This window comes from Nonomuraea sp. NPDC003709 (assembly GCF_040610775.1).
GTDB lineage: Bacteria > Actinomycetota > Actinomycetes > Streptosporangiales > Streptosporangiaceae > Nonomuraea > Nonomuraea angiospora_A.
On sequence record NZ_JBEXMW010000009.1, the window covers coordinates 171,984 to 282,900 of the forward strand.

General features: G+C 71.6%; 110 protein-coding genes, 2 pseudogenes and 1 riboswitch (2 of these 113 only partly in view). Of the genes and pseudogenes, 41 read left to right on the forward strand and 71 right to left on the reverse strand.

The features are described from left to right. From ABZX61_RS27395 to ABZX61_RS27430, 8 genes and pseudogenes are all read right to left on the reverse strand, one after another. On the reverse strand, positions 1-754 hold the 5' portion of the coding sequence (locus ABZX61_RS27395; protein ID WP_355198829.1) for an acyltransferase domain-containing protein. Its footprint begins 191 nt before the window's first position; only the first 754 of its 945 coding nucleotides appear in the window; the start codon lies at positions 752-754; its stop codon lies beyond the left edge, outside the window. A 184-nt stretch (positions 755-938) separates the two neighbouring features. Then, the gene (locus tag ABZX61_RS27400; RefSeq protein ID WP_355198831.1) at positions 939-1,949 is read right to left on the reverse strand and encodes a C-terminal binding protein; all 1,011 of its coding nucleotides are present in this window, start codon (positions 1,947-1,949) and stop codon (positions 939-941) included. Continuing rightward, on the reverse strand, positions 1,936-3,735 hold the full coding sequence (locus ABZX61_RS27405) for an IlvD/Edd family dehydratase (protein ID WP_355198833.1): 1,800 nt from the start codon (positions 3,733-3,735) through the stop codon (positions 1,936-1,938). The genes ABZX61_RS27400 and ABZX61_RS27405 overlap by 14 nt, the downstream gene beginning before the upstream one ends. Then, the gene (locus ABZX61_RS27410; RefSeq protein ID WP_355198835.1) at positions 3,735-5,117 is read right to left on the reverse strand and encodes a glucose-6-phosphate dehydrogenase; all 1,383 of its coding nucleotides are present in this window, start codon (positions 5,115-5,117) and stop codon (positions 3,735-3,737) included. The genes ABZX61_RS27405 and ABZX61_RS27410 overlap by 1 nt, the downstream gene beginning before the upstream one ends. Continuing rightward, the gene (locus tag ABZX61_RS27415) at positions 5,114-6,943 is read right to left on the reverse strand and encodes a glycoside hydrolase family 15 protein (protein WP_355198837.1); all 1,830 of its coding nucleotides are present in this window, start codon (positions 6,941-6,943) and stop codon (positions 5,114-5,116) included. Before ABZX61_RS27415 ends, ABZX61_RS27410 begins: the two co-directional genes overlap by 4 nt. A gap of 80 nt (positions 6,944-7,023) precedes the next feature. Continuing rightward, positions 7,024-8,097: an NAD(P)-dependent alcohol dehydrogenase gene (locus ABZX61_RS27420; protein WP_355198839.1), complete on the reverse strand. Its 1,074-nt coding sequence runs from the start codon at positions 8,095-8,097 to the stop codon at positions 7,024-7,026. Positions 8,098-8,327: 230 nt separating this feature from the next. After that, positions 8,328-8,627 (reverse strand): hypothetical protein, encoded by a 300-nt coding sequence (locus ABZX61_RS27425; RefSeq protein ID WP_355198841.1) that lies wholly within the window; start codon positions 8,625-8,627, stop codon positions 8,328-8,330. Positions 8,628-8,665: 38 nt separating this feature from the next. Then, positions 8,666-9,138: pseudogene (locus tag ABZX61_RS27430) on the reverse strand (phosphoketolase); the annotation flags it as partial. A 168-nt stretch (positions 9,139-9,306) separates the two neighbouring features. On the opposite strand from ABZX61_RS27430, the gene ABZX61_RS27435 reads away from it, so the two are divergent. The 3 genes from ABZX61_RS27435 (at position 9,307) to ABZX61_RS27445 (ending at position 12,718) form a co-directional block, all read left to right on the forward strand. Further along, the gene (locus ABZX61_RS27435) at positions 9,307-10,347 is read left to right on the forward strand and encodes an AMP-binding protein (RefSeq protein ID WP_355198843.1); all 1,041 of its coding nucleotides are present in this window, start codon (positions 9,307-9,309) and stop codon (positions 10,345-10,347) included. A gap of 65 nt (positions 10,348-10,412) precedes the next feature. Further along, on the forward strand, positions 10,413-11,525 hold the full coding sequence (locus tag ABZX61_RS27440) for an acyltransferase (protein WP_355198845.1): 1,113 nt from the start codon (positions 10,413-10,415) through the stop codon (positions 11,523-11,525). A gap of 431 nt (positions 11,526-11,956) precedes the next feature. Continuing rightward, positions 11,957-12,718 (forward strand): SDR family oxidoreductase, encoded by a 762-nt coding sequence (locus ABZX61_RS27445; protein WP_355198847.1) that lies wholly within the window; start codon positions 11,957-11,959, stop codon positions 12,716-12,718. Positions 12,719-13,080: 362 nt separating this feature from the next. Here the strand turns inward: ABZX61_RS27445 and ABZX61_RS27450 are convergent, their stop codons facing one another. Together ABZX61_RS27450 and ABZX61_RS27455 are read right to left on the reverse strand one after the other, a co-directional pair. Then, entirely contained in the window at positions 13,081-13,551 is a 471-nt protein-coding gene (locus tag ABZX61_RS27450; RefSeq protein ID WP_355198849.1) for a pyridoxamine 5'-phosphate oxidase family protein, read from the reverse strand. Between the two features lie 65 nt (positions 13,552-13,616). Then, entirely contained in the window at positions 13,617-14,186 is a 570-nt protein-coding gene (locus tag ABZX61_RS27455) for a CGNR zinc finger domain-containing protein (RefSeq protein WP_355198851.1), read from the reverse strand. A 33-nt stretch (positions 14,187-14,219) separates the two neighbouring features. Here ABZX61_RS27455 and ABZX61_RS27460 point away from each other — a divergent pair, with 33 nt between their 5' ends. Continuing rightward, complete coding sequence (locus ABZX61_RS27460) at positions 14,220-15,098, forward strand: hypothetical protein (RefSeq protein ID WP_355198853.1); 879 nt, start codon at positions 14,220-14,222, stop codon at positions 15,096-15,098. On the opposite strand, the gene ABZX61_RS27465 is transcribed toward ABZX61_RS27460, so the two are convergent. Next, the gene (locus tag ABZX61_RS27465) at positions 15,095-15,436 is read right to left on the reverse strand and encodes a VOC family protein (protein WP_355198855.1); all 342 of its coding nucleotides are present in this window, start codon (positions 15,434-15,436) and stop codon (positions 15,095-15,097) included. The two genes, ABZX61_RS27460 and ABZX61_RS27465, sit on opposite strands and share 4 nt — an antisense overlap. A gap of 98 nt (positions 15,437-15,534) precedes the next feature. Between ABZX61_RS27465 and ABZX61_RS27470 the strand changes: the two genes are divergently transcribed. Both ABZX61_RS27470 and ABZX61_RS27475 read left to right on the forward strand, forming a co-directional pair. Further along, positions 15,535-15,837 (forward strand): metalloregulator ArsR/SmtB family transcription factor, encoded by a 303-nt coding sequence (locus ABZX61_RS27470; RefSeq protein WP_355199317.1) that lies wholly within the window; start codon positions 15,535-15,537, stop codon positions 15,835-15,837. Then, positions 15,834-16,256, forward strand: a complete 423-nt coding sequence (locus ABZX61_RS27475; protein ID WP_355198857.1) for an SRPBCC domain-containing protein — start codon at positions 15,834-15,836, stop codon at positions 16,254-16,256. The genes ABZX61_RS27470 and ABZX61_RS27475 overlap by 4 nt, the downstream gene beginning before the upstream one ends. On the opposite strand, the gene ABZX61_RS27480 is transcribed toward ABZX61_RS27475, so the two are convergent. Genes ABZX61_RS27480 through ABZX61_RS27500 form a run of 5 tightly spaced genes read right to left on the reverse strand, consistent with a single transcriptional unit; the run spans position 16,253 to position 19,262 of the window. Continuing rightward, a complete protein-coding gene (locus ABZX61_RS27480) occupies positions 16,253-16,465 on the reverse strand; it encodes a hypothetical protein (RefSeq protein WP_185074419.1) in 213 nt (70 codons plus the stop codon). The two genes, ABZX61_RS27475 and ABZX61_RS27480, sit on opposite strands and share 4 nt — an antisense overlap. 3 nt (positions 16,466-16,468) lie before the next feature. After that, positions 16,469-17,203, reverse strand: a complete 735-nt coding sequence (locus tag ABZX61_RS27485; RefSeq protein ID WP_355198859.1) for an alpha/beta hydrolase — start codon at positions 17,201-17,203, stop codon at positions 16,469-16,471. Further along, a complete protein-coding gene (locus ABZX61_RS27490) occupies positions 17,200-17,829 on the reverse strand; it encodes a LysE family translocator (protein WP_355198861.1) in 630 nt (209 codons plus the stop codon). The genes ABZX61_RS27485 and ABZX61_RS27490 overlap by 4 nt, the downstream gene beginning before the upstream one ends. Positions 17,830-17,878: 49 nt before the next feature. Further along, a complete protein-coding gene (locus ABZX61_RS27495) occupies positions 17,879-18,850 on the reverse strand; it encodes a YafY family protein (protein WP_355198863.1) in 972 nt (323 codons plus the stop codon). 40 nt (positions 18,851-18,890) lie between these two features. Next, a complete protein-coding gene (locus ABZX61_RS27500; RefSeq protein WP_350734301.1) occupies positions 18,891-19,262 on the reverse strand; it encodes a helix-turn-helix domain-containing protein in 372 nt (123 codons plus the stop codon). A 78-nt stretch (positions 19,263-19,340) separates the two neighbouring features. Here ABZX61_RS27500 and ABZX61_RS27505 point away from each other — a divergent pair, with 78 nt between their 5' ends. Next, positions 19,341-20,177 (forward strand): SDR family oxidoreductase, encoded by an 837-nt coding sequence (locus ABZX61_RS27505; protein ID WP_355198866.1) that lies wholly within the window; start codon positions 19,341-19,343, stop codon positions 20,175-20,177. A gap of 15 nt (positions 20,178-20,192) precedes the next feature. Here the strand turns inward: ABZX61_RS27505 and ABZX61_RS27510 are convergent, their stop codons facing one another. From ABZX61_RS27510 to ABZX61_RS27525, 4 genes are all read right to left on the reverse strand, one after another. Continuing rightward, complete coding sequence (locus ABZX61_RS27510) at positions 20,193-20,957, reverse strand: TSUP family transporter (RefSeq protein WP_350734297.1); 765 nt, start codon at positions 20,955-20,957, stop codon at positions 20,193-20,195. A gap of 78 nt (positions 20,958-21,035) precedes the next feature. Then, positions 21,036-21,983, reverse strand: coding sequence for a VWA domain-containing protein (locus tag ABZX61_RS27515; RefSeq protein WP_350734295.1), 948 nt, complete (start codon positions 21,981-21,983; stop codon positions 21,036-21,038). Beyond that, entirely contained in the window at positions 21,980-22,912 is a 933-nt protein-coding gene (locus tag ABZX61_RS27520; RefSeq protein WP_350734294.1) for a DUF58 domain-containing protein, read from the reverse strand. The genes ABZX61_RS27515 and ABZX61_RS27520 overlap by 4 nt, the downstream gene beginning before the upstream one ends. A gap of 7 nt (positions 22,913-22,919) precedes the next feature. Then, positions 22,920-23,921: an AAA family ATPase gene (locus tag ABZX61_RS27525; RefSeq protein ID WP_355198869.1), complete on the reverse strand. Its 1,002-nt coding sequence runs from the start codon at positions 23,919-23,921 to the stop codon at positions 22,920-22,922. Positions 23,922-23,976: 55 nt separating this feature from the next. Here ABZX61_RS27525 and ABZX61_RS27530 point away from each other — a divergent pair, with 55 nt between their 5' ends. Then, positions 23,977-24,753 (forward strand): hypothetical protein, encoded by a 777-nt coding sequence (locus ABZX61_RS27530; RefSeq protein WP_355198871.1) that lies wholly within the window; start codon positions 23,977-23,979, stop codon positions 24,751-24,753. A 39-nt stretch (positions 24,754-24,792) separates the two neighbouring features. Beyond that, positions 24,793-25,656, forward strand: a complete 864-nt coding sequence (locus ABZX61_RS27535) for a DUF2268 domain-containing putative Zn-dependent protease (protein ID WP_355198873.1) — start codon at positions 24,793-24,795, stop codon at positions 25,654-25,656. Between the two features lie 52 nt (positions 25,657-25,708). On the opposite strand, the gene ABZX61_RS27540 is transcribed toward ABZX61_RS27535, so the two are convergent. Both ABZX61_RS27540 and ABZX61_RS27545 read right to left on the reverse strand, forming a co-directional pair. After that, a complete protein-coding gene (locus ABZX61_RS27540) occupies positions 25,709-26,353 on the reverse strand; it encodes a response regulator transcription factor (protein ID WP_355198875.1) in 645 nt (214 codons plus the stop codon). After that, positions 26,350-27,570, reverse strand: a complete 1,221-nt coding sequence (locus tag ABZX61_RS27545; protein WP_350734285.1) for a histidine kinase — start codon at positions 27,568-27,570, stop codon at positions 26,350-26,352. The genes ABZX61_RS27540 and ABZX61_RS27545 overlap by 4 nt, the downstream gene beginning before the upstream one ends. Before the next feature lie 145 nt (positions 27,571-27,715). On the opposite strand from ABZX61_RS27545, the gene ABZX61_RS27550 reads away from it, so the two are divergent. Both ABZX61_RS27550 and ABZX61_RS27555 read left to right on the forward strand, forming a co-directional pair. Then, positions 27,716-28,279 (forward strand): ATP-dependent Clp protease proteolytic subunit, encoded by a 564-nt coding sequence (locus tag ABZX61_RS27550; protein ID WP_355198877.1) that lies wholly within the window; start codon positions 27,716-27,718, stop codon positions 28,277-28,279. A gap of 1 nt (position 28,280) precedes the next feature. Continuing rightward, entirely contained in the window at positions 28,281-28,898 is a 618-nt protein-coding gene (locus ABZX61_RS27555) for an ATP-dependent Clp protease proteolytic subunit (RefSeq protein WP_350734283.1), read from the forward strand. A gap of 136 nt (positions 28,899-29,034) precedes the next feature. Here ABZX61_RS27555 and ABZX61_RS27560 read toward each other — a convergent pair whose 3' ends face one another. Genes ABZX61_RS27560 through ABZX61_RS27570 form a run of 3 tightly spaced genes read right to left on the reverse strand, consistent with a single transcriptional unit; the run spans position 29,035 to position 31,903 of the window. Continuing rightward, complete coding sequence (locus tag ABZX61_RS27560; protein ID WP_355198879.1) at positions 29,035-29,415, reverse strand: DUF2255 family protein; 381 nt, start codon at positions 29,413-29,415, stop codon at positions 29,035-29,037. A gap of 31 nt (positions 29,416-29,446) precedes the next feature. After that, positions 29,447-30,436, reverse strand: a complete 990-nt coding sequence (locus ABZX61_RS27565) for an aldo/keto reductase (RefSeq protein ID WP_355198881.1) — start codon at positions 30,434-30,436, stop codon at positions 29,447-29,449. Between the two features lie 33 nt (positions 30,437-30,469). Next, positions 30,470-31,903: an MFS transporter gene (locus tag ABZX61_RS27570; protein ID WP_355198883.1), complete on the reverse strand. Its 1,434-nt coding sequence runs from the start codon at positions 31,901-31,903 to the stop codon at positions 30,470-30,472. Positions 31,904-32,156: 253 nt separating this feature from the next. Here ABZX61_RS27570 and ABZX61_RS27575 point away from each other — a divergent pair, with 253 nt between their 5' ends. The 6 genes from ABZX61_RS27575 (at position 32,157) to ABZX61_RS27600 (ending at position 36,950) form a co-directional block, all read left to right on the forward strand. Next, complete coding sequence (locus ABZX61_RS27575) at positions 32,157-32,339, forward strand: hypothetical protein (RefSeq protein WP_355198885.1); 183 nt, start codon at positions 32,157-32,159, stop codon at positions 32,337-32,339. A gap of 81 nt (positions 32,340-32,420) precedes the next feature. Beyond that, positions 32,421-33,317 carry a helix-turn-helix transcriptional regulator gene (locus tag ABZX61_RS27580; protein WP_355198887.1) on the forward strand — a complete coding sequence of 299 codons (897 nt, stop codon included), beginning with the start codon at positions 32,421-32,423 and terminating at the stop codon, positions 33,315-33,317. A gap of 105 nt (positions 33,318-33,422) precedes the next feature. Continuing rightward, the gene (locus ABZX61_RS27585; protein WP_355198889.1) at positions 33,423-34,013 is read left to right on the forward strand and encodes a methyltransferase; all 591 of its coding nucleotides are present in this window, start codon (positions 33,423-33,425) and stop codon (positions 34,011-34,013) included. After that, entirely contained in the window at positions 34,010-34,549 is a 540-nt protein-coding gene (locus tag ABZX61_RS27590) for a TrmH family RNA methyltransferase (protein WP_350734572.1), read from the forward strand. Before ABZX61_RS27585 ends, ABZX61_RS27590 begins: the two co-directional genes overlap by 4 nt. A 35-nt stretch (positions 34,550-34,584) precedes the next feature. Next, complete coding sequence (locus tag ABZX61_RS27595; protein WP_355198891.1) at positions 34,585-35,385, forward strand: glycerophosphodiester phosphodiesterase family protein; 801 nt, start codon at positions 34,585-34,587, stop codon at positions 35,383-35,385. Between the two features lie 131 nt (positions 35,386-35,516). After that, on the forward strand, positions 35,517-36,950 hold the full coding sequence (locus ABZX61_RS27600; protein WP_350734574.1) for an MFS transporter: 1,434 nt from the start codon (positions 35,517-35,519) through the stop codon (positions 36,948-36,950). A gap of 2,480 nt (positions 36,951-39,430) precedes the next feature. Here the strand turns inward: ABZX61_RS27600 and ABZX61_RS27605 are convergent. After that, complete coding sequence (locus ABZX61_RS27605) at positions 39,431-39,910, reverse strand: helix-turn-helix domain-containing protein (protein ID WP_350734578.1); 480 nt, start codon at positions 39,908-39,910, stop codon at positions 39,431-39,433. 33 nt (positions 39,911-39,943) lie between these two features. On the opposite strand from ABZX61_RS27605, the gene ABZX61_RS27610 reads away from it, so the two are divergent. The 3 genes from ABZX61_RS27610 (at position 39,944) to ABZX61_RS27620 (ending at position 42,083) form a co-directional block, all read left to right on the forward strand. Next, positions 39,944-40,453, forward strand: a complete 510-nt coding sequence (locus tag ABZX61_RS27610; RefSeq protein WP_355198894.1) for a nuclear transport factor 2 family protein — start codon at positions 39,944-39,946, stop codon at positions 40,451-40,453. A 542-nt stretch (positions 40,454-40,995) separates the two neighbouring features. Beyond that, entirely contained in the window at positions 40,996-41,613 is a 618-nt protein-coding gene (locus tag ABZX61_RS27615) for a hypothetical protein (RefSeq protein WP_355198896.1), read from the forward strand. A gap of 125 nt (positions 41,614-41,738) precedes the next feature. Then, positions 41,739-42,083 carry an RNA polymerase-binding protein RbpA gene (locus tag ABZX61_RS27620; protein ID WP_185074387.1) on the forward strand — a complete coding sequence of 115 codons (345 nt, stop codon included), beginning with the start codon at positions 41,739-41,741 and terminating at the stop codon, positions 42,081-42,083. A gap of 828 nt (positions 42,084-42,911) precedes the next feature. On the opposite strand, the gene ABZX61_RS27625 is transcribed toward ABZX61_RS27620, so the two are convergent. The 7 genes from ABZX61_RS27625 to ABZX61_RS27655 all read right to left on the reverse strand — a co-directional run bounded on the left by ABZX61_RS27625 (position 42,912) and on the right by ABZX61_RS27655 (position 49,633). After that, a complete protein-coding gene (locus ABZX61_RS27625) occupies positions 42,912-43,388 on the reverse strand; it encodes an FxsA family protein (RefSeq protein ID WP_350734583.1) in 477 nt (158 codons plus the stop codon). 71 nt (positions 43,389-43,459) lie between these two features. After that, positions 43,460-44,197, reverse strand: coding sequence for an ATP-binding cassette domain-containing protein (locus ABZX61_RS27630; RefSeq protein ID WP_355198898.1), 738 nt, complete (start codon positions 44,195-44,197; stop codon positions 43,460-43,462). Then, positions 44,197-45,138, reverse strand: a complete 942-nt coding sequence (locus ABZX61_RS27635; RefSeq protein ID WP_350734587.1) for an ABC transporter ATP-binding protein — start codon at positions 45,136-45,138, stop codon at positions 44,197-44,199. Before ABZX61_RS27635 ends, ABZX61_RS27630 begins: the two co-directional genes overlap by 1 nt. Continuing rightward, positions 45,138-45,980 (reverse strand): ABC transporter permease, encoded by an 843-nt coding sequence (locus tag ABZX61_RS27640; protein WP_355198900.1) that lies wholly within the window; start codon positions 45,978-45,980, stop codon positions 45,138-45,140. Before ABZX61_RS27640 ends, ABZX61_RS27635 begins: the two co-directional genes overlap by 1 nt. Continuing rightward, positions 45,977-46,891, reverse strand: a complete 915-nt coding sequence (locus ABZX61_RS27645; protein ID WP_350734590.1) for an ABC transporter permease — start codon at positions 46,889-46,891, stop codon at positions 45,977-45,979. Before ABZX61_RS27645 ends, ABZX61_RS27640 begins: the two co-directional genes overlap by 4 nt. 4 nt (positions 46,892-46,895) lie before the next feature. Next, positions 46,896-48,503 carry an ABC transporter substrate-binding protein gene (locus tag ABZX61_RS27650; protein WP_355198902.1) on the reverse strand — a complete coding sequence of 536 codons (1,608 nt, stop codon included), beginning with the start codon at positions 48,501-48,503 and terminating at the stop codon, positions 46,896-46,898. Beyond that, positions 48,500-49,633: a C45 family peptidase gene (locus ABZX61_RS27655; protein ID WP_355198904.1), complete on the reverse strand. Its 1,134-nt coding sequence runs from the start codon at positions 49,631-49,633 to the stop codon at positions 48,500-48,502. Before ABZX61_RS27655 ends, ABZX61_RS27650 begins: the two co-directional genes overlap by 4 nt. 154 nt (positions 49,634-49,787) lie before the next feature. Here ABZX61_RS27655 and ABZX61_RS27660 point away from each other — a divergent pair, with 154 nt between their 5' ends. Next, positions 49,788-50,630, forward strand: coding sequence for a MurR/RpiR family transcriptional regulator (locus ABZX61_RS27660; RefSeq protein WP_350734596.1), 843 nt, complete (start codon positions 49,788-49,790; stop codon positions 50,628-50,630). 9 nt (positions 50,631-50,639) lie between these two features. Here the strand turns inward: ABZX61_RS27660 and ABZX61_RS27665 are convergent, their stop codons facing one another. The 3 genes from ABZX61_RS27665 to ABZX61_RS27675 form a co-directional block, all read right to left on the reverse strand. Beyond that, the gene (locus tag ABZX61_RS27665) at positions 50,640-51,386 is read right to left on the reverse strand and encodes a polyprenol monophosphomannose synthase (protein WP_350734598.1); all 747 of its coding nucleotides are present in this window, start codon (positions 51,384-51,386) and stop codon (positions 50,640-50,642) included. Next, complete coding sequence (gene lnt / locus ABZX61_RS27670) at positions 51,386-52,894, reverse strand: apolipoprotein N-acyltransferase (protein WP_355198906.1); 1,509 nt, start codon at positions 52,892-52,894, stop codon at positions 51,386-51,388. The genes ABZX61_RS27665 and lnt overlap by 1 nt, the downstream gene beginning before the upstream one ends. Positions 52,895-53,877: 983 nt before the next feature. Next, entirely contained in the window at positions 53,878-56,157 is a 2,280-nt protein-coding gene (locus ABZX61_RS27675) for an ATP-binding domain-containing protein (protein WP_355198908.1), read from the reverse strand. A gap of 327 nt (positions 56,158-56,484) precedes the next feature. Here ABZX61_RS27675 and ABZX61_RS27680 point away from each other — a divergent pair, with 327 nt between their 5' ends. Genes ABZX61_RS27680 through ABZX61_RS27705 form a run of 6 tightly spaced genes read left to right on the forward strand, consistent with a single transcriptional unit; the run spans position 56,485 to position 63,125 of the window. After that, entirely contained in the window at positions 56,485-57,681 is a 1,197-nt protein-coding gene (locus ABZX61_RS27680) for an ROK family transcriptional regulator (protein ID WP_355198910.1), read from the forward strand. A 25-nt stretch (positions 57,682-57,706) separates the two neighbouring features. Further along, the gene (locus tag ABZX61_RS27685; RefSeq protein ID WP_350734605.1) at positions 57,707-59,053 is read left to right on the forward strand and encodes an ABC transporter substrate-binding protein; all 1,347 of its coding nucleotides are present in this window, start codon (positions 57,707-57,709) and stop codon (positions 59,051-59,053) included. Between the two features lies 1 nt (position 59,054). After that, the gene (locus ABZX61_RS27690; RefSeq protein WP_355198912.1) at positions 59,055-59,984 is read left to right on the forward strand and encodes a sugar ABC transporter permease; all 930 of its coding nucleotides are present in this window, start codon (positions 59,055-59,057) and stop codon (positions 59,982-59,984) included. Then, positions 59,981-60,883, forward strand: coding sequence for a carbohydrate ABC transporter permease (locus tag ABZX61_RS27695; RefSeq protein WP_355198914.1), 903 nt, complete (start codon positions 59,981-59,983; stop codon positions 60,881-60,883). The genes ABZX61_RS27690 and ABZX61_RS27695 overlap by 4 nt, the downstream gene beginning before the upstream one ends. Continuing rightward, complete coding sequence (locus tag ABZX61_RS27700) at positions 60,880-62,139, forward strand: 6-phospho-beta-glucosidase (protein WP_355198916.1); 1,260 nt, start codon at positions 60,880-60,882, stop codon at positions 62,137-62,139. Before ABZX61_RS27695 ends, ABZX61_RS27700 begins: the two co-directional genes overlap by 4 nt. Next, on the forward strand, positions 62,139-63,125 hold the full coding sequence (locus ABZX61_RS27705) for a BadF/BadG/BcrA/BcrD ATPase family protein (RefSeq protein WP_355198918.1): 987 nt from the start codon (positions 62,139-62,141) through the stop codon (positions 63,123-63,125). The genes ABZX61_RS27700 and ABZX61_RS27705 overlap by 1 nt, the downstream gene beginning before the upstream one ends. A 40-nt stretch (positions 63,126-63,165) precedes the next feature. Here ABZX61_RS27705 and ABZX61_RS27710 read toward each other — a convergent pair whose 3' ends face one another. The 4 genes from ABZX61_RS27710 to ABZX61_RS27725 all read right to left on the reverse strand — a co-directional run bounded on the left by ABZX61_RS27710 (position 63,166) and on the right by ABZX61_RS27725 (position 68,116). Further along, entirely contained in the window at positions 63,166-63,636 is a 471-nt protein-coding gene (locus ABZX61_RS27710; protein ID WP_350734614.1) for an Lrp/AsnC family transcriptional regulator, read from the reverse strand. Between the two features lie 24 nt (positions 63,637-63,660). Then, positions 63,661-64,254: an ATP/GTP-binding protein gene (locus ABZX61_RS27715; RefSeq protein WP_350734616.1), complete on the reverse strand. Its 594-nt coding sequence runs from the start codon at positions 64,252-64,254 to the stop codon at positions 63,661-63,663. A gap of 272 nt (positions 64,255-64,526) precedes the next feature. Then, complete coding sequence (locus ABZX61_RS27720; RefSeq protein ID WP_355198920.1) at positions 64,527-65,378, reverse strand: terpene synthase family protein; 852 nt, start codon at positions 65,376-65,378, stop codon at positions 64,527-64,529. Positions 65,379-65,488: 110 nt separating this feature from the next. Beyond that, positions 65,489-68,116 (reverse strand): CHAT domain-containing protein, encoded by a 2,628-nt coding sequence (locus ABZX61_RS27725; RefSeq protein ID WP_355198922.1) that lies wholly within the window; start codon positions 68,114-68,116, stop codon positions 65,489-65,491. 81 nt (positions 68,117-68,197) lie between these two features. On the opposite strand from ABZX61_RS27725, the gene ABZX61_RS27730 reads away from it, so the two are divergent. The 3 genes from ABZX61_RS27730 (at position 68,198) to ABZX61_RS27740 (ending at position 70,660) form a co-directional block, all read left to right on the forward strand. Further along, positions 68,198-69,535: a S8/S53 family peptidase gene (locus tag ABZX61_RS27730; RefSeq protein ID WP_355198924.1), complete on the forward strand. Its 1,338-nt coding sequence runs from the start codon at positions 68,198-68,200 to the stop codon at positions 69,533-69,535. Positions 69,536-69,608: 73 nt separating this feature from the next. Further along, positions 69,609-70,190 carry a sigma-70 family RNA polymerase sigma factor gene (locus ABZX61_RS27735; protein WP_350734622.1) on the forward strand — a complete coding sequence of 194 codons (582 nt, stop codon included), beginning with the start codon at positions 69,609-69,611 and terminating at the stop codon, positions 70,188-70,190. After that, positions 70,187-70,660, forward strand: coding sequence for a hypothetical protein (locus tag ABZX61_RS27740; protein WP_355198926.1), 474 nt, complete (start codon positions 70,187-70,189; stop codon positions 70,658-70,660). The genes ABZX61_RS27735 and ABZX61_RS27740 overlap by 4 nt, the downstream gene beginning before the upstream one ends. Here the strand turns inward: ABZX61_RS27740 and ABZX61_RS27745 are convergent. From ABZX61_RS27745 to ABZX61_RS27760, 4 genes and pseudogenes are all read right to left on the reverse strand, one after another. Continuing rightward, positions 70,653-70,907: a helix-turn-helix transcriptional regulator gene (locus ABZX61_RS27745; protein ID WP_355198928.1), complete on the reverse strand. Its 255-nt coding sequence runs from the start codon at positions 70,905-70,907 to the stop codon at positions 70,653-70,655. The two genes, ABZX61_RS27740 and ABZX61_RS27745, sit on opposite strands and share 8 nt — an antisense overlap. Before the next feature lie 115 nt (positions 70,908-71,022). Further along, positions 71,023-71,259 (reverse strand): annotated as a pseudogene (locus ABZX61_RS27750) (AAA family ATPase); the annotation flags it as partial. Between the two features lie 59 nt (positions 71,260-71,318). Then, on the reverse strand, positions 71,319-72,080 hold the full coding sequence (locus ABZX61_RS27755; protein WP_355198930.1) for a protein phosphatase 2C domain-containing protein: 762 nt from the start codon (positions 72,078-72,080) through the stop codon (positions 71,319-71,321). 6 nt (positions 72,081-72,086) lie between these two features. Further along, positions 72,087-73,196, reverse strand: a complete 1,110-nt coding sequence (locus ABZX61_RS27760) for a Xaa-Pro peptidase family protein (RefSeq protein ID WP_355198932.1) — start codon at positions 73,194-73,196, stop codon at positions 72,087-72,089. Between the two features lie 133 nt (positions 73,197-73,329). Here ABZX61_RS27760 and ABZX61_RS27765 point away from each other — a divergent pair, with 133 nt between their 5' ends. Next, complete coding sequence (locus ABZX61_RS27765) at positions 73,330-74,601, forward strand: SpoIIE family protein phosphatase (RefSeq protein WP_355198934.1); 1,272 nt, start codon at positions 73,330-73,332, stop codon at positions 74,599-74,601. Continuing rightward, positions 74,601-75,494: a 5'-3' exonuclease gene (locus ABZX61_RS27770; protein ID WP_350734849.1), complete on the forward strand. Its 894-nt coding sequence runs from the start codon at positions 74,601-74,603 to the stop codon at positions 75,492-75,494. Before ABZX61_RS27765 ends, ABZX61_RS27770 begins: the two co-directional genes overlap by 1 nt. Here ABZX61_RS27770 and menD read toward each other — a convergent pair. Both menD and ABZX61_RS27780 read right to left on the reverse strand, forming a co-directional pair. Beyond that, positions 75,491-77,152, reverse strand: coding sequence for a 2-succinyl-5-enolpyruvyl-6-hydroxy-3-cyclohexene-1-carboxylic-acid synthase (menD, locus tag ABZX61_RS27775; RefSeq protein WP_355198935.1), 1,662 nt, complete (start codon positions 77,150-77,152; stop codon positions 75,491-75,493). The genes ABZX61_RS27770 and menD overlap by 4 nt on opposite strands. Beyond that, on the reverse strand, positions 77,149-78,075 hold the full coding sequence (locus tag ABZX61_RS27780) for an o-succinylbenzoate synthase (RefSeq protein WP_355198937.1): 927 nt from the start codon (positions 78,073-78,075) through the stop codon (positions 77,149-77,151). The genes menD and ABZX61_RS27780 overlap by 4 nt, the downstream gene beginning before the upstream one ends. A gap of 48 nt (positions 78,076-78,123) precedes the next feature. Between ABZX61_RS27780 and ABZX61_RS27785 the strand changes: the two genes are divergently transcribed. The 3 genes from ABZX61_RS27785 to ABZX61_RS27795 all read left to right on the forward strand — a co-directional run bounded on the left by ABZX61_RS27785 (position 78,124) and on the right by ABZX61_RS27795 (position 81,169). Continuing rightward, complete coding sequence (locus ABZX61_RS27785) at positions 78,124-79,269, forward strand: AMP-binding protein (RefSeq protein WP_355198939.1); 1,146 nt, start codon at positions 78,124-78,126, stop codon at positions 79,267-79,269. A 44-nt stretch (positions 79,270-79,313) separates the two neighbouring features. Further along, the gene (locus ABZX61_RS27790) at positions 79,314-79,628 is read left to right on the forward strand and encodes a hypothetical protein (protein ID WP_355198941.1); all 315 of its coding nucleotides are present in this window, start codon (positions 79,314-79,316) and stop codon (positions 79,626-79,628) included. A 167-nt stretch (positions 79,629-79,795) separates the two neighbouring features. After that, positions 79,796-81,169, forward strand: a complete 1,374-nt coding sequence (locus ABZX61_RS27795) for an RNA polymerase sigma factor (protein ID WP_355198943.1) — start codon at positions 79,796-79,798, stop codon at positions 81,167-81,169. 97 nt (positions 81,170-81,266) lie between these two features. Here ABZX61_RS27795 and ABZX61_RS27800 read toward each other — a convergent pair whose 3' ends face one another. Then, a complete protein-coding gene (locus ABZX61_RS27800) occupies positions 81,267-81,665 on the reverse strand; it encodes a hypothetical protein (RefSeq protein WP_350734645.1) in 399 nt (132 codons plus the stop codon). A gap of 114 nt (positions 81,666-81,779) precedes the next feature. Here ABZX61_RS27800 and ABZX61_RS27805 point away from each other — a divergent pair, with 114 nt between their 5' ends. Further along, positions 81,780-82,340 carry a TetR/AcrR family transcriptional regulator C-terminal domain-containing protein gene (locus ABZX61_RS27805; RefSeq protein WP_355198945.1) on the forward strand — a complete coding sequence of 187 codons (561 nt, stop codon included), beginning with the start codon at positions 81,780-81,782 and terminating at the stop codon, positions 82,338-82,340. Between the two features lie 200 nt (positions 82,341-82,540). Beyond that, positions 82,541-82,732 (forward strand): DUF5999 family protein, encoded by a 192-nt coding sequence (locus tag ABZX61_RS27810; protein ID WP_185074362.1) that lies wholly within the window; start codon positions 82,541-82,543, stop codon positions 82,730-82,732. 1 nt (position 82,733) lies between these two features. Here ABZX61_RS27810 and ABZX61_RS27815 read toward each other — a convergent pair whose 3' ends face one another. Beyond that, a complete protein-coding gene (locus ABZX61_RS27815; RefSeq protein ID WP_355198947.1) occupies positions 82,734-83,324 on the reverse strand; it encodes an alpha/beta family hydrolase in 591 nt (196 codons plus the stop codon). An 82-nt stretch (positions 83,325-83,406) separates the two neighbouring features. Between ABZX61_RS27815 and ABZX61_RS27820 the strand changes: the two genes are divergently transcribed. Further along, positions 83,407-83,757, forward strand: a complete 351-nt coding sequence (locus ABZX61_RS27820) for a hypothetical protein (RefSeq protein ID WP_350734649.1) — start codon at positions 83,407-83,409, stop codon at positions 83,755-83,757. A gap of 135 nt (positions 83,758-83,892) precedes the next feature. Here the strand turns inward: ABZX61_RS27820 and ABZX61_RS27825 are convergent, their stop codons facing one another. From ABZX61_RS27825 to ABZX61_RS27885, 13 genes are all read right to left on the reverse strand, one after another. Further along, complete coding sequence (locus tag ABZX61_RS27825) at positions 83,893-84,690, reverse strand: tetratricopeptide repeat protein (protein ID WP_355198949.1); 798 nt, start codon at positions 84,688-84,690, stop codon at positions 83,893-83,895. 49 nt (positions 84,691-84,739) lie between these two features. After that, positions 84,740-85,330 (reverse strand): hypothetical protein, encoded by a 591-nt coding sequence (locus tag ABZX61_RS27830; protein ID WP_355198951.1) that lies wholly within the window; start codon positions 85,328-85,330, stop codon positions 84,740-84,742. A gap of 177 nt (positions 85,331-85,507) precedes the next feature. Then, a complete protein-coding gene (gene gcvP, locus ABZX61_RS27835) occupies positions 85,508-88,333 on the reverse strand; it encodes an aminomethyl-transferring glycine dehydrogenase (RefSeq protein WP_355198953.1) in 2,826 nt (941 codons plus the stop codon). 168 nt (positions 88,334-88,501) lie between these two features. Then, a riboswitch (glycine riboswitch) is annotated at positions 88,502-88,601 on the reverse strand. A gap of 118 nt (positions 88,602-88,719) precedes the next feature. After that, entirely contained in the window at positions 88,720-89,340 is a 621-nt protein-coding gene (locus ABZX61_RS27840; protein WP_350734655.1) for a MerR family transcriptional regulator, read from the reverse strand. A gap of 147 nt (positions 89,341-89,487) precedes the next feature. Next, the gene (locus ABZX61_RS27845) at positions 89,488-89,958 is read right to left on the reverse strand and encodes a bifunctional nuclease family protein (RefSeq protein WP_090771501.1); all 471 of its coding nucleotides are present in this window, start codon (positions 89,956-89,958) and stop codon (positions 89,488-89,490) included. A 132-nt stretch (positions 89,959-90,090) separates the two neighbouring features. Beyond that, a complete protein-coding gene (locus tag ABZX61_RS27850; protein ID WP_350734657.1) occupies positions 90,091-90,717 on the reverse strand; it encodes a MerR family transcriptional regulator in 627 nt (208 codons plus the stop codon). A 73-nt stretch (positions 90,718-90,790) separates the two neighbouring features. Beyond that, positions 90,791-91,303, reverse strand: a complete 513-nt coding sequence (locus ABZX61_RS27855) for an FHA domain-containing protein (protein ID WP_185074355.1) — start codon at positions 91,301-91,303, stop codon at positions 90,791-90,793. Positions 91,304-91,573: 270 nt separating this feature from the next. Then, a complete protein-coding gene (locus ABZX61_RS27860; protein WP_350734658.1) occupies positions 91,574-94,078 on the reverse strand; it encodes a mannose-1-phosphate guanyltransferase in 2,505 nt (834 codons plus the stop codon). Between the two features lie 4 nt (positions 94,079-94,082). Continuing rightward, entirely contained in the window at positions 94,083-94,664 is a 582-nt protein-coding gene (locus tag ABZX61_RS27865) for a CDP-alcohol phosphatidyltransferase family protein (protein ID WP_319717518.1), read from the reverse strand. 89 nt (positions 94,665-94,753) lie between these two features. Further along, the gene (locus ABZX61_RS27870; RefSeq protein WP_355198957.1) at positions 94,754-95,590 is read right to left on the reverse strand and encodes a GNAT family N-acetyltransferase; all 837 of its coding nucleotides are present in this window, start codon (positions 95,588-95,590) and stop codon (positions 94,754-94,756) included. Next, positions 95,580-96,176 (reverse strand): phosphoribosylanthranilate isomerase, encoded by a 597-nt coding sequence (locus ABZX61_RS27875; RefSeq protein WP_355198959.1) that lies wholly within the window; start codon positions 96,174-96,176, stop codon positions 95,580-95,582. Before ABZX61_RS27875 ends, ABZX61_RS27870 begins: the two co-directional genes overlap by 11 nt. A 133-nt stretch (positions 96,177-96,309) precedes the next feature. Beyond that, positions 96,310-96,984 (reverse strand): response regulator transcription factor, encoded by a 675-nt coding sequence (locus ABZX61_RS27880; RefSeq protein ID WP_192783287.1) that lies wholly within the window; start codon positions 96,982-96,984, stop codon positions 96,310-96,312. After that, positions 96,981-98,573, reverse strand: coding sequence for a histidine kinase (locus ABZX61_RS27885; protein WP_350734663.1), 1,593 nt, complete (start codon positions 98,571-98,573; stop codon positions 96,981-96,983). Before ABZX61_RS27885 ends, ABZX61_RS27880 begins: the two co-directional genes overlap by 4 nt. Before the next feature lie 128 nt (positions 98,574-98,701). Here ABZX61_RS27885 and ABZX61_RS27890 point away from each other — a divergent pair, with 128 nt between their 5' ends. After that, entirely contained in the window at positions 98,702-99,292 is a 591-nt protein-coding gene (locus tag ABZX61_RS27890) for a methyltransferase domain-containing protein (RefSeq protein ID WP_355198962.1), read from the forward strand. A gap of 192 nt (positions 99,293-99,484) precedes the next feature. On the opposite strand, the gene ABZX61_RS27895 is transcribed toward ABZX61_RS27890, so the two are convergent. From ABZX61_RS27895 to ABZX61_RS27915, 5 genes are all read right to left on the reverse strand, one after another. Beyond that, complete coding sequence (locus tag ABZX61_RS27895) at positions 99,485-100,267, reverse strand: enoyl-CoA hydratase/isomerase family protein (protein WP_355198964.1); 783 nt, start codon at positions 100,265-100,267, stop codon at positions 99,485-99,487. Continuing rightward, positions 100,261-101,178: an alpha/beta hydrolase fold domain-containing protein gene (locus tag ABZX61_RS27900; RefSeq protein ID WP_355198966.1), complete on the reverse strand. Its 918-nt coding sequence runs from the start codon at positions 101,176-101,178 to the stop codon at positions 100,261-100,263. The genes ABZX61_RS27895 and ABZX61_RS27900 overlap by 7 nt, the downstream gene beginning before the upstream one ends. A 9-nt stretch (positions 101,179-101,187) precedes the next feature. Then, positions 101,188-101,874: a gamma-glutamyl-gamma-aminobutyrate hydrolase family protein gene (locus ABZX61_RS27905; RefSeq protein ID WP_350734670.1), complete on the reverse strand. Its 687-nt coding sequence runs from the start codon at positions 101,872-101,874 to the stop codon at positions 101,188-101,190. Between the two features lie 613 nt (positions 101,875-102,487). Next, positions 102,488-102,787 (reverse strand): molybdopterin synthase sulfur carrier subunit, encoded by a 300-nt coding sequence (locus ABZX61_RS27910; RefSeq protein ID WP_192783282.1) that lies wholly within the window; start codon positions 102,785-102,787, stop codon positions 102,488-102,490. A gap of 3 nt (positions 102,788-102,790) precedes the next feature. Next, positions 102,791-103,870, reverse strand: coding sequence for an exo-alpha-sialidase (locus ABZX61_RS27915; protein WP_355198969.1), 1,080 nt, complete (start codon positions 103,868-103,870; stop codon positions 102,791-102,793). A 178-nt stretch (positions 103,871-104,048) separates the two neighbouring features. Here ABZX61_RS27915 and ABZX61_RS27920 point away from each other — a divergent pair, with 178 nt between their 5' ends. Continuing rightward, entirely contained in the window at positions 104,049-104,816 is a 768-nt protein-coding gene (locus ABZX61_RS27920; RefSeq protein WP_355198971.1) for a helix-turn-helix transcriptional regulator, read from the forward strand. Positions 104,817-104,886: 70 nt separating this feature from the next. On the opposite strand, the gene ABZX61_RS27925 is transcribed toward ABZX61_RS27920, so the two are convergent. Both ABZX61_RS27925 and ABZX61_RS27930 read right to left on the reverse strand, forming a co-directional pair. Continuing rightward, the gene (locus ABZX61_RS27925; protein WP_355198973.1) at positions 104,887-106,332 is read right to left on the reverse strand and encodes a sialidase family protein; all 1,446 of its coding nucleotides are present in this window, start codon (positions 106,330-106,332) and stop codon (positions 104,887-104,889) included. 66 nt (positions 106,333-106,398) lie between these two features. Then, positions 106,399-107,517 (reverse strand): globin domain-containing protein, encoded by a 1,119-nt coding sequence (locus ABZX61_RS27930; protein WP_350734678.1) that lies wholly within the window; start codon positions 107,515-107,517, stop codon positions 106,399-106,401. A gap of 306 nt (positions 107,518-107,823) precedes the next feature. Here ABZX61_RS27930 and ABZX61_RS27935 point away from each other — a divergent pair, with 306 nt between their 5' ends. Continuing rightward, entirely contained in the window at positions 107,824-108,114 is a 291-nt protein-coding gene (locus tag ABZX61_RS27935; RefSeq protein ID WP_355198976.1) for a hypothetical protein, read from the forward strand. Between the two features lie 7 nt (positions 108,115-108,121). Here the strand turns inward: ABZX61_RS27935 and thyX are convergent, their stop codons facing one another. From thyX to ABZX61_RS27950, 3 genes are all read right to left on the reverse strand, one after another. Then, entirely contained in the window at positions 108,122-108,856 is a 735-nt protein-coding gene (thyX, locus tag ABZX61_RS27940; protein WP_355198978.1) for an FAD-dependent thymidylate synthase, read from the reverse strand. Positions 108,857-108,942: 86 nt separating this feature from the next. After that, positions 108,943-110,103: an amidohydrolase family protein gene (locus ABZX61_RS27945; RefSeq protein ID WP_350734684.1), complete on the reverse strand. Its 1,161-nt coding sequence runs from the start codon at positions 110,101-110,103 to the stop codon at positions 108,943-108,945. A 50-nt stretch (positions 110,104-110,153) separates the two neighbouring features. Beyond that, positions 110,154-110,917, reverse strand: the final stretch of a protein-coding gene (locus ABZX61_RS27950; RefSeq protein WP_350734686.1) for an anthranilate synthase component I. Its footprint extends 1,363 nt past the window's final position; 764 of the gene's 2,127 nt are visible here — the last part of the coding sequence; its start codon lies off the right edge, out of view — the gene reads right to left on this strand; the stop codon is at positions 110,154-110,156.

The window sequence follows — 110,917 nt, forward strand, 5'->3', positions numbered from 1 at the left end:
TCTGCTGGAACCGGACGATGTTGGAGTCCTCGGGCAGGTACTCCAGTAGTTGCGGGTCGAGCAGCCACGAGCCGCAGGAGAACGCCGTGTGGCGCTCGTCGGGAAAGTGGCGGGGGAAGAACGCGCGGGCCTCGTCGAGCGACGCCGCGACCGCCTCCGGAGTCATCGGCCCCGACTCGGGGATGTGCAGGTCGATGGTGGTGCCGCCGCGTTGGTGCTGCAGCCGGCCCAGCTCGTAGATGCCGCCGCGCGCGTGCAGCGTCAGCCAGCTCTGCATGACCGGCCAGCCCTCGCGGTGCATCCGCCGGTCGATCGCGAGGTTGCGGCCCAGGTCCGCCAGGGTCACCCACGACACGGCATCGGCGATGCCGTGGTCGTGGTGGTACCTCATGACGACGTCGACCAGGGCCAGGTACGCGTACACGTAGAGATGCCGCCAGGCGGGGCCCCGTTCGCGCGGTAGCTCCGGACCGGGCGGCAGCCAGCCGTGGCCCCCGAGATCGGCGCGGACCAGGGCGATCGAGCGGTCGAGCAGCCAGCGCAGCTCCGGAGTCCACAGGGGAGAGTCGCGGTCGGGCCAGCCCGCCATGATCTCGTCGGCATCGTCCGGCCGCACCGCGAGCCGGTCGAGGATCGCGCGCGCGTCGGCCTTGGCGGGCAGCGGAGCCGACGGCCGGTCGCCGGCAAGTCGGTGCACGCGGTCGACGTCCTCAACGGGTACCCCGAGCCGGGCGGCGATGTCATCCAGATCCACGCGGACGATCCTACGATCACTGGCAACGTCACGGAGAAGAGTCGAGGTCCTGCCCCTCTCCGGCCGTCCTGCCACCGAGGAGCCGCCTGCCGCCGAGTACGTCGCGGACATCATGGCGGTCTTCGACGGCGCCATCTTCGTGGCACGCTCGCGAAGGAACTCAAGCTCGCCGCAGACATGCCCGTCAGCCTGAAACATCGGCCTGCACCTCGTTGACCGGGTAACGGGCCGGTTGTCCGGTCAGGACACGTACGGCCTCCTCGGCGGCGATGCGGCGCACTGTGGTGATGGCCTGCTCGGAGTAGTAGGCGGCGTGGGGGGTGATGATCACGTTGGGCAGCGTGAGGAGGGGGTTGCGTGGGTGCCAGCCGCGTTGCTTCGCAGGCTCCTCCTCAAGGTCGTCCAGTGCCGCGCCCGCGATCCATCCCTCGGTGAGAGCCTGGTGGAGCGCCGTGTCCTCCACGATAGGGCCGCGTGCGGTGTTGATGAGGACGGCGGTCGGCTTCATCCTGCGGAGCGTCGCACGGTCGAAGGTGTGGTGGGTCTGCGGGGTGAGCGGCGCCTGGATCACCAGGTGGTCGGAGCCTTCGACGAGTTCGTCGAAGGACACCGGCCGCACCTGGCGCGATCGGATCTCGGTCTCGTCCAGAAACGGATCGTGCGCCCAGACCTCGACGCCGAACGCTTTCGCGCGTTCGGCGATGAGCTGTGCGATGGAGCCGAAGGACAGCAGCCCGAACACCTGGCCCCTCAGTCGCCAGATCGGCTCTCCGCTCTGCCACTGCCAGGTGCCCTGCCGGGTCGCCCGGTCGTATTGGCAGATCTTGCGGGCGGCGGCGAGCCAGAGCGCGACGGCGTGGTCGGCGACCTCGTCGGCGCACCACTCGTTCGGTGCGTTCGTGACCTGGATGCCCCGTCGGGTGGCGGCGGTGACGTCGACGATGTCCACGCCCGTGCCGTAGCGGGCGATCACCCGGCACCGGGTGAACGCGTCGATGGCGCGGGAACCGACCCGCGCGTACTGGGTCAGGACGCCGTCGACGTCCTGACCCTTTTCGATCACCTCGTCCTCGCTCTTGCACTGTGCGGCGAGGAGCTCGAACCCGGCCCCCTCGACGATGGCGCGTTCGATGTCCACGTCGCCGAAGTCGAAGTCGGCGATCAGGATCGTGCCTTTGGCATCAGTGCGAGTCACGGGGAATCCCCTTGGTGTGTACGAGATCCTGGTACGACACGGCGAGCTCCAAGCAGCCTCCGCTGTCCAGCTGCCCCACCGTGGAACGGTAGATCTCCTGCCACGGTGTCTGGTTGTCCAACGTGACCGGCGTGTACTGGGCCCATCGCGCGGCGATCTCCTCATCCGACAGGAGGACGTCGACACGCGCGTTGTCCATGTCGATGCGGATCCGGTCGCCGGTGCGCAGGATGGCGAGGTTGCCGCCGACCGCGGCCTCGGGGCTGGCGTTGAGAATGGACGGTGCGTCCGAGGTGCCGCTCTGGCGGCCGTCTCCGAGCGTGGGCAGCGTCGTGATGCCCAGTTGGAGCAGCGCGGCAGGCACCTCCATGTTGACGACCTCGGCCGATCCCGGGTAGCCGATCGGCCCGGTGTAGCGGATGACGAGGATGCAGTTCTCGTCCAGGCCCAGCTCGGGGTCTTCGATGCGGGCGTGGTAGTCCTCGGGCCCGTCGAAGACGATGGCGCGGAGGTCGAACACCTGCGGGTCATCGGGATGCGGCAGGTAGCGGGCGCGGAAGTCGTCGGTGATGACCGAGGTCTTCATGACCGCGGAGTCGAAGAGGTTGCCGGTCATGACGAGAAGTCCGCCGCGCGCGGCGACAGGCTCGTCGAACGGGCGGATGACCGTCGGGTCGGCGGGCGGGGCCTCGGCCAGGTTCTCGGCCACGGTACGTCCGGATACGGTCACGGCGTCGCCGCGCAGGCGCCCTGCTGCCAGCAATGACCGCATGACCGCGGGGACGCCGCCGGCGCGGTAGAAGTCCTCGCCGAGGAACTCCCCGGCGGGGGCGACGTTCGCCAGCACCGGGATGTCGGCTCCGACCCGTTGCCAGTCCTGGATGGACAGCGGCACCCCGACGTGGCGAGCGATGGCGTTGATGTGGATGGGCACGTTGGTCGAGGCGGCGATGGCCGAGGCGACGATGATCGCGTTCTCGAAAGCCTGCCGGGTCATGATCTTGCGCGGGGTGAGGTCCTCATGCACGAGGGCCACCGCCCGGCGGCCTGTGTCGTAGGCCATCTGCGCTCGCCGGCGATAGGGGGCCGGGATCGCCGCGCAGCCTGGCAGGGACATCCCCAGGGCCTCGGCCAGGCTGTTCATCGACAGCGCGGTGCCCATCGTGTTGCAGTGACCGATGCTGGGGGCGGAAGCGGCCACGCGCGCCATGAACTCGTCGTAGTCGATCTGCCCGCCGGCGAGCAGCCGCTTCGACTGCCAGATCACCAGTCCCGAGCCTGACGATCCGATCCGCCTGCCATGGTGATAGCCGTTGAGCATCGGCCCTCCGGACAGGACTATCGCGGGGATGTTCACCGTGGCCGCGGCGGTCAGGCACGCGGGCGTGGTCTTGTCACAGCCCGTCGTCAGGACCACCCCGTCGAGTGGATATCCGTAGAGCACCTCGACCAGCCCCAGGTAGGCGAGGTTGCGATCCAGGGCGGCGGTCGGGCGCTTGCCGGTCTCCTGCAGCGGGTGGACGGGGAACTCGAAAGGGATGCCACCGCCGTCGCGGATCCCGTCCTTGACCCGGTCGGCGAGGGCGAGATGGTGGCGGTTGCACGGAACGAGGTCGCTACCCGTTTGGGCGATGCCGATGATCGGCCGGCCCGACTGGAGTTCCCCTGGGGTCAGCCCGAAGTTGAGGAAGCGTTCGAGATACAGAGCCGTCATCTCGGGATTGCCGGCGTTGTCCCACCATGCCTGGCTGCGCAGGCCGCCTGGGGCCGCCTTCGTCGATGGCATCAGGTACTCCTCGCGGCCCCACCGGGGCGGGCAGGCCCGTCCGATCCTGCCGGGTATTCGAGCAGCGGGACCAGGTCCCTGGACCAGGCCGACATGACAGGTGCGAGCACCCGCCAGGACTCCTCGGCCTCGTCGCCCCGGATGGACAGGGCTGCGTTGCCCTGCAGGACGTCCAGCAGCAGCCGGCCGTAGGCAGGCAGGCCGGGGGCCTCCAGCTGCGCGGTGAGGGTGAGCGGGGCAAGGGTGCGCCCGTCGGGACCGACGCCGGTCAGCGCGAGGGTCATGCCCTCCGGCTCCAGCCCGAAGCGCAACACGTTGGGCGCGCCTTGCTCGCCGTCCCCGAAGGGCAGGTGAGGTACGGGCCGGAACCGTACCGCGACCTCTTTGCGGTCGTGTCCGAGCGCCTTGCCGGTGCGGAGCCGGAAGATCGTCCCGGACCAGCGCCAGCTTTCGAGTTCCAGCTCCACCTCGGCGAAGGTCTCGGTACCTCGCCGAGGGTCCACGCCCTCCTCCTCGACGTAGAGCGGAACGTCCCGGTCACCGATGCGGCCGGCCAGGTAACGGGCGCGGCGGGTACGGTGCACGACGTCGTCGTCCGTGAGACGGCGTACCGAGCGCAGCACGTCGATCTTCCGATCGCGCAGGTCACGCTCGCCGAGGCTGAGCGGTGGTTCCATGGCCACCAGGCACAGCACCTGGAGCAGGTGGTTCTGCAGCATGTCCTTCAGCGCCCCGGCGCCGTCGTAGTAGCCCGCCCTGCCTTCCAACGTCAGGGTCTCGTCCCAGACGATCTCCACCTCGGAGATGTGCGCGCTGTTCCAGATGGGCTCCAGCACCCGGTTGGCCAGCCGGCTGCCGAGCACGTTCTGAACGGTCGTCATGGCCAGGAAGTGGTCGACGCGGAACACCGCCTGCTCCAGCACCACCTCCGACAGCAGCTGATTCAGCGCCACAGCACTGTCCAGATCTTCGCCGAACGGCTTCTCCAGCACGATCCGGCTGCCCGGTGTCAGGCCCGCGCCGCGCAAAGCCGCCACCGTGCCAGGGAAGATCGCTGGAGGAAGAGCGAGGTAGACCGCTACAGGACCGTCGCCGGCGATGGCCGAAGCGACATCGGTGACGTCGGTGGCGTCGGCCCGCAGGTAGCGGGCGGACTCCACGATCGCCTTCCTGGCGTCGGCAGAGGAGGAGAGGCCATGCCGGTCGAGCTGATCGACGGCCCAGCGCCGGAACCCCTCGTCGGTCCAGTCGGCCCGGTCCACGCAGGTCAGCTGGAAGCCGTTGTCCAGATGCCCGGCTGTCCACAGGGCGGCCAGCGCCGGAAGCAGGTAGCGCGCGTTGAGATCGCCGGTGGCGCCGAAGATGACGAGCCTGTTGATCATGCCATCATCCCTTCTTTCGCTCGTGCGAGCCTGACGCCGGCGGCGATGACGCCGATGTGGCTGAATGCCTGGGGGAAGTTCCCCATGAACGTGCCCGTCGACGGGTCGATCTGCTCCGGCAGCAGCCCGAGCGGGCTGGCCCGGGCGCACAGTGAGGCGTAGAGTTCCTCGGCCTGTTCGGCACGGCCTTGCAGGACGAGGTTCTCGACCAGCCAGAAGCTGCACAACACGAAGGCGCCCTCATCGCCTGGCAGGCCGTCGGGCGAGTGGTCGTGCAGGTAGCGGTAGAGCAGTCCGTCGCCGGCGGACAAACGTTCGGCGATGGCCGCAGTGGTGGCCGCCATCCGCGGGTGGTCGGCCGGGATGACCCTCCGCAGCGGGAGCGCGAGCAGGCTGGCGTCCAGTCCGCCGCTGCCGTCGAGGTGTTCGCCCAGGGACTGCGCGTCCTCGTTCCAGGACTGGTCCACGATGAGCTGACGCAGCTTGTCGGCCGTGGCGCGCCACCTCGTGACCTGGCCGGGCAGGCCGAGCCGCTCGCCCATCGCCGCGGCCCGGTCCAGGGCCACCTGGCACATTCCGGCGGAGTAGGTGAAGACGCGGCTTGCGCTGCGTACCTCCCAGATGCCCTGGTCCGGCTGCCGCCACTCGCGCACGGCGGTGTCGGCCAGCTCCGCCAGGCCGGACCACAGCGCGGGCTGGATCTCACTCCCGGAGCGCAGCCACTGGTCGGCGCAGTCCAGCACCTCGCCGTAAACGTCGTGCTGACGCTGATCAGCTGCGCCGTTACCCCATCGCACAGGAGCGGAACGCCGGTAGCCCTCCAGGCCGACGTCTTGGATCTCCTCAGGTACGGGATCGCCGCAGATGCTGTACATGATCCGCGGTCGGCGGCTCTGTTCGAAGGCGTCGAGGACCCAGCCGAGGAAGGCGTCGGCCTCGCTGTCGAAGCCGATGCGGCGCAGCGCGAACACGGCGAAGGCGGCATCCCGGATCCAGGTGTAGCGGTAGTCCCAGTTGCGTACACCACCGATCGGCGCGGGCAAGGAGGAGGTAGGGGCGGCGACCAGCGAGCCGTTGACCCAGTCGTCGCACAGCTTGAGCGTGATCGCGGCGCGGCGGACCAGCGGTTCCTCCGGCCCGCTGTAGCGGAAGTTCCTCATCCACCGGCGCCATGCCTCGGCGGTCTCGCGCAGCATGGCCTCGGGGTCGAACCGGTGATGGCGGTGAATACGGCCCCAGGACAGCACGAGATCAAGGCGATCGCCCTGTTCGAGGTCGTGGACGGTGCGCAGGCCGGTCAGGGGACGGTTGGAACGTAGATGCAGGCGCAGGTCCGGCCGCCGCGACGCCTGCACCTCCAGGCCGCTGCCCAGGAGCCGGGTCTGCCCGCCGCCGCGGGGATGCAGCTCCGCCGACACGCGGACGGTCCCGTCCAGGACCTGGGCGGAACGGACGAGCTCGGCCCGGCTCGCACCCGCATCGTCGCTGAGATCGGCGCCGGCACGCAGCGCCAGCGCGTCGGTGATCCTGACCGAACCGCTCGAGCTGCGCAACTCGGTCACCAGCACCGCGGTATCAGGCTCGTAGCGCTGCCGGGCCTCCCGCAGGTCCTCCACCGTCAGCGTGAAGTGCCCGCCTCGTGCGTGATCGAGCAGGCCGCACAACAGTGGTTCGCTGTCGAAGCGGGGCAGGCACAGCCACGGGATCGAGCCGTCCAGGCCGACCAGTGCCGTGGTCGTGCCGTCCCCGATGAGACCCAGATCCTCCAGCGGCAGGTAGCCATCCCGACGGCGGACCGGGCGGAACGATGGATCGGGATCGAGCATGCCAGATTCCTCTTTCGTCGTACGGCGCGCCGTCGGAGGCACCGCTGCTTGCGGGGGCGAAACGCTGCCCGGCTGCGGCCCTAGAAGGTGATCAACACCTTCACGACATCCTCGAGTTTCTTGTCCGATATCTCGAAGGCCCGCTCCATCTCCCCGAACTCGAACGAATGGGTCGTCATGTGGGTCGGGTCGAGGCGCTTTGTCTGGAGGATTCGCAGCAGCCGCTCCATGCACAGCCGGCCGCCTGGGCACAGGCCCGTCGTGATCGTCTTTTCGGCCATGCCGACTCCCCATTCGACGCGGGGAATGCGCACGAATTCGCCTTCACCGTAGTAGCCGGTGTTGGACACCGTCCCGCCGGGCTTGGTGATTTTGACGGCGGTCTGGAAGGTCGCGTCCGTGCCGAGGGCCTCGATGGCGGTGTCCACGCCCTGGCCCTGCGTCAGTTCGAGGACCCGCTCGACGACGTCCTCTTTGCTGAAATCCACGATCTCGTCCGCGCCATAGGTTTGCGCGAGCTTCTTCCGGCGGGGGACCGATTCGACTCCGATGACGAGACCGGCGCCGCAGAGCCGTGCTCCCGCGGTCGCCATCAGCCCCACCGGCCCCTGTGCGAGAACGGCCACGGTCCCGCCCAGCGGGATGCGGCCGTTCTGCGCGCCCATGAATCCGGTCGAGAGCATGTCGGCGCAGTAAGCCGCCATCTCGTCGGTGACGTCCTCAGGAATCTTCGCCATGTTGGCGTCGGCCTCGTTGACATGGAAGTACTCGGCGAAGACTCCATCCTTGGAATTCGCGAACTTGAACCCGCCGAGCGGCCCGCCGGACTGTGACGGATGCCCGTTCTGAGAGGCGAGATCGCCCCAGTCAGGGGTGATGGCGCCGACCAGAACACGATCGCCGGGGCGGAAGTTCCGCACCTCGTCTCCGACCTCGTGCACCACACCGACCGCCTCGTGGCCGAGCGTCAGGTTCTCCCGGGGCCCGATGCCGCCCTTGACCGTGTGAGAATCCGACGTGCAGATCAGGGCACTGGTCGTCCGTACGATGGCGTCCAACGGGCCTGGCCGCGGCACGGGCTTGTCCATGAAGCCGACGCGTCCGATCTCCTTCATCACGAACGCCTTCATCGTCCCTTCGGTACGTTCTGCCATGATCACTCCCCCGAACGCCGCCTGCGTCGCCCCCAACACTCCGGCGACACGGCTGATGTCTGGCCTTCCCCTGGCACGGGTGCGGAAGCGAGGCTCCAGCAAGGACCATCCCTTATGTGGACAAAGGATCCATGGCAGACGGGTCGAGCAACGATCGCCGTCAAGCCGCAATCGGCCGGACATGTCCGGTCAGCGGGCCAGTTCCCCTCCGCGAGGCCGGCCCACCGTGCTCAGCCCTGCTCTGCCCGGTCGCCCAGCGACCGGTCCCGCACCTCCGGCATGTCCTGCAGGTGCTCGACCACGTACCGCTCGTCGCGGAGGAGCCGCTGCTCGCACCATGCCTTCAGCTCGCTCGCCCCGGTCGGGGTCCGCCGTGCGGCATTCAGCGCGTCGATCACCAGGTGGTACCGAGATGCCTGGTTGCGCATCACCATGTCGAACGGGGTCGTGGCCGTGCCCTCGTCGGCGAACAGGATGTTCGCCGCCGCGACGGTCTCCATGGTGACCACGTCCCCGGTGCCCGCAAGCACGATGTCGGGATCCGACCGCCCGTCCTCGGTCCCTTGCGGGCCGGCAGGGTCGGCCCGGCGAGCTTCGCGCCGTTCAGGTGGGGAACCGGCAGAACCGCGCCGTCGCGGACAGGGTTCAGGACTCCAGCGGACCTGTCTCCGCCTCCCCGTCACCGACCATCGCCAGTGCGATGAGATCCGGGTTGTCCAGCACCGCTCCGAAGGCGTGCAGCAGCACGTAGCCGAGCTCGCCGCCCTCGTGGATCGAGCCCGGGGTCGGCACCGACGCGTGGCTGGGTATCCCACCGGGTGCGGAGAACTGACGGAACAGCCGCAGCAGCCCCTCCTCCTCCATGGTGATGTGCGGGTAGATCTCGGTGTAGGTGCCCTCCAGGTAGCCGGCCCCGACCAGCGTCGGGCCGCCGTGCCCGGGACCGGCCAGGTAGATCATCTGCTGCCCGGTGTGCTGGATCAGCCGGGACGCGTGCGCGTACACCAGCGCCAGGCCGGGGCTGACGCCCCAGTGTCCCAGGTGTGCTCGCCGGCCTGCGCCGTCGTACAGCCTTCGCCTGTCAGGTGTGTGCCTGGTGACCTGGGGAATCAGGCTAATTGGCTGCTTCTCGCCGCCGTACATGCGGCGCCCGGTGCCGCAGTCTGCCGACGCCGCCTGGTTGGCCCTTTCCGCACAGGGAGATGGACAATGCGCGTCTACGCGGTCCCGGCCCCGAGAACCGTTGCCCCCGGTGCCCAGCTCGCCGACGACCGGGTGGACGGTGACATGGTCCTGTTCCAGCGCCGGTCGACCGGCGGCCGGCGTCCGGTGACGGCCAGGCAGTTCGCGGCCGACGTCCGCAGCCTGGCGGCCGGCTTCCTCTCCGCCGGCATCCGGCCCGGCGACCGGGTCGCGCCGCTTGCCGCCACCAGCTACGAGTGGACGGTGTACCGGCGGCTGCGGGCCGCGCTCGGCGGCCGGGTCGGCTACGCCATCTCCGGCGGAGCGCCGCTGGGCGCACGGCTGGGTCACTTCCTCCGAGGAATTGGCATCACCGTGTCGGAAGGCTACGGGACGACCGAGACCAATGCCGCCGCGACCGTGAACCTGCCCCACGCGCTGAAGATCGGCACGGTGGGGCCGCCCCTTCCCGGCGTCGAAATCCGGATCGCCGACGACGGCGAGATCCTGATCAAGGGCCCGATCCTGGTCCAGGGCTACTGGCGCAACGAGCAGGCGACCTGGGAGAGCCAGACCGCCGACGACGGCTGGCTGCGCATCGGCGACCTCGGCGCCCTGGACGAGGACGGGTTCCTGGCGATCTCGGGCCGCAAGAAGGAGATCATCGTCACCGCCGGCGGCAAGAACCTCGCCCCGGAGGCACTCGAAGATCGCCTGCGCACCCACCCGCTCATCAGCCAGGCGGTAGTCGTCGGCGACCGGCGGCCGTACACCGCCGCGCTGATCACCCTGGACGCCGCGGCGCTGTCGTCATGGAAGCGGGCCGTCGGCAGGCCCGAACACGCCGGCCCGGCCGAGCTTCGCGACGATCCGGATCTGCCGGCCAGGCTGCAGACGGCCGTGGACGAGGCCAACACGGCGGTGAGCCGGGCCGAGTCGATCCGCAGGTTCCGGATCCTTCCGGTCGACCTGACCGAGCAGAACGGACATCTGACCCCGACCCTGAAGGTCGAGCGTGCCTTGGTCCACAAGGACTTCGCGGCCGACATCGAGGAGCCGTACCGCTGAGCACCAGACGCCAAGACCGGCAGACCCGCCGCGTCGCGGGCGAGCGATCGACACTGGACCGGCTGGTGGCGGCCACGCCGACATCCCGCGACCGGGTGGTCGACGCCGCCCGCGCGCTGTGCATCCTGATCGTCGCCCTCTGGCACTGGACATTGTCGGTCACCCACCGCACCGCCGACGGCAGCCTGACCATGCCCAACCCGATCCATGCCGTGCCCGGTAGCTGGCTGGCCACCTGGGTGCTGCAGATCATGCCCGTGTTCTTTCTGGTCGGTGGGTACGCCAACCTGGTCGGCTGGCAGCGGGCTCAGGCGGGCGGGACGACCGCCGGCCAGTTCGTCCGAGGCCGGCTGCGCCGGCTGCTCTGGCCGACTGCCGTCTGGGCCCTGGTCTGGCTCGCCGGCGAGCTGATCGCGGCCGCCCTACCCGGCCCGCACCGATGGATGTGGGAGTGGTTCCCCGGCTACCTGACGCCGCTGTGGTTCCTGGGCGTGTACGGCCTGGTGATCGCCGCAGTGCCGATCACCGCGAGCCTGAACGCCCGCTACGGAGCCAGGGTCCTGGTAGCGCTCGTGCTGCTGATCGCCCTCGGCAGCGTGGCGCACCGCGGCGCCGGCCTGGCCTGGGCCGGCTGGGTGACCGCCGCCCTGGTGTGGCTGTTCTGCCACCAGCTCGGCTACGCCTGGCGCAGCTGGGAGCTGGGGCGGCGCCCGCTGGCGCAGCGTCTGGCGGTTGTCGGGGCCGGGCTGGCCGGGCTGGTCGGGCTGACGGTAGGAGCGGGCTACCCCCTCTCGATGGTGGCCACCACCGGCGCCAAATCCAACATCTTCCCGACCAACGCCGCCATCGCCGCCCTGGCCGTCTTTCAACTCGGGCTGCTGGCCCTGGTCACGCCGGCCGCCGAGCGCCTGCTGCGCCGACCGACCGCCTGGAAGCCGGTGGTGGCCCTCAACGTGGTCGCGTTGACCATCTTTCTCTGGCACATGACCGCGTACCTGGTGGTGCTGTGGGCCTATGAAGGGCTGGGTGGCACCCTGCTTGCGGAGCCAACCTCCGGCTGGTGGGCCCAGCGCTGGCTGTGGCTCCTGGCCCCAACGGCCGTGCTGGCCGTGCTGGTCGTCCTGTTCGCCCGAGTCGAGCTGGCCGCCCGCCGACCCCGGAGAGGGGCAGGTCGCTGAGGTCGGCACCCAACAAAGAACACGAACCGCAGCTGACAGTGGGGATGACTCAGCGACGGCGGGAGACGGTGCCCTGCGAAGCCGAGGACGACCCGGTCTCCGAGTCGGCCTGGGCCGACGTTGGGCGGGCTTGCGGGCGATCGGCGGTGCCGGCCACCGCCCACGCGACCACCACCCCGGCCTGCCCGAAGTTGCCCGGTAACGAGAAGACCCGGCGCCGACCATCGAGCCGGCGACCATGGCCGTCAGCATCGTCAACGGGAGCCGGCTGGTCGTGGGTGCGTCGGTGGTAGTCATGGCCGCACGGTCATTCCGCCTGAGAGCCGCCCCCGCGCAATCCTTTGCCGGACGATGCGCCGGCGAGGGCCGGGTGGTGGTCGCCATGGCCCGCTCGACGCGGTCGTACCCCTCGGGTGCTAGCTTGGCCGATCATGTCTGACTATCTGCGGGAGCTGTTCTCCCTCGACGGCCGGCGCGCCCTGGTGACCGGCGGCAGCTCCGGCATCGGGTACGCCATCGCCGAGGCGATCGGCCGGGCCGGAGCCGAGGTCGTGCTGGTGGCCCGCAGGGAGGGCGAGCTCGACAAGGCCGCCGCCCGCCTGCGCGAGCACGGCGTCACCGCCTCGTGGATCAGCGCCGACCTCGCCGACCGCGACGACGTCCGGCGCGTGTGCGCCACGGCGGGCGATGCCGACATCCTCGTCAACGACGCCGGCAACAACATCCGCAAGCCCATGGCCGACCTCACCGTCGAGGACTACGAGCGCACCATCGCCGTCAACCTCACCGCCCCCTACCTCCTCGGCCAGCACTTCGGCCCGAGGATGGCCGCCCGTGGCTGGGGCCGCATCATCAACCTCGGCTCCCAGCAGTCCATCAGCGCCTTCGGCGACAGCGGCGCGTACGGCACGGCCAAGGCCGCCATCGCCGGCCTGACCCGCTCCCAGGCCGAGGCGTGGTCGGCTCGCGGGGTGTGCGTCAACACGATCATCCCCGGCTTCGTGCTGACCCCGCTGACCGAGCCTGCCCAGGCCATCCCAGGCCGCGTCGAAACGCTCGCCGCCCGCCACATGGTCGGCCGCAACGGCGTGCCCGGGGACTTCGCGGGCGCGGCCGTCTTCCTGGCCGGGGACGCCTCCGCGTTCGTCACCGGGCAGATGCTCTTCGTGGACGGCGGCTTCTCCGTCCACTAGCCCCTTCCGGCGCCGAGGACTCACGCCAGGGGGAACGGCGGTCGCGGAAACGGTCCCATGCGGCCGGCCGCTCGCGGGAGCCGTTCTCCTCCACCGCCGCCCCTCCGAAACCGCCCGACCCTCGCGCAGGCGAGCCCGCCGTGGGCAGCGGCCCCCTTGCGGCCAGGGCCAACCGCTCAGGGCGACAGCCGCGACAGCAACGGCTGTCGCGGTGGCGGTCGCGGTGGCGGTCGCGGTGGCGGTCGCGGTCGCGGTCGCGGTCGCGGTCGCGGTCGCGGTCGCGGTGGCGGTGGCGGTGGCGGAGTCCGGCGGACTTCGGAAGGCCGGCTGGGGGCGAGGGCTTGGTGGTCCGCCGTGGGTCTTTACTTGCGGCGGATCTGGCGCAGCCCCACCCCTTCGCGCCAGGAGTCCATAACGATCTCGTCGCCCTCCACCCGCGTCCACACCACCTCCGTCAGCTCGATCCGGAACAGGTCCGACTCCTCGCTCGGCAGCCCGAACGACGCCAGCACCTCCCGGTCGGTGATCTCCACGGCCCGCCCGGCCAGCTTCACGTCGCCCTCCCACGACGACGGATCGCCCCCCTCCGGGGCGCTGGAGGTGACGTGGATCGCCATCCGCGGGTCGCGGCGCAGGTCGGACGCCTTGACCGCCCCCGGCATCGACCCCGTCCACAGCTCGCCGTCCCGGAAGCTGGTCTCGATGCCGCTGACCCGGGGCGAGCCGTCCTTGCGCAGCGTGGCCAGCACCTTGTGCCGGTACGCCTCCAGCAGCCGCCGCGCCGGCCCGGCCAGCTCCGCCGCCTGCTGCTCGAACTCCTGCCATGAAGCCATGGCCGTCATCATGCCCGCCGCCACCGACAGAACGGGCGACGCCGAGCGCGTGCAGGGTCCCGTGGTCAGGCGCGGCGGCGGGCGCGGTAGGCGCTGGCCTTGGCCCGGTTCTGGCAGGACAGGCCGCAGAACCGGCGCGAGGCGTTCCTGGTGACGTCGAAGAAGACCAGCTCGCACCCGCCCGCCTCGCAGGTCCGCAGCCGCCGGCCCTGGCCGACGCCGATCACCATGGCCAGGGCCGTGCCGGCGTCGGCGGCCCAGGCGTCGACCAGGTCCGCACCGGGGCCGTGGAAGGCCAGGACGGGCGGGTCGCCGTGCAGGTTGGGCACGGCCGCGTGGCGCACCAGGGCCGCGTTGAGGGCGGCGACGTCGCCGCTGAAGGCCAGGTGGAGCTCGGCGGCCACGTCCGCGAGCCGGTCGGCGTCCGCGCCGGTCAGCGCGCGGCTGGCCGGCCGGCCCTGCCGGTCGAACGCCGCCTCCAGCGCGGCCCGGCGGTCGGCGGGCGGGTCCACGGGGCGGCCGCGGGCCTGGGTGACGGCCAGCTCGTTCACCAGCAGGACGGCCAGCTCCGCCCACCTCCCGACATAACTGTCTATTTGCGATTGACCAGTGATGCGCCAAGCCTCTATCGTCACTGGCATAGCTTACCTAGACAGTGAGGGATTGCGATGAGCGCATCGTCCAGACTTGCCCGCCGCATGTGGCACCAGCTTGAGCCGATCCACGCGGTGCTCTACTTCTCGCCCCAGGCGTTCGAGGAGGCGGGCGCGCTCGGTTACGACGTGGAGTCGCGCTGGCCGAGCTATTTCGCCTACCGCACGGCCCCGCTCGGGCGGGCCGGCAGCCGGCTGGCCACCGCCGCGTACTACAGCTTCAGCCCGCGGATGATCGCCGAGCATGTGCCCGCCGCATGGGAGGTCGCCTCGCCCGAGCGGGTGCTCGAGGCCCGGATGACCGCCGTCGACCGCACGTACCGCGCTCTGCTGGGTGACAGGGTGACGGCGGACGCGGCGGTGGAGGCGGCGGAGCTGGCCAGGCGGGCCGCCGAGAGCGTGAGCGTGGCCGGGCGGCCGTTGGCCGCGGCCAACCTGGACCTGCCCTGGGCCGACGAGCCGCACCTGGTGCTGTGGCAGGCCGCCACCGTGCTGCGCGAGCACCGCGGTGACGGCCACCTGGCGGCGCTGCAGGCCGCGGAGCTGGACGGTTGCGAGTCGCTGGTGTCGTTCGCCGCGATCGGCGCCGCCCCCACGGCGAACTTCGCCGGGCGCGGCTGGAGCGAGCAGGAGTGGGACGCGGCCCAGGAGCGGCTGGCCGCCCGCGGGCTGGCCGGCCCCGACGGGCAGGCCACCGAGCGGGGGCGGGCGCTGCGTGACCAGGTCGAGCGGATGACCGACCAGCTGGCCGCGGAGCCGTGGCGGCTGCTCGGGGAGGAGCGCGCCGAGCGGCTGGCCCGGCTGGCTTCGCCGTTCCTCGGCGCGGTCTTCGAGGCCGGGCTGCTGCCGATGACCAGCACCCTTGGCATCGCCACCGTTAAAGCCCCCGACTAATCGAAACCGGGGGCGGGCTGCCAGAGGCTGATCTCCGTGCCCTGGTCGTCGGTGCAGGTGCAGCCGCGCCCCGACTTGCTGTCGTACAGCTCGCCGGTGTCGCCGCCCAGCTCCCGCACCCGCTTGACGGCCGCGTCGATGTCGGTGACGTGGTAGTAGATGTTCGGCTGCGAGGAGGGCCCGCGCGCGACCAAGCCCATCGGCACGGCCGTGTTCGTGACGTGCAGGTACGTCTCGTGCTCACGCCTGAACTCCCAGCCGAACAGCGCCCCGTAGAAGGCGGCCGCCCGATCCAGGTCCGCCACGGACAGCGTGTAGTAACCCAGCTCGACACTCATGTACGAACCTCCGCAATAATTGCCGCTAGCGTTAAGGATTAACAGCCTAACGGAAGCAGGCAATAATTAACACCAACGTTAACGAAATCGACGCGACGCTGGCCGCGCTCGCCGATCCCACCCGGCGCAAGGTCATCGACCTGCTGCGCGAAGGCCCGCGACCGGCCGGCGAGCTCGCGCAGGCCGTCCAGATGAGCGCCCCCGCCCTCAGCAGGCATCTGCGCGTGCTGCGGGCGGGCGGTCTCGTCCAGGCGGAGGCCGGCGGCGCCGACGCCCGCCTGCGCCTCTACACGCTGCGCCAGGAGCCGTTCACGGCGCTGCAGGCCTGGCTGGACCAGGTGCAGGCGTTCTGGGCCGAGCAGCTCGGCTCGTTCAAGGACCACGTGGAGCGCAGCCGGTGAACTCCGTCCAGGCCAGCGTCACCGTGCCCGTCGACCCGGCGACCGCGTTCCGGATCTTCACCGACGAGATCGACAGCTGGTACGTGCGCGGCCGCCACAGCTGGGTCGACCCGGCCCGCGCGGTCGCCATCCGCTTCGAGGACGGCTTCCTGCGCGAGCTGTGGTCCGACGGCGGCCACGTCGACACCGGCAGGATCCTCGCCTGGGAGCCGCCGAGCCGCCTCGTCTGGGCCGACCTGCTCAACGAGGGCGGCCGGATGGAGATCGAGGTGGCCTTCAGCCCGGTCGAGGGCGGCACCGAGGTGCTGCTGGAGCACCGCGGCCTGGACACGCTGCCCTCGGACGTGGCCGGACGCATCCGGCGCGGCTACTCCTGGAACATCGCGCTGCGCTGGTTCGCCGGCACGTGGGCGGGCTAGCGGCGGCCGTACTTCTTGTGCACGGCCTGCTTGCTCACCCCGATCGCGTCGGCGATCTGCGCCCAGGCCAGCCCCGCCACCCTGGCCCGCCGCACCTGGACCGCCTCCAGACGCTCGATCTCGCGGCGCAGGGCGGTCGTGGCGTGCAGTGCCAGCAGCGGGTCGTCGTCCTGCGCCTGCCGAAGGAGGGTCGCCAGGTCGTTCGTCATGTCCTAAAGGTAGTCCAGGAGCAGCCGGTTGATCTCCTCGGGACGTTCGAGGGCGGGCAGGTGCCCGGCCCAGTCCAGCTCGACCAGCCGCGCCCGGGGCAGCTCGCCGGCCAGGTGGCGGGCGCTCTCCTGGAAGTACGGCAGGTCGTGCGCGCCGGCCACGACCAGCGCCGGCACATCGATCTCCGCCGGCGCGAACTCCTTCTCGACCTGCGACGGCTCCGGATCGGCGGCCAGCTGCACCTCGAACGCGTGCCGCTGCATCTCCACCACGCGCCCGAACGTCTCCCGCGACGCCTCGGGCCCGAGCAGGGTGCGCGCGTTCAGCTCCGCCGCCCCCTCGACGTCGCCCGCCTCCAGCAGGCGCCCCTCCTCGTCCCAGTACGCCCGCAGGTCCGGCGTGGGCGCCAGGTTGGAGATGGGGTTCAGCAGCACCAGCCGGCCGGCGAGCCCGGCCGCCGCCAGCTCCAGCGCGACCCGGCCCCCGCCCGACGAGCCGACCAGCGCCGCCCGGCTCACCTCCAGCGCGGCCAGCAGCCGCGCCACGTCGTCGCTGTCGCTGTACGGGCCGTCCGACCGGTAGGGGCTGCGCCCGTACCCCCGGAAGTCCACCGTGATCACCCGGAAGCGCTCGGACAGGGCCTCCACCTGCGCGTCCCACATGCCCGAGTCGACCGACGTCGAATGCAGCAGCACGACGGGCTCGCCCGAGCCCCGCTCGGAATGCCAGATCGTCATCGTGACTCCGCCGCCAGCCGCACGCCCAGCCCGATCAGCACCACACCGGAGATCTGCTCCAGCCGCCGGCGCACCGCGGGCCGCCCCAGCACCGCCTTGGCCCTGGCCACCGTCCAGATGAGCAGCCCGTACCAGGCCAGGTCGACCAGCACCCACACGACGGCCAGCGTCGCGAGCGTGACCGGCACGTTCTGCCCCGGCGCGACGAACTGCGGCAGGAACGACATCGCGAACACCGCCGCCTTCGGGTTGGCCAGGCACGTCCCGAGGCCCGCCAGGTACGGCCCCCGCAGGCCCGGCACCACCGCCCCCTCGACCTCGGCCGCCCCATTGGTCAAGGGCGCGCCCTTGCGGGCCTGCCACAGCGCCTGGGCGCCCATCACGACCAGCACCACGGCGCCGACCACGCGCATCACGTCATAGGCCAGCTGCGAGGCCACCAGCAGCGCCGACAGGCCGAAGGCGGCCGCCAGCCCCCACAGCAGGATGCCGGTCTCGTTGCCGAGCGTGGCGGCCATGCCGGAGCCGCGGCCCGCGCGCAGCGTCTGGCGCAGGATGATGGCCGTGCTGACCCCTGGCGCCATGGCCACCAGAACGCACGCGCCTACGAAAGCGAGAAGATACATGCGCGGCATGTTCCCAGAAATCGCACCGGGAAGTCGCCTGATTATCGGCCTACTCGTACAGTTTGCGCAGCTCGGCGACCGCCTCGCCCATCAGCGCCCGCAGCTCCGGCGGCCCCAGCACCTCCACGTCGGCCCCCATCCGCAGCAGCAGCCAGCGCGCGTGCGTGATCGACTCGATCGGCACCGTCAGCGTCAGCCAGCCCTCCGGATCGGGCTCGCCGGCCGCGGCCAGCGCGGCGCCGACCACGTCGGAGCCCATCGTGTACGCCAGCAGCTCACCCCGGCCGGGGGCGAGCCTGATGACGGCCTCGGCGGTGTACATCCGCTCGCGGAACTCCTTGGCGTAGCCCTGCCAGAACTCGCCCAGGTCGAACCCCTCGGGCCGGGGGAAGCGGCCGGGCAGCGTCTCCACGGTCAGGATCCGCGCCACCCGGTAGGTGCGGGCGCCGCCGCCCGGCGGCGCGGCCACCATGTACCAGGACCCGCCCTTGAGCACCAGCCCGTACGGGTGGATCACCCGGTCGACCTCCTGCTGCCCCCAGCGCCGGTAGGTCATGTGCAGCGGCCGCCGGTCCCACACCGCCTCGGCGACCTCGCTCAGATGCGGCACGTCGTCGGCCGAGCGGTACCAGCCCGGCACGTCGAGCAGGAACCGCTCGCGCATCCGCGAGGCCTGCGAGCGCGGCTCGGGCGGCAGCGCGGCCAGCAGCTTCAGCTCCGCGGTGGCGGCCACCTCGGCCAGCCCCAGCTCGGCCGCCGGGCCGGGCAGCCCCGCCAGGAACAGTGAGGAGGCCTCCTCGGCGGTCAGCCCGTTGAGCCTGGTGCGGTAGCCGTCGAGCAGCTGGTAGCCGCCCGCGGGCCCCCGGTCGGCGTAGACCGGCACGCCGGCCGCCGACAGCGCCTCCACGTCGCGGTAGACCGTGCGGACCGACACCTCCAGCTCCTCGGCCAGCTCCGGCGCGGTCATGCGGCCGCGCGACTGCAGGAGCAGGAGCAGCGAGAGCAGGCGGCTGGCACGCATGGCCCCATTGTAGGAAAGCGGCCCGCGGGAAAGCGGCCGTTCAGCGGGCGGCGTACTCCTCCCGGGAGGACACCACCTGGGGCATGCGCCCCTCCGCCCACTCCAGGAGGGGGATGAGCCGCTCGGCGGCCTCCCGGCCCAGCTCGGTGAGGCTGTACTCGACCTTGGGCGGGATCGAGGACTCGGCCACGCGCAGCACCATGCCGTCGCGTTCGAGCGCGTGGAGGGTCTGGGACAACATCTTCTCGCTCACCCCGTCGACCCGGCGGCGCAGCGCGTTGAAGCGGTAGGGGCCCTCGTACAGGGCCACCAGCGCCAGGATCGCCCAGCGACCGGTGATCGTCTCCAGCACCGAGCGCGAGGCGCACCGGCGCGAGAAGACATCGGCCACCAGCTCTTCGAACTCCTCCATGGAAACCAGCGTACGCGTTCGTTGGTACTTTCTGATAGAAAGCACTAACCAAATCGCTGGTACTGAATGGGAGAAATCATGATCGTGGTGACCGGAGCCACCGGGCAGCTGGGCCGGCTGGTGATCGAGGAGCTCAAGAAGCGCGTCCCCGCCGAGCAGGTCGTCGCCGCCGCGCGTACCCCGGAGAAGGGCGCCGACCTCGGCGTCGAGGTGCGCCAGGCCGACTACGACCGGCCCGAGACGGTCAGGAGCGCGCTGCGGGGCGCCACCAGGGTGCTGCTCATCTCCGGCCTGGACCCCAACCGCCTGCAGCAGCACTCGACCGTCGTGGACGCCGCCAAGGAGGCCGGGGCCACGCTCGTCTACACCAGCGCGCCCGGCGCCGACACCACCGAGGCCCTCCTGGCCGCCGACCACCGGGCGACCGAGGAGTACATCAAGGCGTCCGGGGTGACGTACACGATCCTGCGCAACAACTGGTACAACGAGGTCTACGCGCCGGCGATCACGGCCGCCCCGCAGCTCGGCGCCGTGCACGGCGCCGCCGGCGACGGCCGGGTGGCCTCCGCCTCCCGCGCCGACTACGCCGCCGCCGCGGCCGCCGTGCTGACCGGCGAGGGCCACGACGGCAAGGTGTACGAGCTGTCCGGCGACACGACCTGGACCCGGGCCGACCTGGCCGCCGAGATCGCCGCGGCCACCGGCACGGAGGTCGTCTACCAGGACCTGCCGAAGGACGAGTACGCGGGCGTGCTGGCCGGCGCCGGCCTGCCGGTGCCGTTCGCCGAGATGATGGCGGACGTGGACGTCAACATCGCCCGCGGCTGGCTCTCGCACACCCCCGGCACGCTGCGCGACCTCATCGGCCGCCCCACCCAGCCGATCGGCGAGTACGTCCGTTCCCTCCTGGCCTGACCCCGCGGCGCGCCGTCAGCCGCCGAACTGCTGCCACGCCAGCCTGGCCACCAGGGCCACCACGACGCACAGCAGCACGATCCGCACGAAGCCGGTGCCCCGCTTGAGCGCCATCCGCGCGCCGAGCTGGGCGCCGGCCACGTTGCACACGGCCATGCCGAGCCCGAGCCCCCAGTTCAGGTGCCCCTGGAGCCCGAAGACCACCAGCGCCCCGAGGTTCGTCCCCACGTTGATGATCTTGGCGGACGCGGAGGCCGAGACGAAGTCCAGCCCGAGGATGGTGGTGAAGGCGATGATGAGGAACGTTCCCGTGCCCGGCCCCATGATGCCGTCGTAGAAGGCGATCCCGACCCCGGCCACCGCCACCGCGGCCAGCACCCGGCCGCGGGTCCGCAGGTGCGGCACCGGCACGGCCCCGAGCGCGGGCCGCAGCGTCACGAACGCGGCCACCCCGAGCAGCACCACCATGACGACGGGCCGCAGCACCTCGGCCGAGATCGCCGCCGCCGCCGACGCCCCGAGCCCGGCGCTCAGCACGGCCAGCCCGGCGCCGGGAAGCGCCACCTGCCGGTCGATCTTGGTGGAGCGGGCGTACGCGACGGCCGCCGAGGTGGTGCCGAAGATCGACGACAGCTTGTTGGTGGCCATCGCCTCGACGGTGGGCAGCCCCGTCATCAAGATCGCGGGGAGCTGCACCAGCCCGCCCCCGCCCACGACGGCGTCGACCCACCCCGCCCCTGCCGCCGCGACCAGCAACACCAGGACCTGCTCCAGCGGCACGCCACTCCCCCGATTTCCCCCAAGAAACCCCAAGAGTGTACAAGTCACACAGCAAGCGGCCTTGAGGGAGGGGTGACGTCAGGGGATCCGGGAGCCGAACAGCACCGCCGCGCCCGCCACCAGCAGCCCGGCCAGGATCGCGGCCACGATGAACCACTGGGTGATCTCCTGGTTGACCAGCTTGTAGCCGAGCGAGGTGCCGATCTGCTCGTAGACCTCGCGCAGCTCGCTGCCGGACTCGGCGGTGTAGGCCCGCCCGCTGGTCCCGTCGGACAACGACTGCAGGGTCTGCTTGTTGACCGGCACGTTCACCGGGCGGCCGTCGATGTTGACGGTGCCCTCCTGGGTGCCGTACGCGATCGTGGAGACCGGCACGCGGGCCTGCTGGGCGGCGTCGATGGCCTCGTTCACGGACCTGCCCGAGGTGTTGTCGCCGTCGGACAGCAGCACGATCGCGGCCGGCGGCGGGTCGGTGGCGGCCTGCTGGTCGAACGAGCGCAGCGAGTCGAGCGAGTTGAAGACGGCCTCGCCGATCGCGGTGCCCGGGCGGGTGGTGAGGGTGCCGATGGAGGTGACCACGGCCTGGTGGTCGGTGGTGGGCGAGATGACGACGTTGGCGGAGCGGGCGAAGGACACCACGCCGACGTTGAAGCGGTCCGGCAGCTCCCTGACGAACGCCTGGGCCGCGGCCTTGGCGGCGTTGATCCGGTCGGGCTGGACGTCGTCGGCGTCCATGGACAGCGACACGTCCAGCGCGATCATGATGGTGGCGCGGTCGCGCGGCACGCGTACCTGGTCGGCGGGCTTGGCGGCGCCGACGACCAGGAGCGCCATCATGAGGAGGAACAGCGCGGGGCCGACGTGGCGGCGCCAGCCGGGGCCGGCGGGGGCGACGAGGTCGAGCAGGGCCAGGTTCGTGAAGCGCACGGTGTAGCGGCGCCGGGCGAACATCGAGACGATGTACCCCGCCACCAGCAGCCCCACCAGCAGGAACAGCCAAAGCCAGCCGGGGGCCAAGAAAGTCACGTAGGTCTCCTGTGGGCGAGATGGCTCATGCGGCGCTGGCGGAGGACGAACTGCGCGATGTCGAACACCCAGTCCCGGTCGGTACGCAGCACGAGGTGCGCGATGCCGGCGCGGCGCAGCGCCACGCGGGTGCCCTCGCGCTGCAGGGCGGCCGCCTCCGCGTACGCTTGCCGAACCTTGGGTGAAAGATGCACTTCGCGTACCTTCCCGCTCTCGGGGTCGGTGAACGCGACCCGCCCCACGTCGGGCAGCTCCAGCTCGCGCGGGTCGATGACCTCGACCGCCAGCACCTGGTGACGGGCGGCCAGCCGCCTGATGGGGCGCTCCCAGGGGCGTTCGGCGTCGGGGTCGAGGCTGGGGCGGGCGTCGAGGAAGTCGGAGACGATCAGCCGCACGCCGCGCCGCCTGCGGCTGGCCGACAGCACCTCGATGCCCTCGGCCAGATCGGGCGCGTCGGGCACGATCCGGCCGCGCGGGGCGTCCATGAGCGAGTGCAGCAGCCCGTACAGGGCCGGGCGGCCGGTGCGCGCGGGCATGCGGTGCACGTACTCGTCGTGCAGCACCAGCGCGCCGAACCGGTCGCCCAGCCTGCTCGACAGGAACCCGATCGCGCCGACCGCCGCGACCACCAGGTCGCGTTTGTCGGTGTCGGCGGTGCCGAAGTCCATGCTGGGCGACAGGTCGGCCAGTGCCCAGGTCTCCAGCTCGCGGTCGGCGATCAGGTCGCGTACGTGCGGGACGGTCGTGCGCGCGGTGACCGCCCAGTCCATGCGGCGCACGTCGTCCTCGCCGGGCACGTACACGCGGCTGTCGCCGGCCTCGCTGCCCGGCCCCGGCAGCAGCCCCTGGTGGGCGCCGTGCAGCAGCCCGTCCAGCCGCCGGGTGACCGTCAGCTCCAGCCGCCTGAGCGCCTGTTCGGCCGTGTTCACAGGCCGCTCACCGGTTCTGGTTCCAGACGACGAGGGGCGGGGGCACGGCCTGCAGGATCTGTTTGACGACCTGCTCCGGGTCGACGCCGTCGGCCAGGGCGTCGAAGGTGAGCATGAGCCGGTGCGACATCACGTCCACCGCCACGTCGCGTACGTCGTCGGGCAGCATGTAGTCGCGGCCGCGCAGCAGGGCCAGCGCCCGCCCGGCCGAGACCAGGCCCAGCGTGGCGCGGGGGCTGACGCCGATCTCGATGGTGTCGATGAGGTCGGGCAGGCCGTAGTCGGCGGGGCTGCGGGTGGACATGACCAGCCGCACCACGTAGTCGGCGACGAGCTGGTGCACCGAGACCTGCTCGGCCGCCTCCTGCAGCGCCAGCAGCTTGTCGGGGTCGAGCACCCGCTCGGGGACCGGCGGCTTGACGCTCATCCGGTGGAGGATCTCCAGCTCCTCGTGCGCGCTGGGGTGCGGCACCCGTACCCGGAACAGGAACCGGTCGCGCTGCACCTCCGGCAGCGGATAGACGCCCTCGGACTCGATCGGGTTCTGGGTGGCGAGCACGATGAACGGCCTGGGCAGCGGATGGGTGACGCCGGCGAGGGTGACCTGCCGCTCGGCCATCACCTCCAGCAGCGCGGACTGGACCTTGGCCGGGGCGCGGTTGATCTCGTCGGCCAGCAGGAAGTTGACGAACACGGGGCCGAGCTCGACATCGAACTTCTCGTTGGAGGGGTGAAAGACCCGGGTGCCGATGATGTCGCTCGGCACGAGGTCGGGGGTGAACTGGATCCGGGCGAACGTGCCGCCCACGACAGTGGCCAGGGTGGAGGCGGCGAGGGTCTTGGCGACGCCTGGGACTCCTTCGAGCAGGCAGTGCCCGCGGGCCAGCAGGGCCACGATGAGTCTTTCGACCATGTGGTCCTGGCCGACGATGACACGCCGGACCTCGTCGAGACTTTGACGCAGCAGTGCCGCGTCGTTTCCGCCTGGCAACTCTTCGGCGACGCTCATGACGCCATTCCACCAAACGCGCCGCAAACGTGCACGACGCCACGTCTGTGCTTTCATGGCAAACGTGGCAAGTCCCCTGCAGTACGGCGATCCACCCCGGCTGGGACCTTACGTGGTCCAGGCCCGCCTGCACACTGCCCCGGCCGGCTTCGTGTACCTCGGCCAGGCACCCGACGGGCGCGCGGTGTCCGTCGCCGTGCTCACCCGAGGGGCCGCGCTCGACGCCGCCGCCCGTGACCGGTTCGTGACCGCGATCAGGGAGGCCAGGGGCGAACGGTCCGGATTCCGCGGCTGGCTCGGACGTTCCGGGCGGTCGCGGAGCGCGGTGCTGGACGACACGCCCGACGTGCTCGGCTTCGACGGCGGGCACGCGCCCTGGGTGGCGGTCCCGTACGTGCCCGGCCGGCCCGGGGCCGAGCGTTTCCTCGATCCCGTCATGGTGGGCGGGACGTTCATCGGCGAGGCGCACGGGCCCGACTTCGTGCCGTACTGGCTGACCGACCGCGCGCCGGCGCTGCCCGGCCCGACGCGGCAGCGCAGGCCGCTCACCGAGACCCGCAAGCGGGTCCTGATGGCCGCGCTGGCGCTGGTGTTGCTGCTGATGCTGGTGACGGCGATCCTGCTGCTGCTGTTGCTGGGCCGGCGCGACAGCGAGCCGCAGCCCCGGCAGCTGCCGCCGACGGTGTTCGTGCCGACACCGCCGCCGACGCCGGCCAGCCCCGAGCCGCGGCCCTCGCCGTCGACGTCGCCCTCCCCGTCGGAGAGCGGGCAGGTCACGCCCGGTCAGACACCGGGCGACGAGATGGGTGAGGAGTCCCCGCTGTTCCATTAGTTTGAGCCTGACGTAACAGGAGGCTTTAGCTTCCGCGGCATGGAATTCATCGTTCACGACACCCTCACGCCGATGGCCGCCCTGCTGCGCGAGCCACTCGAACGGCGGCCCGGCGCGCTGCGGGACATCCTGGAGCCGACGCGCTCGGAGATCCCGATGCCCGGCGACATCGTCGACATCCACCACCAGGGCGGCGGCTTCCGGGTCGACGCCGACGATCCGCGCTACCTGCCCGCCGTCCAGCGCATGATCGACGCCGACGTCCTCGGGCAGGTGCGCCGGGAGCTGGAGCGCGCCTCCGACCGGCTGCGCGACGCCAAGCAGCGGGAGTCGGTGCAGGTCATGCTCATGTTGGGCAATCCGGACAACGAGCATTTGATGAAGGTGGGCGGCGGCTACTACGGCATGGGCGGCTCGCCCGGCTGGCTCTACCTGCTGGCCTGGCCGTCGGACGAGGTGATCGGCCGGATCGGGCACCTGGCGGTGCACGAGTTCCACCACAACGTCCGCTACACCAACGTCGAGTGGAACCCGATGACCGTGACCGTGGGCGAGCACGTGGTGGCCGAAGGGCTGGCCGAGGCGTTCGTACGGGAGCTGTCAGGGGCCGAGGCCATGGGGCCGTGGTCGTCGATGGTGAGCGGGGAGGCATACGAGCGGGCGTACGAGCTGATCATGGCGGACTTCTCGCTGGCCGGGATGCAGCACACGTCGAAGTACGTGGTGGGGGACAGCGTGGCGCGCATGTTCGGGCAGGAACCGCGCGGCATCGCCGACATGGCGGGGTACGCGGTGGGACTGCACCTGGTCGACCGGGCCCTGGCCGCCACCGGCCTCACGGCCACGGAGGCGACCGTGCTGCCCGCGGCCGAGCTCCTGCGCCGCGCCGCCATCCACCCCTGACGTCCTCGCCCGCCCCCGAAGGACCCCACGGGCCCCTCGGGGGGACGCCGTCTCAGCTCGGCGAGACGAAGCCCGACTCGTACGCGGCGATCACGGCCTGGGTCCGGTCCCGGGCACCCAGCTTGGCCAGCACGTTCCCCACGTGCGTCTTGACCGTCTCCTGGCTGACGACCAGCTCGGCGGCGATCTCGTGGTTGGACAGCCCTTTGGTCATCAGCCGCAGCACATCGCCCTCACGGCCGGTCAGCCGGTCGATCCCGGCCACCCGTCCCGGGCCCTGGGACCGGCGCCCGGCCAGCGCCCGGATCGCGGCCGGGAACAGCAGCGACTCCCCCGCCGCGACCAGCTTGACCGCCTTGATCAGATCGTCCGGCCTGGTGCGCTTGAGCAGGAAGCCGCTGGCCCCGGCCCGCAGCGCGTCGTAGACATGGTCGTCGTTCTCGAACGTGGTCACCACCAGCACCTTCGGCGGCGCGTCCAGGGTCAGCAGGCGCTCGGTGGCCTGGATGCCGTCGAGCGCGGGCATCCGGACGTCCATGAGGACGACGTCGGGCCGCTCACGGCGGACCAGGGGCAGGACGGCGGCGCCGTCCGCGGCCTCGCCGACCACGGTCAGGTCCGGCTCGGCGTCGATGATGATCCGCAGTCCGGCGCGGATGAGGTCCTCGTCGTCGGCGATCACGACTCTGAGCGTCATGGGCTCGACCGTAGCGGCAGACGCACCGTGACGCTCCATCCGGCCTCCGTGGGGCCCGCGTCCAGTTCGCCGCGCAGTAGCCGGACCCGCTCGCGCATCCCCGTCACGCCCCTGCCTCCGGGACCGCCGCCGGTCCCCCGTCCCGGGTTGGTGACCTCGAGCCTCAGGTCGTCGTCCTGTACGGCGGCGGCCAGGCGTACGGGGCCGTGGCCGTGCTTGATGGCGTTGGTGAGCGCCTCCTGGAGGATGCGGTACGCCTCCCGGGAGACCACGGCGGGCACGGCGGACAGGTCACCCACCTCCTGCCGCACCTGAGCGCCCGAAGCGGCGACGAGCTCGTCGAGGTCGGCCAGCGTGGCCTGCGGCGCCCTGCCCCGCCCCGGATCGCCATCACTCCGGGAGCCACCGGCCCGGTCGTCTTCGCGGAGCACTCCCAGGACGTGGTCGAGGTCCTCCAGGGCGGTGCGGGCCGACTGCTCGATCGCGGCCAGGGCCTTTCTGGCGATCTCCGGATCACGGTCGAGGACCCGGCCCGCGGCGGCGGCCTGCAAGGTGACGACGCTGAGCGCGTGCCCGACCGAGTCGTGCAGCTCGCGGGCGAGGCGGTTGCGTTCGGCGAGCGTACGGGCGTGCTCTTCGGCGGCGGCCAGGCGTTCGGCCGGGGTGGGGCCGAGCAGGACGGGAGCCAGCCTGGCCAGCAGCTCGCCCGCGCCCGCCACCGTCGCCACCAGCGCCCCCAGCAGCGCCAGCCCGCCCAGCGGCCACAGCACCGCGGGCCATCCCGGCTCCACGACGACGCCGATGACCGGGGTCGCCCGCCCGGCGAACGGCAGCGCGAGCGTGACCAGCGTGAACGGCACGATGGCCAGCGTGGAGCCGCTGAGCAGCCCGCCGACCGCCAGGTGCAGGGTGAACCAGGCGGCGGTCCGGCGTCGCTCCTGCCAGGTGCGGCCCGCCTGCCTGGGTGGGCTCTCGACGTGCGCCCCGAGCAGCCCTTGCGCCGCGTTCACCTCCAGGGCCCGGATCGGCAGGAACAGCCCGGTGACGGCCACCACCGGCAGCACCGCCACGAACACGCCGATCTGGATGGGCAGCAGCAGGTTGGCGTTCTGGCCCTGCCACTGGGCCGCGATCAGGACGCCGGTCATCATGTACGGCATCAGCAGCGCGCCGCCCAGGATGAGGCACGCCCATCGGCGGGGCAGGTTCCTTCTCACATCCGCGATTGTATGTCGATGGATATTCGCTCTCGGTGGAATGCGCCCTTAGAGAAATGCGCCCCCAGCGAAATAATTCCAGAATTCACATCCGCCGGGTCTAGCGTTTTTCTCGGAAATACCCAGCACAGAAAGGCGACCGGTCATGACGGAGACCCAGCGTGCGGCCTGGCCAGACCAGCTCAGCCAGCGCCTGCTGAAAGAGCGGATCGTCGTCCTCGGCCAGGAGGTCGACGACGAGATTTGCAACCGGCTCTGCGGGGAGCTCCTATTGCTGGCGGCCGAAGACCCACACCGCGACATAACGCTTTACATCAATTCGCCGGGCGGGTCCGTGACCGCCGGGATGGCGCTCTACGACATGATGCAGTTCATTCCGTGCGATGTGGCGACGGTGGCGATGGGGTTCGCCGCCTCCATGGGGCAGGTGCTGCTGACGGCGGGCGCCAAGGGCAAGCGCTACGCCCTGCCCAACTCCCGTGTCGTCATGCACCAGCCGCTCGGCGGCATCGGCGGCTCGGCCAGCGACATCCAGATCCAGGCCGACAACATGCTCTACACCAAGCGCCGGATGGCCGAGATCATCGCCCGCCACACGGGCCAGCCGCTGGAGCGCATCCAGGCCGACTCCGACCGCGACCGCTGGTTCACCGCCCAGGAGGCGCTCGACTACGGCATCGTCGACCACATCGCAGAAGGGATGAACTGATATGAGCGGCCGCTATGTGCTGCCCTCGTTCACGGAGCGCACGTCGTACGGCATGAGGGAGATGAACCCGTACAACAAGCTCTTCGAGGACCGGATCATCTTCATCGGCGCCCCCATCGACGACACCGTGGCCAACGACGTGATGGCGCAGCTGCTCACGCTCGAGTCGCTCGATCCCGACCAGGACGTCAGCCTCTACATCAACTCTCCCGGCGGCTCGTTCACCGCCATGATGGCCATTTACGACACCATGCAGTACATGCGGCCGGAGATCCACACCGTCTGCATCGGCGAGGCGTCCTCGGCCGCGGCGGTCCTGCTGGCGGCGGGCTCGCCCGGCAAACGCGCCGCCCTGCCGCACGCCCGCGTCCTGCTGCACGAGCCCCACACTGAGGGCGGCCGCGGGCAGGGCAGCGACCTGGAGATCCACGCCAGGGAGATCCTGCGCATGCGCGACCAGCAGGAGGAGATCCTTTCCCGGCACACGGGGCGGGGGATCCTGGAGATCAGGAAGGACATCGAGCGGGATCGGATCTTCACGGCGGAGCAGGCGCGCACGTACAGGCTGGTGGACGACATCTACGCCTCCAGAAAGCGCACCCTGACCCCCACCCGCTGACCCCCACCCCTCCCCCGGCCCCCGCCCCAGGCGCCCAACCAAGCACCGAAACCCAAGGCTGGAGCCGGGGGCCCCGCGTCCGAACACCCCACACCTCCGGCCGACGCGCCGTGAGGCGGGTGACCCAAGGCGGCGGTCATGGTCGCGGCAGGAGCTTCAGGGTGGTGGCTCGGGCCTGGGCGGCGACCATGGGGACGACGTAGGTGCTGCCGTAACGGCGGTACTTGGTGCGGTACTCCGCATCGATCCGGTCGTTGACGCCCGGATCGTTCTCCTCGGCCAGGGCGACGTCCTTGTCGATGCCGCCGGCGGTGATGTGGGCGTGGTGGCCGGCCCTGGCGGTCCGGTACCAGGCTCCGTCGCTGCCTCGGTAGGAGCGGATGTAAAGATCGTCACCGTCACGGACGACCCAGATGGGCACCGGTGTGCGCGGCGTGCCGTCGTCGCGGACGGGCGCGATCCGCAGCTCCTCCGCGGTGCCGATACGGGCGAGCTCGTCGCTGGTCCATGAAGTCATGGCGGATGTCCTTTCCTGTGGTGGTGGCCGATCACAGGCCGGTCATGCGTTCCAGGTGTTCGGGATAGCGGGCGCCCTGGATGTCGATCTTCGCGGCGGCGGCGTCGATGTGTTCGAGGTCGTCGGTGGTGAGCTCGACGTGGGCGGCGGCGACGTTCTCCGCCAGTCGCTCCGGCCTACGAGTGCCGGGGATCGGGACGATCCAGGGCTGCTGGGCCAGCAGCCAGGCCAGCGCGATCTGTGCGGGTGTGGCGCCCTTGCGCCGGGCGATGGCGCCCAGGAGATCGACGAGTGCCTGGTTCGCCTTCCTCGCCTCGGCGGTGAAGCGCGGGATGCTCGCGCGGATGTCGTTGCGGTCGAAGGTGGTGGCCGCATCGACGGTGCCGGTGAGGAATCCTTTGCCGAGCGGGCTGTAGGGGACGAAGCCGATGCCGAGTTCTGCCAGGACCGGCAGGACCTCCTGTTCGGGCCTGCGCCACCACAGGGAGTACTCGCTCTGCACGGCGGTCACGGGCTGGACGGCGTGGGCGCGGCGGATGGTGCCGGCGGCTGCCTCGGACATGCCGAAGTGCCGGACCTTGCCGTCCTGGATGAGCGTTTTGACCGCTCCGGCGACGTCCTCGATCGGCACCCGCGGGTCGACGCGGTGCTGGTAGTACAGGTCGATCACGTCGATGCCGAGCCGCTGGAGCGAGCCGTCGACGGCCTGCCGGATGTGCTCGGGCCGGCTGGAGAGCCCGGTCTGGCGGCCCTCGGCGTCGAACGCGAATCCGAACTTGGTGGCGATCACGACCTGATCGCGGACGGGGGCGAGGGCCTCGCCGACCAGCTGCTCGTTGCGGAACGGCCCGTAGACCTCGGCGGTGTCGAAGAACGTGACGCCGCGCTCCACCGCTGCCCGGATGAGCGCGATCATCTCCTCCCGGCTGCCGGGGTTGGGGCCGTAGCTCTGGCTCATGCCCATGCAGCCGAGGCCGATCGCCGAGACCTCGAGATCACGGCCGAGAGTTCGCTTGTCCATGGTCGGCTCCTTCGTCGATCGTTTCACCGCTGATCATGATCGTCTGTCGCATCGCCGTCCGGCGCGTACGTCCCGTCGTCGCTGTGAGGCGGGTCCGAGCAGCCGGCTTGCGGCTGCGGCGGCCAGCGTGGCCGCGGCGGCGATGAGCAGGCTGGTACGCAGGCCGTGCAGGAAACCGGCCGGTTGGGCGAGCAGCGCGCCGAAGACCGCGACGGCCAGGGCACCACCGACCTGCCGGCTGGTGTTGAACACGCCGCCGGCGACCCCGGCACGGTGGGGCGGGACGGCGTCCAGCAGGGCGGCGGTCATCGGCGGCATCACGAGCGGACCGCTCAGTCCGATCGGGACCATCAGGACGGCCAGGGCCCAGACCGGGGTCGAGGCGGGCGCGAGGGCGAGGATCGTCAGGCCCGCCGTCATGAGGGCCAGGCCGGTGGTGATGAGTGCCCGCGTGCCGATCCTTTCGGTGATGCGCGCGCTGAAGGGGGTCAGGATGGCGCCGACGAGCATCATCGGAGCGAACGCCGCTCCGGCGGCCAGGGCGGACAGGCCCCGCAGCTGCTGGAGGTACAGGCTCATCACGAACGGCAGCCCGTAATAGCCGACGACGAACGCGAAACCGACGACGACGCTGACCGTCGCGATGCGGGAGGCGAACAGGTCCAGCGGCACCATCGGGTGGGTGCGGAGCGCCTGGGCCGCGAGGAAGGCGGCGAGCGCCACGCCCGCCACCGCGAACGCGGCGATCACCCGGGGCTCGGCGAACCCGGCGGCGCCGGCCTCGATCGCGCCGTAGGTCAGCCCGCCCATCGCCAGGACCGCGCTGACCTGGCCCGGCCAGTCGAAGGGGACGCGCCGGTGGGGCGAGCGCTGGGTGCGGGCGAGCAGGATCAGGGCCGCCGCGGCGACGGGCAGGTTGATGAAGAAGATCAGCCGCCAGCTGAGCATGGTCAGCAGTCCGCCCAGGACGGGACCGCACGAGGAGGCGACGGCGCCGCCCATCGCCCACACCGCGACCGCCCGTCCCCGCCGGACCGGGTCCGGGTAGGCGTGGCCGATCAGCGCCATCGAGGAGGGCATCATCACGGCGGCCGCCGCGCCCTGGACGAGGCGGGCGGCCACCAGCGCGCCCAGGTTCGGAGCCAGACCGCAGGCCGCCGAGGCCAGGGCGAAGATCGTCACCCCGATGCCGAAGGCGCGGCGCGCTCCGACGCGGTCGGTCAGAGAACCCGAGGACAGCAGCAGCGCGGCGAACATCAGCGTGTAGCCGTCGACGACCCACTGCAGCCCGGTGATGCCACCGCCGACGTCGTACCGGATCGACGGCAGGGCGACGTTGACGATGACCGCGTCGAGGGTGATGACGAAGAAGCCGAGCACGGCGGCGGCCAGCGCGCGGCCGGCAACGGCACGCGGCCGGTCGGAGCCGGCGGCGATGGTCGGGCAGGCGGTGCGCGTGGTGGGCATCAGCGGTGATCTCTTCGCAATGCGGAGCGGGCGAACGGACGGGCTGCTCAGGGCTGCGGCCACATGGTGACGGGCGCGCCGTACATCGATGGCGCGGTACGTCTTGCCGGCCTGGCGGAAAGGCGGGGCCAAGGCGGGCAGCCGCTCCTCAGGACCTGGGCATCAACCAGGAAACCGCAGGTGGGCGTGGTGAGGGAGTCCCTGTCGTTGCCTGTACTGGCAGAACACCCCACGCCGGGTTTGAACCGGCCGGATGCATCCCGTACGACGGCAAGCCCTGCACCGCTCCCGCAACGAACACCCGGCCTCGGAAGGCCGCCGCGCTTTCTGGGCGCCCGCGTTGTCGAACGCCGCGTCCAGCAAGGTCTTCACCGTCGTGTCCACCACGGCGGCGGGCAGCACGTACGACCGGCACCAGCCGGGAAAGCGCTCGTGAGACGGCCGCAAAGAGTTCCTGCTGTTCCCTGTACTGGCAGAACACCCCACGGCACCGAGATCCGGCCTACCCTGCGAAGACATGGACAACCGCAGTGAGGTCCGCGAGTTCCTGATCTCGCGGCGAGCCAAGATCACCCCGCGGCAGGCCGGGCTGCCCGCCTACGGAGGCCACCGGCGCGTCCCCGGGCTACGCCGCGAGGAGGTCGCCATGCTCGCCGGCGTCAGCGCCGAATACTACGCCCGCCTGGAGCGAGGCAATCTCAGCGGCGTCTCCGAAAGCGTCCTGGAATCCCTCTCCCGCGCCCTGAAGCTGGACGAAGCCGAACGCGCCCACCTGTTCGACCTGGCCCGAACCGCCAACGCCGGCCCCCGCACCCGCCGTCGCCCCACCCAGCAGCAGATCCGGCCCGGCATCCAGCGCCTCCTGGACTCCATGACCGACGCGGCCGCCTATGTCCGCAACGGACGCCTGGACATCGTGGCCGCCAACCGGCTCGGCCGGGCCCTCTACGCACCCGTCTTCGACGATCCGGTCCGGCCCGTCAACCTCGCCCGGTTCCGCTTCCTCTACCCCCGCGCCCACGACTTCTACCCCGACTGGGACGAATCCGCCCACACGACCGTGGCCCTGCTGCGTACCGAAGCAGGCCGCGACCCCTACGACCGGGCGCTGACCGACCTCGTCGGCGAACTCGCCACCCGCAGCGAGGAATTCCGCGCCCTGTGGGCCGCCCACAACGTCCGCCTGCACCACACCGGCGTCAAGAACTTCCACCACCCCGTCGTCGGCGACCTCAGCCTCCCCTTCGAAGCCATGCCCCTGCCCGCCGACCCCGGCCTGACCCTCACCGCCTTCAGCGCCGAACCCGGCACCCCGGCCCACGACGCGCTCACCCTCCTCGCCAGCTGGGCCACCACGCTCGAACAGACCGAACCAGCCCGGGAAAGCGACCAGCCCCGCACCACGGACGCCTGACCCACGCCGGCCACGAACCAGCCCCACCCGTGGCGGCCGCGACGGCCGGGCACTGGTCGGCCGCGTGCGTCGGGGATCCGGGCCGGTCCGGTAACGTTCTGCGACGTGGCCCACTACTTCTCCGAACAGCCGAAGGCAGCGAGCAGGCCGGGCTCCGTCGACCTGGTCCTGCCCGATCTGCACCTGCGGCTGGAGACCGACAGCGGCGTGTTCTCGCCGGAACGGGTCGACGTGGGCACGCGCATCCTGCTGGAGACCGTCCCGCCGCCACCGCAGGAGGGCGATCTGCTCGACCTGGGCTGCGGGTACGGGCCGATCGCGCTGACCATGGCCTCCCGGGCGCCCGAGGCGACCGTATGGGCCGTCGACGTGAACCGGCGCAGCCTGGAGCTGACCGCCAGGAACGCCCAAGCCGCGGGCCTTTACAAAGTACGGTCAGCACATATCGATGAAGTACCAGATGACGTGAAATTTCGGGCAATCTGGTCTAATCCTGCGATCCGTATTGGGAAGCAGGCCTTGCACGACATGCTCACCAGGTGGCTGACGCGGCTCACTCCCGACGGCGTCGCCTACCTGGTCGTCCAGAAACACCTCGGCTCGGACTCCCTGCAGCGCTGGCTCGGCGAGCAGGGCTGGCATGCCTCCCGCGAGGCCAGCCGGGCCGCCTACCGCATCCTGAAGGTGACCCGATGAGAAGGCAACTGCGCCCCACCGACGTCAAGCGGCTCAACCGCACCTGGCGCAGGAACACCCAGAACCGCCTCGCCATGATCATCGAGTCGGTCACCGGCCCGTTCAACATCGGCTCGATCTTCCGCAGCGCCGCCGCGTTCGGCGTGGACGAGATCTGGCTCGCCGGCAACGCCACCCCGCCGACCAACCCCAAAGCGGGCAAGACCGCGCTCGGCACCGAACGCCTGGTCACCTGGCACGAGCCGATCCTGGCCACCGAGGCGGTCAAGGCCGCCAAAGCGGGGGGCTACACCGTGCACGCCATCGAGCTGACCGCCGAGGCCGTGCCGCTGCACCGCGCCGACCTGGGCCGCGACGTGTGCCTGGTGGTCGGCAGCGAGGACCACGGCTGCTCCCCCGCGCTGCTCGAGGCCGTGGACGGCGTCTGCTACATCCCGCAGGTCGGGCGGGTCGGGTCGTTCAACGTGGCGGTGGCCGCCGCCATCGCGCTGTCCGAGGCTCGCCGCCAAGAGTGGGAGAATCTCCTCGAACCGTAACCGAACCGTTCACCCACGGAAGGCATACTCAGGACGTGCTGAGCCGTCGATTCGCCTTTCTCGACCATCCGGGGCCGCTGGCCTTCGCGCATCGCGGAGGCGCCGCCGAGGGCGCGGAGAACTCCATCGCGGCCTTCGAACGGGCGGTCGGGCTCGGCTACACCTATCTGGAGACCGACGCGCACGCCACCTCCGACGGCGTGCTGCTCGCCTTCCACGACCACACGCTCGACCGGGTGACCGACCAGCGGGGCCGCATCTCGGAGCTGCCCTACCGGGCGGTCAGGCAGGCCCGCATCGGCGGGGTTCACGAGATCCCGCTGCTGGAGGACCTGCTGGGCACCTGGCCCGAGGTCCGCTTCAACATCGACGTCAAGGAGGCGGCCGCCATCGCGCCGCTGGCCGAGGCGATCCGGCGTACCAACTCCTATGACCGCATCTGCCTGACCTCCTTCTCCGACGAGCGGCTGACGCTGGCCAGGGCGGCGATGGGCAGGGAGGTCTGCTCGGCGCTCGGCCCGCGCGGCGTCGCCGCGCTGCGCGCCGCCGCGTCCACCTCCGGCTACGGCCGCCTGCTGACCCGCCTGTCGCGCGCCGGCGTCCCGTGCGCGCAGGTGCCGGTGGGCTTCCGCGGGCTGCGGGTGACCACCCGGAGTCTGGTACGTACGGCGCACGCCATCGGCATGCAGGTGCACGTATGGACCGTCAACGACCCCGTACGCATGGAACACCTGCTAGACCTGGGCGTGGACGGCCTCATGACCGACAACGTCTCCGGCCTGCGTACCGTCCTGGAGCGCCGCGGCCAATGGCATCCCGGCAGCCTGGCCGCGTGATCCGGCCGGACTGCCCGGGCTCCGTGGCACGAGCGAGCATCCAGAGCACGGCGTACCAGCCCCAAGAACCCAAGAAAGCCCCATAAGCCTGCAGGCCGGGCCGCCCGGCCGCATAGGAGCGACTCGACACCATGCCCGTACCCGCACCCCCCGCGGCCCTCGACGACTCCCCCGCAGCCCGCAGGCGCGAGCAGCGCGGCTGGTACTTCTACGACTGGGCCAACTCCGCCTTCTACACCACGATCATCTCGGTCTTCCTCGGCCCGTACCTCATCCCGGTCGCCAAGACCGCGGCCTGCGCCAAGGACTTCCCGAACATCGTCTCCGACACGTGCGTGGCCGACTTCGACAAGCTGGTCGACAGCAACCCGGGCCTGGGATACGTCGACGTGCTCGGCGCCGACATCAGGCCGGCCGCGTTCTTCGCGCTGACGCTGACGATCGCGGTGTTCCTGCAGATCGTGGTGCTGCCCGTGGTGGGCGCGCTGGCCGACCACACCGGGCGCAAGCGGGAGCTGCTCGGCGGCTTCGCCTACGTCGGGGCGCTGGCCACGATGGCCCTGTACTTCGTCGAGGGCGACCGCTACATGCTGGGCGGGGTGCTGTTCATCCTGGCCAACCTCGCCTACGGCTCCTCGGTCGTGGTCTACGACTCGTTCCTGCCGCAGATCTCCACCCCGGCCGAGCGCGACAGGGTGTCCTCGCGCGGCTGGGCCATCGGCTATCTGGGCGGCGGCCTGCTGCTGGCCCTCAACCTCGTCCTCTACACCCAGCATGAGGCCCTGGGGGTTGCCGAGGGCATGGCGGTGCGCATCAGCATGATGTCGGCCGGCCTGTGGTGGGCGATCTTCACGATCATCCCGCTGCTGCGGCTGCGCAACCGTCCCGTGCCCGCCCACGAGAACACGGCGCTGCGCTCGGTCGGCGGCAGCTTCCGCCAGCTCGGCCGCACCCTGGCCGAGCTGCGCCGCTATCCGCTGACGCTGCTGTTCCTGGTGGCGTACCTGATCTACAACGACGGCGTGCAGACGGTGATCGGCAACAGCGCGGCCTTCGCCTCCGAGGCCCTCAAGCTCGACAAGACGGTGCAGATCACGGCCATCCTGATGGTGCAGTTCGTGGCGTTCTTCGGCGCGCTGCTGCTGGGCCGGCTGGCCCGCAGCATCGGCACCAAGCGCGCGGTGCTGGCCAGCCTGGTGCTGTGGACGGCGATCGTGGTGGCGGCGCTGTTCGTCCAGGAGGGGCAGGAGCTGCAGTTCTACCTGATGGCGTTCGCGATCGCGATCGTGCTGGGGGGCACGCAGGCGCTGTCGCGCTCGCTGTTCTCGCAGGTGATCCCGAAGGGGCGGGAGGCCGAATATTTCAGCCTGCTGCAGATCAGCGACAAGGGCTCGGCGTTCATCGGCTCCTTGACGGTCACGATCGCGCTCAATCTGAGCAACAGCTACCGGATCGCCATCGTCTCCATGATCATCTTCTTCATCATCGGCTTCGTCCTCCTGGCCCTGACCAACCTTCCCAGGGCGATCCGCCAAGCCGGCAACGAGGTCCCCGACCGCATCTGACCCCATCCCCGGGCAAACCCCTCGCGCCCGTTCGCCGGGAGAGCAGCCGCATGAGGCGCCATCCCACGTGGACACGCGCTGGTGGTCCGGTCCGCAGCCTCCCGCCGCCGTGGGCGACCGGCCTCCGGGGTCGTCCCCGGCGTTCGGCAGCCTGACTCCCGGCGCGTTCCCGGCGTTCGGCGGCTGCGCTCCCAGCGCGTTCCTGGACGAGCACACAGGCGGCTCGTCCAGGTGCCCGCACCGAGACGAGCAACCAGACGCCACATCCAAGCGCTCACACCGGGACGCACCACCTGACGGCACATGAAGCGCGCGTGCCGGGACGGACCGCCAGACGGCATATCCAGGCGCTCGTGCCGAAGCGAGCAGCCGCGCGGGTCGTCCAGGCGCTCGCACCGGAACGGACCACCAGACCGCACGGCCAAGCGCTCGCGACGAAAACGAGCAGTTAGGCGGCTCGTTCAAGCGCTCGCGACGATCACGGCAACTCGCCGCAGGCTTCCAGCGGGCGGCCAGGCAGGAGGGTTCAGTCGTTTGGGCTGTGTGGCGGATCGGGGCTGGAGTCAGGCAGGGGTTCAGAACTCGAGTCAGCCGGAGCGTCAGGGCACGGGCCGAGCTTGTGGGCGATCCAGAACGCCGTCCCTGCGAGAGCGGCCGTGCCCACGATGGCGAACAGCACCCACCACCCCCGATGACCGTTGCCGTACGAGTCGCCGGTGGTGCGCCCGGCATCGGAACCCGGCACTCCTGTACCATCCGGCGTGCCAGTATCGCCTGGCGCGCCCGTACCGCGCGGCGGGGATCCGCCCGGGAGCGACGAGGCGCCATCGCCAGGCGAGGTTGATGGGCCGCCGGTATCGGGCAGAACGGACGAGCCGCCGTCGCCGGGTCGAGTCGCCGCGTCGTCAACGTCGTGCGAGGGCGGCCACCCCTCGGTTCCATCGAGGGACGACCAGCTTCCATGGCCCTCAAGCGACCCCCAAGCCCTGGCGTCCGACGACCAGCCCACGCCGACAGGCAGCGAGCCTCCCCCACCAGGCGACCAGCCTGCGGCACCAGACGGCGAACCTGACCCGTCAGGCGACCAGCCTGCGGCACCAGACGGCGAACCTGACCCGTCAGGCGACAGGCCCACCGCGCCAGGCGGCGAACCTGACCCGTCAGGCGACAGGCCCACCGCGCCAGGCGGCGAACCGACACCACCAGGCGACCGACCAGCGGCACCCGCCTGCGAACCGGTACCACCCGGCGACTGGCCCACGCCGCCAGACGGCGAACCGGCACCACCAGGCGACCAGCCTGCGGCGGCAGGCGGCGAGCCTGTGCCGGGCTGCGCGGTCGAACTGTCGGAGTGGCCAGATCCTCGGGGAAGCATGGTGGCGTCTCGAGACGGCGAGTCCACGCCGGAGGGCGGAACCCCGTTGGGCGGCGTCTGTGAGCTGCCGGCACCGCGTTGCGCGGGTCCGCTCCCGCCTTTCCAGGTTGGTGAAGTGGCACCGCCCGACGCCTGCGAATCCGGTCCGCCTCGGGGGTGTAAATCCGGCCCGCCTCGCACCGGTGAGCGTCCGTCGCGCTTCTGCGGCCCTCCGCCGTCACGCGATACTGACGGACCTCCGACGCCCCGGAAGGTGCGTGTCCCGTCACCGGTGCCCGCGGGCCCGGGGCCGTGCGAGGCACCCTGCCCCTCGCCGCCCCCCAAACCGCTGGAGGGGGACGGTTGCGCCTCCGCCCCACCCTGTGATCGTCCGTCGTCCGAGCGGGGCTGCGAGCCCTTGCCTGGTCTTGAGCTCCCGCCCGATCCGGCGCCTGGGTGGTCCCTCGCCGGACCCGTACGTACCGCTTTGCCGTCCCCATCGTCGCCCTCCCCGTCATCGTCATCGCCCCCGTCGCCATCCGCGGAGGCGGCGGCGACCTGGACCGTGCCGAGCGGCGACGCCGCCCGGGCCTCCCGCCGCCCTGGTAGCGCCGCCGTGGCGCCCAGGACGAGCGCGACGGTGACGGCCGGCAGGAGCCATCGTGGTCCCCGTCTCATCGGCGTCTCCCGTCGGTAGGTCCCGTACGCTGCCGGTTCTCAGCCTGCGGGCCTACGATGGCGCCTGCGTTAGCGGCGGATGAGAGGTCTCTCATCGACAGGCGGACGCCCGATCCCGGAAGCCTTCCAAGGCGGCACGCCGGTCACGGCAGTCCGGGCGGCTCTGATCGCTACAGCCAGGGACCGATTGCAGGCACGGCGGTGCGGCCGGTGATCTGGTCACAGCGACCCGGGACGCCCTCCGGGTGCAACGGCGCGGCCGACGTCCTCGTCACGAGGTTCAGGGGCCCAGGCCGGTCACGGCGGTGCGATCGGTGGGCTGGTCACGGCAGAGGGCGGCGTGCCCGGTCGGCAGTGCAGTGGGTGGGCTGGCCGCAGCGGACGGCGGTGTGCCCGATCACCACAGTACGACCGGTGGGACGGTCGCGGCGGACGGCGGCGTGCCTGGTTAAGACGGTGCTGCGAGGAGCATGGTGCCGGGGCCCTGGGCCGCGCCCGGGCCGCGTACGGCTGAGACCGTGTCCGCGGTGGCCTCGTCGCCGCAGTGTGGGCAGGTGACGACGGGCGTGAAGCGCTCGCCGCAGGAGTGCACCAGGAGAGCGGGCGGGCCGCCCGGCGGCGTGGACCAGCGATCGCCCCAAGCCATCAACGTCAGCAGCGCCGGCACGATGTCGCGGCCTGCCTCGGTGAGGACGTACTCGTGGCGCACGGGACGCTCCTGGTACGGCCGCTTCTCCACCACGCCGGCCGCCACCAGATGCTCCAGGCGGCGGGTCAGGAGGTTGCGCGAGATGCCCAGGTCCTCCGCCAGGTCGTCGAACCTGCACAGGCCCAGGAACAGGTCACGCAGGATCAGCGGTGTCCACGGCTCGGCGACCACGCCGACGGCCTGGGCGATGGAGCAGTGCATCTCACCGAACCTGTTCATGGACCCAGGATAGTTGGTTGATAAAGTGAACCTATGACAGTTCACATTCAGGACTCACCTGCCGCCGCCTACCGCCGGGCCGGCGAGACACACGACGTCGACGCCCTCGTCGCCACACTGGCCGACGACGTGGTCTTCCGCTCGCCGCTCAGCGCCAATGCCGCCTTTCACGGCAAGGAGCCGGTACGGGAGCTGTTCTCGGTCGTGTTCGGCGTGCTGTCGGACCTGCGCTATCAGAGGGACATCGGCGACGAACGTACGCGGGCCCTGACCGCGACCGCCCGGCTGGGACGCCAGGAGATTCACGAGGCGGCGCTGGTCGAGGTGGGCGAGGACGGGCTGATCAAGGAGATCACCATGTGGATCCGGCCTCTGCCGGGGCTGACGGCGATGATGGCCGCACTCGGCCCCGGCATGGCGCGCACCACCGGCACACCGGGCCTCCCCTGGCTTGTTGCCGCCGCCGTCAAGCCGCTGGCGGTGATGACCCGCTTCGGTGACAGGACCCTGGTCCCGCTCCTGACCCGCAGGCGTCCCCGCTAGAGCCCAACAAGGACGCCCGTCTCATGCCGCTCCGCCCCGGGGCGGCCTCGTCCCACGCCACCCATCCCACGCCCCCCGTCCCACGCCAACCCGTCCCACGCCGACCCGACTTGTCCGCGCCCTCCGATGGCGGACACCGCCGGGAAGGGCCGGAATATCGCTTGCCCCGCCCGCTTCGCCCCCGCGCCCCCCTCCGCCTCGCTCCATCCCGCCCGTCCCGCCTGCTTCGCTCCGCCCCACCCGGCCCCACGCTGCCCACCCCAGGCCGACCTGCCTTGCCCGCGCCACCGACGGCGGGCGCCCGCGGGAGGGGCCGGAATGTCGCTTACCTCGCCCGCTGCGCCCCCGTGCCCCCGCCCTGCCTGCCGGATGGCCGCGTTCGCTGGGTTCAGGAAGCCCGGCCAAGCCGCCCACGCTCCGCCGGTCTCACACCAACCAAGGAGGTTCACTGATCCGAAGAGAGAGCGGTGCTCTTGACAGCGCTTCCTCGAAGCGAGAGCATTGCTCTCACTAAAGAGCAACGCCCTCTTCAAGGAGCATTGATGGCCTCCAGGCTCACCTCCCTGGCCTTCGCCAGCGCCGGCATCCTCTTCCTCGTTTATCCCGCGATCCGCCCCTCCGGCGACGACGCCACGGCCATGGCCTCCACGGCGTGGGTCGCCGGGCACGCGGCCGCCATGCTCGGTTTCGTGCTGCTCGGCCTGGCCGTGCTCGGGCTGCACCAGGTGCTCGGCGACCGCCTCTCCCTGCGCGCCGCCGCCGTGACCTGGGTGGGCGCGGGCCTGACGCTCCCGTACTACGGTGCCGAGGACTTCGGCCTGAACGTGATCGCCCGGCGTTCCCTCCACGACCAGGCGCCCGCGCTGATGGAACTGGCCGAGGAGTTCAGGTACGGGCCCGTCGCGATCACCATGTTCGCCGTGGGGCTCCTTGTTCTGGCCGTCGGCGCGGTGATGGCGGCGATCGCCGTCTGGCGGTCCGGAATGCTGCCCAAGTGGAGCGGGACGGCTCTGGCGCTGGGGTTCGTGCTGTTCATTCCGCAGTTCTTCGGCCCGTACCCACTGCGGATCGCGCACGGCGCGCTGATCATGATTGGCGGGGTCTGGCTGGCGGCGGCCCTGGTCAGGGCCGGAACGCGGGCCCGATCGGCGACTGTGTGAAGAACCGACGCCCCAAGCGCGATTGGATCACCCCGCGGGTGGGAATCCCATCACGGTACCAAGCGTTAGACACCGTGGGAGACAGATCCCCCCACGCAAGGGGGCCCTGTAGGAGGCATTTAGACATGGGCGAGCGCGCGCTTCGTGGCACCCGGCTCGGGGCAACCAGCTACGAGAACGACCGTAACACGGATCTGGCCCCGCGCCAGGAGGTGTCCTACACCTGTCCTAAGGGCCATCGCTTCGAGGTTCCGCTTGCAGCCGAGGCTGAGATCCCCGCTACCTGGGAGTGCCGCATGTGCGGCGCGACCGCGGTGCGGGTGGACGGCGAGCAGCCGGAGTCCAAGAAGGTCAAGCCCCCGCGGACACACTGGGACATGCTCCTGGAGCGGCGGTCGATCGAAGATCTTGAGGAGGTGCTCAACGAGCGGCTCGCGGTTCTGCGGGCCCAGCGTCGTAAGAGCGCCTGACCTCCTCTCACGGTGAAACCCCCGGGCTACCCGCCCGGGGGTTTCTTCATGCCCACATCACAAAGGTGGTGCCAGGGTCAGGTCAGGTCAGCAGGGTCTGGGGGCCGAGGCCTTGAGGCTGGCATTTGCCCACGCAGTTGCCGGAGTGTCTGGGGTGGCGGAGCCGCCAGGTACAGGTGAACGCAAGTCGGCCGGCAGGAGCAGGCCGGGCTCGGAGTGGCGGACGAGCCGCTCCGGGGCCTTCTCGCGCAGGCGTTCCGCCGCGGAGATCTCATAAGAGGGGTCCTTGGGCCTTGCCCGCCTCGGCGTGTTCGCGGACGTGGTCCAGGTGGTTGGTGCCGATGCCCCCGTGCGCGATCAGAGCGAGCGTGTAGGGCTCCCCCAGGAACAGCCGGCCGGTGGTGCAGAAGCCGATCGCGCTGGGGCCGTGCTCGTCGAGGAGCCGCCGGGCGCGGCCCGCCCATCGCTAGGGCCCGGTCGGTCTCGACCAGCCGCCCGTTCTCGCGGATGAGGGGGGCCTGTCAGCCGTACAGGTCCCTCGGCCCGAGGCGGCCGTGGTTGACGCGATCCGGCGCGCCCGCCCATCCCGACGACGCGTCCGTCCTTGACCGCGAGGTCCAGGCCGTCACCATTGCCGTGCAGGAGCGTCGCGCTCTGCACTCTCCGTCCCGCGCGCGCAGACCGCTCTCGAGCTAGGAGCCGACGCGGACCCGCCAGGGCTCTACCTCCGGGCCCGGACGGCGTCCGCGTCCCCCATGGCTCGGCGAGCCTACGGCATGCGTCCTCCCGGGGGCCGATAGACCTCGAACGCAGGCCCCACCGAGACGATCAGTCGCGTTCCTCGCGGATGACCTCGCCGTGCACCACCCGGCCGCCGTCCGGCACTCTCACGTCCTGATGGGGCGGGAAGAGGTTCGCGTACGGGGAGCTCGCGGCCAGCCGCTTGACCCGGCGGTCGAAGAACCAGGCGCCCAGGCGGCGCATCAGAGGCCGCGTGAACGGCAGGATGCACAGGAACCCGAAGACGTCCGTGAAGAAGCCCGGCGTCAGCAGCAGCGCGCCGCCCACCAGGACCAGGCCGCCGTCGGCGAGCTCGCGCTCGGGCATCCGGCCGGACCCGATCGCCTCCTGGAGCGCCCGCCAGGCCCTGCGGCCCTCGCGGCGTACCAGCCAGGCGCCGAGCAGGCTGTCGGCGATGAGCAGGGCCACGGTGGCGGGCCCGCCGATCACCGAACCCACCTGGATGAGCAGCCAGATCTCCAGGACGGGGACGACCAGGAAGGCCAGGAAGAGCAGCAGCCGCATCGTTTCCTCGATTCCGCACCAGCGCGTTACACCAGGAACAACGGCCGACGGCCCCAAAGCGTTCCTGGCTGCTAGCGCGCCCTGGGCACCGAGTCGAGCAGCAGCCTGGTGTAGGGATGCTCGGGCTCCGCCAGCACCCTCGCGACGGGCCCCCGCTCGACGACCACCCCTCTGTGCAGCACCAGCGTGTCCTCGCACAGGTGGCGTACCACGGCCAGGTCGTGGCTGACGAACAGCAGCGCGACGCCGGATTCGGCGCGCACCCGGTTGAGCAGTTCGAGGATCTGCGCCTGGATGGAGACGTCCAGCGCGGCCACGGCCTCGTCGAGCACGAGCACCGACGGTTCCACGGCCAGCGCCCTGGCGATGGCCAGGCGCTGCCGCTGCCCGCCGCTGAGCTGGTGGGGCCGGGCCCCGGCCTCGCGGCTGCCCAGCCCGACCTGGTCGAGCAGCTCGGGGACGCGCGAGCGGTCCCCGCCGTGCAGCCGGAGCGCCACCTGAAGGCACTCGGCGGCGGTGAGCCGCGGGTCGAGCGACAGGTAGGGGTCCTGGAACACCATCTGGATCTCGCGGGCCCGCCGGAGCCGCGCCGCCCGGCCGCGTTCCCTGGCCGAGCGCGCCCGCCCGTCCACGGTGATCGTGCCGGAGTCGGGGGTGACGAGGCCGACGAGCATGCGCGCGATCGTCGTCTTCCCCGACCCGGACTCCCCGACCAGGCCCAGCGAGCCGCCCGGCGGCAGCTCGAAGGACACCTGGTCGGCGGCCACCGAGCCGTGGAAGGACTTGCACAGATCGTGTACGCCGAGCATCACGCCTCCACCAGACGGCAGGCGGCGGAGCCGCCGGACACGGTCACGGGCCGCGGCGACCACTCTTCGCAGGCGTCCGCGGCCCGCGGGCACCGCGGCGCGAACGGGCAGCCGGCGAACGTGTCGTCCAGCGAGGGCGGGCGGCCGGGGATGGGCCGGAGGGGACGGGGATCGTCCAGCTCCGGCGTGCAGGCCAGCAACCCGGCCGTGTACGGGTGCCGGGGGTCCTCGAACAGCTCCTTGGCCGGTCGCGACTCGACCACCGTGCCCGCGTACAGCACGTGCACCCGGTCGCAGAAGGACGCCGCGAGGTGCAGGTCGTGGGTGATGAACAGCATGCCGAGCTCCCGCTCCGCCTGGATTTCCCGCAGCAGGGCCAGCGTCTCGGCCTGGGTGGTGACGTCGAGCGCGCTCGTCGCCTCGTCGGCCAGCAGCAGCGCGGGGTCGGCGGCCAGCGCGGCGGCGACGACCACCCGTTGCAGCATGCCGCCGGATAACTCGTGCGGGTATTGCCGCATGCGCAGCTCGGGATCGCGCAGGCCGACGGCGGCCAGCAGCTCCACCGCCCGGGCGCGTGCCTCGGCCTTGGGGCGGCCCAGCGTGTGCACCATGCGCTCGGTCAGGAAGTCGCCGACCCGGCGGACCGGGTTGAGCGAGGAGCGCGGGTCCTGGTAGATCATCGACACTTGCGAGGCCCGCAGGTCTCTAAGCCGGCCCGGGTCCATCGCGAGCACGTCCTCGCCCGAGACCAGCACCCTGCCGGAGGCCGCCGCCCCGGCGGGCAGCAGCCGCAGCACCGCCCGGGCCAGCGTGGACTTGCCCGACCCCGACTCGCCGACCAGGCCCACGATCTCGCCCTTGCCGACGGCCAGCGACACCTCGCGCAGGATCGGCCGCCGGCCGCCCGCCGTGATCGTCAACTCCTCCACGGAGAGCAGCATCAGGTCCCCCTCACGCCCATGCGGTCGGCCAGGCGTACGCCGATCACGTTGAACGACACGACCACCAGCGCGATGGCCGCGCCCGGCACCAGCACCGGCAGGAACGCGCCCTGCACGATCGCCGGTTGTCCTTCCTTGACCATGAGCCCCCAGTCGGACGACGGCGGCTGCGCCCCGAACCCGAGGAAGCTCAGCGTGGCCAGGCTCATCAGCCCCTCGCCGAACAGCACGACCAGGTAGCCCACGATCGAGCGCGCCATGTTGGGCACCAGGTGCCGCACGCAGATCGCGAACCCGCCCATGCCCTGGACCCGGTAGGCGTCGATGTACGGCTTGCCGCACTCGCCCAGCGCCACGCTCCTGGTGTAGCGGGCGATCGTCGGCGTGTACGCCAGCCCGAGCGCGACCACGGCCGTGGTCATCCCGTTGCCGAACACCGCGACGACCAGCACCACGAACAGCAGCCCGGGGAAGGCGTACATGACGTCGGTCAGCCTGGACACGACGGCGTCCACCCAGCCGCGGTGCCAGGCGGCCAGCGTGCCGAGCGCGACGCCGAGCAGGGAGGCGATGGCCAGCAGCGCCAGGGGGCCGATCAGGGAGGTGCGGGCGCCGTACAGGACCCTGGTGAACAGGTCGCGGCCCGACTGGTCGGCGCCGAGCAGGTGCTCGGGCGACATCGGCGCGAGCGTGGCGGCGAAGTCGACCCCGTCCGGCTCGTACGGGGCCACCAGCGGCGCGAACACCGCAGCCACCACGACCAGCACCAGGAAGGCGCCGGCCAGCCGGTAGCCGAGCGGCCGGGCGGCCTTCGGAGAGAGTGTGGCGACCATCGTGGTCATGCGGGCCTCCGCACCCTGGGGTCGATCAGCGGCTGGGCGAGATCGACGAGCGTGGTCACGAGGATGTACGCGCTCACCATGAGCAACATCACCGCCTGCGTCACCGGGAAGTCGTGTGTGTTGATCGCGTTGACCAGCAGCGAGCCGACGCCGTTGAGCCCGAACGCGGTCTCCACGGTCACCGTGCCCGCCAGCATGCCCGCCGTGACCAGCCCGCACATGGTCACGATCGGCCCCAGCGCGCCCCTGAGCACGTGTCTGACCACGATCAGCCGCTCGGACAGCCCGGACGCGCGGGCCACGGTCACGTGGTCGAGCTCGCGCTGCTCCACCATGGACTGCCGGGTGACCCGGCTGATGATGGCCAGCGCGCCGAGCGCCAGCGTCACGGCGGGCAGCGTCAGGTGCCACAGCGACTGGCCGCCCATGACGGGGAACCAGCCGAGCTGCACGCCGAACAGCGAGATCAGCGCCGTGGCCACCACGAAGGGCGGCACCGAGGTGGCGAACGTCGTGCCCGCCACCACCGCCGAGTCGGTGCGCCCGCCGCGCACCGCGGCCAGCACCCCGAGCGCGACCCCGAACACCACGAACAGCACCGCGGCGTACGCCACCAGCCCGAGCGTGCTCGGCAGCCGCGCCATCAGCAGGTCGAAGACCTGGTCGTTGTACTGGGTCGAACGCCCGAGGTCGCCGGTCGCCGCGTCACCGAGCCATCGTGCGTACTGCACCAGGAACGGGTCGTCCAGGTGGTATTCGGCCCGGACGGCGGCCAGGTATTCGGGCGTGAGGTTCTCCTTGCCGCCCGCCAGGAACGTGACCGGGTCACCGGGCGCCGCGTAGGACGCCCCGAAGATCACGAACGAGGTGGCGAGCAGCGTGACGAGCAGCCCGGCCAGCTTGCGCACCATGGACTCAGCCCTTGGCCCCGAGGTCGGCCGCCCACGGGTAGCCCATGTTCACCTGCGAGGCCGGGGGCCCGGTCACCTTGCTGCCGAGCACGACCGCGTTGGGCACCTCGACCAGCGAGATCCACACCATGTCGGCGGTGAAGCGGCGCTGCAGCTCGATGACGTCCTTGGCGCGGGCCGCATCGTCGGTGGCGCTCAGCGCCTTGGCGACGAGCTCGTCGTACTCGGGCGAGCTGAACTTGACCCAGTTGTTCGACGAGCCGGTCAGGCCGTTGTCGTAGAAGCCGATCGGGTCGGACTTGGTGATGTACCAGTCGTCGGGCACCAGGTCCACCTGCGCGCGCAGCGACTTGTCGGTGTAGAAGCTGCCGAACTCCGAGGCGGGGACGGTCTTGATCTGCGCGGTCAGCCCGATCTTCTTCGCCGCGTCGACCACCGCGTTGGCGATCACCGTACGGGCCTGCTCGCCGTTGGTCGCCACGATGATCGGCTCCTTCGGCGACCCGGCCTCCTGCACGAGCTTCTTGGCCTCCTCCAGCCGCGGCGTCTCCGGCGACCCCTGCAGCTCGTCGTAGGCCGCCTGGAACGCCTCCTTCTCGTAGGACCACGCCCCCGCCCCGACCGGCACCTTCCACGGCCTGGCCAGCCCCGCGAACCCGGACTTGGCGATGCCCGCCCGGTCGACCGCCAGCGACAGCGCCCGCCGGATCCGCGCGTCCTTCAGCACGCCGCGGTCGGTCGGCAGCAGCACGAACACGCGGGTGGTCGCGCCGTAGGCCACGCTCACCGCCTGGTTGCTCTGCAGCGCCACCGCGGGCCCGGTGTCCGACAGGTACGCCCCCTGCGCCGCCCCCGTGACCAGGCTGTTGACCAGCGCCGTGTCGTCGGCCCACTGGAAGGTGACGCTCTTGGTGAGCGGTTTGACGTCCTTGTTCCAGTACGCGTCATAGCGCTCGATCGTCAGCTGGCTGCCGGACTTCCACTCCTTGAGCCGGTAGGGCCCGCTGCAGGCGTCTTCGTGCCCGGGTGTGCCGAAGTCCTTGCCGAGCTCGTCCACGACCTTCTGGTTCAGCACGATGCCCGCGCCGCCCGCGAGGGCCTGCACGAACAGCGCGTTGGGCCGCTTGAACGCGATCGTGACCTCGTGGTCGCCGGTCTTGGTGACCGACTGCACGTCCTCGAACTCGTCGGACTCGTCCTTGCCCTCACCCGAGTGCCGTTTGAGGCTCCACACGACGTCGTCGGCGGTGACCGGCGAGCCGTCGTGGAACGTGGCGTCCTGGCGCAGCGTGAGGACCATGGTCTTGGGGTCGCGTTGCTCGGCCTTCTCGGCCAGCCACGGCTTGACCGTCATGTCGGGCTGGGTCTGCATGAGGCGCTCGCAGACGTTGGCCATGACCGTGCGGTTGTCGGTGCCGCCGTCGAGGTCGAGGTCGAGGGTGCCGGGCTCCTGGCCGAGCAGCCAGACGGCGTTGTCGAGCGGGCCTGCCGCCTTCGGCGTGCGGTCGACCAGCGTGAGCGTGGCCGGGTCGGGCGCCTTGGTGGTGGCCGCCGGTCCGCCGCAGGCCGCGGTGAGGGCGGCGAGCCCGAGCAGGGCGAGGGTCTTCTTCACGGGGTCACTTCTCCATGCGGTCCGTCGTAGAGGTTCCAGGGCACGCGCTCGTACTCGTGGTCACAGGGCGTGCCGGCCGCGATCAGGTAGTCGCCCGTGGTGAGGTCGACGCAGCTCGACAGCAGGGTCGCCCACCGTTTGACGGCGGGCTGGGTCTCGTCGGGGTGGGTGCAGAGGGACTCGGGGTAGCCCAGGTGGTCGGACATGGCGAGCCTGATGCGCTTGCGGGCCTCGTCGGTGCCGGACGCCTCGGCCACGGTACGCAGCCCGCCCTCGGCCCTGGGCACCCGGAACAGCGAGTCGGCCGAGCCGGGCCGGTAGGTCGCGGCCAGCTGCGGCGGCATGAACGCCTGGTAGTGGTTGCCGTGCACGAGCAGCCCGTCGGTCGGGTACATCCAGCCGATCGCGCCGGGGGTGGTCTCCAGATCGATGGCGAACCCGTCGCGATGGGTGACCAGCGCGTTGCTGGCGATGTGGGCCCGCGACTTGGTCAGCGCCTCCAGCGCGGAGTTGAGGTTGTCGCTGTCGAGCACCTTGCGCCTGATCAGCGTCTGCGGCACGCCCACCGAGTCGTCGAAGCGCCCGCCGAGCCCGTTGGCGTTGAGCGCGATGCCCGCCGAGTTGGCCCCCTGCCGCCCGACCTGCCCCGCCTCCACGTGCATGATGACCGTCGGCCGGCCGGGCTGCACCACCCTCAGCACCATCACCGTGTCGGAGACGCCGTCGCGCCAGTCCCAGTTCTGGCCCGCGTAGACGTGGCCGTCGCCGGAGGCCTCCGGCATCAGCGCGAACGACGTGCACCCGTCGGGCTCCATGGAGCCGAACGTGGTGTCGTAGATGATCTCACCGCGGGCATTGAGCGCCAGGATGTCGAGGAAGCCGACGCCGGCGCCCTCGGCGATGCCCTCCATCTCCTCGACCAGCTCCGGCGCGAACTCCTTGCTGGGCTCGACCCAGCGCGCCGCACGCGCGCCGACCTGCTCCCACGACAGGCCGCTGGAGTGCGCGAACGCCTCGGCGTAGTAGGCCAGCGCGTGGTGCACGCGGTCGCGGGCCTGCTCGCCGTACTGGCGCCCGCGCTCACGCGGAGCGCCGGAGATCTCGACGAGGGGCAGGGATGTGAGGCTCAATGGTGCTCCTTGGACCGGCCGGCGTCCTGTAACGTTCATTTCAAGGGACGGCAAGTCTGTAGCGGTCGTTTCCAAAGACAGAGTAATGAGCGCTACACGGGAGTCAAGAGTCGTAATGGAAAATACACACAGCCCAATCGAGCAGCTCAGGGCCATGGTCAGGCAGCTGTGGGACGAGCTGTCACCGGCCGAGCGGGCCGTGTGCCACTATTTGATCTCGGCCTCGCCCGAGCAGATCCTCTTCGCCAGCGCCCAGGAGCTGGGCAGCGCGACCGGCACCAGCAACGCCACCGTGGTGCGCACCATGCAGCGGCTGGGCTTCGGCGGCCTGCCCGGGCTCAAGCGGGCGCTGGCGGCCGAGTTCACCTCGTCCGTGGCGCCCGACGTCCGGCTCAAGCGGCGCATCGGCCACGTGGGCCAGGACCTGTCGGCCATCTGGGAACGGGTCTTCGACGAGGCCCGCGAACGGATCGACCACTGCCGCCGCCTGCTCGACCCCGAGGCGTACAAGAAGGCCGTGGAGCTGCTGGTCAACGCGCCAGGAGTGCTCGTCTACGGCGCCGGCGCGTCCGACCCGGCGGCCCGCCACCTGGCGCTCAAGCTGGGCCGCCGGGGCCACCGCGCCCGCGCCACCTCGGCCACCGGCTTCGCGCTCGCCGACGACCTGCTCTCGCTGGCCCACGACGAGGTGCTCGTCATCTTCCAGCCCGGCCGCCGGCTCAAGGAGATCACCGTGCTGATCGAGCGGGCCCACGCCGTGGGCGCGGGCATCGTGCTGATCTCCGACGAGCTCGGCGGCGAGTTCGCCGAACGCGTGGACGCGGTGCTGGCCGCGCCGCACACCCCCACCGGCATCACCGGCGAGCCCCTGGCCGGCATCCTCGTGGCCGACGCGCTGCTGCTGGCGCTCGACTCGCTCGACGAGCCGCGATCCGTCGAGCACTCCCACCAGCTCAACGCGCTGCGCGAGCAACTGCTCGGCCCGCGTTTCCGCTAGTAGGGGCCGCTAGTGGGGGCCGCCGCGCAGCCGCTTGGGCAGACCCGTGACGCCCCACAGGCCGATGCGCCACAGCGCCTCGGACATGACCTTGCCGCTCATCTTGCTCTTGCCCACCGTACGCTCCACGAACGTGATGGGCACCTCCACCACCCGTAGCCCGTTCCTGGACGTGCGCAGCGTGAGGTCGACCTGGAAGCAGTAGCCCTGCGACTCCACGCCGGACAGGCCCACCTTCTCCAGGGTGGCGGCGCGGTAGGCGCGGAACCCGGCGGTCGCGTCGCGCACGGGCAGGCCGAGCATCACCCGGGTGTAGAGGTTGGCGCCCTTGGACAGCAGCTCGCGCCGGTGCGGCCAGTTGACGACCTTGCCGCCGGGCACGTAACGCGACCCGATCGCCAGGTCGGCGCCGTCGGCCAGCGCCTCGAGCAGCTTGGGCAGCTCCTCGGGCTGGTGGGAGCCGTCGGCGTCCATCTCGACCAGGACGTCGTAGCCCTCCCGCAGCCCCCAGCGGAACCCCGCGATGTACGCCGCGCCGAGGCCCTGCTTGGTCTCCCGGTGCAGGACGTGGACGTGGTCGTCGCCGTCGGCCAGCCCGTCGGCCACCTCGCCGGTGCCGTCGGGGCTGTTGTCGTCGGCCACGAGCACGTGGACCTCCGGCAGCGCCGTCCGGATCCGCTCCACGATCATGGGCAGGTTGTCGCGCTCGTTGTAGGTCGGTACGACGACGAGCACCCGGCCGAGAGTCTCCATCATCAGTCGTTCCTCATCCGATCGCCTCGCCGCCTGCCCCGCCACGCGGCGACTCCTGCCGCCGCCGCTCCCATCACCATCAATGCCCACTCAGGAACCGCGCCCACCGTGGTGGCGATCGTTTCCTGGGTGCGTACGGGCACTTTGACCACGTTCATGTCCGCGACCAGTTCGCGGGTCTGCCAGGAGACCTTACCGTCAGGTCGGATGTAGGCGGAGATCCCCGTGGTGGCGGCGGCCACGACCGCCCGGTTGTGCTCGACGGCGCGCAGCTTGTACATGGCCAGCTGCTGCGTCGGCAGATTCGACAGCGCGTACGTGGCGTTGTTGGCCTGCATCGCCAGGACCGTGCCCCCGGCGCGCACGGTGCCGCGCACGGTGTCGTCGTAGGCCACCTCGTAGCAGTTGACCGCGCCGATCGTGATCGGGCCCAGCTTCAGGTCGCCCGGCTTGTCCCCCGGGACCGACTGCCGTCCGACCAGGCTCGCCCGCTCCCACAGGGCCAGGACGAGGTCCTTGAACGGCGTGTACTCCCCGAACGGGACCAGATGCTGCTTGTCGTAATAGGCGCCGGGGCCGGTCACCGGGTCCCAGACGAGGCTGCGGGTGGCGCGGGAATCCTCGCCGATCGCGACCACCGCTCCGATCAGCGTCGGGACGCCGACGTCGCGGACGGAGTCCTGGATGATCTCGCGGGCGTACGGGTCCTGGTAGGGGTCGATGTCGGTGGAGTTCTCGGGGAGGACGACCGCGTCGGGTTTGGGGAGTTTTCCTTCGCGTACGGCCTGGGCCAGGCGTTTCGTCTCGTTGGCATGATTTTTCAGGACAACGGCGGGTTCGTCCCCCAGGAAGCCCATGCCCCTTCCCGGGACGTTCCCCTGGACGATGCCGACGTTGACCGTCCGCCCCTCGTCGCCCGGCCTGGGGAGCGCCAGCGTCAGCACCGGCACGGCCAGCGCCAGGATCGCCGGCACGGCCCTGCGCCACCCGCCCTCGACCTTGGGCCGGACCAGGACGGCGTAGGCCAGCAGGGCGCCGCACAAGGCCACGGCGAACGACACCAGCGGCGCGCCGCCCAGCGCGGCGTACTGCGTGAACAGGGACTCGCTCTGGCTGAACGCCAGCCGCGCCCACGGGAACCCGCCGATGGGCACCTGGCTGCGGGCCCACTCCATGGCCACCCACAGCCCGCCGAACCACAGCGGCCACGCGCGCAGCCTGAACACCAGCGCGGCCAGGGCGGCCATGACGGCGTAGAACACGCTCTCCGTGGCGACCAGCATCAGCCACACGTCGTCGCCGATGGGCCGCACCCAGGCGAGGGTGGGCAGCAGGAACACCAGGGCGATCACGAAGCCGAGCCAGGCGGCCCTCCTGGGCCGGGTGCCGTAGAGCGACGCGACGATCAGCCCGACGCCGATCGGGGCGGCGGGCCACCAGTTGAGCGACGGGAACGCGGTGTACAACGCCACCCCGCCGACCACACCCGCCACGACGCGGGCCCACAGCACCCGCCCTGACTCCCCGCCACCTGAACCCACCGTCTCGGACGCAGCCGGCCCCTTGAACGCGGGCGCAGCAGCGGGCACGGATGGCGACACAGGGCCACCGGCGGCGGGCGACGCCCCCTCAGGCGCGTGCTCGGACGCAGGCGTCGCGTCGGACCCGGACGCCCCTTCCGACGCGGGTGCGGCGTCGAGCGCAGGCGCGGCGTCGACGTCGGCGGCGGATGGCGCAGCGGACTCGGGCGCGGAGGCGGTCGGCGATGCGGCGGTGGGCGAAGGCGCCTCTTCGGGCGAGCCTTCGCGGGCAGGGGCGGCGGTGGGCGGTGGCGTGGGCTCGGGTCCGGCCGCAGGCGCCGCGTCCGTGAGAGCCGCGTCGGCGAGGGCTGCGTCCACGAGGGCCGCGTCCGGGGCGTCGGCGCGAGCCGGCTCACGCCCGGGGGTGGGCGGTAGGCTCGTTCTCTCCTGAACCACTCCGGGGTCTCCTCCGCCGAATCGCACGCCTGCTTGCGAAAACGCTACCGCCCCACAGGGGCGGTCGAAGCCAGCGCAGCACCGGAAGATCGAAAGAATCGGCGTTTCACGCCGGGAGGCGGCAGGGTGATCCCGCGACCTACGGGACCACCCGGCGCACATGTCGGTCCTGCGCACGAGAGCGGGAAGAGGGCCCGGAAACCCTTCGGACCGGACCCGTCTCGTCGGCGGCGAGCTCGGAATTCCGTTGTCTACTGGGCTCCCGGACCCGTCCCGGGTCCAACCCCCCGCCCGGTTGGGGTGCCCCGACTCGACGGACCGACGGCCCTGCACCTGGCTGTGTGGACGGAGTCACACTCCGTCACGGACGCAGGATCCGACGATGTCAGAGACGGCCAACCGGCCAAGTCCCGTGCTGGACTGCGCAGCAAACTACCGACTCCACCTCAGATGTCAACCGTGTCCCGATCAGCAGAAACATCAAGTTTTCGCAGGTAGGACATGGGGGCGTAAGCCGGTCAAAGGTCATTAGAGGACGCCTGGGAGCGGCTCGGCAAGCCCCTCAGAGCCTGCGACAGCGGCCGCTCGTGCACCACTCCGAGCCTTTGCGTGGCGCGGGTGAGAGCAACATACAGGTCGCTCGGACCCCGTGGCGACTGGGCGGCGATGAGGTCGGGCTCGGCCACGATCACCGAGTCGAACTCCAGCCCCTTCGCGTCCGCCACCCCCATCACGGCCACCGGCGCGTCGAGGGCCGCCGCCGCCCCGGCCCGCCCCACGCCTGTCGCCACCGCCCCGGCCGGGTCCGTGCCGGACCGCGCCGCCGCGCGTCCCGCCCCGGATCCCGGGTTCCCGGCGCGGCCCGGGCCGGGCGTCACCACCACCGCGCCCGTCACCGTTGCGGTCACCTCCGCCCCCAGCGACTCCAGCAGCGCGTCCGGCACCACCACGGCGACCTTGCCGCCCTCCCCCACCTCGGCCTTGACCAGCTCCGCCAGCGCCGGCAGCGGCGCCGACCACGGCTCCACGCCGAGCTCGCGCACGGACGTGGGCGCCTGCAGGGCGGGGTCGATGGTGGCCAGCACCCGGGCGGCCACCGCCATCAGCTCCACCGGCGTGCGGTAGTTGACGGTGAGCCTCTCCTGGCGCCACCGCCCGGCCACGTACGGGTCGAGGACCTCCTCCCACGACCGCGCCCCGGCCGCCGACCCGGTCTGCGCGATGTCCCCGACGATCGTCATCGACCGCGTCGGGCACCGCCGCATGACCGCCCGCCACGCCATGTGCGACAGCTCCTGCGCCTCGTCCACGATCACGTGCCCGTAGGCCCAGGTGCGGTCGGCCGCCGCACGCTCCGCGGTGGTGAGGTAGGGGCCCTGGCCGCGCTGGCGCTCGGCCAGGCGCTCGGCCTCCATGACGTCGGACAGCCCGGTCAGCTCCAGGACCTCGCGCGCGTAGGCGAGCTCGGCCTCGCGCTCGCTCTCCTCGGCCTGCCTGGCGGCGGCCAGCTCCTCCTCGGCCTGCATCGCGCTGGCCCGCAGCACCTGCTCGTCGATCTCGCCGAGCAGCTCGGCGGCCTCGTCCAGCAGCGGCACGTCCGACTCGGTCCACTCCCCGCCGTCGCGCCGCAGCAGGGCGCGTTCCTGCGGGCTCAGCTCGGAGGCGGCGTAGCCGAGGCGCTCCGGGGAGCCGTACAGGCCGAGCAGCAGCCGCTGCGGCGTCAGGTACGGCCACAGCCGGTTGAGCGCGGACTTGACCACCGGCTCGGTACGCAGCTCCTCACGCAGGTCGGCCAGCTCGTCGTCGTCGATGAGCCCCTTGCCGATCTTGCGGGCCTGCTGCCTGGCCAGGGCGTTCAGCAGCGACCGGACGAACACGGCGCGCGCCTGGTTGTGCGGCCGGCGGGAGCGGGTGGCCTTGTTGCGCGCGCCGTCGAGCATGGAACGGTCGATGGTGAGCGTGATGCGCCCGATGGTGAGCTCGACGGGCTTGCGCGGCACCCGCTGCCGGTCGCGTACGGCCTTGGCGATCACCTCGGCCATGCGCGCGTCGCCCTTGAGCGCGGCCACCTCGGGCCGCTCCCTGGCGGTGGCGGTCACGCCCGGGTACAGCTCCCCGACCGTGGACAGCAGCACGTCGGTCTCGCCGAGCGAGGGCAGCACCTGCTCGATGTAGCGCAGGAAGGTGAGGTTGGGCCCGAGGATGAGCACGCCGCGCCGCTCGAGCCGTTCGCGGTGGGTGTAGAGCAGGTACGCGGCGCGGTGCAGCGCGACGACCGTCTTGCCGGTGCCGGGCCCGCCCTGGACGACCAGCACGCCGTTCAGGTCGCTGCGGATGACGCGGTCCTGCTCGCCCTGGATGGTCGCCACGATGTCGCGCATGCGGCCGGTGCGCCGCTCGTCGAGCGCGGCCAGCAGGGCCGCCTCGCCGTTGAGCGTGGCGCGGTCGTCGTCGGTGAGCGAGTCGAGGTCGAGCAGGTCGTCGTCGACGCCGATCACGGAGCGGCCCTTGGTCTGCAGGTGGCGACGCCTGGTCAGGCCCATCGGAGCGGCCGGGGTGGCGCGGTAGAACGGCTGCGCGACCGGCGCGCGCCAGTCGATGAGCAGGCGCAGCTGCTCGTCGTCGGTCATGCCGAGCTTGCCGATGTACAGCCGGCCCTCGTCGACATGATCGAGGCGACCGAAAATCAGGCCGCGCTCGACCGCCCAGAGCCGGGCGAGCCTGGAGGCGTACATCTCGGCGAACGTGTCGCGCTCCGACCTGTTCTGCATCGTGCCGACGGCGCCCGTGGCCAGCACCTCCTTGAGCTGCCGCTGGGTACGCTCGCGCAGTTCGTCGAGGCGGTCGTAGAGTCGGGTGACGTATGCCTGCTCCCTGGCGAGCTCTGTTTGACGAGTTGCCGCCTGACCGTTATTGTGGTTAATGAGACACTCCGGGCCATTCTGCTTGTTGTTACGACAAACGACGACATTAGCACGCCTGTTGAGGCACTCCCACTTGCTTTCTCTCTCCGATCTCTTTCCTTGTTACGGCTTGGTTTCACCTGCATCCGGCTCTTGACCCACGGGGCCGGACTCCCTATGTTCCGAGTTAGGAAAGTTTCCTAACTCGCAAGGAGTCCATCCGTGAGCGGTCCGGTACCGGGGACCCCCAGTCTGCTACGTGCCATCAATGATCGCGCCGCCCTGCAGGCACTCCTCGAACGCGGTCCGCTGACCCGCCCCGAGATCGGCACGCTCACCGGGCTGTCCAAGCCGACGGCGTCCCAGCTCCTCGCCCGGCTGCAGGAGGCCGGGCTGGTGGTGCTCGACGGCATCAGGGAGGGCCTGCCGGGGCGTACGGCGGAGGTCTACCGGATCAACCCGGCGGCGGCGTACGTGGCCGCGCTGGACGTCACGCCCGACCGGATCGAGGCCAAGGTGGCCGACATCACCGGCACGATCGTCGGCGAGCACACGCTCCCGACCCCGCGCCGGCCCCCCGGCGAGCTGGTGGACCGCCTGAACGCGGCCCTGGAGGGCGCGAGCCCGCCGGACAAGCTGCGCCGGGTCGTGATCGGCGTGCAGGCCGCGATCGACCCGTCCACGGGCAGGCTGGGGTACGCGGCCGCCAAGGACGTGCCCGGCTGGCAGCTCCCCGACCTGGTGCCGACCCTCAGCGCGGGCCTGGGCGTGCCGGTGGACGTGGAGAACAACGTCAACCTGGTCGCGGTGGCCGAGCAGGCGCACGGGGCGGCCCAGGGCCATCAGGACTTCGTGCTGCTGTGGGCCGACGAGGGCATCGGCTCGGCCATCGTGCTGGGCGGCCGGATACACCGGGGCGCCACGGGCGGCGCGGGCGAGGTGGGCTACATGCCGACCCCGGGCGCGCCGACGGCCCGCGAGGCGGGGCGCTACGCCAACCACGGCTACCAGGCGCTCACCGGCGGCCCGGCGGTGCTGAAGCTGCTGCGCTCGTACGGCGTGCGCGGCGGCGACTTCCCGCACGCGGTCGCCAACGCCGTGCGGGCGGCCGAGGGGAAGGGCCAGAGGGCCGACGACGCCAGGGCGGGGCTGCGCGACATCGCCGCCCGGCTGGCCGTGGGCCTGGCCGCGATCACGTCCGTCGTGGACCCCGGGCTGATCGTGCTGACCGGCGGCGTCGTGCTGTCGGGCGGCGAGACCCTGCGCGAGCTGGTCGAACACGAGCTGCACGCGCTCACCATCCCGCAGCCCCGGGTCCGGCTGTCGAGCGTCGAGGGCAACCCCGTCCTCGCCGGCGCCCTCGATCTGGCTCTTGCCACCGTACGCGAAGAGGTTTTCAGCTCAACCGTTCCGACATGATCCACCATGGCAGGAGGCACCCCCCGTGCGCTTCGTCCCTCTGTCGGTCGCCGCGGCTCTCGCGCTGACCGCCTGCACTCTGAGCGGGTGCACCGCGAACAAACAGGCAGGGCCGTCGCTCGGCGCCCAGCCCAAACCTTCGGGCTCGGCCTCGCAGGCGCTCCCGGCGGCCACGTTGGAGCTGTGGCACGGGTTCAACACGGACGCCGAGGTCAAGGCGTTCGAGGAGGCCATCGCGGGCTTCAATAAGAAATTCCCGCAGATCACCGTCAAGGCCGTCAAGAACGTGCAGGACGACCAGATCACCCAGGCCATCCGGGGCGGGAACGCGCCCGACGTGGCGGCCTCGTTCACCACCGACACCGTGGCCCAATGGTGCAAGTCGGGAGCGTTCCAGGATCTCACCCCGGTGATCAAGCAGGACGGGATCGACCTGTCGGTGCTGCCCGAGGTGGCGCGCTCGTACTCGGGCTTCGAGGGCAAGCAGTGCACGCTGCCGCTGCTGGCGGACGCGTACGGGCTCTACTACAACAAGGCGCTGATGAAGGGCAGTCAGCCGCCCAAGACGCTGAGCGAGCTGACCGCGCTGGCCAAGAAGCTCACCGTGCGCGACGCCGACGGCACGATCAAGGTGGCCGGGTTCATCCCGAGTGTCCAGTACTACGAGAACAGCCCCACCCACCTGGCCCCCATGGTGGGCGCCAAGTGGTACAACGACGACGGCACCTCGGCCATCGGCTCCGACCCGGCCTGGAAGCGGCTGCTGACCTGGCAGAAGGAGCTCGTCGACTGGTACGGCTACGCCAACCTGGAGAAGTTCCGCAAGAGCCTGGGCGACGAGTGGAGCGCCAAGCACCCGTTCTACCAGGGCAAGGTGGCCATGGTCCTGGACGGCGAGTGGCGTAACGCCATGATCGCCAACGAGGCGAAGGACCTCGACTACGGCACCGCTCCCCTGCCCGTCGCCGACGACCGGCCCGATCTGTACGGCAGCGGCTTCACCGCGGGCACCGTGATCGGCGTGCCGAAGGGGGCCAAGCATCCGCAGCAGGCGTGGGAGCTGGTCAAGCACCTCACCACGGACACCGCCTCGCTGGTGACGCTGTCGAACGCGCTGCGCAACGTGCCGACGACGAAGGCGTCGATGGAGTCCCCCGAGCTGGCCAAGGACGCCAATTTCACGACGTTCCTGAACATCTTCGCCCACCCGAAGACCTCGACCATCCCCGCCAGCGTGAACAGCGTCTTCAACCAGGAGGTCATGGGCACGTTCGTGACCAAGTGGGAGAAGGGCGGCGTACCCGATCTGGACGCCGGGCTGAAGGGCGTGGACAAGCAGATCGACGACAAGCTGAAGCTGTCCGGGGGCTGAGGTGGCCGCGCTCGCTGACGTGTGGCGGCGCCGCGAGGGCCTGCGGGCCCTCGTGTGGCTGTCGCCGTGGATCGCCGGGGTGTCGATCTTCTTCGTCTACCCGCTGCTGTCCACGGTGTACTTCTCCTTCCACCGCTACGACATGTACACCCTCGAGTTCGCCGGCCTGGACAACTACCGCTACCTGTTCGCGGACCCCAGGGTGCTGACCTCGGCGAAGAACACGCTGTGGCTGGTGCTCATCATGGTGCCGGCGACCGTGCTGTGCTCGCTGGCGCTGGCGCAGCTCGTGGTGCGGCTCAAGGCCGGCGTCGGGCTGTTCCGCACGATCTTCTACCTGCCGTCGCTGGTGCCGCTGGCGGCCGGCACGATCACGTTCGTCTTCCTGATGAACCCGGCGACCGGGCCGTGGAACCAGTTCCTGGCCCTGTTCGGGGTCCGGGGGCCCGACTGGTTCGGCGATCCGGCCTGGTCGAAGCCGAGCCTGACGCTGCTGTCGCTGTGGAGCTGCGGCCAGCTCGTCGTGATCTTCATGGCGGCGCTGCTGGACGTGCCCAGGCACCTGTACGAGGCCGCGGCCATCGACGGGGCGGGAGCGTGGCGGCAGTTCCGCAGCGTGACGCTGCCCGCGATCGCGCCCGTGCTGATGTTCTCCCTGGTCACGAACGTCATCTACGCCCTGCAGTACTTCACGCAGGCGATGATCGCCTCGCGGGTGGCCTCGGGCGAGACGGACTCGCCGGGCAGCTCGTTCTCGCCCGGTTATCCGGACGAGTCGCTGCTGACGCTGCCGCAGTGGCTGTTCCAGGTCGGCTTCCGCGACTACTCCATGGGGTACGCGTGCGTGCTCGCGCTGCTCCTGTTCGCCACCTCGATGATCTTCACGCTGATCCTGCTGCGGCAGTTCCGCAAGGCCGAGGAGGCGTCATGAGTGCCACGATCGCCGACCCGGGCACCGCGCCCCGTCCGGTGGCCGCGCACGCCCGGCGGGACGGCGTCCGGGCCCGCAGGCGGCGGGTGCTGGTGTGGATCGCCACGCACGCGCTGGCCGTCGCGCTGGCGCTGATGTTCCTGGCGCCGGTGGTGTTCATCGCGCTGACCGCGCTGATGACCGACCAGCAGGCGCTGACCAGCGACCTGTGGCCGCACAGCTGGAACTGGGACAACTTCGCCGTGGTGTTCGAGAAGTCGATGCTGCTGCGGTGGGCGGCCAACACGCTCATGTACGCGGTGCTCGGGACGGTGTTCACGGTGGTGTCGTCGGTGCCGGTGGCGTACGCGCTGGCCAAGTTCCGCTTTCGCGGGCGGCGGCTGGCGTTCCTGCTGGTGATCACCGCGATGATGCTGCCGCCGCAGGTCATCGCGGTGCCGATCTACCTGGTGTGGGCGCGGCTGGGGCTGACGGACAGCCTGTGGCCGCTGATCCTGCCGATGCTGCTCGGGGACGCGTTCTCGATCTTCCTGCTGCGGCAGTTCCTGGTCACGATCCCGCGCGACTACACCGACGCGGCCAAGGTGGACGGCTGCTCCGACTTCACGACCCTTGTCAGGGTGGTCCTGCCGATGGCCCGCCCGGCCATCGCGGCGGTCGCCCTGTTCCAGTTCTTCTACTGCTGGAACGACTACTACGGGCCGCTGCTGTACGCCGGCGTCGAACAGGACCACCTGACGCTGTCGCTCGGCCTGGCCACGTTCAAGGCGTTCCACAGCGTGCAGTGGAACCTCACCATGGCCGCCACGCTGCTGGTGACCGCACCGGTGATCATCGTGTTCTTCTTCGCCCAGCGAGTGTTCATCGAGGGCGTGACTTTGACGGGAGTGAAGGGTTGAAACTGGCCGTGGTCGGGGGCGGCTCGACATATACGCCTGAGCTGGTCGACGGCTTCGCGCGGTTGCGCGACGAGCTGCCGGTGACGGAGATCGCCCTGATAGACCCCGACGCCGCGCGCCTGGAGCTGGTGGCGGGCGTGTCGCGGCGGATGCTGGCGCACGCGGGGCACCCGGCGCGCGTGCTGGCCACCTCCTCGGTGGAGGAGGGGGTCGCGGGGGCGCAGGTGGTGCTGTTCCAGCTCAGGGTGGGCGGGCAGGCGGCTCGGGAGGTGGACGAGACGCTGCCGCTGCGCTGCGGGTGCGTGGGGCAGGAGACGACGGGCGCGGGCGGGCTGGCCAAGGCGCTGCGCACGGTGCCGGTCGTGCTGGAGATCGCCTCGGTGGTACGCGCGCTGGCGCCGCAGGCGTGGATCGTGGACTTCACGAACCCCGTCGGCATCGTCACCCGGGCCCTCCTGGACGCCGGGCACCGGGCGATCGGGCTGTGCAACGTGGCGATCGGCTTCCAGCGCAGCTTCGCCGGGTGGCTGGGGGTGGAGCCCTCGCGGGTCTCGCTCGGCCACGTCGGGCTGAACCACCTGACCTGGGAGCGGTCCGTCCACCTGGACGGCGAGGACGTCCTGCCGGCCATCCTGCGCTCGCATGGGCAGGAGATCGCCGACAGCCTCGGGCTGCGGCCGGAGCTGCTGGAGCGGCTGCGCTCGGTCCCCTCCTACTACCTGCGCTACTTCTACGCGCACGACGCCGTGGTGCGCGAGCAGCGCGCCAAGCCGTCGCGGGCGGCCGAGGTGGCGGCGCTGGAGCGGCGGCTGCTGGAGATGTACGCCGACCCGGCCGTGGTGACCAAGCCGGAGCTGCTGTCGGAGCGCGGCGGGGCGTTCTACTCGGAGGCGGCGGTGGCGCTGATCGCGTCGCTGCTCGGGGACCGGGGGGACACTCAGGTGGTGAACGTCCGGAACGGCGGCACGCTGCCGTTCCTCGACGACGCGGCGGTGATCGAGGTGCCCGCGGCCGTCGGGGCCCGGGGCGCGGTGCCGCTGCCGGTGCCGCCTGTCGAGCCGCTGTACGCCGGGCTGATCGCGCACGTGTCCGCGTACGAGCGCCTGGCCCTGGACGCGGCGCTGCACGGCGGCGCGGACCGGGTGCGGGACGCCCTGCTGGCCCATCCGCTGGTCGGGCAGGACGAGATCGCCGAGGAGCTGACGGGCCTGCTCCTCGAGGCGAACCGCGCGCAGCTGCCGTGGGCGGTGGGCTAGTGGGGCGCCCGCGGCTCGTGCTGGCGGTGGACGGCGGCAACAGCAAGACCGACGTGGCGGTGATCTCGGAGCACGGCGAGGTGCTCGCCACGGGCCGCTCGGGGCCGTTCGCGCCGCAGAGCGACGGGGTGGCGGCGGCGGTGGGCGTGGTCCGGGACGCGCTCGCCGCCCTGGGGCCGGAGGCAGGGCCTGAGGGCGGGTTCGACCACGTGTCGGCCTGCCTGGCGGGGGCGGACCTGCCGATCGAGGAGGAGGCGCTGGCACGGGAGTTCGCGGCCAGGGGGTTCGGCCCGGACGTGGTGGTGCGCAACGACACGTTCGCGCTCCTGCGGGCAGGGGCGTCGGCCGCGTGGGGGGTGGCGGTGGTGTGCGGGGCCGGCATCAACGCGGTCGGCGTCTCCCCCGCGGGCGCGGTGGCCCGCTTCCCCGCTCTCGGGCGGATCAGCGGCGACTGGGGCGGCGGCCAGGGCCTGGCGGAGGAGGCGCTGTGGCACGCGGTCCGCGCCGAGGACGGGCGCGGCGTGCCGACCGCGCTGACCGGGCTGATCACGTCCTACTTCGGCACGGCGACGGTCGCGGAGCTCGTGCTGGAGGTGCACTTCGGCCGGCTGAGCGAGGAACGCCTGCACGAGCTGTCGCCGGGCGTGCTCGCGGCGGCCGGGGACGGGGACGCGGTGGCCCGGTCGCTGGTGGAGCGGCAGGCGGAGGAGGTGACGGTGATGGCGGAGGTGTGCCTGCGCCGCCTGGGCCTGCTGGAGACGCCGACCGAGGTGGTGCTGGGCGGGGGCCTGCTGACGGCCCGGGACCCGCTGCTGACGTCGCTGCTGGACTCCTCCTTCGCGGTACGGACGCCGCGGGCGAAGCCGGTGCTGGCCGACGTGCCCCCGATCGTGGGCGCGGGGCTGCTCGGCCTGGAGCACCTCGGGGCGGCGGAGAGCGCCAAGGCCCGCCTGCGCGCCCGCTACGAGCCGCCTGGCCGGGGCTGAGCGCTCAAGGGCACCCCGGCGGCCGCTCCGGGGCGGGTGGTCAGGCGTCCGGGCCGGCGGGGAGCTCGCCGGCCACCTCGGGGGCCCGATGCTCGTACGGGGTGCTCAGCACGACCGTGGTGCGGGTCGAGACGTTGGCCGAGGCGCGGATCTGCTGCAGCAGGTCCTCCAGCGCCGTCGGCGAGCCCACCCGGACCTTGAGGATGTAGCTCTCGTCGCCCGCCACGCTGTGGCACGCCTCGATGGCCGTCAGGTGGGCCAGCCGCTCGGGGGCGTCGTCGGGCGCGGCCGGGTCGATCGGCTTGATCGACACGAACGCGGTCAGCGGCAGCCCGACCGCCTCATGGTCGATGATCGCGGCGTATCCGCGCACGACCCCGCGCTTTTCCAGGCGGCGTACGCGCTGGTGCACCGCCGAGACCGAGAGCCCGGTCTCCCTGGCCAGGTCGGTGAAGCTCATGCGGCCGTCGCGGGCGAGCAGCGTGACGATCCGGCGGTCGATCTCCTCCATCGCCAAAAGGTTAGCCGGTCATGGTCACGACATGGTCCCGACGGGCGAGGCCCCCATGCGCATCGCGTGCTCGACGAGCGTGATGAGCACTTCCCGGCCCGAGTCCTTCTTGCGGGCGTCGCAGCGCACGATGGGGATGTCCGGCTCCAGGCCGATCGCCGAGCGCACCTCGCCGACCGTGAACGGCCTCGAGCCCTCGAAGCAGTTGAGCGCCACGATGAACGGCTGCTCGCGCTTCTCGAAGTAGTCGACGGCCGGGAAGCAGTCGTCGAGGCGGCGGGTGTCGGCCAGCACGACGGCGCCGAGGGCGCCCATGGCCAGCTCGTCCCACACGAACCAGAACCGCTCCTGGCCGGGCGTCCCGAACAGGTAGAGCATGTAGTCGTTGGCGATGGTGATGCGGCCGAAATCCATGGCCACGGTGGTGGTGAGCTTCCTCTCGACGCCCGACAGGTCGTCGACGTGGGTCCCTACCTGGGTGAGCGCCTCTTCCGTACGCAATGGCCGGGTTTCGGACACGGCGCCGACCATGGTGGTCTTGCCCGCACCGAAACCACCCGCGATCAGGATCTTGATCGCTGTCGGCAGCCGCCAACGGTCAGAGCGACCGAATTCCATCCAGCACCGCCTGTACCTCTCCCGCGCATGCACAACCCCGCCCCTGAGGTGCCTTGGTCAGTGGTACCTGTCAAGGTGTATTGAGAAGGTCGCTCCACATGCCTGGCATCCAGACACCCTAGCAACGCCACATTTTCCACTCAAGCCGCAATCTTTTACAAGAATCAAAATGTCACGGTTTGTCGCGCGACGCGCTCTTATTCGCGGATCTGACGGTCAAGGTGTCAAGCCAATGTGTCAGGTAATCCGACAAGCACTTTAACGGCCGGTCCTCAGCCCGAAATACCGACGAAACCTGCGTTGAACCCGATCTGTCTGCGCAGGTAGGCGGCGGTTCGGGGGCTGCCGGCCCCAACCGGCTCGATGAGCCCGGCGGCCTCGCGGGCCAGGGCGGCCATCGCCCGGGTGACCTCGGCGCGGCTGACGCCGAGCGCCAGGACGTTCAGGTCGCCCCAGCTCATGTCCCTGCGGTAGGAGGCCACGTCGCCGAGCAGGTGCAGGTAGCGCTGGACCTGCCTGCTGACCGCCCGCAGGTCGTCCAGATGGGTCCTGGCCCAGTCGTCGGCGGTGTAGATCCAGTGCGAGACGTCCACGAAGCACGAGCCGCGGCTGTCGGCGTTGTCGAGAAAGCGCTCCAGCGTCAGGACGGCCCGCGTGTCCCGCCACACCCACGCCCTGCGCATGCCGGTCAGCGTCTCGGCGAGCTGGTCGCGCCAGATCCACCGCAGGTCGTCGAACTCCTTGACGGTGCCCAGCTCGTCCCGCAGGTCGGCCAGGAACCGGGTCGCCGCCGAGCGGGGCACGGCGCCGTCGGCGACCGACAGGCATTCGCGGATCAGCCGGTCGACCTGCTCGCGGGTGGTGGCGGTGTGGTCCACGAGACGGTCCACGGCCAGGACCCACAGGGCGGCCCGGTTGGCCACCTTCAGGTGCTCGGCGCTGGCCCAGGGGGCGCTGAAGGCCGTGGACAGGGTCAGGGCGGCGTAGAACTCCGCGCCGAAGGCCGCCGCGGGGAACAGCCCGCTGTACATCTGGGCGCAGCGCCGCAGGTCCCTGCCGCATTCGGCGGCCAGCGCGCACGTCCTGCCGAGCTCGAACGCCTCGTCCAGCTCGTCGTCCGGCATCCTAGGGCCGCTCGATCAGCTCGCGGATCATGGGCGACCGTCCCCCAAACCCCGATATCCATCTGTTGGGGAATTGTTTCATGATCGCGCGCTTCCCATCAATGGCCCGATCAGCCTGCCCCGATGGCGATGAACGACACGTCGTCGCCCCTGGCCCGGCAGAGCGCCTCGGCCAGGCCGAGGCCGCGGCGCAGGCCGTCGTGCAGGCCGAGCATGACGGGCACGGCGGTCTCGTCGTTCACGGGGACGACGCTGGCGACGATCCCGGCGGTGCCGAGGCGGAGCAGGGCGGTGGCCAGGCCCAGCAGCTCGTCGGCGCCGACGGCCGCCATCTGGCCGGAGTCGCAGCTCGACAGGACCAGGTGGTGGGGGGCGCGGCGCAGGCGTTCGAGGTCGTAGCCGGTCAGGGGGCCGTCGTCGAGGTGGAGCGAGGAGAACAGCGGGCTGTCGGCCCTGAACGTGCCGTGCGCGGCCAGGTGGGCGAGCAGGCTGCCGTCGATGGCCGCCAGCACCGCGGGCGCGGTGGACCGCCCCGCCTCGAGGAGGGACACGTCCCAGGGCACGTCCCAGGACACGTCACGGTCGGCCTGGGCGTACAGGCCGGCGATCTCGCGTACCTCGCGGTCGGCGTGGGCGACGCCCGGGCCGCGGACGAGGACGATGCGGCCGCCGTCGGGGCGCGGCGCCGACCTGGCGCGCAGCCACGCCCCGGCGGAGGGGGCGACGGTGAAGGGCCGGCGACGCAGGGACGGCAGCAGGCCCCAGGGGGTGGTGTGCAGGGTGCTGGGGGGCACCACGACCAGCGGCCCCTCCTCGCCGAGCAGGCCCGCGACCGGGCCGAGCACCGCCCGCTCCAGCCGGGTGCCCAGGTCGTGGAGCTCGCCCTGGTCGGGGTCGCGTTCGTAGGCGAGGCGGCGCAGCCTGGAGCGGGCGAACTCGACCTCCGCGACGGCCCGGTCCATGGGCCCGGCGGTGTGGCGGCGCACGGTCCCGCCGCCGCAGAGCAGGACGTGCAGCGTGCCGTCCACGGCGACCAGCTCGGCCAGCCGGCCCCCACCGAGGGCGTCCAGGAGCCGCCCGGTCCGGTCGTCGTCGCGGTCGCGGCGCTCGCCTCCGCCGCGCGAACGCCCCTTGGCATGGAGCGTGGCGGAGCGTACGCGGGATTCCAGGCGGCTGCGGTCGCGTTCCAGGGCCGCTGCCGAGGCGGCGCCGTCCTGGCGGGCCTGGGCCAGCAGGTGCTCGGCCTGCCGCAGGGCGGTGAGCCTGGCCAGGAGCTCGCCGTCCTCGGGCGGGCTCACGGCGGGCACGGCGAGCGAGGTGGCCCGCCACCGCTCCGTCCAGGCCAGGAGCCGGCGGGGCCGACCTTCGCGCAGCAGGTGCCGCTGGGCGAGCGTGACCAGCTCCGCGCCCTGGGCGGTGGCCAGCGCGTGCAGCTCGGACGAGCCGAACGTGAGCCGGTGCTCCTCGATGAGCGCCAGCCCGGCCCGGCAGGCGTGCAGCAGGCGGCGCGGCTCCCCGGCCGCCTCCGCCCGGAGCGCCTCGGCCAGCCAGCCGCCCGCCCGGGACGTGGCGGGCCCCTTGTGCCGGACGTCGGCGGCCCTGGCGAGGTGCCGCTCGGCCACGCCCGGTTCGCCCAGGGCGAGCGCGATCCGTCCCGCCACCAGGTGGGCCTGCCACACCTCCGGTGACCCCAGCCCGGCCAGCCGCGCGGCGAGCCGCCGGGCCTCACCCAGCGCGGTCCGCCGCGCCGGGACGTCCGGGGTGGCGTGTTCGGCCTGGAGGACGATCAGGCGGGCGTGCTCGGACCACCACGCGCGGTGCTGGCGGGCGAACAGCCGCCGGGCCTCCCCCGCCCGTTCGCCGGCGGTGGCCGGGTCGCCGCTCTGGAGGGCGGCGCGGGCGGCGATGAGCAGCAGCTCGGCGCGCCGGGTCGCCTGGCCGCGCAGCCGCGCCAGCAGCCGCAGCCCTCCGTCCGCGTGCTCCAGCGCGTCCCGGGCCAGCCCGGCGGCGAGCAGGACCGCGCACCGGTCGCCGACCAGGTCGAACATCGGCGTGCCGAGTGAGTGGAAGCTCCGCTCCGCCTCGTCCAGCAGGGCGAGCGCCGCGGGCAGATCGCCCGTGCGGAACGCCGCCACCCCCCGGTTCTGCACGGCCACCGCCGAGTCGTGCTCCTGCCGGGTGGGGCCCAGCATGTCCTGCGCCGTGCGGAAGTCCGCGTCGGCGGCCTGGACGGCGCCCAGGGCGAGCTGGACGTGCCCGCGCAGGGTCAGCGCCCGCGCCGCCCACACCGTGTCACGCGCCGCCAGCAGGGCGGGCACCGCGTCCCGCAGGTCGTCGAGGGCCGGCCCGTGCCGGCCCAGGATCCACCGGGCGCCCGCGCGGCGGAACAGCACCCGCGCCCGCGTCGTGCCGTCCGCCCGGGTGGCGGCCTGGTCGAGCGCCGACAGGCCCGCCCGCGTACGTCCTGACTGCAGCAGCGCGATGCCCAGCGTGGCCAGCACGTCGGTCTCGCGGTCGGCCGAGCCGGAGCGCCGCGCCAGGCGCACGGCATGGCGCAGTTCCCCGATGGCCGCCTCGAGGTCGCCGAACTCACGGTGCAGGATCCCGAGCGCCTGCCTGGCGATCGAGGACTCGTACGGGCCCCTCCCGTCGGCCAGCAGCGCCCTGGCTGCCGCCAGGGCCTCCCGGGGTCTCGCGAAGACCATGGCCAGCAGGTCATGCGGATCTTCCCGGGACACGGAACGATCGTAGACCCCTGCTGTATCAGCGGCTCCGGTGATGGCTCCTACATACGTACATCGCAGGGAGGGACGCAGAGAATGACCCCATCGGACAGCCGGTTCTGGGAGCAGTTGGAGATACTCAACGCGGCGCTGCCGGACGGCATGCGCGCGGTCGCGGGCCCCGAAGGGGCCGCGCCGGGATCCGCGGTGCAGCCGCGGTTCGCCCACCTCGCCGGGCACGTCCTGGTGCGCGACGCCGACGCGGGCCGGGCCGCCGCGACCGTCCAGCGCCTGCAGCCGGGCCCCGACACGGTCCGCGTGGCCGGGGCCAGGATCGTCGGCCGCGCCTCCATGCGCCGGCTCTCCGTCGGCTCCAGGAACCTGCACCGGACCGTCGAGCACCTGGCCCGCGAGGACATCGCGTCGAGCCTGGTCCACTTCGTCACCGTCGCGGGCGTCAACCTGTGCCCCGGCGACGAGCCGGTCCCGAGCGCCGGGCCGCTCAACCCGCCCCTGTCCGGCCGCGACCGGGGCGCGGGGGTGAGCGTCGCCGTCCTCGACACCGGCCTCGTCCACGACTACCTCGACCACCAGTGGCTGGCCGAGAGCTCGGGCATCCCGAACATCCCCAAGGTGGACGGCGACGTCACCGCCCCGGGCGACGAGCTCGACCCCGACGGCCTGATCAAGCCGTACGTGGGCCACGGCACCTTCATCGCCGGCGTGCTGCGCTGCGTGGCGCCCGCCGCCGACGTGCGCGTCTACAACGCCTTCCCGTACGCGGGCGCCGCCCTGGAGGACGAGCTGGGCCAGACCCTGCTGCACATCCTGGACGAGCACGGCTGGCCGGACATCGTCTCCCTGTCGGCCGGCACCAGGACCGCCGACGCGAGCGCGCTGCTCGGCCTGGCCGACTTCGTGGACGAGCTGGCCGCCCACCCCGGCACGCTCCTGGTGGCCGCGGCCGGCAACGACGGCGAGACGCTGCCGTTCTGGCCGGCCGCGTTCGCCGCGGAGCCGGTCAACGCCTCCGGCGACGTGGTGCTGTCGGTGGGCGCGCTGCGCGAGGACGGGCTCGGCCGGGCCTGCTTCAGCAACCACGGCGACTGGGTCACGGTGTACGCGCCGGGCGAGCGCCTGGTCAACGCCTTCACCTCCGGCCCCTACCAGTACGGCTACCCGCACCGCACCACCTGCCGCTTCGCCGACCCGGCCCACTACCCCGGCTGCACCTGCATGGCCACGCTGCAGGAGGGCGACAAGGCCACTTTCACCGGTCTGGCGGCCTGGAGCGGCACGTCGTTCGCCACGCCGATCGTGGCCGGGATGATCGCGGCCCGCATGGCGCAGGAGCAGGTGTCGGCGCGGGAGGCCGCGGCGCAGCTTCTCGCGGGGCGGCTGGCCGTACCGGATCTGAGCGGTTTCCTCCGATGATGGCGAGTTACCCGCCCGGCGGCGATATGCGAAATATATTGGGCTTCCCGCCCAGATATAGGGAGCCGCCGCAGTGGACGACACCGCAACCCTGGTCGCGGCTGCCGCGGACGGCGACGCTGGGGCGTGGAAGGAGCTCTACCAGCGCTACAGCGGGCTGGTGTGGGCCGTGGCGCGAGGCTACCTCGTGAACGACTCCGACGCCCAGGACGTGTGCCAGACGACGTGGTACCGCTTCGCCGAGCACCTGACCAGGCTCCGGGAGCCCGAGCGGGCCGGCTCCTGGCTGGCCAGCACCGCCAGGCACGAGGCGCTGCGGGTCCTGCGCACCGGCGGCAGAGCCCTGCCGGTCGGCGACCTGGAGCTGATGGGCCTCGACGCCGACGATCGCTCGCCCGAGTTCCTGCTGCTGGAGGCGGAGGAGGCGAACGAGCAGGCCGAGCGCGAGCAGGAGCTGTGGAGCGCGTTCGAGGAGCTGCCGGAGCGCTGCAGGCGGCTGCTGCGCGTCCTCATCGCCGAGCCGCGGCCGAGTTACCAGGAGATCGCGGACGGGCTGGACATGCCGGTCGGCAGCATCGGCCCGAACAGGGGGCGCTGCCTCAAACGGCTGGCCGTCCTGATGAACCGGCGAGGCGTGAACGGCATCAGGGGGTGAACGGCGTGGACGGCGCGATGGACGACGCCATGGATGATGGGGACCTGGAGCTGGAGGAACGGCTGCGGGCGGCGGCCGAGCGGCTCGACCCGGTCCCGGCGGGGCTGTTCGAGGAGGCGATGCTGGCCTACGCGCTCAGGTCCCTGGACGCGGAGCTGGCCGAGCTGACGTTCGACTCGTGGGAGGAGCTGTCGGCCACCCGGGTGCGCGGCGGGGGGCGGGCGCGGCTGCTGTCGTTCGCCGCCGGGGAGGTCGTCGTGGAGCTGGAGGTGACCGGCCGGCGGCTGGTGGGGCGGGTGTCGGGCGGTACACCCGCCGAGATCGTGGTGCAGCGGCGGGACGGTGGCACGCCGGTGTGCGCGGACGAGCTGGGCCGGTTCAGCACGGGCGAGCTCTCGCCCGGCCCGCTGCGGCTGCGGGTCAGCCCCGACTGCGGCGGCCCCGTGGTGACCACCTGGATCCTCATCTGACCGTCGTCAGGTCGCCCAACTTGGCGGCCAGCGCCACCCGGGAGCCGATCCCGAGCTTGGCGTAGATCTTGCCGAGGTGGTACTCGACGGTCTTGACGCTGATGAGCAGCTCTCTGGCGATCTGCCGGTTCGTCAGCCCGCCGGCCACCAGGGTGGCGGTGCTGAGCTCCTGGGGTGTGAGCCCGAGCCGTATCGTCGCGGGCGGTTCCAGCCCGCACGCCGCCAGCTCCTGGGCGCAGCGGTCCACGAGCGGGCGCGCCCCCAGCCGATGGAAGATCGCGCGGGCCGCGCCGAGCCGGTCCGCGGCCGCTGAGCGCCTGCCCGGCGGCGCACGGGTCCGGCCCCGCCGCCGCGGGCGCCCCCAGATATGCCGCCTCGTCCAGGAGCTGGCGCACGACGCCGAGGTGGAGCTCCCGTTCGCTCTCCTCGCCGCTGGCCGCCAGCACCCGCGCGCCCCCGGACGCGACGAGCCGGTGGATGAGTGCCGTCTTGCCGATCCCCTCGGGCCCCTCGACGACCGCTCTCCGGGCGGATCCCCCGTCCGCCGCGCGCAGTTCCGCGCCCAGCAGGGCGAGCTCCGCTGTCCTGCCGACGAACATGAGCACTCCCTCCGCCGCCCTCGCATTCCCAGAGGGCGGGCGGCGGGCCCTGATACACCTCAGGGCCGGGCGCCGACCCGGGTCCAGGCGGCAGTGGCGTCGTCGTGCCGTTTCCCGTGCACGGGCCCCCGGTCCCGCTCCAGCTCCCTGACCGCCGCGATCACCGCTTCGGGCCCCTGCCCGTCCAGCGCCGCCACGAGGTCGCGCCAGCTCCACCCGTACCAGTCGACGAGCCGCGACACCCCGTCGGTGAGCACGCCCACGCCGCGCGCGTCGGCCACGACGCCGCACAGCCCCTGCCGGGCCGCCTCCGGGCGGCTGCCCGCCACCCAGAACCCGCCGGGCGCGTTGCGCATCCGCCGCACCAGCTCCACCGTGTACGGCCGCCCGCCCGGCAGGCCCTCGACCCGGTCGTCGCTCACCACCCGGACGCCGCCGTCCGCCAGCGAGAAGACGACGGGCGAATCGCCCAGCACGAGATATTCGACCCCGTTCCGGCCGGTCCGCACCATGGCCACCGTCGAGGACGGCGAGTCGGGATCGTCCAGGTCACAGGTGCCGGAGTGGGCGGCCATCGTCGTCCCGATGGCCGCCTCCAGGATCTCCGCCAGCGGCGAGTCGCGATCGGCGCTCAGCCCCGCCGCCAGCGCGTCCCCGAGCCACCGCACCAGCCACGGCACATCGTGCGCGCACCCGCCGGCGACCCCGGGAGGGGCCGTCGCCCCGTCGAGCACGACGATCCACGACGGCCCCGCGATCACCAGGTCCTCGTTGGGCCGCCCGGACCCGGGCCTGCTGGCGCAGGCGACCTCCGCGAACACGGCCTCCTACACGATGACGAGGTCGCGCGGGGTGTTGTTGAGCCGCTCGGCGCCCGTGTCGGTGCAGACCACGATGTCCTCGATCCGCGCCCCGTGGCTGCCGGGCAGGTAGATCCCGGGCTCCACGGAGAACGCGAAGCCGGCCTCCATCGGCTCGCCGTTGCCGGAGACGATGTACGGCTCCTCGTGCGTCTCGATCCCGATGCCGTGGCCGGTGCGGTGGATGAAGTAGTCGCCGTATCCCGCCTCGGCGATGATGTCGCGGGCGGCGGCGTCGATCGACTCGCAGGAGACGCCCGGCCGCACCGCCGCGCAGGCCGCGTCCTGGGCCCGCCGCAGCACCTCGTAGTACGCGGCGAAGTCCGCGGGCGGCTCGCCGACGCTGTACGTGCGCGTCGAGTCGGAGCAGTAGCCGTTGTGCAGCTGCCCGCCGATGTCCACCACGACCGGCTCGCCGGCCTGGATCACCCGGTCGGAGACGTCGTGGTGGGGGCTGGCCCCGTTGGGCCCGGAGGCGACGATGACGAAGTCGACGGTCGCGTGGCCCGTCGCCAGGATCGCCTCCGCGATGTCCCGGCCCACTTCGCGCTCGGTGCGCCCGGCGCGCAGGAACTCCGGCACCCGCCGGTGCACCGCGTCGATCGCCTCCCCCGCCTCGCGCAGCGCCGCCACCTCGGCGGCCGACTTGCGCATGCGCAGCTCACGCAGCACGGTCCCGGCCAGCACCTGCTCGGCGCCCGGCAGCACCTCGCGGAAGCGCAGCGACGACATGGCCCACATCCGGTCGGCCAGGCCCACCTTCTCGACCTGGCCCAGCCGCGCCGCCGCGATGGCGTACGGGTCGTCGGTCTCGTCCCATGCCACGAACTCCAGCCCCAGCCGCGAGGCGGGCGACGCCTGCGCCGCGGGCAGCTCCAGCCGGGGCACCATCATGTACGACTCGCCGGAGGCGGGCACCACGAGACACGTCAGCCGCTCCAGCGGCTTGGCCTCGTATCCGCTCACATAGCGCAAGTCGGGGCCGGGCGTCAGCAAAAGGGCGTCGAGACCGGCCTTGGCGGTGGCCTCCTGGACGGCGGTGAGACGGGACACGGGATACAGATCTGAGGACGTCACAGCCCATAATCTACTCGGACCGCGCCGCCTAAAATCCGCGAAAAGCTCTCACAACACGGCAAGCCCCCGCTACACTCCGTTCAAGATTGATCACGTAGTGTAGGGTCAATTGTCCATCTTTGAAAGTGGGACCATGGTCGACGTCGCAGGCGCGGCCGAGCCGCTCGGTCACAAGAGCAACAAAGGCCACACTGACCACCCAGGCTCCGAGAACGACGCCGAGATGCTCGCCGTACGGCTGGCGCACGCCCAGCGGCTCGGCAACATGGGCTGGGCGGAATGGCACATGCACAGCGGCGAGACGATCTGGTCCGACCAGGTCTACCTGATCTTCGGCCGCGACCCGGCCGACGGCCCGATCGCCCTGCCCGACCTGGCCAAGCACGTCGAGCACGCGGACATGGGCACGCTCGACCGGCTCCTGTGGTCGGCCGTCGAGAGCGTCGAGCCGGTCCAGGCCGAGTTCCGCATCCGCCGCCGCGGCGAGCTGCGCGACCTGCGCGTCGTCCTCGAACCCCTCATGGCCCCCGGCGGTCCCATCGGCCTGCACGGCGTCATCCAGGACATCACCGGCCGCCGCCGCGCCGAGCGCCTGATGTCGGAGTCGCGCCGCCAGCTCCTCGAGGCCCGCGAGCAGGCCGCCGAGGAGCTCCACGTCATGCTCGCCCTGCGCGAGGCCATCCTCCCCGAGCACCCCGGATGCCTCGACCTGCCGTACGCCACCATCGCGGTCCGTTACGTGCCCGCCGAGAAGACCGCGAGCCTGGGCGGCGACTGGTTCGAGGCCGCGCCCGCCCCCGACGGCCGGCTGCTGCTGGCCATCGGCGACGTCTCCGGCCACGGCCTGCCCGCCATCGCCCACATGGCCCAGCTCCGCCACGCCCTTGTCGGCCTGGCCATGACCGGCCAGCCCGCCCACCGGCTGCTCACCTGGCTGAACGACCTCGCCATGCACCAGCTCAAGGAGACCACCGCCACCGCGATCATCGGCCACCTGGATCCGGAGACCCGGGTGTTCGCCTGGGGCCAGGCGGGCAACCTGGCGCCCATCCTCGTGCGCGACGGCGTCGCCCGCCAGCTCGACCAGCCGCGCGGCGTGCTGCTCGGCGCCGCCTCGGGCCGCCCGTACGAGCTGGCCACCACCCGGCTGCTGCCCGGGGACCTGCTGCTGCTGTTCACCGACGGGCTGGTCGAGAGGCGCACCCGCGACATCGACGTCGGCCTCGACCTGGTCCTGGCCGCCGCCCGCGATGTGCCCGCCCGCGACCTGGACGCCGGGCTCGACCACCTCCTGGCCGACATCGGCGGCCCGAACCCCGAGGACGACGCCTGCCTGCTGGCGGTCTCCATACCGGCACAGAGCACGGAACCGCTCGTCAAGAGTGCGACCATAGACCCGTGCTGATGCTTCTCGACACCCCGTCGCTCTACTTCCGCGCCTTCTTCGGCATACCGGAGTCGATCAAGGGCCCGGACGGCTCTCCGGTCAACGCCGTGCGCGGACTCATCGACATGATCGCCACCCTTGTCCGCCAGCACTCCCCCACCGAGCTCGCGGCCACGATGGACGCCGACTGGCGGCCCGCCTTCCGCGTCCAGGCGATCCCGACGTACAAGGCCCACCGCGTCGCCCACGGCGACACCGAGGAGGTCCCCGAGGCGCTCGTCCCGCAGATCGCCGTCATCCAGGACGTGCTCGACGCGCTCGGCATCGCCCGCCTGGAGTCGGCCGGCTACGAGGCCGACGACGTCATCGGCACCCTCACCCACCGGGCCCCGGGCGCCGTGGACATCGTGACCGGCGACCGCGACCTGTTCCAGCTCGTCGACGACGCCCGTCCCGTACGCGTGCTCTACACCGCCCGCGGCATCCGCAACCTGCAGATCGTGGACGAGGCGTTCGTCACCGCCAAGTACGGCATCCCCGGGCGCGCCTACGCCGACTTCGCCACCCTGCGCGGCGACCCCAGCGACGGCCTGCCCGGCGTGTCCGGCGTCGGCGAGAAGACCGCCGCCGCCCTCATCACCCGCTTCGGCTCGCTCGACGCGCTGCTACAGGCCCTCGACGCGGGCGTCACCGACGGCTTCCCCGCGGGCGCCCGCACCAAGCTGGGCGCCGCCCGCGACTACCTGAGCGCCGCCCCCGCCGTCGTCAAGGTGGCCCCCGACGCGCCGCTGCCCGACGTCGACCTCACCCTGCCGGCCAAGCCGCGCGACCCCGAGGCCCTCGTGGCCCTCGCCGACCGCCACGGCCTCGACGGCCCGCTCAACCGCCTGCTCGACGTGCTGAGCCGCTAGCTCTCCAGGTAGGAACGGACGGCCTCCTGCGCGGCCTCGCGCAGGCGGGCGTGCATGATGACGTTCTGCTCGCGGTCGGTGCGCACCTCGACCACGCGCGGCCCCTCGCCGCGCATCGCCTTGGAAAGGTCGGAGATGTCCTCCACCAGCGTGTACGGCGTCCGCGTGGCCGCCGCCACGTACGCGAGGTCCACCCCGTGCGGCGTGCCGAACACCCGCTCGAACGGGTCGCGCACCGCCGCCTGGGGCAGCAGCGAGAAGATCCCGCCCCCGTCGTTGTTGACGACCACGAAGCACAGGTCGGGCCGGGGCTCGCGGGGCCCGAGGATCAGCCCGTTCTGGTCGTGCAGGAACGAAAGGTCGCCGATCAGCGCGTAGGAGGGGCCGTTGTGCGCCAGCGCCGCCCCCATCGCCGCGGACACCACGCCGTCGATGCCGGAGGCGCCCCTGCTGGCCATCAACCTGATGCCGCGCCGCGGCCGCATCGCCTGGTCGAGGTCGCGGATCGGCATCGAGGAGCCGCAGAACAGCAGCGCGCCGTTGGGCAGCGCGTCCACCAGGTCCCTGGCCAGGCGCGGCTCGCTCGTGCCCGAGGCGTCCAGCACCGCGTCCGTGACCGACCTGACCACCGCGTCCGCCTGCCGCCAGGCGTGCAGCCACGAGTCGTCGCCGGCCGCCACCGGGATCTCCACGGCCTGCGCCACCTGCGTGGCCGAGCGGGTGGGGTCGGGCCAGCGGCCCAGGTCGGGCGCCACCACGATGTGCTCGCCGGCCCGCTTCAGCCACGACAGCAGCGGCCTCGACAGCCCCGGCCGCCCCAGCGTCACGATCACGTCGGGCCGGTGGGTGTCCGCGAACTCCGGCATGCCCAGCAGGTAGTGGTAGGTGGAGATCGCGTGGTCGCCGTAGCGGCCGCCGCCGTTGGGCTCCGAGAGCACCGGCCAGCCCGCCATGCCCGCCGCCGCAACGTACCGGCGCACGTTGGCCGCGCCGTCGCCGACCACCAGCACGCCGCGCCTGGTCGGCGCGATGTGCAGGGCGACGGGCGGGGGCGCGACCCTGGCGCGCACCCACGGGCCGTTGCCGCCGCTGTCGAGCGGCTCGGACCAGGCGGTGTCGCCGTCGGGGATCAGCGGCTCCCTGAAGGCCAGGTTGAGGTGCACGGGACCGGGGTCGGACGGGCCCGACGCGCGCTGGTAGGCGCGGCAGGCCAGCGAGCGCCAGTAGGCGACCTGCCCGGGACGGTCCTCCGGCACCCCCACCTCGGCGAACCAGCGGGTCGACGAGCCGAACAGCTTGATCTGGTCGATCGTCTGGTTGGCGCCCGTGCCGCGCAGCTCGGGCGGCCGGTCGGCGGTCAGCAGCAGCAGCGGCACGCCCGACTCGCTCGCCTCGATCACGGCGGGGTGGAAGTTCGCGACGGCGGTGCCGGACGAGCAGATCAGCGCCACCGGCCGCTCGCCGCGCTTGGCCAGCCCCAGCGCCAGGTACGACGCCGACCGCTCGTCGATGCGCACGTGCAGGCGCACCCGCGACTCGGCGTGCAGCGCCAGCGCCAGCGGGGCGGAGCGCGAGCCGGGGGCCAGCACCACGTCGGTGAGGCCGCAGCGCACCAGCTCGTCGACCAGGACTGTGGCCAGTGCGGTAGCGGGGTTCAACGTGACGCCTCCTGCATCCGGCGAAGCCACTGGGGAGATTCAATCTCAAAAGCCGACAAATGCTGAAAATCCACCGGGGGGCGCCGTACCGTCAGAGATCCCTCCACCGGCACCAGGGAGTCGTCCACCACGTCGCCCGCCAGCAACGCCATCGTGCCCAGCCCGCACGCGTACGGCAACGCCGGCAGCGCCGCCGCCAGCGCCAGCCCCGCGGCCAGCCCGACGGACGTCTCCACGGCGCTGGAGACCACGGCGGGCAGCCCGCACGCCTCCACCACCTTGAGCGCCGCGCGCACCCCGCCGAGCGGCTGCACCTTGACCACCGCGATGTCGGCCGCCTCGGCCGCCCGCACCCGCAGCGGGTCCTCCGCCCTGCGGATGGACTCGTCGGCCGCGATCGGCACGTCGCAGGCCCGCCGCACCGCCGCCAGCTCCTCCAGCGTGGCGCACGGCTGCTCCGCGTATTCCAGGTCGAACCGGTCGAGCCGCTTCAGCCGCCGCACCGCCTCGTCCACGTCCCACGCGCCGTTGGCGTCGATCCGCAGCCGGCCGCCCGGCCCGAGCGCGTCGCGTACGGCCTCCACCCTGGCCACGTCGTCGTCGAAGGTCTGGCCCCGCTCGGCCACCTTCACCTTGGCCGTGCCGCAGCCCGAGCGCCGGACGATGTCATGGGCCTGCTCGGGCCCCACGGCGGGCACGGTCGCGTTGACGGGGACGCTGTCGCGCACCGGCTCCGGCCATCCCTCGAAGGCCGCCTCGCGGGCACACGCCAGCCAGCGGGCGCACTCGCGCGGGCCGTACTCGGGGAACGGGGAGAACTCCCCCCACCCGGCGGGACCGTGCAGCAGCACGCCTTCCCTGACGGTCTGTCCACGGAACCGGGTGCGCATGGGGATGCGGAAGACCACGGGAGAACGCGTCACGACCCTCCCTGCGCCTCTGTCCGACCTGTCGCCACTAACCTTACGAGCATGTGGAGGAACCCGTCGCATCCGGACCGTCCGCTGCATGCCATTGTGCAGCCTCCCGGACCCGCCCTGTACACGGCGATCCGCGACGCGCTGAGCGGCGAGGGACCCGCCGTGCTCCCCCTGGCGCCGGGCCAGTCCGAGGCCGCCCTGGCCGCGCTGCGCCCCACGCACGCCGACGGCGCGCCGCAGAGCGACGGCGAGGGCGTCCCCTCCGACGTGGCGGTCGTGATCGCCACCAGCGGCAGCACCGGCGCCCCCAAGGGCGTGATGCTCTCGGCCACCGCCCTGCGCGCCTCGGCCGCCGCCTCCCTGCGCCACGTGGCGGCCTCCAAGGGCGAGCGCTGGCTGTGCTGCCTGCCCGTCTCCCACATCGCCGGCCTCCAGGTCCTGGTACGCGCCCTGCTGTCGGAGAGCGAGCCGATCATCCACGCCCGGTTCGACCCGCACGAGGTGCTCGGCTCGGGGGCCGACCACGTCTCCCTCGTCCCCACCCAGCTGCACCGGCTGGTCGAGCTGGGGGCGGACCTGTCGGTGTTCCGCACGATCCTGCTCGGCGGCGCCGCGCCCCGGCCGGGGCTGCTGGAGCGGGCCCGGGGCCTCGGCGCCCGGATCGTGACGACGTACGGGATGAGCGAGACGTGCGGCGGCTGCGTCTACGACGGCCGGCCCCTTCACAACGTGGAGGTCAAGATCGGCGAGGACGGGCTGATCAGGATCGCCGGCGCCGTGCTGTTCTCCGGCTACCGCTTCGGCGCCGCCGACCCGTTCGACGGCGACTGGTTCCGCACCTCCGACCTGGGCGAAATGGCCGGCGGCCGGCTGCGCGTGCTGGGCCGGGCCGACGACGTGATCAACACCGGCGGCGAGAAGGTCGTGGCCGCCGCCGTGGCCCAGGTGCTCGGCGCCCACCCGGAGGTGGCCGACGTGGCCGTGATCGGCACCCCTGACGCCGAGTGGGGCGAACTGGTCACCGCCATCGTGGTGCCCGCCAATCCCGACACGCCACTCACGCTTCCTCAATTGAGGGCGTTCTGCCGCGATAGGCTTCCCCCTCATGCCGCCCCGCGCAGCCTGCGCCTGGTGCCCCAGCTGCCGCTGCTGCCGAACGGGAAGACCGACTTCGTCCGGCTCCGGGCAGGAACCTGATGAGTTGCGGCTGCGTCTTAGTTGGGGAGAGGGAGGGAGCCTTCATGGATCAAACCCGCAAGATGTGGGCATCCGCGGCCGTCGTCGGCGTCATCGTCGTCGGGGGCGCCTCAGTCGCGGCGGCCGCCTCGGCGGGCAAGCTCGACCAGGTCGCGAAGGAGACCCGAGCCGTGGTGGAGAAGGCACCGCCGACTTCGAGCCCGAAGCCCACGACCAGCGACGATGGCATCGTGGTCTCCCGCGATGTCAACCCCGACCCCGACGCGGTCGTCGACTACTGGACGGACCAGCGTCTGCAGGACGCCCAGCCGATGCCCATGCCCGAGGTGTCGCCCGGGGAGATCAAGATCCGGGAATAGGACTGACGGGAGGGGCGGTTCGTCTATCGGGCGATCCGCCCCTTTTTCGTCCCACCGGGAACAAATGACAGCGATTGGCGTTATTGATACTGGTGCGCCGTGCGGACTGAAGCCGCCCCACCACAACCTGCCTGATCGCTTCGACTCCGTACGGAGGAGGTGTCCTCATGCCCAGAACCGCCGTAGCGACCCCATCTGCGACTCTCGACCAACTCATTGAACGAGGGCGAGCCCAGGGTCACCTTTCTCTCGCGGAGCTGCGTGACGCGTTCGCCGACGCCGGCATCAGCCCCTCTGAAGGCCGCACGATCCTGCGCGAGCTCTCGGAGAGCGGTGTGAGCCTGGCCGCCGAGAACGAGCCGTCTCTCAGCAAGACCGCCCCGAGGAAGACCCCCAGGAAGCCCGCGCGGGCAAAGACTACCGGCCGCAAGGCGGCGGAGGCAAAAACCGCCCCGTCCAGGAACGGCACGGTGAAGAGCGCCCCGGCCAACGCCACCGAGGCGGCCGCCAAGGCCGTGACCCGTCCCGAGCCCAAGCCGGAGCACGAGGAGGACGTGCCGGAGGACCTCGAGCTGAGCGCCGAGGACTCCGAGATCGAGAACGAGCAGATCGACCTGGACGACACCCAGTCGGCCATGGGCGACTCCGTGCACACCTACCTCAAGTCCATCGGCCGCCGCACGCTGCTCACCGCGGCGCAGGAGGTCGAGCTGGCCCGGCGGATCGAGGCGGGCCTGTACGCCGAGTACAAGCTGGAGACCGAGCCCAACCTGTCCGTCTCCGCCCAGGATGACCTCCTCCTGGTGATCGAGGACGGCAAGCGGGCCAAGGACCACATGCTGGAGGCCAACCTCCGGCTCGTGGTGTCGGTCGCCAAGAAGTACACCGACCGCGGCATGTCGCTGCTGGACGTGGTCCAGGAGGGCAACCTGGGACTGATCAGGGCCGTGGAGAAGTTCGACTACACCAAGGGCTTCAAGTTCTCCACGTACGCCATGTGGTGGATCAGGCAGGCCATCCAGCGTGGTTTCGCCGACTCGGCCCGTACGATCCGGCTGCCCGTGCACGTGCTGGAGATGCTGTCCAAGCTGTCGCGCATCGAGCGTGACATGCACCAGCGCCTGGGGCGCGAGCCCACGCCCGAGGAGCTGGCCGTCGAGCTGGACAAGACGCCCGACCAGATCGAGGAGCTGCTGCGTACCAGCCGCCAGCCGATCTCGCTCAACGCCACGATCGGCGAGGACGGGGAGACCACGATCGGCGACCTCATCGAGGACGTGGACTCGCCCGAGGCTTCGGAGATCGTCGACCGTCAGTTGCTGGGTGACCAGCTGCGCGGCGTGCTCGACAACCTCTCGCCCCGGGAGGCGAGGATCATGGCGCTCCGCTTCGGCCTGGTGGACGGCAAGCCCCACACGCTGGACGAGATCGGCAAGCACCTGGGGCTGACCCGGGAGCGGATCCGCCAGCTGGAGAAGGAGTCGCTCTCCAAGCTCCGCCACCCCAGCAACACCCGCCCGCTGCTGGACTGGGCGAGCTGAAAACCGAAGCCCCGGCACAACGAGGGAGGCTGTGCCGGGGCTTCTTCATGCCCGTGTTCATGTCCGTGGGTTTTATGCCCGTGGGACGGGCAAAGCGTCAGAGGGTCGCGGGCACCGGGCGCGGCACGCGCGGGATCCCCCACATCCGGTTGTCCTCGCGCAGCGTGCGCAGCCGGTCGACCTCGGCCGTCCACATCGACCCGGCGGGCGTCGCCTTGGCCTTGCGGCGCGCGATCCGGTCGTCGTAGGCCTTCACCCCGAACGTGGCCCGCTGCCCCGCCTCGGCGGCGCGCAGGGCGTCGGTCAGCGCGCGGTCGAAGGCCCGCCCTGCTGCCACCAGCTCGATCTCATCCGCCGCCGCGGCGCGCAGCACACGCAGCGTCTCCTCGGCTTCCCGGGCCTTGTCGAGCAACTCGGGGAAGCTCTTGGAGATCTCCTGGTCCGCGTGATAGCGAACCTCGGCCTCCCGGCTCACCCGCGGACGGAAAAACGCCATCGACCCTGCCCTTTCACACAGCCGGTACTCGTTCAACCGCCAAGGGTACGCCGTCGTACGACACAGCGGGAAATCGACCCGGCGCGACCGGCTTTACGAAGTAAGATGATCTCCATGCCCGCCAAGAGACCGCCCGTCCCGCTCTCCCGCGAGCGCATCATCGAGGCCGCACTCCACATCGCCGACAGCCAGGGCCTGCGCCGGCTCACCATGCGCCGCCTGGGCGACGCCCTGGAGGTGGAGGCCATGGCCATCTACCACCACCTGCCCAGGGGCAAGGAGGCGCTGATGGACGCCCTGGCCGAGCACGTCACCGCGGTCCGCGTCGAGCAGGCGGCCACCTGGCAGGAGACGGCCAAGGCCTGGTGCCGGGCGGGGCGGGAGCTGCTGCGCGAGCATCCGGGCGTGCTGGCGCTGGCCCTGACCAAGCCCCCCAAGGGCGCCACGGCCATCGCCATCAGGGAGCAGACCGAGCAGCTCGCCGACGGCGGGCTGACCGACGCCGCGGAGGCCGTGCGGGCGCTGAGAGCCTTCGTCTTCGGCAGCGTGGCCGTCGAGGTGCAGCAGTCGGGCTGGGCCGATCCTGAGGTTGATGAATGGGTCAGGCGGGACGAAAGGGCCGATATCGATTTCGAGCGCGGACTCGACGCTCTGCTCAAGGGATTGCAAACGTAGTGCGCGTGTCGCGCTTGGACCGTTATCCTGCATACGGCACGCTGTGTCGAAGGTCACACGAACGGGGATCCCTTCTGTAACAGTCCTGATGGACTATGTCCGGGAGTGTGACATCCGTCGCACACTTGCCAGAACAATTACCCGAGCCGGCTCCCGCCCCTCCCAACGGGAGCATCCCACGAGATATCGGAGGCACGCCGATGTGCCCGCACGACCCGGCCTGTCCGGATGCCGAGGCGCCCGACCGCGAGAAGGCACGCACTCTCGCCTGCCACCCCGAACAGGGGTGGAGCCTGCTCTGCAACGGTGTCGTCCTGTTCGAGGACACCGGGGAGCTGCTGCCCAGCGGCGCCGCCATCGCACCACACCGACCCGTGGTCGGCGCGGCGTGAACTAGGCGTAGTGGACTATCCACTCCGCCACGACCTCGCCCACTCGGGCGGGGTCCTTCTTGAGGTCGTGTCCCTCCCCCGGCAGCACCACCAGGCGTGCCGCGTCAGCGGCGTCCGGCACGCCGAACGGATCCCGGTCCCCGTTGACCACCAGCACGTCCACTCCGGCGCCGCGTAGCTCGTCGGCCCTGGAGCGTTCCGGCTTCCCTGGCGGGTGCAGCGGAAAGGCCAGCGCCACCACGGCCGCCGCGCCGACCGCCCCGGCCGTACGGCAGGCGACCCGCGCCCCGTTGCTCCGCCCTCCCTGCACCAGCGGCAGCCCCGGCCAGAGCGTACGCACCTCCTTGAGGACGATCTCCCACGCCTCGTCCTGTTTGACCGCCGACCCCGGCGCCCGCGCCCCCGCCATCCTGAACGCCTGCGTCACCCTGGCCACGACGGCCCCGGACTCGAGCGCGGCGTCCCGTACGGCGAGCAGGTCGGGAGCGTCCACTCCCCCGGCCGAACCGTGGGTGAGCACCAGCAGCAGCCGCGGGTCCGCCACCTCGTCCACCTGGACGAGCGCGGGCCCTCGCGGGGTCATGACCTCCATGCCAGCACCGTACCTGGGGAGGATCGCGCCCTAGCCCTCAGGTTGGATGACGGCGTGGCGCCGGCGATGGATGATTGCTGTCATGCCAGATAAGCGCCCCATCCGGGATGATCTCCAGGCGACCCTGGACGCCCGCCGGGACCTCGGTCCCGAGTACGAAGCCGCGCTCGTCGAGTCGTTCGTGGAGCGGCTCGACGCCACGATCTCCGCCCGCGTACGTTCCGAGCTGGACCACCACGGCGCCACGCCGCACCGGCAGAAGAGCCCTCCGGGCGCGGCGATGATCCCGATCGCGCTGGGCTCGATGGGCATCGGCATCCCCTTGACGGCCATCGCGGCCGGCAACGCGGGGCTGGTGGGGCTGACGATCACGTGGATCGCGATCGTGATCATCAACGTGGCCTCGGCCGCGGCCATCATGCGCCGCAACTGACCCCGGCGGAAACCCGGCGGAGGCCTACGGGAGCGCCCCCGCCCTTTCCCCTGCCCGGACGCCTCTCTCCGGTCGGGCGCGCCGAACGGGCTCAGCAGTCGGGCGTGCGTCAGGCGGGCACAGCCGGCCGGCGCGTCAGGCGTCGCGGTGGTAGCGGAGGCGGACCTCGGCGGCGAGGGTCTCGTCCTCGTGCTCCAGCCCGTACGACCACACCCGCCCCGCGTCGTCGGCGCGTCCCCGCAGCGGCAGGGTCCGGGCCAGGAGCTCGATGGCCAGGGCGCTGGTCTGCGGGTCCGCCCCGTACTCGACGGTCTCCGCGAACTCCGCGCAGGCCAGCTCCAGATGCGTGATCCCGAGCTGGACCCGCAGCCCCGGCACCTCCTCGGCCGGTGCGTATTCCAGCGCCTCCAGGAGCACGTCGGCCGCCGCCCCGGGCTCCCCGTGCTCCAGCAGCAGGTCGGCCAGCTCCTGGGCCGCCCGCGCGCCGACGCCCAGGTCGCCGCCCTCCATGGCGGCCCGCAGCTCCTTCTCGGCCTCGTCCAGGTCGCCGGCGGCCGTCGCGAGCCGGGCCAGCGCGAGGTGGGCAAGCGGCACATATGCGGCCGTTCCGACCCCCAGGACGGCCTGCCAGGCGGCCCTGGCCTGCTCGGCGCGGCCCTCCCGTTCGAACCCCTGGGCCAGGTGACAGGCGGCCTGGGCGGCGTACTCGGGGTGCCCGGTGGCCAGCGCGGTCCTGGCGGCGGCCCTGGCGGCCTCCACGTCGCCGCGCTCCTCCAGCACCACGGCGAGCCCCACCGCGGCCTGGGCCCGATCCGGGCCGTGGGGGTCGGCGGCCAGCTCGGCGAGGATGGCGGCGGCGCCGTCGAGATCACCGCGTTCGGCCAGGCGGCGGGCGGCGTCGAGGGGCGGGGTCTCCAGCTCTGAGGACGTCAAGAGAGCTCCTTCTGGCGACGGTCGCACCGAGCCTAACCATTTCTGTCGATCATGTCTGCTCAGTTGACGCGGAAGGACTGACCGGCTTCGGACCCCTGCGCAGCAGCAGGCGGACGGTCCTGATCATGACCAGCCCGAACGCGAGCTGGAACACCGCCTGCCCCACCACCAGCGGCCCTTCGGCCAGCACGACCGACACGCCGGAGGCCACCCCGGCGGCCACCTGTAAGCCGACCAGCGCCGCCCCGGTGGACGCCCACGACACCATGCGCACCGCCAGCACCAGCTCGTGCAGGAACAGCGCCGCCCCGAACGACCTGTGAACCCAGTGCACGCCGCTCCCGAGGGTGTAAGGCGTGAGCAGGATCCCGACCAGCAGCACCGCGAACGAGTCGCCGGCCACCGCCACGAACCGCGGCGCGGGGAGGGCGGGCGCGGCGGCCCGCAGCGCTCTCCGGGTGTAGAGGGCCGCGCCGAGGAACCCGACGGCGTACGGGACGACCGTGCGCCAGTGGACGCCGAAGTCGCTCATCCCGCAGTTGAAGGAGAGGCATCCGGGCATGATCACCAGGCAGACGATCAGCCCGGATAACAGGGACACCTGCCCCTTGACCAGGTCGCCCACCGCGCCGTCGCCCATCACCGGCCTCCCAGCCGATGATCCCACGCCAACCCGACCCCCGCGATGCCCCACCCACGGGGTGACGGACGCCCGCCAGGGGAGCCCGTGGTCGGCGCGGGCGCGGTGGTGAAGCCGCGCCCGCGGTGGGCTGCTGGTCCTCGTACGCGAAGCGACGAGGACCCACGCCCAAGGCTCCTAGTCCTCGTACGCCTCCAGCGGCGGGCAGGAGCAGACCAGGTTCCGGTCCCCGTAGGCCTGGTCGATCCGGCGCACCGGCACCCAGTACTTCCCGTCCCGCACCGACGGCAGCGGATAGGCGGCCTCGCCGCGCGTGTACGGGTGGGTCCACTCGTCGGCGCTGACCGACTCGGCCGTGTGGGGCGCGTTCCGCAGCGGGTTGTCCGCCGGGTCGTAGGCCCCCGACGCCACCTTGTCGATCTCGCCGCGGATCGCGATCAGCGCGTCCACGAACCGGTCGAGCTCCCCGAGGTCCTCGCTCTCGGTCGGCTCGATCATCAGCGTCCCCGCCACGGGGAACGACATGGTCGGCGCGTGGAAGCCGTAGTCGATGAGCCGCTTGGCGACGTCGTCCACGGTGACCCCGGTCTCCTTGGTGATCTGCCGCAGGTCGACGATGCACTCGTGGGCCACCAGCCCGCCGCGCCCCGTGTAGAGCACGGGGAAGTGCGGGGCGAGCCGCCTGGCCAGGTAGTTGGCCGACAGGATGGCCTGCTCGGTGGCCGCCGTGAGGCCCTCGGAGCCCATCATCCTGATGTACGCCCACGAGATCGGCAGGATCCCGGCCGAGCCGTACGGGGCCGCCGAGACGGGGCCCACCGGCGTGCCGTCGTGCAGCGGGTGGCCGGGCAGGAAGGCCGCCAGGTGGCCGCGGACCGCGACGGGGCCGACGCCCGGCCCGCCGCCGCCGTGCGGGATGCAGAACGTCTTGTGCAGGTTGAGGTGGGACACGTCGGCCCCGAACTCGCCCGGCTTGGCCAGCCCGACCAGCGCGTTGAGGTTGGCCCCGTCCACGTAGACCTGGCCGCCGGCCTCGTGCACCTTGGCGCACACCTCGGTGATCGTCTCCTCGTACACGCCGTGCGTCGAGGGGTAGGTCACCATGATCGCGGCCAGCGCGTCACGGTGCTTGTCGATCTTGGCGTCGAGGTCGGTCAGGTCCACGTTGCCGTCGGAGTCGCAGGCCACGACCACGACCCGCATGCCCGCCATGATCGCGCTGGCGGCGTTGGTGCCGTGGGCGGAGGACGGGATGAGGCAGACGTCGCGCTCGCCGTGCCCGTTGGCACGGTGGTAGGCGCGGATGGCCAGCAGCCCGGCGAACTCGCCCTGCGAGCCGGCGTTCGGCTGGATGGAGACGCGGTCGTAGCCGGTCACCTCGGCCAGCCAGCTTTCCAGCGTGCCGATCAGCTCGCGGTAGCCCTCGGCCTGGTCGTCCGGCGCGTACGGGTGGATCGCGGCGAACTCGGGCCAGGTGATCGGCTCCATCTCGGTGGTCGCGTTCAGCTTCATCGTGCAGGAGCCGAGCGGGATCATGGAGCGGTCGAGCGCGATGTCCTTGTCCTGCAGCTTGCGCAGGTAGCGCAGCATGGCGGTCTCGGAGCGGTGGCTGTGGAAGACCGGGTGGGTGAGGTAGCCGGACTCGCGCGCCAGCGAGGCGGGCAGCGCGTCCGCGTCCAGGGCCACGTCGGCCTGCTCGACGCCGAAGGCGGCCCACACCTTGGCGACCTCGGCGGCGCCGGTCTTCTCGTCGCAGGAGATCGACACGTGGTCGTCGTCGACGCGCCAGAGGTTCACGCCCTGCTCGACGGCGGCGGCGACCACTTCGGCGGCCCGGCCGGGCACGCGTACGAGCACGGTGTCGAAGAACTCGCGGTGCACGACCTCCAGGCCCGCCTGGCGCAGCCCGTCGGCCAGGGCCACGGCGTGCCGGTGCGCCCGGTGGGCGATCCGGCGCAGCCCCTCGGGGCCGTGGTAGACGGCGTACATGCTCGCGATGACGGCGAGCAGCACCTGCGCGGTGCAGATGTTGCTGGTGGCCTTCTCGCGGCGGATGTGCTGCTCGCGGGTCTGCAGGGCCAGCCGGTACGCGGGGTCGCCGTCGGCGTCCACCGACACGCCCACCAGGCGGCCGGGGAGCTGGCGCTGCAGGCCCTCGCGTACGGACATGTAGGCCGCGTGCGGCCCGCCGAACCCGAACGGCACCCCGAACCGCTGCGAGGAGCCGATCGCGATGTCGGCGCCCAGCTCGCCGGGCGCGGCCACGAGGGTGAGGGCCAGCAGGTCGGCGGCGGCCACGACGAGCGCGCCCGCCTCGTGCGCGGCGGCGGCCACGGCGCGGAAGTCGCGCAGCCGCCCGGACGCGCCCGGGTACTGGACGAGCACGCCGAAACACTCGGGCAGCCCGCCCTCGAGGGAGTGCTCCACCAGCGTGATGCCCAGGGGCTCGGCCCTGGTGGCGAGCACGGCCTTGGTCTGCGGCAGCGCGTCGGCGTCCACCACGAACACGCTGCTCTTGGACTTGCCCGAGCGGCGGGCCAGGGTCATCGCCTCGGCGGCGGCCGTGGCCTCGTCGAGGAGGGAGGCGCCCGCGACGGGCAGGCCCGTCAGGTCGGAGACGACGGTCTGGAAGTTCAGCAGCGCCTCGAGGCGGCCCTGCGAGATCTCCGGCTGGTACGGGGTGTAGGCGGTGTACCAGCCCGGGTTCTCCAGCAGGTTGCGCCGGATGACGGCGGGGGTGATCGTGTCGTGGTAGCCCAGGCCGATCATGGAGGTGAGCACGCGGTTGCGCCCGGCCAGGGCGCGCAGCTCGGCGATGGCCTCGGCCTCACCGACGGCGGCGGGCAGCTGGAGCCGGTCCTTGGCCCTGATGGCCTCGGGGACGGCCACGGCCACCAGATCCGCCACGGACTCGAAGCCCACGGACTCGAGCATGCGCTGCTGCTCGGTCGCGGATGGGCCGATGTGCCTGGACGAGAACGGCGGAGCTGACAGGTCGGTCATGGACAGTGCCTCCTGAGGCTATGGAGACCGGCGCCGTGGCGCGGGCGAGTGCCGGATCTCCCCCTCTGTCAGCGCGGCGACGCCGCGACCTGAGAGCTTCACCCCGGGAACGGGGCTTGCACCGTCGGTGAGGCGCGCCTGGCGGGCGCGCCTGCTTTCCAGAGTTGCCTCACCCGAGCGGTACAGGGTGCCTGAGAGATTCCGGGGAGGGTTGCTCCTTCGGCGCCCTGAGACCCGCGGGTCCCAGGGACTCTCCCGCACGGGGTCGTCAGCCTTGCTGTCCTAGATTACAACCCTCCGCGTTACGCATGAATTTCCCCGTCGATGCGTTATGTGCGGATTGCCCGGTGGGCCGCGTCCGGCGGCCCACGGCAGAAGGGGGTGTGCTAGCTGAGGCGCCGCGCGCGGCGACGGCGGGCGAGCTCGTCAGCGGGGTGGTCGGCCGGGACGCTGTCCTCGACCGCCGCTCGTTCCCCCGGCAGCTCCGCGAGGGAGCCCTCGACCTCTCGCCAGACCCGGCCGAGCGCGATGCCGAACACGCCCTGACCGCCTTGGAGCAGGTCTATCACCTCGTCGGCCGAGGTGCACTCGTAGACGCTGACACCGTCGCTCATGAGCGTGATCTGCGCGAGGTCGGCGACCCCGCGGTCACGCAGATGCTGGACGGCCGTACGGATCTGCTGCAGCGACACCCCGGTGTCGAGGAGCCGCTTGACGACCTTGAGCACCAGGATGTCCCGGAAGCTGTAGAGCCGCTGTGAGCCCGAGCCCTGCGCGGCTCTTATCGTGGGCTCCACGAGGCCCGTGCGCGCCCAGTAGTCGAGCTGCCTGTAGGTGATGCCGGCCGCCGCGCAGGCCGTCGGCCCGCGGTATCCGATGTCCGCCGGCAGCGACGCCGGCTGTTCGTCGAAGAGCAGGCCCTGCTCTCCGGCACGCTGCCGCGCGCTCTCGCGCCGAACCGGATCTTCCTGGCCGGCCGTCTTTCCCTCGCCGCTGCTGACCGCCACGCGGACCTCCGGCTTTCTCTCATCCCGCGGCCTGATCTGGGGGTTCGTAAAGGGCGACCACGGGTTTCACTTGCACCGTAGGACCGTGACCATGCTCAGTCAACGATCCGGCTCGGCGCGTCGTGAAGCGTAAATGCACCGAAATACCTACCCCGCCCTGCCGAAGTCTTCGGGAGTGATCGTGTCAAGGAACTCTCTGAACTTCTCCACCTCGTCTTCCTGGTCGTCCGGGATGATCACCCCGGCCTCCTGGACGACCTCCTCGCTGGCGAAGATGCGCGCTCCGGTGCGCAGGGCGAGCGCGATCGAGTCGGACGGCCGCGCGCTCACCTCCACGCCGTTGGAGAAGACCAGGTCGGCGAAGAAGATGCCGTCGCGCAAGGCGACGATGTTGACCGCTCGCAGGCCGACGCCCAGAGCGCTCAGCACGTCTCGGAAGAGGTCGTGGGTGAGCGGACGCGGCGGTGGCTCCTCCGCTTGGGCCAGCGCGATGGCCGTCGCCTCGGTCATGCCAATCCATATAGGAAGGAACCGCTCCCCGTGTGCCTCCTTGAGCAAGACGATCGGCTGATTTGTGGGCATTTCGACTCGAACGCCCACGACCTCCATCTGCAACACGGGCTGCTCCGTATTCCTGACCGGTCACCCGGCACAGCTATTTGCGGGTCGCTACTGCTGACTGGCTACTGCAATTCAACGTAACACCCGGCGGGCATGGAATGCGCCTCCGCCTCCCAGCTCGCCAGGGTCTCAGCGCCCCAGTACGGACCGGATCCCCGACCGCACAAGGGATGCGTGCAGGTCGAGCAGGAGTGTGGAAAGCTCCCTGGCGACCTCGTCGGCCTCCCCGATGGCGCCGGGGGCCCGCCGTTTGAGTATGGGCGCGACCGCCTGCTCGACGAGCCCGCACTCGCGCTCGGCCGCGGCCTTGACCGCCCGCAGGTGGCGGGCGTGCAGCCCGAAGCGGGCCAGCGCGCCGATGCTGCGGGCCACGTTGAGCGCCTCTTCGTCGTAGCGCCTGGCCACCGGGGCGAGCAGGCCGTAGTCCTCGAGCTCGGTGAGCGTCTCGTCGTCGATCTCCGCCGCCTCGAGCAGCTCGGCCCGGCTGAGCCGGACCTCCGTCTTCTCCTGTACGGCGCGCGGACGGCCGAAGCTCTCGGCCATCCTGTCCTTGATCACCCGCAGCGGCAGGTAATGGTCGCGCTGCTCGCGCAGGATGAAGCGCAGCTGCTCCACGTGCAGGTGAGTGAACTTGCGGTAGCCGGACGGGCTGCGCTCCGGCTCGATCAGCCCCTCACCCTCCAGGAAGCGGATCTTGGAGATCGTCACATCGGGGAACTCGCCCTGCAGGAGCGCGAGCACCTCCCCGATGCTCATGTGAGAGCGTGCCGCCTGGGAGGTCATGTGACCTCCCGGGACGGCGCGTCCACGAGTCGCTCGCTCGGCTCGATCATGCGCCGGCGTGGGTCCGCATCAGGAAGACGAGGCGGAACTTGCCGATCTGCACCTCGTCTCCGGAGTGCAGGGGAACCTCCTCGATGCGTTCCCTGTTGACGTAGGTGCCGTTGAGGCTGCCCACGTCGCGCACGGAGAACTGACCGCCGGGGTGGCGGTAGAACTCGACGTGGCGGCGGGAGACCGTGATGTCGTCGAGGAAGATGTCGCTCTCCGGGTGGCGCCCGGTCGTGGTGAGGTTCTTGTCCAGCCGGAAACGGCTCCCCTGGTTGGGGCCCCTGGTCACCGTGAGCAGCGCCGTGCCGGGCGGCAGCTGCTCGACCAGAGCCCGCTCCGCCAGGAGCATGTCGCCTGCCTCAGCCTCGTATGCCTCGATTCCCGCGATGGAGATCGTCGACGTGGTGTCCCCGGAGACCTCGGGTCTGGTCAGCGGTGACCCACAGCGGGAACAGAAACGGGCATCCTCGGGGTTGGCGTGCCCGCACTGCGTGCAGTAGACGCTCGGCATCGATCGGCTCGGCCTCCTACCGCGAAGACGCGGCGACGGTGCTCAAAGACGCGCCTCGCTTCGCTTTTTCAAGTTTGCGAATGCCGCAAGATACGCTGATCAGCGGCAAAGGTCAAGGCGGGGCACTGGACTGTGGTTTGGACGCAGACAAAGTTACCGCCGCTTCCGCCCCGTGGTCCATGCCGCCGCGCGTTTCTACATTACGATCTTGCGGCACTGTCTGGGCACGTCAACCCTAATGGCTTTTTCTTCACCCTCCGCGACGATTGTTCACATGGCGGCCTGCTCCACGATGCGGGCCCACCGTTCGAGCAGGGCCTGGGCGCCGTCCATGTCGCCCGCCTCGGCCCACAGATCGGTCACGGGCTCGGTGGCCGCGGGCAGCACGAGCACCCAGCTCCCGTCGTCGTGGGCCACCCGCACGCCGTCGGTGGTGTCGATGCGCCGGCCCTCGTGCTCGGCCTCCGCCGCCTCGATGACCGAGCGCATGACGGCCCCCTTGGCCGCCCACGGCGTGGGGATCGTGCGCTTGAGCATCTTGACCTCGGGGATCCTGGCGTCGATCTGGCTGAGCGACAGGCGGGTGCGGGCCACCAGCCCGAGCAGGCGCATGAACGAGGCCAGCCCGTCGATGGCCGGGCTGAACTCCGGCACCACGAAGCCGCCGCGCCCGTCCGCCGCGAAGATCATGTCGGGGCCGGCGGCGGCCGAGGTGAGGGCGTCGAGCGCGGTGGAGGTCCACTGCACCTGTACGCCGTGGAAGCGGCAGACCTGCTCGGCGACCCTGGTCGTGGTGACCGGCAGGGCCACCTGGCCGCCCCTGCGCTCGGCGGCGACGAGGTCGAGGACGACGAGCAGGGAGCGTTCGTCGTTGATGAGCTGGCCCATCTCGTCCACGAGGGCGATGCGCTCGCCCACCGGGTCGAAGCGGACCCCGAACGCCGCCCGTGACGAGCTGACCAGCTCCGACAGGCGCTGCAGGTCGCGGCGGCGCTCGGCGAGCGTCTCGGTGGGCGAGACGTCGTCGAGGCGGGCGTTGACGGTGAGCACCTCGACCCCGACGCGGCCGAGCAGCGTGGGCAGCACCAGCGAGGAGGTGCCCCCCGCGCAGTCCACGACGACCTTCATGTCCCTGACGTCGCCCACGTCCACGTGCCGCAGGAGCTCGTGGGTGTAGTCCTCGACGGCCCTGGCCGGATACGTGAGCTCGGCGATCTCCCCCGGGAACGCGCGCCGGAACTCCTGCCGGGAGAAGACCCGCTCCAGCTTGCGCTGCGCGGCCGGGGGCAGGTCGGCGCCGCGGCCGTCCATGATCACGATGTCCACGCTCTGCGGGTCGCCCGGGGTGGTGCGCAGGGTGATGCCGCCCGCGGCCGACTCGCGGGCCGTGTGGAAGCGCGTGACCGGCAGCGGGGCGGCCTCCAGGTCAAGGACGTTGATCGCGCCCGCGGTGAGCGCGCCGATGACGGCCCGCTTGAGCGCCCTGGCGGCCAGGGAGCAGTCGCGGGAGGTGACGACGTACTCGCCCTTCTTGAGGGTGGTGGCGTACGCGCTGGCCAGCCGGACGCACAGCTCGGCGGTGATCTCGACGTTGACCAGGCCGCTGACGCCCCTCGGGCCGAACAGGTTGCGCTGGCCGCGCGACTCCCAGATGACGCTGGTGTTGACGACCGCGCCGGCCTCGATGGTCTTGAACGGATAGACCTTGACGCCGCTGGAGACGTACGCCTCGGGCTCGATGACGCACTCGTCGCCGATGACGGCGTTCTCCTCGATGCGGGCGCCGGCCATGATGTCGGTGCTCTTGCCGATGACGCAGCCGCGCAGGTGGGCGCCGGGGCCGAGGTAGACGTTGTCGTGGACGACCGCGCGGTGCAGGAAGGCGCCCTCGCGGACGACGGCGTTGTTGCCGAGCACGGTGTACTCGCGCAGCTCGGCGCCCGCCTCGACCTTGGCGTAGTCGCCGATGAGCAGCGGGCCCTTGAGCACGGCGTCGGGGTCGACCGAGGCCGAGTCGGCGACCCAGACGCCCGGCGAGAGCTCGAAACCGCCGATCTCCAGGTTGACCCGGCCGGACAGGGCGTCGGCCTGGGCCTTGAGGTAGCTGTCGTGGGTGCCGACGTCCTCCCAGTAGCCGTCGGCCACGTAGCCGTAGATGGCGGCGCCGCTGTCGAGGAGGGCGGGGAAGACGTCGGAGGACCAGTCGACGGGCTCGCCCGCGGCGACGGTGGCGAGGACCTCGGGCTCCATGATGTAGATGCCGGTGTTGACGGTGTCGGAGAAGACCTGGCCCCAGGTGGGCTTCTCGAGAAAGCGCTGAACGCGTCCCCCGTCGTCCACGATGATGATCCCGAATTCGAGGGGGTTCGGGACGCGCTTGAGGCCGATTGTCACAAGTGCCGAATTTTCACGATGAAACCGGATCATGTCGGTTAAATCGATATCTGTCAGGGCGTCGCCGGAGATCACCAGGAAACGGTCGTCGCGGAGCCGGTCCTCGGCGTTCTTGACGCTGCCCGCCGTCCCGAGGGGCACGTCCTCGGTGGCGTACTGGAGGCTCATGCCGAGCTCGTCGCCGTCGCCGAAGTAGTTGCGGACGAGCGCCGCCAGGAACTGGAGCGTGACCACCGTCTCGGTGATGCCGTGGCGCTTCAGCAGGCGCAGCACGTGCTCCATGATCGGGCGGTTGACCACGGGCAGCAGGGGCTTGGGCTGGTTGGCGGTCATGGGACGCAGCCGAGTTCCCTCTCCGCCTGCCATGACGACCGCCTTCACCCGATCACTCCTTTTTGGCCGAGGTTACGAGTTGCAGCACCTGTACCACATACAACACGCCTGCCCACCAGTACAGGCCCGTTCCCCAAAGCGCGAATGCCCACCCGACAATTCGTGCTATATCGGCATACCACCCCGTATGGGAGGCAAGGAAGAGGAGAGGGAAGGCGTACATGAGGTTGAACATGGCAGCCTTGCCCAGGTAATGCACCTGAAGTGCCTTGTAGCCATGTTTGCGAAGTACGGGGATGAAACAGGCGACGAAGAGTTCGCGGCCCAGGATGACCACGACCAGCCACCACGGGATCACGTCGCGTAGCAGCAGGCCGATGATGGTGGCGAAGACGTAGAGCTTGTCGGCGGCGGGGTCGATGATCCGCCCGAGCCTGCTGGTCTGGTTGAAGGCGCGCGCGATCTTTCCGTCGAGCCAGTCCGTGAAACCGGCCACCGCGAGGATCGCGATGGCCCATCCGTCCGCCTTGGGCCCGAGAACCAGCCAGAGGAAGACGGGGACGCCGAGGAGTCGCAGGAAGCTCAGCAGGTTGGGAACCGTCCAGATACGGTCCTCGGCGGAAGTTTCGCTCACGAGCAGACCCTACTGCGTGGAACTCTGACACAGCGGTCCCGCATGGGGCGCTCACATTTCCGCCCTTCCCGCCCACCCCCGAAGTGAGGTCAGGTGCGCAAGAAGGCGTGGGTGCGGCCCAGCGCCTTGAAGCCGAACTTGGCGTAGAAGTCCTTCGGCCAGTCGGCCGCGTCGGCCACCAGGAAGATCAGCTCGGCCTCCGCCGCCTTGGCGAGCAGCGCGGTCATGAGGGCGCGCGCGTGCCCCTTGCCCCGATGATCCGCGCCGGTGAAGACGCTCTCGATCTGGGCCACGCCGCCGTGCTCGTACAGGTCAGCCCTGGCGGCGATCTCCCCGTCCGGGGCGCGTACCCCCCAGAAGCTCACCGCGTCGGCGCCGCGCAGCCGGCCCTCCACCCGCAGGGCGAGCCTGTCGATCACCTCGTCCGGCGCCTGCGGCAGCGTGTGGCGCCAGTCGCGCCGCAGCACCGGCAGCAGCTCGGCCAGGGAGATCCGCTCGGCCACCCCGGAGCCGGGCGGGGTCGCGCCGCGGAAGGCCATGATCAGGTTCGTCTCGTGCTCGTAGCCGGCGGCGAGGAACGCGGGCGCGAGCGCCGTACCGAGCCGGTCGTCGTCCACGCACACCAGCCGGTGCTCCCGCTCCGCGAGCACCTCGTCGGCCGCCCGCAGCAGCCGCTCCGCCGCCTCCCGGGCCTTCTCCGGCGTCTCCGGGACCGGCCCGGGGCCGACGATGAGCTTGTTGTCGTCGTGGGAGCCGGGATAGCGCCCGTCGATCACCGCGAACCCGCCCGGGACGGTCACCTCCCGCGGCGCCCTGCGGCGCGCGAAGGCGTGCTGGAAGCCCACCGCGCGAGCCAGGTCCGCGGCGCCGGTGTCCAGGTCCGCGTCCAGGTCCGCGTCCAGGTCCGCGGCGGGCTCAGCCGGCACGCCGCGCCGCTTCGAGGAACGCCCGGATGAGCGCCGAGTCCTTCACCCCGGGCGAGGTCTCCACGCCGCTGGACACGTCGACGCCCCACGGGGCGGCCGCCGCGATCGCCTCCGCCACGTTCGACGGGGCGAGCCCGCCGGCCAGCAGCCACTGCCCCGACGCGCGGCCGCGGACGGCCGCCCAGTCCCACGCCTGCCCGGACCCGGCGTGCGGCGCGTCCACGAGGAGCAGGTCCTCGTCGTAGGCCCCGCAGCGCAGGTCGGCCTCCGCGTCGACGGCCCTGATCAGCCGGAGGCCGAGGTCCTTGAGCGCGGTGAAGTCGCCGTGCGGGTGCTTGCCGTGCAGCTGGATGGCCCGTACGCCGGACGCCAGCGCCGCCGCGCGCACCGTGTCAGGGTCCTCGCCGCGGAACACCCCCACGGTCAGCACATGGGCGGGCACCAGCGCGGCCAGCTCCGCGGCCCGCTCGGGCGCGATCCTGCGCGGGCTCCGGGTCATGACGAACCCGATCGCGTCCGCGCCCGCCTCGACGGCGGTGGTCACATGCTCGGGCTCGCTCAACCCGCAGATCTTCACATACACCACACCCCTGACCCTAGCGGCGGCGGGGGCCACCGGTGACCATGCCCACGCCGGTCCACCCGGAGGATGAGCGGCCGTCCCCCATCCGGCGGACGAGCGGGTCAGGGTCAGGGGCGGGGCGGGGGCGGGGGCGGGGTCAGGGGCGCGGCAGGCGTACCGGGCGGAAGGAGGCGTCCACGAGGCCGGTGCGGTGGGCCACGACGGCGGCCTGGATGCGGTTGCGCAGCCCCAGCTTCTCCATGGCCGCCGCGATGTGGGTCTTGACCGTCGTCACGCCCACGTGCAGCTCCTCCGCGATCTCCGCGTTGGACAGCCCGGTGCCGACCAGGGCGAGCACCTCCAGCTCGCGTTCGGTCAGCCCGGCGGGCGGGGGCGCGGCGGCCTGCTCCTCGGCGTCCAGGAACCGCTCCACGACCCGGCGCAGCACCGACGGCGCCAGGAGCTGCTCCCCCGCCGCCGCCCGGCGCACGGCGTCCACCATGCGCTCCGGTTCGTCGTCCTTGACCAGGAATCCGACCGCGCCGGCCCGCAGCGCCGCGTACACGTTGGCGTCCTCCGCGAACGTCGTCAGCACCACGATCCGGGCGCCCGGACGGGCGGCGAGCACGCGTTTGATCGCCTCCAGCCCGTCGACCCTGGGCATGCGCAGGTCCATGAGGATCACGTCCGGCAGGTGGCGCTCGGCCAGGCGGACCGCCTCGGCCCCGTCCACGGCCTCCCCCACGACCTCCATGTCGCCCGTGGCCTGCAGCAGCATCCGCACGCCCGCCCGTACGAGCGCCTGGTCGTCGGCCACCAGCACGCGGATCATGCGACACTCCTGGCCGGGAGGCTGGCGGCCAGGAGCCAGCCGCCCTCGCCGTCGGGCCCGGCGGAGAGGGTGCCGCCGAGGGTGCGGACGCGTTCGCGCATGCCGGCCAGGCCGCGCCCGGACGAGGGCAGGCGTTCGACGACGGTGGGCGGGCGGCCGTTGCGGATCCGTACGGACAGGCCCTCCGCCGAGGGGGTGACGCTGACCCGGACCTCGGTGCCGGGGCCGGCGTGTTTGAGCACGTTCGTGAGTCCTTCCTGGACGATGCGGGCGGCGGAGGCCCGGGCGATGAGGGGCGCCCGGTCGGTGGCGGGGTCGAGTTCGAGGTCGACGACGAGCCCGGCGGCGGCCATGCGTTCGGCGGACTCGCGGACCACGTCGGCGGGGTTGGCCAGCAGGTCGGGCTGGCGTTCGGGGTCGCGCAGCAGGTCGAGCAGGTCGCGCAGGTCCTGCAGCACCTGGTGTCCCGTCTCGCGGATGTCGGTGAGCGCGTCGGCGACGGGGCCGTCGGGGGCGGTGTAGCGGGCGGCGCTGGCCCGCAGGACCATGGCGCCCACGTGGTGGGCCACGATGTCGTGCACGTCGCGGGCGATGCGCTCGCGTTCGGCGAGCTGGTCGGCGCGCACCTGGGCGACGGCCGCGCGGGCCGCCTCCTCGGCGCGCAGCCGCTCGGCGGCCGCCGCGGCCTGCCGCATGCCGAGGTAGCGGCCGATGGCGATCGGCGTGGCCACCAGCGTCATGAGGATCCCGACGCGGAACGGCGTGGTCTGCGTCTCCTGGCCGACGACGGCGATCGCGGTCAGCATGCAGCCGGCGGCGTAGGCGATGATCGTCCACGCCCAGGAGGTCACCCGCATCGCGAACACGCCGATCGCGATGAGCGTGAGGATCACGCAGGTGTTGACGACCTGGTTCAGATAGGTGTCGGCGGAGACGAGCAGCGCGCCCTGCAGCAGGAGCACCACCCCGGGCAGCCGCCGGGCGATGCCCAGCGACAGGCCGCCGACCACGGCGAGCAGGCCGACCACCCAGACGGGCTGGGTGCCCGCGTGCCAGGAGGTCCAGGTGCTGAGCACGGTGATCGCCACCCCGCCCGCCGCCAGCAGCGCGTCGGGCGTGACGTCCCGCTCCTCCAGCGGCCCCGCCGAGCCGCGCAGGTAGGCCCCGAGCACGGCCGGGAAGACTGCCAGGAAGACCGAGTACACCCAGGTGTTCATGACGACCGGGATGCCGGGATCGACGATGTTCAACGCGGTCGCGACCATCGCGGCGGCCACCGCGAGCACGGTGCCCCGCCAGCCGGAGCGGTATCCCACGACTCCGAGCGCCACGCAGACCAGGATCTGCGCCGTGTTGGACGTGAACGACCCGAGCTGGTCGGTCACCACCAGCAGTCCGGCCAGGTAGAGCGCGACGGGCACCGGCCGGCGCCGGACGAGCCCCATGGGCAGGCCCACCAGCAGCGCCATCGGGATGTTCATCTCGGCGGGCAGGTATCTGGTGTCGCCCGCGTGCGCCGTCGTCAACAGGTCCAGGCCCACACCTGAGACCGCGAGCAGGACATCCAGCGGCAAACCACGCCAACGCATGGACTCACGGTATCCGTGGAGCTTGTCGGCGGGGGTCCTCCTTGCGGAGGACCCCGTCTCCTCCAAGTGGCCGGAGGTCCGCCCGGAGGGCGGAGCGTCCACCCGCGATCTTGCCTTAGGTTCGGGGCATGCCCAATGACTCCGCACTTTTTCTCGGCCAGTTCTTCCGGGCGCCGACCACGATCGGGGCGGTCGCGCCCAGTTCGCGGTGGCTGGCCTCGGCTGTCTGCGCCCCGATCCCCGAGCGCGGCGAACCGACGGTGGTCGAGCTCGGCCCGGGCACGGGCCCGTTCACGGCGGAGATCCAGCAGCGGCTGGGCGGGCGTGGCCACCACCTGGCCGTGGAGGTCAACGAGCCCATGGCACGGCTCCTGGCGGCCCGGTTCCCGGCCGTCGACGTGGTGAACGCCGATGCGGCGCGGCTGGGCGAGTTGCTGACCGAACGCGGGTTGCAGCAGGCGGACGTGGTGGTGAGCGGGTTGCCGTGGGCGGCGTTCCCGCAGGAGTTGCAGCATGCGCTGCTGAGTGCGGTGACGTCGGTGATGAGCCCTGGTGCGGCGTTCACGACGTTCTCCTACATTCACGCCATCCCGCTGAGCCCGGCGCGCCGGTTCCGGGCGCTGCTGGCCGAGCGGTTCGAGGAGGTCGTGCCGGGGCGTACGGTGTGGCGCAACACTCCGCCCGCCTTCGTCTTCCACGCGCGCCGGCCCCGGCCATAAGAGAAGGCCCGTAAATCTCCGGCAAAGCTTCGGCGGAGGCGGCCGTGGTGCGCGCAGGCCGGGGTGAGTCTCTGCCTCGTCCCCGGAGCAACGTTCTCGGCCTCGGTGAACAAGCCCTCGACATCCGCGCGGCGACCAGGCCGTCCCCGTCCACCCCCCGCTACCCGGACGCGGGGGAAGCACACCCGCGGATCAGCCGAACGACGGCGGCCGCTTCTCCCGCACCGCGCGCACGCCCTCGACCACGTCGGGGCCGGTGAAACCGAGGAACTCCATGGCCAGTGAGGCGTCGAACGAGGGCCCGGCCAGGCGCAGCCAGTTGTTGAGCGAGTATTTGGTCAGCCTGATCGCCTCCTGAGAGCCGGAGGCGAGCCTGACCGCGATCTCCATGGCCTTGTCGTGCACCTGGTCGTCGTCCACGCACAGGCTGACCAGCCCCATCCGCTCGGCCTGCTCGCCCGTGACGGGCTCGCACAGCAGCAGGTGGTATTTCGCCTTGGCCAGGCCGCACAGCAGCGGCCACACGATGGCCGCGTGGTCGCCGGCCGCGACGCCGAGCCTGGTATGCCCGTCGATGATCCGCGCCGTACGGCCGGCGACGGAGATGTCGGCCAGCAGGGCCACGGCGAGCCCCGCGCCGACCGCCGGCCCCTGGATGGCCGAGACGATCGGCTTGGAGCAGTTGAGGACGTTGTAGACGATGTAGCGGGCCTCGGCGAACACGCGCAGCCTGGTCGCGTGGTCGCGGGTCATCTCCTCGATCATGGACAGGTCGCCGCCCGCGGAGAACGCCTCGCCCTCTCCCCTGACGACGACGGCCCTGACGCTGTCGTCCCGGTCGGCGTCGCGCCAGATCTCGCCCAGCTCGCGGTGGGCGGTCGCGTCCACGGCGTTGAGCCGGCCCGGCTCGCTGATCGTGACCCGCAGGACGCCGTCGGCCGGAGTGTCGATCTTGAGCTTGCCGTACGTCACCATGAGCCTCGCAGCCGCTCCGCGACGTACTCGCGGGCCTCGACCGCCTGGTCGAACAGGCCCGGCAGGCCGAAGAAGCCGTGCACGGCGCCGTCCCATCTGCGGCTCTCCGCCGGCACGCCCGACTCCGCCAGGCGCCGGGCGTAGTGCTCGCCCTCGTCTCTCAGCACGTCGTACTCGGCCGTCACCACGGTCGCGGGCGCCAGGCCGGCGACGTCGGGCAGCCGCAGTGGCGACAGCCGCGGGCCGGCGGGGTCGGCGTCACCGGCGTACTGCCGGGCGTACCACGCCAGCTCGGCGGCCCCGAGCGCGTAGCCCTTGGCGTATTCGGCGTGGCTGGGCGTGTCCATGGCCAGGTCGAGCACCGGGCAGACGAGCGCCTGGTGCGTGAGGCCCAGCCCGGCGTCGCGGGCCTGCCGGGCGGCGACGGCGGCCAGGTTGCCGCCCGCGCCCTCGCCGACGACCGCGACGCCGCCGTTGCCCTGGTAGAAGGCCGGCCGGGTGAACAGGTCGCGCACGACGGTCCACGCGTCGTCGGCGGCGGCCGGGAACGGGTGCTCGGGGGCGAGCCGGTAGTCCACCGACACCACCACCGCGCCCGTGCGGATCGCCAGGTCGCGGCAGAGCCGGTCGCTCCGCTTGACGCCGCCGTAGACCCAGCCGCCGCCGTGGAAGAAGACCGCGACGGGCAGCGCACCGTCGCCGGGGTCGGCGCGGTAGATCCTGATGGGCACGCCCTCGGCCTGCTCGTCACGGACGAAGGGGAGCTTGGTGAGCGGGCCGCGGTGGATCGCCACCCGGTCGGGCTGCGCGCGCGTCTCCTGGATCTCTTCCGGGCCGAACGCGTCGTAGTCGGTGCCCGCGTCCGGCACGTAACGGGCGAGATAATCCCGCGCCTGAGGATGCAGCGGCATGATCGCAGCCTATCGGGCCGCCTCGATGAACGCATCGAAGATCCGTGCATCTCCGTCACGCTCCGGATGCCATTGGACACCCACACCGAACCTGTGCCCCTGCAACTCGATCCCCTCCACGATCTGGTCCTCGGCCCAGGCCACGGCCAGCAGGCCGGTGCCGAGGCGGCGTACGGACTGGTGGTGGGGGGCGCTGACCTCGACCCGGTCGCCCACGGCCTTGCCGAGCTTGCTGGAGACGCTGACCTGGATCGTGTGGGTCGCGCCCGGCTCGCCGTGGCGGTCGTTGTCGAGCACCTCGGGCAGCCAGGGGATCAGCGTGCCGCCCTGGGCGACGTTGAGCACGTGCATGCCCCTGGCGATGGCCAGGATCGGCAGGTCGGCGCGGACGGCGGCCCTGGCCAGGGCCAGCTCGAACCGGTCGCGGTGCTGCTGCGGCTCGGCCACCCGCTCGTCGGGCTCGCCGCCGTAGTTGCCCGCGCCGAGCTCCACACCGTCGGCCAGGACGATGCCCTGCAGGCCGCTGATGTAGTCCTCGATGGCGGGGGTGCCGATCGGCGGGAGCATCACGGGAGCGCCCCCGGCCCGCCCGACCGCCCTGGCGTAGGAGGGGGGCGACAGTACGGCCTCGCGTACGTAGTCGCTCCAGCGGGCGGCTTCGAAGTAGGCGGTGATACCGATGAGCGGTCGGGACATGCGATCTCCAGGGGGCAAGGTGGAGTCCGTGCCGCCATCAGCCTGTCAAGATGACGGCCGCACGCCCCATCATGGCGCAAGGTCTTTCCGATATGTCAGGTCTCCCAAAGATCTACCACTTCTGTCCCCACCCCGACGCCCCGCCCCCTCCGCCCGCACCACGCAACGGGGCGGAGGGGGCGCGGCATGGTGCGCCTTCGGGCGTCCGCACTCAAGCACCCACCTCGCCTCCAGCCGCCCCACACCGGCGGTCCTGGCGGCGCTCCCGCGAGGGCGGGTGCGGGGCGCTGGGTGCGGGTCGGTGGGCGGGGCCCGGGGTGGAGGCAGCCCAGGGCTCGGGGAGGCGGGGCGCCCAGGGCCGGAGGCGCGCGTGGGTGGGGTCCGGGCGGGGCGCTGAGGGGCCGGGGGCGGCGCGCGCGGGTTGGTCTGAGGTGTGAGGTCGGGCCCGGGCGGGCCCGGGGGGAGGGTGCGGTTGGGGGGTGGGAAGTTGCGGTGCCGGTGTGGCGCACTTGGGTGGCCCGGGGTGGGGGTCGGGCCAGGGCGGGTGCGGGTGAGGCATGGGGTGTTGAGGTGCAGGGGTGGCGGACCTGGGCGGGCGTGGGGTTGGGGTGAGTTAGGTGAGGGTGGGGGTTACGTAGATCTCGGCGCCCGGGGGGAGGGCGCAGTCGAGATAGCCGAGTCCGTGGGCGTTCTCGCCGCACACGATCATGTTGATGTGCCGGCGGATCCGCCCGTACTCGTCGCGTAGCCGCTCCTCCAGCAGCGGATGCGTACGCCGGAGCATGTCGAGGGCCGCTCCCAGGGTGGGCGGTGAGTCGCGGTCGGCGGCGACGGCGAAGACCTTGACCTCCGAGCGCCCGCTCACCCAGCGCCGCAGCATGCCCGGGAGCACGAAGACGACCATCGTGACCATCGGCTAGAGCACCGCCGCCCGAACGGTGAGCACGTCGGGCAGGTGGCGGACGACCGGTGACCAGGTCTCGCCGCCGTCGCGCGAGCCGTGGACCTCGCCGTCGCGCGTGCCGAAGAACACCCCCGCCTCCGAGGCCGTCATCGCGTCACGCAGCACGGCCGCGTGCACGGGGCCCTCGGGCAGGCCCGAGGCGAACGGCTGCCAGGTCGCGCCCGCGTCGTCGCTGCGGAAGACGCGGTAGCGGTGGCCGACCGGCGTGCGGTCGATGTCGGCCGTCAGGGGCAGCACGAAGACCGTGTCGGGCCGTGATGGGTGCACCGCGATCGGGAAGCCGAAGTCGGACGGCAGGCCGGCGCCGATGTCGTGCCAGACCCCGCCGAAGTCGTCGCTGCGGTAGACGCCGAAGTGGTGCTGGAGGTAGAGCCGCTCGGGCCGGGAGGGGTGCATGGCGACCTTGTGCACGCACTGCCCGAACTCCGGATATTGCGCCCCCTCGGGCAGGAACGCGGCCCGGATGTTGCGGTTGGCGGCCTCCCACGACAGCCCGCCGTCGAAGGAGCGGTAGAAGCCGCCGGTGGAGATCGCGACGCCCATGATCCGCGGGTCGGTCGGGTGCGGGACGATGGTGTGCAGGCACAGGCCGCCGCCGCCCGGCTGCCACTGCGGCCGGTGCGGGTGCTCCCACAGGCCCTCGACCAGCTGGTACGTGACGCCGCCATCCTCCGAGCGGAACAGCGCGCCCGGCTCGACCCCGGCCCACACCACCCCCGGCTCGGACGGCGAGGGCGCGAGCTGCCACACCCTGGTCAGGGTCGCCTCGGCCTTCTCCGGGAAGGCGATGGGCGGCTGCTCCGCCTCCTTCCACGTCTTCCCGAGGTCATCCGAATACATGACGGACGGACCGAAATGACCGTATTCGATCCCGGCCAGGAGCCGGGGTGAGGGGCCTCTCGTGTCGATCGCCACCGAGTGCACCCCGACCGTCGAGAACTGGATCGGCTCGACGTCGAACGGACCGCCGCCGGTGGAACGGGCGAGGAAGAGGCCCTTGCGGGTGCCGATCGCGAGCAGTGTGTCACTCATGGCGTGCTCCCTTGTTGGTCTGCGGCCATCGTGCCACGCAGGGCCGACAGTCTCAGAGGACTGGGAGTTTTCGGCCCGCGAAGCCGCATTACCTGGCGGGTAATCGTGACGCTTCCCTCCAGCGGCTACTGTGCCGGGCATGGGAGCAGTAGCCGTAAAAGAAGAGACATTTGGTGAGTTGTTGCGTTCGTGGCGGCAGCGGCGGCGGGTGAGCCAGCTGGACCTGGCCATCGAGGCCGACGTTTCGGCCCGCCACATCAGTTTTCTGGAGACCGGGCGCGCCCGGCCGAGCCGCGAGATGGTGATGAAGCTGGCCGAGGAGCTGGATGTGCCGCTGCGGCAGCGCAACAGGCTGCTGATGTCCGCCGGGTTCGCTCCGGTCTATCCGGAACGCGAGGTCCGCGCCCCGGAGATGGACGTCGTACGGCAGGCGCTGGACAAGATCCTGGCCGGGCACGAGCCGTACCCGGCGGTCGTGGTGGACGCGGCCTGGAACCTGGTGGCGGCCAACTCGGCGGCCGCGATGTTCATGGACGGGGTGCCCGCCGAGCTGCTGAAGGAGCCGATCAACGTGATGCGGCTCTCGCTGCACCCCGAGGCGATGGGCGGCCGGCTGCTGAACCTGGCCGAGGTCCGGGCGCACCTGCTCTACCAGCTGCGCAGGCAGGCCGAGGGGTCGGGCGACGCGCGGCTGGCCGCGCTGTACGACGAACTGGCCTCGTACGAGTATCCGGGGGTGAACCTGAACGTGGCGCACGTGCCGGGCCCCGCCGACATCCTGGTGCCGCTGCGGATCGCGGCCGGTGACCGGGTGCTGTCGATGTTCACGACGATCGCGACGTTCGGGACGCCGGTGGACGTGACGGTCTCCGAGCTGGCCATCGAGACGTTCTGGCCGAACGACGCGGAGACCGCCGCCGCGTTCCACCAGGGCCTGCGGGGTTAGCCGGGGGGGCCGGGCGCCCCAGCGCGCGGACTGGGCGCCTCAGTGGGCAGGGGCGAGCGGGCCGGGCAGCTCAGCGGGCGGGGGCGGGCGGGCCGGGCAGTTCCTCGCCGGCCGCGATCGGCGCCTCGATGGCGAGTGTGGGGCGGCCTCCGCCGATGATCGGCAGCCCGCCCGTGATGGTGTAGGTACGCATGTCGAACGCCCCGCCCGCCGGCGCCGCCGCGGCGGTGAAGGCCACGTGGGCGTTGCCGCCGGGGACGACCGAGGTGGAGAGGTAGTCGCCCGCCATGCGGCCGTGCGCGGAGTCGGCGAGCCAGTCGAGCTCCATCGGCCCGTGCAGCTCGACGGGGGCCGACCAGCTCGCCCCGCCGTTGGCGGAGGAGGTGTAGCCGACCGTGAGGCGGCAGGTGGCGGCCGTGCAGGCGGCGGACGGGTAGCGGTAGTAGGCGAGCGCCAGCCTGGCCGTCTCGCCCGCGCCGGCGGGGTCGACGCCGAGGCCGGGGATGAAGTGGTCGCCGCCGTCGTCCGTGACGCGCAGGATGTGGCTCCACTCCGCGCCGGTGGCCGAGGTGCTCATGACGATGTCGTTGCCGCCGCAGCTGAGCTGGAAGCGGCAGTCGGACCAGGCGACGTACACGGTGCCGGCGGCGTCCACCTCGGCCGAGGGCAGGGGCGCGGCCCGCAGCCCGCCCGCGACCTTGTGCCGCTGCACGGTGGCGACGAGCACGCTGCGGCCCCAGCTCTCGCCGCCGTCGCGGGAGCGCAGGGAGCGGATCTGGCCCTCGTCGCTCAGGTACGGCACGACGAGGGCGCCGTTCGGCCGCACGACCGGCTGCCCGCCCAGCCCGGTCGCGGACGTGCCGGTCTCGGCCCAGGTCAGGCCGCCGTCGGAGGAGCGGGCCACCTTGATCGCGTTGTCCGCGGCGACGTCGTCGTAGACCGCGTAACAGCGCCCGTAGTACGGGCTGCGGGCGCCGTTGTCGCAGACGACCCAGCTCTTGTCCAGGTCGCCCCCGCCCGCGACGGCGGTCGTGACGGGATCGCCCCAGGTCAGGCCGCCGTCGGCGGAGCGGCTGGTGAGCACCGCCGCCCCGGTGACCCCGTCCTGGTCGGTGAGCGCCAGCGAGGAGATCAGCCAGACGCCGTGCCGGGCGTCGTAGGCCACCGACGGGTCGCTGACCCGCCCGTACACGCCGCCGCCGGACGTGGTGATCCCCGGCAGCACGCCCCTGGCCCAGGTGGCGCCGTTGTCGGCCGAGGTCGCGTACGCGATGCCGGACGCCCCGCCGTCGAAGAACCTGCCGATCTGCTGGGCGGCCACGATCGTCGTGCCCGCCTGGAACGTGTCGGGCCCCGCCTGAGTGCCCGCCTGAAACGTGTCGGGCCCCGCCTGCGGGGCGGTCCCCAGCTCCGTCAGCGGGAGGGCCTCCGACGACGCCAGGGCGGGCAGCGGGATCAGGAGGAGCACCAGGGTCAGCAGCCCGCCGATTCCTCGGCGCCGGGCGGGGGATGGCACAGTCCACCTCCACGTTGGCGTGTCATCCTCCACCTCGCACCTTTCGACCCGAAGTGTCAAGATCTGTCAGCGTTCGGCCTGGACGATGTCCCGGTGAATGCGTGACAGAGGCACGCCGTCGATCTGGAGGCGGCGTACGGTCTCGTTGACCATGCCGGGCGGGCCGCACACGTACACGTCGTGCTCGGCCCAGGAGTGGAAGCGCTGCACGACCTCGGGCAGGTGGCCGCGCATCCCGCCGTACCCCGGCTGGCCGGACACCACGGGCAGCACCCGCAGCCAGGGGAACGACGACTCCATCCTGATCAGGTCGGGCAGGTCGTAGAGCTCCTCGACCGTGCGCGCGCCGTACAGCAGGTGGATGTTGGGCCGGCGGCCGGAGGCGATGATGTGCTCGATGATCGCCTTCAGCGGGGCCAGGCCGGTGCCGCCCGCCACGCACAGGACGTCGCGCAGGCTGCTCTCGCACGGCCCCATCGTGCCCATCGGCGGGCCCAGCAGCAGCGTGTCCCCGATGCGGGTGTGCCTGATGAGCGTGCTGGACACCCAGCCGCCGGGGACCGAGCGGACGTGCAGCCTGAGCGTGTTGTCGGCGCGCGGCGCGTTCGCGATGGAGTACGTGCGCCAGACACGCGGCCAGCGCGGGGTCTGCACGTTGAGGTACTGGCCCGGCGTGTACGGCAGCCGCTCGGCCGGCCGCAGCGTGAGGACCGCGATGTCGGGGTGGCGCTGCTCATGGTCGATCACCTCCGCCGGCCACCAGGCGGGCGAGACCCCGGAGTCGGACGCGGCCGACTCGATCATGAGCTTGGCGGCCGCCGTGTAGGCGGCGACCCAGGCGGCCTCGATCTCGTGGTTCCAGATCTCGGCGGCGAAGCGGCGGATGGTGGCGAGCAGGGCGTTGCCGACGGCGGTGTAGTGCTCGGCGATCACGCCGTACTTGCGGTGGTCCCTCCCCAGCTGGCCCAGGTACGTCGCGAGGCTGCCCGGGCTGTCCAGGCTCCACACGATGCGGGTCAACGCGCTGAACAGGCGGTCCCGCTGGACGTCCATGGCGGGCGGGAACATGCCCCGCAGATGCGGGCTCTCGGCGAACAGCCGGCCGTAGAAGTAGGCCGTCGCCTTGTCGGCCACCGGTTCGATGACGGAGAAACTCTCTTTTACCAGGCGCGGATTCAACGACATTTACCAACCCCACCTACGGACCGGAATCAGGTTCCGGTCGTGTCGTTCACCTCCCTGACGGCTCCGGGTCTTGAGCGCGCGGCCCCTCCCCGGTACAACCGATGCGCTCAAAATTGAGTCTTACACCACTGATGACGCGTCACAACCGTTTCTCCTCAATACGGTGCGAAGCCAACCATCTGTAGTTACCTCGTTATGTCTCGCATACGAATTTCGGACGGAAAATGCGAGGAAAAATCGTATTTGCCGGTGGGGTTGGCGCTGGGAGTCATTCCCGTCCCAGCGCGAGGGGCGTACCATCCGGCCATGGCAGCGCTCCATCCCAGGCGCGTGGCCTGGGAAGGCGCCCGGACCTTCGTCTCCGCCGCGAACACGGACGCCTACTGGTGGCTCAGCGACACGGTCGGCCACCGCCTGGGGCCCATGTACCAGTCGCAGCTGTGCGAGACGCGGCTGCGGCTGCGGGCGCAGGCGGACGCGATCTACGCGGAGGCGGGCGCGTGGCGGGCCCGCCTGGACGAACTCCTCGACACCCACCCCGCGACCGCGTCGATCCTTACTCAGATGATCAGCGAGACCACGTCCCGCCTGCCCTGAGGCGAGATCAGGGGCAGACCCGCCCGTTGGCCTCGAACGCCGCGTGGGTCAGAGGCATGAGCTCCGCCCACAAGGCCTCCATCTTCTCGGCGACCATCTCGATCTCACGCTGCGGGAACGACGGGAACGTGGAGTCCTCGCGCTGGACCCGCAGCGACAGGAAGTTCATCAGGGCGCGGGCGTTGCAGGTGGCGTACATCGAGGAGTAGAGGCCCACCGGCAGCACCGTACGGGCCACCTCGCGCGCCACCCCCGCCTCGAGCATTTCCAGATAGGCCCGATAGGACTGCCGGTAGCTCTCCTGGGTCGCCTCGGTCACCAGCTTGTGCTGCTCGGCGGTGCCGTCCAGGAACACGTACTTGCCGGGCTTTCCTTCCTGCACCAGCTTCCGCTCCGGCCCGGGCACATAGAAAACCGGCGTCAACTTCCGATACCTGCCGGACTCCTCGTTATAGGAAAAGGTCCGGTGCCTCATGAATTCCCGGAAAACGAAGATCGGCGCACTGACGTAGAAGGTCATGGAAGAGTGCTCGAACGGCGTGCCGTGCCGGTCGCGCATCAGGTAGTTGATGAGGCCCTTGGAACGCTGGGGATCGGCCTCGATCTCCTCCAGAGAGCTCTCACCCTTCGTGGAGACGCGCGCGGCCCACAGCACGTCGGCGTCCGACGCGGCGGCCTTGACCAGCTCCACGTCCACGTCGCTGCGGAACGTGATCTCGGCCTCGGGTTCGACAGTGCCCACGAAGAGCCCCCTGCTCAGGTCGGGTGTTGTGACGGCCCCCAGCAAACCAGGTCAGGGCCGCCCGGCGCGAGTCGGCCCCCCGGGACTCACAGGCGGTAGACGCGGCGGGCGTTCCCCGAGCCGATCATGTGGGCGATCCGGGCGGCGTCCGCGGCGCTCCACTCCCCCGCGGCCAGCCGCGACCCGAGCGCCGCGCCGAGCGCCTGCCGGTAGTAGAGCGCGCCCAGGTAGCAGGTCTCGGCCACCCCGTGGCAGCCGGAGCTGAACAGCAGCTTGTGGAACGGCGCCAGCTCCAGCAGCTCGTCCACGACCCTGGCCGAGGCGGCGGCGGTGTGCGGGAGCGCGAGGCCGACGTCCACGTAGACGTGCGGGTGGACGCCGGCGAGGTAGGCGGCCTGGCGGTGGAACGGGTAGCAGTGCAGCAGGATGAGCGGCACGCCGACCGGCTGCAGCATCCTGGCGAACGCGCCCAGCCGGCCCGGGTCGGTGCGGTGCAGGTCGGGCCCCGAGCCGCCGAAACCGGTGTGGAACTGCACGGGCAGCCCCCGTTCCCTGGCCACGTCGACCGCGCTCCAGAGCAGGTGGCGCAGCAGGACCTCGTCCGTCAGCGGCTGCTTCGGGTCCGACAGCCGCCGGTTGGCCGCCGCGATCACCGCTCCCCTGGTGGGCCTGGCCGGGTCGAAGTCGAGGCCGTACAGCGACGCGACGACGGTCTTCAGCCCGACCGCCCGGGCGGCCCTGGCGGTCAGCTCCTCGCCGACGCCGTCGAGGTAGTCCACGGCCAGCGGCGCGTCCTCGGCCACGTCCCGCTCGATCTGCTCGATCCGTACGAGCTCGTCGGCGGCGGCCCCGCCGTGGCGGCCCATCTCGGTGGCGGTCAGCAGGTCGACGTCCCCCGGGCCAATGTCAGCGGGCGCCGTGTCCACCAGGAACGCCACCACCCCGGCCCCGGCCAGCAGCCGCCGGTTGACCTCGGCCGCGCCCAGCTCCTCCCGGCGCGAGACGTAGACGGCCGGCGGGGCGTGCGGCTCCAGGTCGAGCAGCGGCGCGCACCAGCGGCGCACGGCCACCCCGAGCGGCGCGTCGAAGTGGGTGGTGCCGGGCGGCGCCGGGCTGCCGCCCTCGTTGATGAGCAGCTCGAACTCGGCTCTGCTCAGGTCGTCCCGCCGCACCCCGTGGCAGTGGTGATCGACGAGCGGGGCCAGCAGCGCGTCACGCACCGTGCCGGGCAGGTCTACGGGGAGCATGCGGAGACTCTAGGGGAGCCCCGCACGCTCCCGCGGCGGTTTTACCGTAGTTATCTGCGGGACAGACGCAGCACGTTCGCGATGACCTTCGCGCCCGCGCCGCCCTCCTGCGTGAGGATCGACTCGGGGTGGAACTGCACGGCGAAGCGCCGCCGCTCGACGTCCTCGATCGCCATGACGTTGCCGTCGGGAGTGAGCGCGGTCGCGGCGAAGCCGACGACGCCGGGCTGCTTGGCGTGCAGCGAGTGGTAGCGGGCCGCGGTGAACTCGTCGGGCAGCCCCTCCAGCAGCGCGCTGTCGGCGATCCGCGAGACCTGGCCGCGCTTGCCGTGCTCGGGGTAACCGAGCAGCTCCAGCGTGCCGCCGGCCTGCTCGACCATGGCCTGCAGGCCCAGGCAGACGCCGAAGACCGGCAGGTCGCGGGCGTAGATCTGGTCGATCAGCGCCGACATGCCGAAGTCGGACGGCCAGCCGGGCCCCGGCGAGAGCACCACCAGGTCGGGCGCGATCTCGTCGATCATGTGGGCCGGGAAGCCGTGACGCAGCGTCACCACGTCGGCGCCTTCCTGGCGGAAGTAGTCGGCCAGCGTGTTGACGAAGGAGTCCTCGTGGTCGACGAGCAGCACCTTCATGCCCTGGCCCGGCTGCGGCCTGGGCTCGGGGACCGGGACGGTGCCCGGCCGGTTCACCGCGGCCAGGGCGCCGAGCAGGGCGCTGGCCTTGAGCTCGGTCTCGCGCTCCTCCGCTTCGGGGTCGGAGTCGAACAGCAGGGTCGCCCCGGCCCTGACCGTCGCCACGCCGTTCTTGATCTGGG

Coding starts and splice junctions, on each gene's coding strand:
- ABZX61_RS27800 (WP_350734645.1), bottom strand. CDS start 81,665: ATGGCGTTTTTCCGTCCGCGGGTGAGCCGGGAGGCCGAGGTTCGCTAT.
- ABZX61_RS27645 (WP_350734590.1), bottom strand. CDS start 46,891: ATGGTGCGCAAGCTGGCCGGGCTGCTCGTCACGCTGCTCGCCACCTCG.
- ABZX61_RS27900 (WP_355198966.1), bottom strand. CDS start 101,178: ATGCCGCTGCATCCTCAGGCGCGGGATTATCTCGCCCGTTACGTGCCG.
- ABZX61_RS27555 (WP_350734283.1), top strand. CDS start 28,281: ATGAGCGGCCGCTATGTGCTGCCCTCGTTCACGGAGCGCACGTCGTAC.
- ABZX61_RS27790 (WP_355198941.1), top strand. CDS start 79,314: ATGGATCAAACCCGCAAGATGTGGGCATCCGCGGCCGTCGTCGGCGTC.
- ABZX61_RS27710 (WP_350734614.1), bottom strand. CDS start 63,636: ATGGAGGAGATCGACCGCCGGATCGTCACGCTGCTCGCCCGCGACGGC.
- ABZX61_RS27415 (WP_355198837.1), bottom strand. CDS start 6,943: ATGCTCGATCCCGATCCATCGTTCCGCCCGGTCCGCCGTCGGGATGGC.
- ABZX61_RS27575 (WP_355198885.1), top strand. CDS start 32,157: ATGCATCCCGTACGACGGCAAGCCCTGCACCGCTCCCGCAACGAACAC.
- ABZX61_RS27855 (WP_185074355.1), bottom strand. CDS start 91,303: ATGCCGAGCGTCTACTGCACGCAGTGCGGGCACGCCAACCCCGAGGAT.
- ABZX61_RS27810 (WP_185074362.1), top strand. CDS start 82,541: ATGTGCCCGCACGACCCGGCCTGTCCGGATGCCGAGGCGCCCGACCGC.
- ABZX61_RS27450 (WP_355198849.1), bottom strand. CDS start 13,551: ATGGCTTCATGGCAGGAGTTCGAGCAGCAGGCGGCGGAGCTGGCCGGG.
- ABZX61_RS27490 (WP_355198861.1), bottom strand. CDS start 17,829: ATGTATCTTCTCGCTTTCGTAGGCGCGTGCGTTCTGGTGGCCATGGCG.
- ABZX61_RS27560 (WP_355198879.1), bottom strand. CDS start 29,415: ATGACTTCATGGACCAGCGACGAGCTCGCCCGTATCGGCACCGCGGAG.
- ABZX61_RS27580 (WP_355198887.1), top strand. CDS start 32,421: ATGGACAACCGCAGTGAGGTCCGCGAGTTCCTGATCTCGCGGCGAGCC.
- ABZX61_RS27795 (WP_355198943.1), top strand. CDS start 79,796: ATGCCCAGAACCGCCGTAGCGACCCCATCTGCGACTCTCGACCAACTC.
- ABZX61_RS27495 (WP_355198863.1), bottom strand. CDS start 18,850: ATGCGTGCCAGCCGCCTGCTCTCGCTGCTCCTGCTCCTGCAGTCGCGC.
- ABZX61_RS27830 (WP_355198951.1), bottom strand. CDS start 85,330: ATGGGCGACGGCGCGGTGGGCGACCTGGTCAAGGGGCAGGTGTCCCTG.
- ABZX61_RS27590 (WP_350734572.1), top strand. CDS start 34,010: ATGAGAAGGCAACTGCGCCCCACCGACGTCAAGCGGCTCAACCGCACC.
- ABZX61_RS27630 (WP_355198898.1), bottom strand. CDS start 44,197: ATGCTCGGCGTACACGATCTGTGCAAGTCCTTCCACGGCTCGGTGGCC.
- ABZX61_RS27935 (WP_355198976.1), top strand. CDS start 107,824: ATGGCAGCGCTCCATCCCAGGCGCGTGGCCTGGGAAGGCGCCCGGACC.
- ABZX61_RS27715 (WP_350734616.1), bottom strand. CDS start 64,254: ATGGAATTCGGTCGCTCTGACCGTTGGCGGCTGCCGACAGCGATCAAG.
- ABZX61_RS27435 (WP_355198843.1), top strand. CDS start 9,307: ATGCGCGTCTACGCGGTCCCGGCCCCGAGAACCGTTGCCCCCGGTGCC.
- ABZX61_RS27880 (WP_192783287.1), bottom strand. CDS start 96,984: ATGATCCGCGTGCTGGTGGCCGACGACCAGGCGCTCGTACGGGCGGGC.
- gcvP (WP_355198953.1), bottom strand. CDS start 88,333: ATGACCGACCTGTCAGCTCCGCCGTTCTCGTCCAGGCACATCGGCCCA.
- ABZX61_RS27720 (WP_355198920.1), bottom strand. CDS start 65,378: ATGCCGGACGACGAGCTGGACGAGGCGTTCGAGCTCGGCAGGACGTGC.
- ABZX61_RS27945 (WP_350734684.1), bottom strand. CDS start 110,103: ATGCTCCCCGTAGACCTGCCCGGCACGGTGCGTGACGCGCTGCTGGCC.
- ABZX61_RS27895 (WP_355198964.1), bottom strand. CDS start 100,267: ATGGTGACGTACGGCAAGCTCAAGATCGACACTCCGGCCGACGGCGTC.
- ABZX61_RS27525 (WP_355198869.1), bottom strand. CDS start 23,921: ATGAGCGTCGCCGAAGAGTTGCCAGGCGGAAACGACGCGGCACTGCTG.
- ABZX61_RS27785 (WP_355198939.1), top strand. CDS start 78,124: ATGTGGAGGAACCCGTCGCATCCGGACCGTCCGCTGCATGCCATTGTG.
- ABZX61_RS27565 (WP_355198881.1), bottom strand. CDS start 30,436: ATGGACAAGCGAACTCTCGGCCGTGATCTCGAGGTCTCGGCGATCGGC.
- ABZX61_RS27815 (WP_355198947.1), bottom strand. CDS start 83,324: ATGGAGGTCATGACCCCGCGAGGGCCCGCGCTCGTCCAGGTGGACGAG.
- ABZX61_RS27505 (WP_355198866.1), top strand. CDS start 19,341: ATGATCGTGGTGACCGGAGCCACCGGGCAGCTGGGCCGGCTGGTGATC.
- ABZX61_RS27615 (WP_355198896.1), top strand. CDS start 40,996: ATGGCCTCCAGGCTCACCTCCCTGGCCTTCGCCAGCGCCGGCATCCTC.
- ABZX61_RS27820 (WP_350734649.1), top strand. CDS start 83,407: ATGCCAGATAAGCGCCCCATCCGGGATGATCTCCAGGCGACCCTGGAC.
- ABZX61_RS27625 (WP_350734583.1), bottom strand. CDS start 43,388: ATGCGGCTGCTGCTCTTCCTGGCCTTCCTGGTCGTCCCCGTCCTGGAG.
- ABZX61_RS27500 (WP_350734301.1), bottom strand. CDS start 19,262: ATGGAGGAGTTCGAAGAGCTGGTGGCCGATGTCTTCTCGCGCCGGTGC.
- ABZX61_RS27890 (WP_355198962.1), top strand. CDS start 98,702: ATGCCCAATGACTCCGCACTTTTTCTCGGCCAGTTCTTCCGGGCGCCG.
- ABZX61_RS27665 (WP_350734598.1), bottom strand. CDS start 51,386: ATGATGGAGACTCTCGGCCGGGTGCTCGTCGTCGTACCGACCTACAAC.
- ABZX61_RS27770 (WP_350734849.1), top strand. CDS start 74,601: ATGCTTCTCGACACCCCGTCGCTCTACTTCCGCGCCTTCTTCGGCATA.
- ABZX61_RS27445 (WP_355198847.1), top strand. CDS start 11,957: ATGTCTGACTATCTGCGGGAGCTGTTCTCCCTCGACGGCCGGCGCGCC.
- ABZX61_RS27610 (WP_355198894.1), top strand. CDS start 39,944: ATGACAGTTCACATTCAGGACTCACCTGCCGCCGCCTACCGCCGGGCC.
- ABZX61_RS27420 (WP_355198839.1), bottom strand. CDS start 8,097: ATGGCAGAACGTACCGAAGGGACGATGAAGGCGTTCGTGATGAAGGAG.
- ABZX61_RS27620 (WP_185074387.1), top strand. CDS start 41,739: ATGGGCGAGCGCGCGCTTCGTGGCACCCGGCTCGGGGCAACCAGCTAC.
- ABZX61_RS27885 (WP_350734663.1), bottom strand. CDS start 98,573: ATGCGTTGGCGTGGTTTGCCGCTGGATGTCCTGCTCGCGGTCTCAGGT.
- ABZX61_RS27930 (WP_350734678.1), bottom strand. CDS start 107,517: ATGTCGTTGAATCCGCGCCTGGTAAAAGAGAGTTTCTCCGTCATCGAA.
- ABZX61_RS27480 (WP_185074419.1), bottom strand. CDS start 16,465: ATGACGAACGACCTGGCGACCCTCCTTCGGCAGGCGCAGGACGACGAC.
- ABZX61_RS27905 (WP_350734670.1), bottom strand. CDS start 101,874: ATGTCCCGACCGCTCATCGGTATCACCGCCTACTTCGAAGCCGCCCGC.
- ABZX61_RS27850 (WP_350734657.1), bottom strand. CDS start 90,717: ATGAGCATCGGGGAGGTGCTCGCGCTCCTGCAGGGCGAGTTCCCCGAT.
- ABZX61_RS27530 (WP_355198871.1), top strand. CDS start 23,977: ATGGCAAACGTGGCAAGTCCCCTGCAGTACGGCGATCCACCCCGGCTG.
- ABZX61_RS27805 (WP_355198945.1), top strand. CDS start 81,780: ATGCCCGCCAAGAGACCGCCCGTCCCGCTCTCCCGCGAGCGCATCATC.
- ABZX61_RS27570 (WP_355198883.1), bottom strand. CDS start 31,903: ATGCCCACCACGCGCACCGCCTGCCCGACCATCGCCGCCGGCTCCGAC.
- ABZX61_RS27765 (WP_355198934.1), top strand. CDS start 73,330: ATGGTCGACGTCGCAGGCGCGGCCGAGCCGCTCGGTCACAAGAGCAAC.
- ABZX61_RS27550 (WP_355198877.1), top strand. CDS start 27,716: ATGACGGAGACCCAGCGTGCGGCCTGGCCAGACCAGCTCAGCCAGCGC.
- ABZX61_RS27915 (WP_355198969.1), bottom strand. CDS start 103,870: ATGAGTGACACACTGCTCGCGATCGGCACCCGCAAGGGCCTCTTCCTC.
- ABZX61_RS27660 (WP_350734596.1), top strand. CDS start 49,788: ATGGTCAGGCAGCTGTGGGACGAGCTGTCACCGGCCGAGCGGGCCGTG.
- ABZX61_RS27600 (WP_350734574.1), top strand. CDS start 35,517: ATGCCCGTACCCGCACCCCCCGCGGCCCTCGACGACTCCCCCGCAGCC.
- ABZX61_RS27605 (WP_350734578.1), bottom strand. CDS start 39,910: ATGAACAGGTTCGGTGAGATGCACTGCTCCATCGCCCAGGCCGTCGGC.
- ABZX61_RS27485 (WP_355198859.1), bottom strand. CDS start 17,203: ATGACGATCTGGCATTCCGAGCGGGGCTCGGGCGAGCCCGTCGTGCTG.
- ABZX61_RS27465 (WP_355198855.1), bottom strand. CDS start 15,436: ATGAGTGTCGAGCTGGGTTACTACACGCTGTCCGTGGCGGACCTGGAT.
- ABZX61_RS27695 (WP_355198914.1), top strand. CDS start 59,981: ATGAGTGCCACGATCGCCGACCCGGGCACCGCGCCCCGTCCGGTGGCC.
- ABZX61_RS27640 (WP_355198900.1), bottom strand. CDS start 45,980: ATGACCACGATGGTCGCCACACTCTCTCCGAAGGCCGCCCGGCCGCTC.
- ABZX61_RS27535 (WP_355198873.1), top strand. CDS start 24,793: ATGGAATTCATCGTTCACGACACCCTCACGCCGATGGCCGCCCTGCTG.
- ABZX61_RS27405 (WP_355198833.1), bottom strand. CDS start 3,735: ATGCCATCGACGAAGGCGGCCCCAGGCGGCCTGCGCAGCCAGGCATGG.
- ABZX61_RS27910 (WP_192783282.1), bottom strand. CDS start 102,787: ATGGTCACGATGGTCGTCTTCGTGCTCCCGGGCATGCTGCGGCGCTGG.
- ABZX61_RS27410 (WP_355198835.1), bottom strand. CDS start 5,117: ATGATCAACAGGCTCGTCATCTTCGGCGCCACCGGCGATCTCAACGCG.
- ABZX61_RS27635 (WP_350734587.1), bottom strand. CDS start 45,138: ATGCTGCTCTCCGTGGAGGAGTTGACGATCACGGCGGGCGGCCGGCGG.
- ABZX61_RS27540 (WP_355198875.1), bottom strand. CDS start 26,353: ATGACGCTCAGAGTCGTGATCGCCGACGACGAGGACCTCATCCGCGCC.
- ABZX61_RS27730 (WP_355198924.1), top strand. CDS start 68,198: ATGACCCCATCGGACAGCCGGTTCTGGGAGCAGTTGGAGATACTCAAC.
- ABZX61_RS27460 (WP_355198853.1), top strand. CDS start 14,220: ATGAGCGCATCGTCCAGACTTGCCCGCCGCATGTGGCACCAGCTTGAG.